The sequence below is a fragment of the Robiginitalea marina genome (genome assembly GCF_024006985.1).
GTDB lineage: Bacteria > Bacteroidota > Bacteroidia > Flavobacteriales > Flavobacteriaceae > Robiginitalea > Robiginitalea marina.
Map to the genome: position 1 here is coordinate 1 of NZ_JAMXIB010000010.1, position 103,524 is coordinate 103,524.

96 protein-coding genes, 2 tRNA genes and 2 pseudogenes are annotated in these 103,524 nt (G+C 48.1%); 48 read left to right on the top strand and 52 right to left on the bottom strand.

Translation table 11 applies throughout. The annotated features are described in order from the left end of the window. Positions 1 to 73: 73 nt before the first annotated feature. From NG653_RS11670 to NG653_RS11685, 4 genes are all read left to right on the top strand, one after another. Positions 74 to 145, top strand: a tRNA-Arg gene (locus tag NG653_RS11670). Between the two features lie 308 nt (positions 146 to 453). Beyond that, a tRNA-Arg gene (locus NG653_RS11675) sits at positions 454 to 525 on the top strand. A gap of 335 nt (positions 526 to 860) precedes the next feature. Beyond that, entirely contained in the window at positions 861 to 1,415 is a 555-nt protein-coding gene (locus NG653_RS11680; protein ID WP_252741891.1) for a hypothetical protein, read from the top strand. A 790-nt stretch (positions 1,416 to 2,205) separates the two neighbouring features. After that, a complete protein-coding gene (locus NG653_RS11685; protein WP_252741892.1) occupies positions 2,206 to 2,502 on the top strand; it encodes a hypothetical protein in 297 nt (98 codons plus the stop codon). Between the two features lie 87 nt (positions 2,503 to 2,589). Here the strand turns inward: NG653_RS11685 and NG653_RS11690 are convergent, their stop codons facing one another. Beyond that, positions 2,590 to 2,811: a hypothetical protein gene (locus tag NG653_RS11690; RefSeq protein WP_252741893.1), complete on the bottom strand. Its 222-nt coding sequence runs from the start codon at positions 2,809 to 2,811 to the stop codon at positions 2,590 to 2,592. Positions 2,812 to 3,139: 328 nt separating this feature from the next. Between NG653_RS11690 and NG653_RS11695 the strand changes: the two genes are divergently transcribed. From NG653_RS11695 to NG653_RS11750, 13 genes and pseudogenes are all read left to right on the top strand, one after another. Continuing rightward, complete coding sequence (locus tag NG653_RS11695; protein ID WP_252741894.1) at positions 3,140 to 3,823, top strand: hypothetical protein; 684 nt, start codon at positions 3,140 to 3,142, stop codon at positions 3,821 to 3,823. 409 nt (positions 3,824 to 4,232) lie between these two features. Continuing rightward, the gene (locus tag NG653_RS11700; protein WP_252741895.1) at positions 4,233 to 4,571 is read left to right on the top strand and encodes a hypothetical protein; all 339 of its coding nucleotides are present in this window, start codon (positions 4,233 to 4,235) and stop codon (positions 4,569 to 4,571) included. Positions 4,572 to 4,982: 411 nt separating this feature from the next. Next, complete coding sequence (locus tag NG653_RS11705; protein ID WP_252741896.1) at positions 4,983 to 5,444, top strand: transposase; 462 nt, start codon at positions 4,983 to 4,985, stop codon at positions 5,442 to 5,444. Positions 5,445 to 5,480: 36 nt separating this feature from the next. Then, complete coding sequence (locus NG653_RS11710; protein ID WP_252741897.1) at positions 5,481 to 6,359, top strand: YDG/SRA domain-containing protein; 879 nt, start codon at positions 5,481 to 5,483, stop codon at positions 6,357 to 6,359. After that, positions 6,346 to 6,732 carry a (deoxy)nucleoside triphosphate pyrophosphohydrolase gene (locus NG653_RS11715; protein ID WP_252741898.1) on the top strand — a complete coding sequence of 129 codons (387 nt, stop codon included), beginning with the start codon at positions 6,346 to 6,348 and terminating at the stop codon, positions 6,730 to 6,732. Before NG653_RS11710 ends, NG653_RS11715 begins: the two co-directional genes overlap by 14 nt. A gap of 342 nt (positions 6,733 to 7,074) precedes the next feature. Beyond that, positions 7,075 to 7,872: a hypothetical protein gene (locus tag NG653_RS11720; RefSeq protein WP_252741899.1), complete on the top strand. Its 798-nt coding sequence runs from the start codon at positions 7,075 to 7,077 to the stop codon at positions 7,870 to 7,872. 165 nt (positions 7,873 to 8,037) lie between these two features. After that, positions 8,038 to 8,508: a hypothetical protein gene (locus NG653_RS11725; RefSeq protein WP_252741900.1), complete on the top strand. Its 471-nt coding sequence runs from the start codon at positions 8,038 to 8,040 to the stop codon at positions 8,506 to 8,508. Positions 8,509 to 8,518: 10 nt separating this feature from the next. Continuing rightward, positions 8,519 to 8,839: pseudogene (locus tag NG653_RS14835) on the top strand ((deoxy)nucleoside triphosphate pyrophosphohydrolase); the annotation flags it as partial. 405 nt (positions 8,840 to 9,244) lie between these two features. Next, positions 9,245 to 9,760: a helix-turn-helix domain-containing protein gene (locus tag NG653_RS11730; protein ID WP_252741901.1), complete on the top strand. Its 516-nt coding sequence runs from the start codon at positions 9,245 to 9,247 to the stop codon at positions 9,758 to 9,760. Positions 9,761 to 9,765: 5 nt separating this feature from the next. Then, the gene (locus NG653_RS11735) at positions 9,766 to 10,761 is read left to right on the top strand and encodes an HNH endonuclease signature motif containing protein (protein ID WP_252741902.1); all 996 of its coding nucleotides are present in this window, start codon (positions 9,766 to 9,768) and stop codon (positions 10,759 to 10,761) included. A 16-nt stretch (positions 10,762 to 10,777) separates the two neighbouring features. Beyond that, positions 10,778 to 11,002 carry a YDG/SRA domain-containing protein gene (locus NG653_RS11740; RefSeq protein ID WP_252741903.1) on the top strand — a complete coding sequence of 75 codons (225 nt, stop codon included), beginning with the start codon at positions 10,778 to 10,780 and terminating at the stop codon, positions 11,000 to 11,002. 192 nt (positions 11,003 to 11,194) lie between these two features. After that, a complete protein-coding gene (locus NG653_RS11745; protein ID WP_252741904.1) occupies positions 11,195 to 12,151 on the top strand; it encodes a hypothetical protein in 957 nt (318 codons plus the stop codon). A 484-nt stretch (positions 12,152 to 12,635) separates the two neighbouring features. Continuing rightward, positions 12,636 to 13,133 (top strand): thermonuclease family protein, encoded by a 498-nt coding sequence (locus NG653_RS11750; RefSeq protein WP_252741905.1) that lies wholly within the window; start codon positions 12,636 to 12,638, stop codon positions 13,131 to 13,133. A 24-nt stretch (positions 13,134 to 13,157) separates the two neighbouring features. Here NG653_RS11750 and NG653_RS11755 read toward each other — a convergent pair whose 3' ends face one another. From NG653_RS11755 to NG653_RS11775, 5 genes are all read right to left on the bottom strand, one after another. Further along, complete coding sequence (locus NG653_RS11755) at positions 13,158 to 15,521, bottom strand: AAA family ATPase (RefSeq protein ID WP_252741906.1); 2,364 nt, start codon at positions 15,519 to 15,521, stop codon at positions 13,158 to 13,160. A gap of 150 nt (positions 15,522 to 15,671) precedes the next feature. After that, positions 15,672 to 16,847, bottom strand: a complete 1,176-nt coding sequence (hxsC, locus tag NG653_RS11760) for a His-Xaa-Ser system radical SAM maturase HxsC (protein WP_252741907.1) — start codon at positions 16,845 to 16,847, stop codon at positions 15,672 to 15,674. 2 nt (positions 16,848 to 16,849) lie between these two features. Then, positions 16,850 to 18,343, bottom strand: a complete 1,494-nt coding sequence (gene hxsB / locus NG653_RS11765) for a His-Xaa-Ser system radical SAM maturase HxsB (protein ID WP_252741908.1) — start codon at positions 18,341 to 18,343, stop codon at positions 16,850 to 16,852. After that, positions 18,340 to 18,696, bottom strand: coding sequence for a His-Xaa-Ser system protein HxsD (hxsD, locus tag NG653_RS11770; protein WP_252741909.1), 357 nt, complete (start codon positions 18,694 to 18,696; stop codon positions 18,340 to 18,342). The genes hxsB and hxsD overlap by 4 nt, the downstream gene beginning before the upstream one ends. Positions 18,697 to 19,102: 406 nt before the next feature. Continuing rightward, positions 19,103 to 20,767, bottom strand: coding sequence for a glycosyltransferase family 39 protein (locus tag NG653_RS11775; protein WP_252741910.1), 1,665 nt, complete (start codon positions 20,765 to 20,767; stop codon positions 19,103 to 19,105). A gap of 48 nt (positions 20,768 to 20,815) precedes the next feature. Here NG653_RS11775 and NG653_RS14780 point away from each other — a divergent pair, with 48 nt between their 5' ends. Together NG653_RS14780 and NG653_RS11790 are read left to right on the top strand one after the other, a co-directional pair. After that, positions 20,816 to 21,646 (top strand): polysaccharide deacetylase family protein, encoded by an 831-nt coding sequence (locus NG653_RS14780; RefSeq protein WP_305882148.1) that lies wholly within the window; start codon positions 20,816 to 20,818, stop codon positions 21,644 to 21,646. Positions 21,647 to 21,654: 8 nt separating this feature from the next. Beyond that, complete coding sequence (locus tag NG653_RS11790) at positions 21,655 to 23,073, top strand: FAD-dependent oxidoreductase (RefSeq protein WP_252741911.1); 1,419 nt, start codon at positions 21,655 to 21,657, stop codon at positions 23,071 to 23,073. 403 nt (positions 23,074 to 23,476) lie between these two features. Here the strand turns inward: NG653_RS11790 and NG653_RS11795 are convergent, their stop codons facing one another. From NG653_RS11795 to NG653_RS11815, 5 genes are all read right to left on the bottom strand, one after another. Further along, positions 23,477 to 24,226 (bottom strand): hypothetical protein, encoded by a 750-nt coding sequence (locus NG653_RS11795; RefSeq protein WP_252741912.1) that lies wholly within the window; start codon positions 24,224 to 24,226, stop codon positions 23,477 to 23,479. 231 nt (positions 24,227 to 24,457) lie between these two features. Then, entirely contained in the window at positions 24,458 to 24,871 is a 414-nt protein-coding gene (locus tag NG653_RS11800; RefSeq protein WP_252741913.1) for a hypothetical protein, read from the bottom strand. Positions 24,872 to 25,094: 223 nt separating this feature from the next. Beyond that, positions 25,095 to 25,580 (bottom strand): hypothetical protein, encoded by a 486-nt coding sequence (locus NG653_RS11805; RefSeq protein ID WP_252741914.1) that lies wholly within the window; start codon positions 25,578 to 25,580, stop codon positions 25,095 to 25,097. A 9-nt stretch (positions 25,581 to 25,589) separates the two neighbouring features. Next, complete coding sequence (locus NG653_RS11810; RefSeq protein WP_252741915.1) at positions 25,590 to 26,039, bottom strand: hypothetical protein; 450 nt, start codon at positions 26,037 to 26,039, stop codon at positions 25,590 to 25,592. Between the two features lie 8 nt (positions 26,040 to 26,047). Then, the gene (locus NG653_RS11815) at positions 26,048 to 26,482 is read right to left on the bottom strand and encodes a hypothetical protein (RefSeq protein ID WP_252741916.1); all 435 of its coding nucleotides are present in this window, start codon (positions 26,480 to 26,482) and stop codon (positions 26,048 to 26,050) included. A gap of 620 nt (positions 26,483 to 27,102) precedes the next feature. Here NG653_RS11815 and NG653_RS11820 point away from each other — a divergent pair. Genes NG653_RS11820 through NG653_RS11830 form a run of 3 tightly spaced genes read left to right on the top strand, consistent with a single transcriptional unit; the run spans position 27,103 to position 28,301 of the window. Then, a complete protein-coding gene (locus tag NG653_RS11820) occupies positions 27,103 to 27,516 on the top strand; it encodes a hypothetical protein (RefSeq protein ID WP_252741917.1) in 414 nt (137 codons plus the stop codon). A gap of 3 nt (positions 27,517 to 27,519) precedes the next feature. Then, positions 27,520 to 28,002: a hypothetical protein gene (locus tag NG653_RS11825; RefSeq protein WP_252741918.1), complete on the top strand. Its 483-nt coding sequence runs from the start codon at positions 27,520 to 27,522 to the stop codon at positions 28,000 to 28,002. An 11-nt stretch (positions 28,003 to 28,013) separates the two neighbouring features. Next, positions 28,014 to 28,301: a helix-turn-helix domain-containing protein gene (locus NG653_RS11830; protein ID WP_252741919.1), complete on the top strand. Its 288-nt coding sequence runs from the start codon at positions 28,014 to 28,016 to the stop codon at positions 28,299 to 28,301. 392 nt (positions 28,302 to 28,693) lie between these two features. Here NG653_RS11830 and NG653_RS11835 read toward each other — a convergent pair whose 3' ends face one another. The 7 genes from NG653_RS11835 to NG653_RS11865 form a co-directional block, all read right to left on the bottom strand. After that, positions 28,694 to 29,050: a hypothetical protein gene (locus NG653_RS11835; protein WP_252741920.1), complete on the bottom strand. Its 357-nt coding sequence runs from the start codon at positions 29,048 to 29,050 to the stop codon at positions 28,694 to 28,696. An 18-nt stretch (positions 29,051 to 29,068) separates the two neighbouring features. After that, on the bottom strand, positions 29,069 to 30,472 hold the full coding sequence (locus NG653_RS11840; RefSeq protein ID WP_252741921.1) for a BspA family leucine-rich repeat surface protein: 1,404 nt from the start codon (positions 30,470 to 30,472) through the stop codon (positions 29,069 to 29,071). A 216-nt stretch (positions 30,473 to 30,688) separates the two neighbouring features. Continuing rightward, the gene (locus tag NG653_RS11845; protein WP_252741922.1) at positions 30,689 to 32,842 is read right to left on the bottom strand and encodes a BspA family leucine-rich repeat surface protein; all 2,154 of its coding nucleotides are present in this window, start codon (positions 32,840 to 32,842) and stop codon (positions 30,689 to 30,691) included. A gap of 323 nt (positions 32,843 to 33,165) precedes the next feature. Next, entirely contained in the window at positions 33,166 to 34,596 is a 1,431-nt protein-coding gene (locus tag NG653_RS11850; protein ID WP_252741923.1) for a hypothetical protein, read from the bottom strand. Between the two features lie 319 nt (positions 34,597 to 34,915). Further along, positions 34,916 to 35,206 (bottom strand): helix-turn-helix transcriptional regulator, encoded by a 291-nt coding sequence (locus NG653_RS11855; RefSeq protein ID WP_252741924.1) that lies wholly within the window; start codon positions 35,204 to 35,206, stop codon positions 34,916 to 34,918. A gap of 214 nt (positions 35,207 to 35,420) precedes the next feature. Then, positions 35,421 to 36,293 (bottom strand): hypothetical protein, encoded by an 873-nt coding sequence (locus NG653_RS11860; RefSeq protein WP_252741925.1) that lies wholly within the window; start codon positions 36,291 to 36,293, stop codon positions 35,421 to 35,423. A gap of 12 nt (positions 36,294 to 36,305) precedes the next feature. Further along, positions 36,306 to 37,574 carry a tyrosine-type recombinase/integrase gene (locus NG653_RS11865; protein WP_252741926.1) on the bottom strand — a complete coding sequence of 423 codons (1,269 nt, stop codon included), beginning with the start codon at positions 37,572 to 37,574 and terminating at the stop codon, positions 36,306 to 36,308. A 706-nt stretch (positions 37,575 to 38,280) separates the two neighbouring features. Between NG653_RS11865 and NG653_RS11870 the strand changes: the two genes are divergently transcribed. Continuing rightward, positions 38,281 to 38,685, top strand: a complete 405-nt coding sequence (locus tag NG653_RS11870; RefSeq protein WP_252741927.1) for an InlB B-repeat-containing protein — start codon at positions 38,281 to 38,283, stop codon at positions 38,683 to 38,685. 77 nt (positions 38,686 to 38,762) lie between these two features. On the opposite strand, the gene NG653_RS11875 is transcribed toward NG653_RS11870, so the two are convergent. The 5 genes from NG653_RS11875 to hypB all read right to left on the bottom strand — a co-directional run bounded on the left by NG653_RS11875 (position 38,763) and on the right by hypB (position 42,766). After that, on the bottom strand, positions 38,763 to 39,353 hold the full coding sequence (locus tag NG653_RS11875) for a RidA family protein (protein ID WP_252741928.1): 591 nt from the start codon (positions 39,351 to 39,353) through the stop codon (positions 38,763 to 38,765). A 94-nt stretch (positions 39,354 to 39,447) separates the two neighbouring features. Continuing rightward, on the bottom strand, positions 39,448 to 41,214 hold the full coding sequence (locus NG653_RS11880) for a tetratricopeptide repeat protein (protein WP_252741929.1): 1,767 nt from the start codon (positions 41,212 to 41,214) through the stop codon (positions 39,448 to 39,450). Between the two features lie 12 nt (positions 41,215 to 41,226). Then, positions 41,227 to 41,886 (bottom strand): leucyl/phenylalanyl-tRNA--protein transferase, encoded by a 660-nt coding sequence (locus tag NG653_RS11885; protein WP_252741930.1) that lies wholly within the window; start codon positions 41,884 to 41,886, stop codon positions 41,227 to 41,229. Between the two features lie 11 nt (positions 41,887 to 41,897). Then, positions 41,898 to 42,155, bottom strand: coding sequence for a HypC/HybG/HupF family hydrogenase formation chaperone (locus tag NG653_RS11890; RefSeq protein ID WP_252741931.1), 258 nt, complete (start codon positions 42,153 to 42,155; stop codon positions 41,898 to 41,900). A 2-nt stretch (positions 42,156 to 42,157) separates the two neighbouring features. Next, positions 42,158 to 42,766: a hydrogenase nickel incorporation protein HypB gene (gene hypB / locus NG653_RS11895; RefSeq protein WP_252741932.1), complete on the bottom strand. Its 609-nt coding sequence runs from the start codon at positions 42,764 to 42,766 to the stop codon at positions 42,158 to 42,160. Positions 42,767 to 42,775: 9 nt separating this feature from the next. Here hypB and NG653_RS11900 point away from each other — a divergent pair, with 9 nt between their 5' ends. Beyond that, positions 42,776 to 43,135: a hypothetical protein gene (locus NG653_RS11900; protein ID WP_252741933.1), complete on the top strand. Its 360-nt coding sequence runs from the start codon at positions 42,776 to 42,778 to the stop codon at positions 43,133 to 43,135. 9 nt (positions 43,136 to 43,144) lie between these two features. Here NG653_RS11900 and hypA read toward each other — a convergent pair whose 3' ends face one another. Then, positions 43,145 to 43,486: a hydrogenase maturation nickel metallochaperone HypA gene (hypA, locus tag NG653_RS11905; RefSeq protein ID WP_252741934.1), complete on the bottom strand. Its 342-nt coding sequence runs from the start codon at positions 43,484 to 43,486 to the stop codon at positions 43,145 to 43,147. A 149-nt stretch (positions 43,487 to 43,635) separates the two neighbouring features. Between hypA and NG653_RS11910 the strand changes: the two genes are divergently transcribed. The 7 genes from NG653_RS11910 to hypE are packed head-to-tail and all read left to right on the top strand — an operon-like array spanning position 43,636 to position 52,238. Next, positions 43,636 to 44,760 (top strand): hydrogenase small subunit, encoded by a 1,125-nt coding sequence (locus NG653_RS11910; RefSeq protein ID WP_252741935.1) that lies wholly within the window; start codon positions 43,636 to 43,638, stop codon positions 44,758 to 44,760. Between the two features lie 21 nt (positions 44,761 to 44,781). After that, positions 44,782 to 46,515, top strand: coding sequence for a nickel-dependent hydrogenase large subunit (locus NG653_RS11915; RefSeq protein ID WP_252741936.1), 1,734 nt, complete (start codon positions 44,782 to 44,784; stop codon positions 46,513 to 46,515). Positions 46,516 to 46,526: 11 nt separating this feature from the next. After that, the gene (gene cybH / locus NG653_RS11920; protein ID WP_252741937.1) at positions 46,527 to 47,291 is read left to right on the top strand and encodes a Ni/Fe-hydrogenase, b-type cytochrome subunit; all 765 of its coding nucleotides are present in this window, start codon (positions 46,527 to 46,529) and stop codon (positions 47,289 to 47,291) included. Positions 47,292 to 47,320: 29 nt separating this feature from the next. Then, entirely contained in the window at positions 47,321 to 47,872 is a 552-nt protein-coding gene (locus NG653_RS11925; protein WP_252741938.1) for a hydrogenase maturation protease, read from the top strand. Continuing rightward, a complete protein-coding gene (gene hypF, locus NG653_RS11930) occupies positions 47,856 to 50,117 on the top strand; it encodes a carbamoyltransferase HypF (protein ID WP_252741939.1) in 2,262 nt (753 codons plus the stop codon). The genes NG653_RS11925 and hypF overlap by 17 nt, the downstream gene beginning before the upstream one ends. Further along, positions 50,118 to 51,203 (top strand): hydrogenase formation protein HypD, encoded by a 1,086-nt coding sequence (gene hypD / locus NG653_RS11935; RefSeq protein ID WP_252741940.1) that lies wholly within the window; start codon positions 50,118 to 50,120, stop codon positions 51,201 to 51,203. A 9-nt stretch (positions 51,204 to 51,212) separates the two neighbouring features. Beyond that, the gene (gene hypE / locus NG653_RS11940; RefSeq protein ID WP_252741941.1) at positions 51,213 to 52,238 is read left to right on the top strand and encodes a hydrogenase expression/formation protein HypE; all 1,026 of its coding nucleotides are present in this window, start codon (positions 51,213 to 51,215) and stop codon (positions 52,236 to 52,238) included. On the opposite strand, the gene NG653_RS11945 is transcribed toward hypE, so the two are convergent. From NG653_RS11945 to NG653_RS11965, 5 genes are all read right to left on the bottom strand, one after another. Next, a complete protein-coding gene (locus NG653_RS11945; RefSeq protein ID WP_252741942.1) occupies positions 52,235 to 52,933 on the bottom strand; it encodes an urease accessory protein UreH domain-containing protein in 699 nt (232 codons plus the stop codon). The genes hypE and NG653_RS11945 overlap by 4 nt on opposite strands. Positions 52,934 to 53,066: 133 nt before the next feature. Further along, positions 53,067 to 53,261 (bottom strand): helix-turn-helix transcriptional regulator, encoded by a 195-nt coding sequence (locus NG653_RS11950; protein ID WP_252741943.1) that lies wholly within the window; start codon positions 53,259 to 53,261, stop codon positions 53,067 to 53,069. Between the two features lie 12 nt (positions 53,262 to 53,273). After that, entirely contained in the window at positions 53,274 to 53,672 is a 399-nt protein-coding gene (locus tag NG653_RS11955) for a hypothetical protein (protein WP_252741944.1), read from the bottom strand. Between the two features lie 213 nt (positions 53,673 to 53,885). Next, entirely contained in the window at positions 53,886 to 54,542 is a 657-nt protein-coding gene (locus NG653_RS11960; protein WP_252741945.1) for a hypothetical protein, read from the bottom strand. 115 nt (positions 54,543 to 54,657) lie between these two features. After that, complete coding sequence (locus NG653_RS11965) at positions 54,658 to 57,789, bottom strand: WD40/YVTN/BNR-like repeat-containing protein (RefSeq protein ID WP_252741946.1); 3,132 nt, start codon at positions 57,787 to 57,789, stop codon at positions 54,658 to 54,660. Positions 57,790 to 57,958: 169 nt separating this feature from the next. On the opposite strand from NG653_RS11965, the gene NG653_RS11970 reads away from it, so the two are divergent. Beyond that, positions 57,959 to 59,461, top strand: coding sequence for a serine hydrolase (locus NG653_RS11970; protein WP_252741947.1), 1,503 nt, complete (start codon positions 57,959 to 57,961; stop codon positions 59,459 to 59,461). A gap of 64 nt (positions 59,462 to 59,525) precedes the next feature. On the opposite strand, the gene NG653_RS11975 is transcribed toward NG653_RS11970, so the two are convergent. Further along, entirely contained in the window at positions 59,526 to 60,482 is a 957-nt protein-coding gene (locus NG653_RS11975; RefSeq protein ID WP_252741948.1) for a 3-keto-disaccharide hydrolase, read from the bottom strand. A gap of 93 nt (positions 60,483 to 60,575) precedes the next feature. Between NG653_RS11975 and NG653_RS11980 the strand changes: the two genes are divergently transcribed. Next, the gene (locus NG653_RS11980; protein ID WP_252741949.1) at positions 60,576 to 61,097 is read left to right on the top strand and encodes a GNAT family N-acetyltransferase; all 522 of its coding nucleotides are present in this window, start codon (positions 60,576 to 60,578) and stop codon (positions 61,095 to 61,097) included. Positions 61,098 to 61,106: 9 nt separating this feature from the next. Here NG653_RS11980 and NG653_RS11985 read toward each other — a convergent pair whose 3' ends face one another. Further along, positions 61,107 to 61,805: a hypothetical protein gene (locus NG653_RS11985; RefSeq protein ID WP_252741950.1), complete on the bottom strand. Its 699-nt coding sequence runs from the start codon at positions 61,803 to 61,805 to the stop codon at positions 61,107 to 61,109. Positions 61,806 to 61,889: 84 nt separating this feature from the next. On the opposite strand from NG653_RS11985, the gene NG653_RS11990 reads away from it, so the two are divergent. Further along, the gene (locus NG653_RS11990; protein WP_252741951.1) at positions 61,890 to 62,954 is read left to right on the top strand and encodes a hypothetical protein; all 1,065 of its coding nucleotides are present in this window, start codon (positions 61,890 to 61,892) and stop codon (positions 62,952 to 62,954) included. Between the two features lie 27 nt (positions 62,955 to 62,981). Here the strand turns inward: NG653_RS11990 and pafA are convergent, their stop codons facing one another. Together pafA and NG653_RS12000 are read right to left on the bottom strand one after the other, a co-directional pair. Continuing rightward, positions 62,982 to 64,697 carry an alkaline phosphatase PafA gene (pafA, locus tag NG653_RS11995; protein ID WP_252741952.1) on the bottom strand — a complete coding sequence of 572 codons (1,716 nt, stop codon included), beginning with the start codon at positions 64,695 to 64,697 and terminating at the stop codon, positions 62,982 to 62,984. A 19-nt stretch (positions 64,698 to 64,716) separates the two neighbouring features. Then, positions 64,717 to 66,321: an amidohydrolase gene (locus NG653_RS12000; RefSeq protein WP_252741953.1), complete on the bottom strand. Its 1,605-nt coding sequence runs from the start codon at positions 66,319 to 66,321 to the stop codon at positions 64,717 to 64,719. Between the two features lie 190 nt (positions 66,322 to 66,511). Between NG653_RS12000 and NG653_RS12005 the strand changes: the two genes are divergently transcribed. From NG653_RS12005 to NG653_RS12015, 3 genes are all read left to right on the top strand, one after another. Beyond that, on the top strand, positions 66,512 to 66,913 hold the full coding sequence (locus tag NG653_RS12005; protein WP_252741954.1) for a hypothetical protein: 402 nt from the start codon (positions 66,512 to 66,514) through the stop codon (positions 66,911 to 66,913). A gap of 83 nt (positions 66,914 to 66,996) precedes the next feature. After that, positions 66,997 to 71,328: a CusA/CzcA family heavy metal efflux RND transporter gene (locus tag NG653_RS12010; protein ID WP_252741955.1), complete on the top strand. Its 4,332-nt coding sequence runs from the start codon at positions 66,997 to 66,999 to the stop codon at positions 71,326 to 71,328. An 11-nt stretch (positions 71,329 to 71,339) separates the two neighbouring features. Continuing rightward, positions 71,340 to 72,503 carry an efflux RND transporter periplasmic adaptor subunit gene (locus tag NG653_RS12015; RefSeq protein WP_252741956.1) on the top strand — a complete coding sequence of 388 codons (1,164 nt, stop codon included), beginning with the start codon at positions 71,340 to 71,342 and terminating at the stop codon, positions 72,501 to 72,503. A 31-nt stretch (positions 72,504 to 72,534) separates the two neighbouring features. Here the strand turns inward: NG653_RS12015 and NG653_RS12020 are convergent, their stop codons facing one another. Together NG653_RS12020 and NG653_RS12025 are read right to left on the bottom strand one after the other, a co-directional pair. After that, positions 72,535 to 73,704 (bottom strand): esterase, encoded by a 1,170-nt coding sequence (locus tag NG653_RS12020; protein WP_252741957.1) that lies wholly within the window; start codon positions 73,702 to 73,704, stop codon positions 72,535 to 72,537. Positions 73,705 to 73,722: 18 nt separating this feature from the next. Next, positions 73,723 to 76,050 carry a glycoside hydrolase family 3 protein gene (locus NG653_RS12025; protein WP_252741958.1) on the bottom strand — a complete coding sequence of 776 codons (2,328 nt, stop codon included), beginning with the start codon at positions 76,048 to 76,050 and terminating at the stop codon, positions 73,723 to 73,725. Positions 76,051 to 76,169: 119 nt separating this feature from the next. Here NG653_RS12025 and NG653_RS12030 point away from each other — a divergent pair, with 119 nt between their 5' ends. Beyond that, a complete protein-coding gene (locus NG653_RS12030; protein WP_252741959.1) occupies positions 76,170 to 76,745 on the top strand; it encodes a Crp/Fnr family transcriptional regulator in 576 nt (191 codons plus the stop codon). A gap of 15 nt (positions 76,746 to 76,760) precedes the next feature. On the opposite strand, the gene NG653_RS12035 is transcribed toward NG653_RS12030, so the two are convergent. The 5 genes from NG653_RS12035 to NG653_RS12055 all read right to left on the bottom strand — a co-directional run bounded on the left by NG653_RS12035 (position 76,761) and on the right by NG653_RS12055 (position 81,217). Beyond that, entirely contained in the window at positions 76,761 to 79,139 is a 2,379-nt protein-coding gene (locus NG653_RS12035; RefSeq protein WP_252741960.1) for a penicillin acylase family protein, read from the bottom strand. Between the two features lie 50 nt (positions 79,140 to 79,189). Then, entirely contained in the window at positions 79,190 to 79,567 is a 378-nt protein-coding gene (locus NG653_RS12040) for a hypothetical protein (protein ID WP_252741961.1), read from the bottom strand. 31 nt (positions 79,568 to 79,598) lie between these two features. Next, positions 79,599 to 79,886: a hypothetical protein gene (locus NG653_RS12045; RefSeq protein ID WP_252741962.1), complete on the bottom strand. Its 288-nt coding sequence runs from the start codon at positions 79,884 to 79,886 to the stop codon at positions 79,599 to 79,601. A gap of 99 nt (positions 79,887 to 79,985) precedes the next feature. Then, positions 79,986 to 80,825, bottom strand: coding sequence for an MBL fold metallo-hydrolase (locus NG653_RS12050; protein ID WP_252741963.1), 840 nt, complete (start codon positions 80,823 to 80,825; stop codon positions 79,986 to 79,988). Then, the gene (locus tag NG653_RS12055; RefSeq protein ID WP_252741964.1) at positions 80,822 to 81,217 is read right to left on the bottom strand and encodes a PAS domain-containing protein; all 396 of its coding nucleotides are present in this window, start codon (positions 81,215 to 81,217) and stop codon (positions 80,822 to 80,824) included. Before NG653_RS12055 ends, NG653_RS12050 begins: the two co-directional genes overlap by 4 nt. Positions 81,218 to 81,525: 308 nt before the next feature. On the opposite strand from NG653_RS12055, the gene NG653_RS12060 reads away from it, so the two are divergent. Beyond that, positions 81,526 to 81,873: a hypothetical protein gene (locus NG653_RS12060; RefSeq protein WP_252741965.1), complete on the top strand. Its 348-nt coding sequence runs from the start codon at positions 81,526 to 81,528 to the stop codon at positions 81,871 to 81,873. 84 nt (positions 81,874 to 81,957) lie between these two features. On the opposite strand, the gene NG653_RS12065 is transcribed toward NG653_RS12060, so the two are convergent. From NG653_RS12065 to NG653_RS12075, 3 genes are all read right to left on the bottom strand, one after another. Further along, positions 81,958 to 82,659, bottom strand: coding sequence for a class I SAM-dependent methyltransferase (locus NG653_RS12065; protein ID WP_252741966.1), 702 nt, complete (start codon positions 82,657 to 82,659; stop codon positions 81,958 to 81,960). A gap of 135 nt (positions 82,660 to 82,794) precedes the next feature. Beyond that, the gene (locus NG653_RS12070; RefSeq protein ID WP_252741967.1) at positions 82,795 to 84,282 is read right to left on the bottom strand and encodes an amidohydrolase family protein; all 1,488 of its coding nucleotides are present in this window, start codon (positions 84,280 to 84,282) and stop codon (positions 82,795 to 82,797) included. Positions 84,283 to 84,486: 204 nt separating this feature from the next. Then, positions 84,487 to 84,864, bottom strand: coding sequence for a hypothetical protein (locus NG653_RS12075; RefSeq protein ID WP_252741968.1), 378 nt, complete (start codon positions 84,862 to 84,864; stop codon positions 84,487 to 84,489). Positions 84,865 to 85,047: 183 nt separating this feature from the next. Here NG653_RS12075 and NG653_RS12080 point away from each other — a divergent pair, with 183 nt between their 5' ends. The 3 genes from NG653_RS12080 (at position 85,048) to NG653_RS12090 (ending at position 86,419) form a co-directional block, all read left to right on the top strand. Further along, positions 85,048 to 85,356 (top strand): SDR family NAD(P)-dependent oxidoreductase, encoded by a 309-nt coding sequence (locus NG653_RS12080; RefSeq protein WP_252741969.1) that lies wholly within the window; start codon positions 85,048 to 85,050, stop codon positions 85,354 to 85,356. Continuing rightward, positions 85,331 to 85,825 (top strand): SDR family oxidoreductase, encoded by a 495-nt coding sequence (locus NG653_RS12085; RefSeq protein ID WP_252741970.1) that lies wholly within the window; start codon positions 85,331 to 85,333, stop codon positions 85,823 to 85,825. Before NG653_RS12080 ends, NG653_RS12085 begins: the two co-directional genes overlap by 26 nt. A 153-nt stretch (positions 85,826 to 85,978) precedes the next feature. Further along, positions 85,979 to 86,419, top strand: coding sequence for a hypothetical protein (locus tag NG653_RS12090; protein ID WP_252741971.1), 441 nt, complete (start codon positions 85,979 to 85,981; stop codon positions 86,417 to 86,419). A 90-nt stretch (positions 86,420 to 86,509) separates the two neighbouring features. On the opposite strand, the gene NG653_RS12095 is transcribed toward NG653_RS12090, so the two are convergent. Beyond that, complete coding sequence (locus tag NG653_RS12095) at positions 86,510 to 87,565, bottom strand: PCMD domain-containing protein (protein ID WP_252741972.1); 1,056 nt, start codon at positions 87,563 to 87,565, stop codon at positions 86,510 to 86,512. 68 nt (positions 87,566 to 87,633) lie between these two features. Further along, a complete protein-coding gene (locus NG653_RS12100; protein WP_252741973.1) occupies positions 87,634 to 88,392 on the bottom strand; it encodes an outer membrane beta-barrel protein in 759 nt (252 codons plus the stop codon). 217 nt (positions 88,393 to 88,609) lie between these two features. On the opposite strand from NG653_RS12100, the gene NG653_RS12105 reads away from it, so the two are divergent. Both NG653_RS12105 and NG653_RS12110 read left to right on the top strand, forming a co-directional pair. After that, the gene (locus NG653_RS12105) at positions 88,610 to 89,278 is read left to right on the top strand and encodes a TetR/AcrR family transcriptional regulator (protein ID WP_252741974.1); all 669 of its coding nucleotides are present in this window, start codon (positions 88,610 to 88,612) and stop codon (positions 89,276 to 89,278) included. A gap of 22 nt (positions 89,279 to 89,300) precedes the next feature. Then, positions 89,301 to 91,790, top strand: a complete 2,490-nt coding sequence (locus NG653_RS12110; protein ID WP_252741975.1) for a mechanosensitive ion channel family protein — start codon at positions 89,301 to 89,303, stop codon at positions 91,788 to 91,790. Positions 91,791 to 91,834: 44 nt separating this feature from the next. Here NG653_RS12110 and NG653_RS12115 read toward each other — a convergent pair whose 3' ends face one another. The 5 genes from NG653_RS12115 to NG653_RS12135 form a co-directional block, all read right to left on the bottom strand. Next, positions 91,835 to 93,001: a hypothetical protein gene (locus NG653_RS12115; protein WP_252741976.1), complete on the bottom strand. Its 1,167-nt coding sequence runs from the start codon at positions 92,999 to 93,001 to the stop codon at positions 91,835 to 91,837. A 57-nt stretch (positions 93,002 to 93,058) separates the two neighbouring features. After that, a complete protein-coding gene (locus tag NG653_RS12120) occupies positions 93,059 to 94,744 on the bottom strand; it encodes a DUF2207 domain-containing protein (RefSeq protein ID WP_252741977.1) in 1,686 nt (561 codons plus the stop codon). Positions 94,745 to 94,766: 22 nt separating this feature from the next. After that, complete coding sequence (locus tag NG653_RS12125; RefSeq protein ID WP_252741978.1) at positions 94,767 to 95,327, bottom strand: LemA family protein; 561 nt, start codon at positions 95,325 to 95,327, stop codon at positions 94,767 to 94,769. A gap of 134 nt (positions 95,328 to 95,461) precedes the next feature. Then, complete coding sequence (locus NG653_RS12130) at positions 95,462 to 98,719, bottom strand: WD40/YVTN/BNR-like repeat-containing protein (protein ID WP_252741979.1); 3,258 nt, start codon at positions 98,717 to 98,719, stop codon at positions 95,462 to 95,464. An 85-nt stretch (positions 98,720 to 98,804) separates the two neighbouring features. Next, on the bottom strand, positions 98,805 to 99,278 hold the full coding sequence (locus NG653_RS12135; RefSeq protein ID WP_370281137.1) for a cupin domain-containing protein: 474 nt from the start codon (positions 99,276 to 99,278) through the stop codon (positions 98,805 to 98,807). Positions 99,279 to 99,596: 318 nt separating this feature from the next. On the opposite strand from NG653_RS12135, the gene NG653_RS12140 reads away from it, so the two are divergent. The 4 genes from NG653_RS12140 to NG653_RS12155 all read left to right on the top strand — a co-directional run bounded on the left by NG653_RS12140 (position 99,597) and on the right by NG653_RS12155 (position 102,774). After that, a complete protein-coding gene (locus NG653_RS12140; protein ID WP_252741981.1) occupies positions 99,597 to 100,490 on the top strand; it encodes an alpha/beta hydrolase family protein in 894 nt (297 codons plus the stop codon). Positions 100,491 to 100,642: 152 nt separating this feature from the next. Beyond that, a complete protein-coding gene (locus NG653_RS12145) occupies positions 100,643 to 101,185 on the top strand; it encodes a hypothetical protein (protein ID WP_252741982.1) in 543 nt (180 codons plus the stop codon). Positions 101,186 to 101,527: 342 nt separating this feature from the next. Then, entirely contained in the window at positions 101,528 to 101,971 is a 444-nt protein-coding gene (locus NG653_RS12150; protein ID WP_252741983.1) for a hypothetical protein, read from the top strand. Positions 101,972 to 102,222: 251 nt separating this feature from the next. Continuing rightward, positions 102,223 to 102,774 (top strand): N-terminal Xaa-Pro-Lys N-methyltransferase 1, encoded by a 552-nt coding sequence (locus NG653_RS12155; protein ID WP_252741984.1) that lies wholly within the window; start codon positions 102,223 to 102,225, stop codon positions 102,772 to 102,774. Positions 102,775 to 102,836: 62 nt separating this feature from the next. Here NG653_RS12155 and NG653_RS12160 read toward each other — a convergent pair. Then, positions 102,837 to 102,998: pseudogene (locus tag NG653_RS12160) on the bottom strand (site-specific integrase); the annotation flags it as partial. Positions 102,999 to 103,085: 87 nt separating this feature from the next. Then, positions 103,086 to 103,427 (bottom strand): GIY-YIG nuclease family protein, encoded by a 342-nt coding sequence (locus NG653_RS12165; RefSeq protein ID WP_252741985.1) that lies wholly within the window; start codon positions 103,425 to 103,427, stop codon positions 103,086 to 103,088. Between the last annotated feature and the right edge of the window lie 97 nt (positions 103,428 to 103,524).

The window sequence follows — 103,524 nt, forward strand, 5'->3', positions numbered from 1 at the left end:
TAACCTGTCAAATATCCTGAGCTTGGTGAAAAGCTTTTAAAAAAGTATTCATAAATTCGCAGACTCGTTTTCCGGCCCCGTAGTTCAATGGATAGAATAGAAGTTTCCTAAACTTTAGATCCAAGTTCGATTCTTGGCGGGGCTACAAATAAGCACCAAAACACCCCGGCGAATGCCGGGGTATTTTATTTCCGGAGGGCCGCGTAGAAAGCTTGCTTTCTTAAGCGGGCCGAAGGAAATAAAACCCGGGCTGCGTCAGCAGAACGGAGTTTTGGTATTTTCAGACTGAGCCCCTTTCAAGAACAACGAGGCGAAGCTCACTTTCGGATATCTCCTGGCGGGGTATTCGCGGAAGCAACGCTCCCCTGTAGCTGCCTCTCCAACCCAAAACTTCACACGGAGTGCTTTTTAGCAGAAAAATCCCAGAAACCTTTTTATCTTTGCCACCCGATTGGCTCCGTAGTACAATGGATAGTATGTGGGTTTCCGGTACCCAAGATCTAGGTTCGATTCCTAGCGGGGCTACTAAATTTAAAGCCATCTGATTGATATTCAATCAAATGGCTTTTTTTATTCCCGATTCTTTCCCGACTTTTAAACAGCACCGCTCTTCAGTAGGGATTTAAATCCTCTCCTGCCATTTAATTTCTACCGTCAAAATTAGGGGGTGCCAGGAAAATGAGAATTAGGTGGGTGGCCTTCAATAGGGTAGAGCCGCAGTGTGTGACAGAAGTGTTATTGGAGCTTCTGAACTCAGCTAAAAATTCTGGCGTGAATATTCTGTCTTGAGCGTGATGAAAAATTCTTAGATTTAAGCAACATTCTAAATGCATTGCCCCAATTCAACACTTAATTTGAAGATGAATTTTAAGAGTTTCTTTTTGCCGTCTTTTTTAGCTTTTGCCTTTCTTTTAGCCTGCAAGGATAATAAGGATCAAAGAGACCATACTCCAGCAGTGACATCCAATGGAAACAACTTTGTTACTAATGTTAATTGGGGTCATTATTACGACAATCGGCCTGGGTCAAAAAAAAATGCTGTTCTAACTATGTTAGTACCATTGAAAAATGTTTCGGGTCAAAAGTTTGACGATGTTAGCATAAGGGCAGAAATAGACATAGAATTTGAACATAAAACATTCAATTTAAATCTTAGACAGGAAATTACAGGGGGTTCATTAAACAGGCTGAATGGAGACGACCAACTTCCTGCTGATAATCCTTTGCAAGATTTTTATTTGGTCCCGTTTATAATTGAAAAAACAGTACTACCCCCGGAAACTTTTAAACATAAACCAAAAAACATACAAATGAAAATGACTGTTTATGCAAGAAATGCTGTTGGGTACTCAAATTTTCCTGGCGATGTCATTTTCTCGAATTATGACGGTAAAATAAATTTACCTTCTTGGTAACTATTCCAAATATCATTTGGAAGTAATAAGACTCACGCATTGTACTGTTATCAACTTGTCATAATAAGAATGAAAACCTTTGTCTTTTCCTTAGTTCTCCGAAATAGCCGTGTTATTTGAGACAAAATCCCATGGCTATTTAATCAGGTTTTAACATTTCAAGAAACAACGCTATTTACCCCATAGCCATACCTTAATTAAAAAAATTCTTAGATAATTTAAATCCAGCAATCTCTCATTAATAGGTCCCAACAGGAAAAGGCTCGTGGGCACCCCAAAAAACAATATCGACCCCGGGGGGATATCACAAGGATAGGTCGAGAGTGTCGGGGACATATAGCTTCAAAAATACCCAACCGTCTTACTCATACTTTAGTCCTATAAAATCGTGATTGGTTCAGGAGCGATAATAGAAAAACAGTAGACCTAATCCCAGAGCAATAAAGCCCAATAAAATTAATAGTCCCCACCCCAAAGACTCGTAAAATGAGTTCTTAAAATTCTCTTGCCTTTGTGGGAAACCACAATGCGGGCACTCAAACGCCTTGTCTGATATTTCTTTACCGCACTCTGCACATTTAGTTAGCGCCAAACCCCAATTTTCCTCTATGATAACAAAGCCAAAAAAGAAAACCCCTGCCGCCTCAATTGCCAAGGGGTTCTATGAAAACAATCAAACGATTCAAAGGAACCGTTTCAGACTGGAATTTCATTTCATCAAGTTTCGTCCTTTTTCTCTTTTTAGGATTATGTTATACCTTTAAATCAAATACAAATTAAAACTCACGGTATGAGAGCTATTCTGGCAGTTATTTTTATTGTCTTTATCACAAGTTGTAAAGAGGAAAAATCAGCTAATATTTTACCAACAGAGCAAAGTACTGAGGAAGTAGTCATAAGCTTAAAGGACTCTATTCAGAAAATAAATGATAAGATTACTGAAATATCCGAACAACAGGAGCGCATAACTGAAAATATTAGTCCTGAAAATCCGATTATAAAAAATATTGAGAAGGAATACATAAAACTATTACTCCTGAGAGAGGAGCTACAAATTCAAGTAGCGACTTTAGAGGCAGGTATTTAATCAGGTTCTAATCAAACTTTACGGTTAACTCAGGTTAATGACGATTTCCTAATCAAATGAACATTAATTACTGGTTATAATCTCCTTTCAAAAATACCCAACAGCCTTTTCCATGCTGTAAAGATTGTGGGGAGTCATTTTTTCAGGAGAGTAGATGTGAATCTGTTGTAGCTGAAACCGCTTCACACACCAGGCGAAGAATGCTTTGTCTTTAAGCCTTGGATTAGTGGCACTCTTCCATATTTGTTTGTAGCGTTGGCATTTGCATAATTCCTGGTCGGCATACTTTCTAAATTCGGCTTCGTTCATCTTGGTTTTTCCTTTAAAGTTATTGAAGACTGGAACAGGTTTGAGACTATTTTCATCCTTATACTAATATGATGAGGTAGCCAATCTAATTTCTCAATTCTCTCCAACAATTCTTGAGTTCAATAATTCTATGCCTCAATTAAGTTGTCACCTCTGATTACACTTAATCTATAAAGTGTGTTATTCGTCGTATGCTACAGTATATCAACATATTAAAAGATGTTAAATATGATAATTGTCACCTCTCAGATTACCGTTTTATTTTATGTTTGCCAGCTGATATTCTAAGTTATTATTAAAAGAATTGGCTAATTAAGACTAAAAGGAAATGGATAAATATTTAAGACAAATTGTGTGGATTTTAATGTTACTAATCTTTCCAGTAGCCTCATTTGCCCAAAAAGATGTAACACAATTTCTTGATATTCCCGTTGATGGATATAAGCTCGAAATGATAGAAAAATTGAAATCGAGAGGATTTACAATTATGGAGGGTAATGAAGATATTTTGGAAGGTGAATTTAACGGACGAGACGTTAATTTGTTTATTGGAACGAACAATAATAAGGTTTGGCGAATTGTTGTTCGAGATAAATATCCCTCAGATGAAATAAATATTAAAATCAGGTTTAATACTTTAATTCAACAATTTGCAAATAGTAGTAGATATAGTATCCAATCCGACTCATTAATATCGAAATTCATTATTCCTGAAGATGAAGACATTACATATGAAATGAAAGTGAATAATAAGCGATATGATGCAATGTTTTACCAAAAAGCAATAAAATCTGATTCTTTAACTTTTGAAATTGAAAAGCTTGTTGCGCAAGAAGAAAGAAATGACGAGGATTTTGAAAAAGTTAATGATTTAATATTGGAAAGGGCGCAAGTTCAAATGAATGCCTTGAATAAGCAAGTTTGGTTTATGATTAAAGAAAATTATGGTGAATATCGCATAATGATATTCTATGAAAATGCTTTTAACGAGGCAAATGGAAAAGATTTGTAGTAGTGTTAAACAATGACGCTCCGAATCTGCATCCTTTTTCTCCTGCTAAGCTCTTCGGCCTGTCGCTCGACAACAACAAATGAACAGGACACAGTATATGGCAAAGTCATAAGCATAGCAGACGGAGACACTTTCACGCTCCTCCAGGGTCAATTTGGAGGGGGTAATTATCAAGTGTGCAGCAGAACCTGTTCTGGCATTAACCGGATTCAATCTAATGTCAAAGAATTGGAATAGCATATGGATTAAGGAATTAGCATGGCTCAAATGAGCCAAAAATACCCGCCTAAGTATACACTTTTGAATCGCAAGATATCCGAGTTAGTATTATCCAGCTTTTTAACTTGCCGTATAAAGGTTAACTTTAAGTTCATAAAGTAAGTTAGGTTTCATATTTGATAAACCTTCATTGAAAGAGACAATAGATTTAAATACCGCCTTCTCGATCGAATTGGAAACCTCAAACAATTGGCGGTTAGAACCAAGAGGGAAATATCAAGGACTTCCACTTTACGAATCTTTAGGTGGTAAGGTTTCCGCAATAGCTATTGTTGAAAATCCGGCAATCGGAGAAAAAGCGGTTGGCATTGGTAATGATAGGATTATGGGACTGGTTATGATACCTGATCTAAAAATCTTTAGAAATTTGGGCCCGAATGGTCCAGAAAGATGCTATTGGTATTTTTCAGCGGAAACTATTAAAGAACTCCAAAGAACATATGAAGGTGAGGCCAAACTTGGTCATTAAATACGAAAACCTAAAATGGGGTCTTCCTCATTCCGTCCTCTTCCCTACCTTTAACTTTATTCCCTAAATTTACTTTTAATCAAACCCGGAAACTGCCCGTTTCCAAGCTGGTTTTGCTCGCCGTATTTTGGGGCGCCATACTGAAGCTTAATTGATCTTCTTTGAGGTAACACAAGGCTCCCAAAGAATGCAGGCGCAGTCCGTGGCGCAAAACATGCCCTCAGAACAGATGCATACCCATAGCCGTTATCAATAATTAAAAACAAGAATTAGTAAATGGCAGAACTTTCATTTTTTGTCAGCAAGATTCACCATCTTCATCTTCTCATTACATCCAGGAAATGACAGATGAAATAAATAGAAAGTCTAATGATTGCATTTTAAATTTTAATGCCGAAGAATGAAAAAAAAATGGGAGATAGAGAGATCATCTTTAAAAAGATAAGTGTCATTTCTTATAGTAAAAAATACGGGGCTACTAAAGCAAGTCAAGTGTACAAAGTTTCAACGTCAACAATATATAGGTGGCGAAAAGAAATGAAGACGGAGATGGAAACTTATGAGGCGAAATTCAATAATGTCATTATTGTCGACACTTGTAATACGTTTGATAGGATAAACAAAAAATCTTTAAGTGCTGATAATCATGGTATTGAACATGAAAGAAAATTGATTAATGAGGATAGTAGCGAAGAAAACAAAAGGCCTATAAAGCCAATAAATAATACAGATATTAGTATGGGCTCTACTAATTTAAAAGAGAAAATCAACACCTTTTTTCTCTATATAATTATTGCTTTGGTTGTAATTATAGGCTTGTACTTAGCCTTAAGCACTGGAGGATATGATGCTTCGATGCCAAGAGGAAGGTGAAAAGAAAATAATTTTGATTATTACTTTTTAATTAACATGCCACGACAAATAATCTTTGGAGAAATACCAGGCATTGAGGAGGGCCACTGGTTCCAAGGGCGAAAGGAGATGATGCCCACCAGCTTTCACAGAAATTGGGCCGCAGGTATTGATGGAAACGGAAGGGAAGGTGCTGCAGCTATTGTGCTTTCTGGCGGTTATGAAGACGACAAAGACTTAGGAGAAGAAATTATCTATACTGGTGCCGGGGGAAATGATCCCACAACTGGGAAGCAAACTGAAGACCAATCCTGGCACAATAGAGGTAACGCAGGACTGCTTAAAAGCATGAATGAAGGATTGCCAGTTCGTGTAATTCGAGGATCTTCGCATAACTCAAAATTCTCACCCAAAATAGGATACCAATACGCCGGTTTATTTAGCGTAATTGATGCCTGGGAAGAAGTAGGAAAGAGCGGTTATAAGATTTGTCGTTTTAAGCTTGTTTACAGCGGCGATAATGAATCGAGAGGGTCTGCAGAGGAAATAGAGTTAGATCATGGCATAAGAGCTAAAAAACGGCAAATAGGGACTATTTTAAGGATCATTCGAGACACCAAAATAGCCAGAGACGTAAAGCTGCTTTATAACTTCAAATGCCAAGTTTGCGGGACGGCCATAGAAATAAAAAACGGCCTGTATGCAGAAGGTGCTCACATTAGACCTTTAGGAGAACCTCACAATGGTGACGACAGCCTCGCCAATATCCTATGCCTATGTCCTAACCACCATGTAATGTTTGACAGAGGATCTTTCTCTATAGCAGATGACCTTCAGCTATTAGGAAAGGCGGCGGGAACACTTCATGTTGACAACAAACACAAGCTTGATAAAAGCAATCTAAAGTACCACAGAGACTCCCATGGATACGATTAAGGTTGTATGTGGGATCATCTACCAGGATGGCAAGGTTTTTATCTGTAGAAGAAGACCTGGAAAGCATCTCGAGGGTTACTGGGAATTTCCTGGAGGTAAGGTAGAGTCTAACGAAGATGAAAAAGACTCCCTGTCCCGAGAGCTACATGAGGAATTAGAAATGGAGGTGGAGATCAAAGACTACTACGCTACCTCCAATTACTCTTATGAATCTATATCCATAAAGCTCATAGCCTACCATTGTGAGTTGATCCAATATTCTTCCAAACTGACTGATCATGATAAATTTGAGTGGGTTTCTCCGGAGGACTTATTGGATTGGAAGCTTGCGCCAGCGGATATTCCACTGGCAAAAAAGCTGCTAAATATTTAAGATTTGACATATTCAGTCTATCTGTACCGTAGAAATTGATTCTTGTGTTAAAAGATGGGGGTGCAACCAAAAAATGCCTGCTTCGGGGTCAATTTGAAGGGGGGGTACCTTTTGGGATGGAATAGACTCAATTTTTGAATTACCGGATCTATCATTTTCCCCAAAAACGTAATTCGCCTTTATGGTGGATGTGATTTCTTCTCTTTTTAGATCCAAAACATACCCTCAGAAATACCCATTGGAGTGTGTAAGACAGAGCTTCGGTTTAAAACACATACAAGTTGGCAGATATATGATAACTTTATGTAAATAAAATATAGTTACAAAAGCCGAAATATAAAAATGGGGTTTGACAGGCCTTTTCATAGAAATTATAGACCAGTAAAAAAGGGGCACAATTCTGGATACAGTGATTGGGCATATATTGTCGACCATCTTTATTCTGACCATCCTGAACATTACACAAGAGCATTTGAAATTCTACAAAAGGACATCATTGGACTATTTGAATATGTAGAACCTTCGGACATAAATCTCGTGACCTATTCATTTAGAATACACGAGTTGTTAATTAGAACCTGCATTGAAGTAGAAGCAAATTTCAAAGCTATATTAAGAGAAAACACTTTTAATCCAATTTTTCGAAATGGGCCAAAAAAGGGACAACCAAGACCTGAAAAAAATTGGAATATAAATGATTTTCGAATAGTTAATAAAACTCATCATTTAGATGACTATTCAATAATATTCCCTCATTGGCACGGAGTTAAAAACGAACGATTTCCTTTTAGACAATGGAAAAAGAACGAACCTTTAACTTGGTATCAAGCTTTCAATAAATGTAAGCACGATAGACTCCATAATTTTGAGCAGGCGAGTTTAGGAAATCTTTTAGATGCCTTTTCTGGTCTTTGTGTCCTTTTATCATCTCAATTCAGAACTGAAAGCTTTAGTACTGGAAGTGATAGTCTCGTCGTGAATACAGACAATTACTATGGTGGGGGATTTGGAATTGGAGGTTTTTTAATTGTAGACTTTCCTTCAGACTGGACAGAAGATGAAATGTATGAATTTGATTGGGCTAAACTTAAAAAAGAAGAAAATCGGTTTAGCAAAATTGATTTTAATAAATACTCATAAACTCAGTTGTAACATACAATTTATATTCGCCATTACGGGCGATTCGACTAAGGTCGAATCCACTTGGGATTGCGAGGGATTGTAATAAAACGCATAACAATCCTTAAAAATCCTAAACTGACGATTATAGAAGGCCGTTAGCGGTCAGGTATAACCAACTCTTTTATGGAAGAACGCCTTGAACAATCATTAGAACAGATAATCTTCATTCTGCAAGAACGGCAGACTCCTGTAGAGTTTGGGCGATTAATAAAAACATTGCATAATAGAAATGCAGATAAATTTTACGACATCAATTTTAAGTTGAATTGGTTGAAAGAATTGGGATATATCCATGATAATAGTGCGATTGTTCAATTAACAAAAAAAGGATTTGAATTTAAGGGGTTTGGAGAAATCAACTACCAAAAATACCTTGAAGAACAGGAGAAGAGCTTAAATCTAAGTAATCTCGAACTCCAAAATGAAAATCTAGGAAGGCAGGCAGAAATTGATCAGCTTACGATTGAGAATCTCAGATTGCAAAACAGACAACTCAAGCGATATGTAATATTCTCTATCATAGCATTTCTCGCAGGTGCTTTGCTAACCAACCTGAAGGATATAATTGAATATTTTCGTCAACTGATAGAATAAAAGAAAGCCCGAAAAACACTTAGGTGGCTACTGTGAATTTCCTGGAGGAAAGATAGAACCCAATGAAGACGTAAAAGACTCCTTAGCTCGAGAACTGAAGGAGGAATTAGATATGGAGGTCCAAATAAGAGACTACTTCGCAACTTCCAATTACTCCTACGAATCCCTTACGATAGAGCTCATAGCTTTCCATTGTGATTTAATCCACTACACTTCTAAGCTCACTGATCACGACAAATTTGAGTGGATTTATCCATGTGAACTTTTGAGGTGGAAGTTGGCTCCTGCAGATATTCCACTGGCAAAAAAACTGGCAAAAATTCATTCTTAGTAAAGCCACATCAATCAGCCTCACAGAAATCCTTTCTGGTGTATGAAGACCGGGGTGTGGGGGAAAAATGAGTGAATGGGTGGGGATGACCTGGGGATACCGTTTGCAGTGTGTGACTGACAAAATTTCAGAACAACAAAAATGTTAAAGAATTGCAATATGGAAATGGCCCCTTTTTGGCTCTTTTTTAGTGTTTTTCATTGACCCAATTACCCCAAAAACACCCCTTTTGGCCCTACCTTTTGAGTGTGTAATGCAAAAAGCATAAAAATTCCAACATGAAATTCTTATAAATTGGCGTATATACCATCTATAGTTGTTATATATGCCAATTATCATTTATTTCTTTATATTTGCTTTATAACCTAAAAGTGGCGGCAACACATTAAATACGGCGGCAAGGATATGAAACAAGAACACAAAGAGTATTTCGCAAGCGAAGAAGAATTTTTAGCATTTGAATTTAAGTCAAAAGCAAGAATTATTGATGACAAAATGGTCGAGGTTATCGCACCAGATGGAGAAGTTTTTGACGTACTGGCTTCGATTGGGATTTATACCAATGAAGAAACTCTTCATTATCAACTGCATGTAATAGAATATGTTTTTGACCTAAATTTCTCCGATGACAAGGAATTAATGACCAACAATATTTGGAAAGACTTGTTCCGAAATGGTGTGACATTTATGGGTATGAGTTCAGGAGACAAACAAGCAGAAAGAACTCGAATTGGAAATAAAATACGTCAAATCCGGAAAGAAAAGGGAATTGAAGCAAAAGACTTGGCAAGGCTAGCAAAAATAGACGCAGCAAATCTTAGTAGAATTGAACAAGGCAAATACTCCGTTGGACTTGATATTCTTTCAAGGCTAGCATCTGCTTTAGGACACCATATTGATATTGTACCTAAACATTTGTAGTGAATATGGAGAATCTACTTGAAACTTATAGTGGTGTTCAAGAATGCCATTATAAAAATGAGCATTACTCTGTTCGAGATAATGGTGCTGTATTAAGACATCCTCGCAACAATAGAAGAACTCGACCAACAGACAATAAATGGACCTTTGGAAGAGCAAACCCAAGAACTGGTTATCTAGATATAGCTTCAGTTCGAGTTCATAGAATAGTTGCAACAGCATTCCACGGAGAACCACCTACAAAACAACATGTTGTAGACCATATCGACACAAATAAACAAAACAATCGACCTGACAATCTACGTTGGGTCACAAGATTAGAAAACGTATTACTCAACCCAATCACGTCAAGACGCATTGAAATTGTTTGTGGAAGTGTTGAAGCCTTTCTAGCAGACCCTTCAAAATTTCGGGACAAATTCCAAAACCCAAACCATGAATGGATGTTTAGAGTTAGCAAAGAAGAAGCACTGACAAGCAAAGAAAGATTATTGGCTTGGGCAAAAAGCGATAAGCCATTACAAGGCGGAACTTTAGGTGATTGGATATATAATAGAAGTTTGTCAAATGAATTTGACGAACCTTTAATAGAGAAATTAGAGTATGTAAATTCTCTATCTCCAAATGCTGTCCAAAAGGCGCAAAACTGGAAAACACCTAGTGAATTTCCACTTTGTCCTAATGAAAACTCATCTAATCCTATTATCAGGTATTTTGAAAATCTAAGTGTAGGTGAAGTTTTTTCTAAAAACCAATTTACGAGCTCAATTGTTGAAGATTTTGCAATGTCAAAAGACAAGGACATATTATGGATTTTGTGCAAAAGTGGTGATGAGCATTCAATTAAACCTTATTCTTTCGCAGAGATAACTTACCAAAGCAATGTTTTTGTTCATGAAAGTCTCGGAACGTTTTTCGAAAAAGTAGGCGCTGAGAAACAATTTGCTCTAAAGCAAGGGCTTAAATGGTCTGGTGGTGACTCTATCGATGATTATTGTTAAAAATAATTAATAAAGAATGCCACGACCAATCATTTTTGGTGAAATAACAGGAATAAAAATAGGCCATTGGTTCCAAGGGCGCAAAGAGATGATGCCCACAAGCTTTCACAGAAACTGGGCAGCAGATATAGATGGAAATGGAAGAGAAGGCGCAGCCGCCATTGTACTATCTGGCGGGTATGAAGATGACAAGGATTTAGGTGATGAAATTGTTTCTGATAATTATCATCATTTAATCTAGTTTACTTTAAAATCTTTGACTGTGGCAAAACCTAAAAAACTCAAAGTCATTTGTAAAAGGAATTTCAGAAAACTCAGAATTAGTAATCGATAACAAATACTGAGATTGACAATGGTGATTTATTATAGAAGAACTTAAAAGTCAATTTAGAAATAACACAAACGGGAAAATTGAACTCTGTAAATCTGAAAAATGAATAAATACCTTACTTTTTTGCTAGTATTAACATTGGCGCTTCAAACTGCTTATAGTAATAGTCTTAACAACCATTATAAAGAAATTTTTGAATGGAATGTATTCATTCCCGATGGAAATGGTTATGTAAAGACAGATATAAATACGGACGGCATTTCAATTAATAATATTGGCGAACTGTTGGGATATAACACCTCCCAATTTTCAGCACATTTTAAATTTGATGACCATTCCATACAAGGAATCCTTTTTAAGGTTTTTACCACTGAGATTATTTGCGTTATTACAGATGATGGTGTTAATAAACTCACTCAAAGTTTGGTAGATGACTATTTAAAAGACTTTGAATTTAACGAGTATTATGATGGTTATAAAATTGAATCTGAATTGGAAGAGGCAGTAGAAAAGAAGCTTTTGAGTCTTGAATATTTGAATGAGATATTTGATAAAAACCTTACCGATATAAATGGGTCTTTTGTAGCAGAAAAAATAGGATATAGGTTGTTTTTTAAAGATGGGTGGTTAAATGACTTTGCTACTTCAGATGGGTTAAATAAGTGGGCTAAATCTTGGAAAAATAATCAGCAAGAACTATATGGAAAGTATTTGGTTAGTGCTTCAATTAGATTTGGTGGAGATCAAGAATTAGTAAATTATTATATAAATACGCAAGCGAAGGCATTTACTCAGTTGCCCAATGGATTTAGAAATGAATATGTTCAGTTATATAAGAACCAAGAATATGGAACATACAATTTTAAAATGATTGCTGTAGCTCATTACAATGAAAAAATGACGTTAAATGAGTTCAAAATTCTCAATAAAGATGAATATGAAATCGATTCTGAATTTAATAGTCCTGATGGTTATAGGCGTACTACATATCGACTATTAAATACACTTTACACATTTGATCAGGATGGAAACTTAATCAATTCGTATCTGTCCAATTAATTCAATAATAGAAGCATTCAGCATAAATTGATTAACTAAAGGTTTCCCTTGTCTAACTGACTGTTTATTAGCCTTCTGACAAAACACATCCCAAGACCTTTATTTAGTTCAATCTCAATTCAATTAGGCTATAATTCCTTTAATAAAATCAAATTATCCTTCAATGAGAATTAAACGTCTATTAATTACAATTCTAATGATCCCCATTCTTGGTTATGTTCAATAGAAAACCAAAATAGGAGAAAACAAATTTGACGGTTCATTTAGCGTTTATAACAAATGGCTAGATGGCTATCTTTTGGTTTCAATTAAAATGTATGGTAAGAAGGTTGCCTTTTATTTAAAACCAGAAACCATATTAATTATAACAGATGATTTAGTAGTTAAATTCTTAACTCAGAATTATAATGAAATTATGATTGATCGTACCGAAATTACTACTCAAGAATATCATTCATTGAAAGAATAATAGCATCATCATTTTATGCAGCCAAAAATTCGCCTTCTTTTTCTTTTAATTCTTATTGGTCAAACTACGTTCTCCTGTGAAGCATTCACTTCAGCAAAGGACACAATTCAAGGCAAAGTTGTAGGGATAGCAGATGGAGACACTTTTACAATGCTTCTGGACAACAAGACCACAGTCAAAGTAAGGTTAGCCAGCATAGATTGTCCAGAACGCAGACAACCATATTCAGCAGTAGCCACAAAGTTTACTTCCGATGCGATATTCAGTCGAAAGGTAACCGTTGTAGTGGATTCTAAAGACCGATATGGCCGTTCTCTTGGCTGGGTGTACTATGATGGTAAAAACCTCAACGAAGAGCTTCTAAATGCTGGGTTAGCCTGGCATTTCAGAAGGTATTCCAAGGATGAGAAACTGCAAGCCTTGGAGGATCAAGCTAGAGCAAATAAGGTTGGACTTTGGCAGGACAAGAATCCTGTTCCTCCATGGGATTGGAGGAGAGGTGTAAGGGATTAAATTCACCTCTAGCAAATAAACAATTTAGTTATATATTGACTCATATTCTGGTATGTCCTCTGACTCAATTGTTATAAGAATTTGTTTGGTTAAATGTTTTGATCCAGCTATCCTGTTTGACTGGTTCTCGATTGTTTGTTCAAAAATATTTCTAGAAACTCTCCCATTGCCAAAATTATAATCCTTTTCTTCAATTAACTTTTGAAAAAGAATGTGAAGTTTTTTTCTGGCCATATCAGAAACAGAATATTCTGAGTTTTTACTGATTAATTCAAAAATTCTGAATAGTTCTTCGGGAGAATAATCTTGGAAGTGCAGATATCTATTGAATCTTGACTCCAACCCAGGATTACTTTCGATAAAGGATCCCATTTCGTTGGGGTAACCGGCCACAATAACGGCTAACCTATCCCTTTCATCCTCCATTCTTTTTAACAAGGTTGCAACAGCTTCGGCCCCATAATCATTTTGGCCATCTTTCTTTGTCAGCGAATATGCTTCATCAATAAATAACACACCATCCAAGGCCTTATCAACCACCCTATTTACTTTTGAGGATGTTTGTCCGACAAATCCCGCAATTAAGCCAGATCTATCAGTTTCGATAAGATGACCTTTTTTCAGAATCCCCAAGTGCTTATAAACTTTTCCTACAATTCGAGCCACTGTTGTTTTACCAGTCCCAGGAGAGCCAGTGAAAACCATGTGATAAGAAATATTTGGAACCTTCAGTCCTTTTTTAGATCGGGCTTTCTGTACCTCAATAAAATTTATGAGGGTCTTAATTTCACCTTTTATTTCATCAAGACCGATTAGTTTGTCCAATTCTCTAACAACATCATCGAGGGTTTCATCTTCTTTTGTCTCGGAAATCTTATATGTAGTATCTCTATCCTCTCCAAGAGGGTAATGAAGGGTTTGATATATCTGCTTCAGTTTATTTTCTTCCTCTTTTTCAATTATTCCATCTGACTTTGCAATGATTGTAGCGAATCTATATATCACTGTTACGTATTCATCGAAAGATGAATGATTTAATATCTTCAGAATACCAGGAAGCGCAAAATTTTTATCAATATTTTGGTCATCAATTTCACCTTCTGGACCGCTAATGGATGCCTTTATCGGGTTTTCTAATCTGGCTGTATTAGCGATACTTTTCAGAACAGGTTCAAACATTTCGTTTTTAAATAAATTCACTATAAATTCATAATCCTTCTCCAAGTATTCATTGCCTTCCATTACAATATGACTCATAAGTAAGAGTCCTAACATTTCTACTCCCGTTTCATTAAAATTATTTGAATACAAGAGTTTAATCGTTTGAGCCAAATCAAAATAGACACATATAGGTATCAATTTCGATCTGTCATCGCCCTCTGGAGTACTAATATTATCAAGAAGACTTTTGTCCCTATTAAGCTTGAGAATTAGGCTTTCGATATCTTTTGAAACACTTTTTAGCAGATTATGATACTCCCTAGTAAAGACTTCATCTGATGAACTTAATTTATTTGAAAAGAGTAGAGGAGTTTCTTTGCGTTCTGCGATGTCTTCTATAACAGAAATTAATTCATCCATAGCTCCTGCTTTAGAAGTCATAATTGTAAGATTCAGATTATCCTTGGCCTGAAAAGTATATTCAGAATAAAGACAAATAGGGATTCTGGGATTATGATTAAATCTTCTATCTGGACCGCCAGACTTATTCACATATAAGTAGGTATAATCTAAGATTTCAGCGTCCTTAGGAACATTATCTGATTCACGAAAATTGCTATTAAATGAGTCGGCATATAAACTATTATAAGAGAGGGCAGCAAAACGATTATTTCTCTTTAAAAGCAATCTATCCGGTAAAAAGAATATTTCTACATGAGAAAAAGAAATAGCTGGAATGTATACATTGGTTTGTAAGTAGTCATATGGAGAGGCTTTCAAAAACACTCCAGAAATGGCTTTTCTATCAACAAGTGTGGCGGCGCCTGCGTGATACTTTGTATTATTAACAACCTCGCTTAACACCACCTGCCACTTTTTATTGGACTTTTTAAGGGGTATAATAGCTTCTCCTAATTTTTTTGAAGTTCTTTTCAAGTCCTCATCATCATACCATAGCCTTACAGTCTTTCGTATTCTATCCTTTTTAGATAACCATTTGTTCCAGAAGTAAATAGGCACTAAAAGAATGATAGAGACAGCTATTATTATTGGTATGTGATCCTGACCATAAAGCAGTGCATTAATCAGAATTGCAGTATAAATAAGGATTGAAAGTATTAGGCCTAAACTCGTTTGGAGTTTAGATCTGCTTACCTTTTCATTTAAATCTTTAATGAAGTCCCTATATTCAGAATCATTTAAAGCATTAAAATTCTTAATTGTCATTACTCTAAATACCAGTTGAAAAGGGTTAACACTCTTCACCCAAAATCCAATGATTTCTCTATTTTGATTAGGCTCAGGAGTTTAGATTTTTATCGAAATTTTGATAAAATATTTGAGTGAAACTATCGAGAATAGAGAAAGACAACCGGGCTATTCTGCCAATGTATTTTCCTCAATAGGGTTTACTTTGAAAGCTTTAATATATTCACTATGCTTTCTTGTAGAAGATTCAAACAATCCTCCACATTTATCTAATACGGCACAATGCTGACATTCGTCTAAAAAGATATTTTTCCAATCGGATATAGAGTTTTTATTGTAGCACCATAAATTTTCCGGCAATAGGCAGAGTGGCGTATTATATATCCATGCATTAACTCCTCTATCATTCAAAAAATGTACTGATTTTTCCAGTTCATCCATATAATTGATAGGATCAATCCAGAGTTCAGATAAGTTGGCAATAGTAAATCCTGTAATCTCCAATCCCATAAAAACAACCTGATCAACAAATGTTAGATTTCTATAAATAAACTTTGATAGTTTATATAATCGTGGGGTAGTGATTTTGTGTAAGACAACCCTAATTTCAACCCTTATGCCATATCTCTTCAAATTATAGATTCCCATCAAAGTTTGATAGTAAGCATCTTTACTTTGTACTACATAATCATGGATTTGATAAAAATCACTGTATAGAGGTACCCCTAGCATTATTCTAGGGTTATTTATCTTAGAAAGTCTCTCAGCAAGATGATTGAACGCAAATAATCGTCCATTCGTTAATATATGAATCTCAGTATTGGGTAATTCCTTTTTTATTAACTCAAGTAATTCAAAAAATAACAATCCCAAAAGCATGGGTTCACCTCCCGTTAATATTAACTCGTGGCAATTTTTAGGGATGAGTGGTATTAATTTTTTATGTATTTCATGTAAAGCAGCAATGTCCTCCCTATCCTTCGGAGGTTGTGAACACATTAAACAATTGCTATTACATCTCTCTGTTAGCAATAGATAATTATGGCTAGAATTTATCCTGTATAGAGTTTTTATGTTTCCATTTTGACCTATTAAAAGAATATCATCTTCTGAAATATGGGACAAGTCTTTAATCTTGTAAACCCCAGTTCCAGAATAAATATTAGTATTTAAATCATGAGATGTGGTCAAAATAACATCCGAGTCATATTTACTATTAACCGGATAATCATCATCCAATATCAAACAATAATTAGGGTTATTAAGTTTGTATTTATACCGAGTGGCCTTAAGTACTAACGGTTCATTAATATTTATGGGAGTACCCTTCGTTCTTAGTTTCATGATTATTTAATCCAGCTTTCTAGTATATCACTAGCCTCTATGTCCCTATCCAATAATTCCAGCAAATAGCGAATTACTTCCATGTTTTTATTGCAAAATGCACTATTTGGTCTGAAACCGTAGATATCACCCTGAGTTGCCCAATTGTGAACTGGATCCGCTCCACAATACACTTTAAAGGCGCATTCTGAGCATCCGGCTAATGTCTCATTTGCCCATACCTGAGATATTCTATGGGTCTTCTCTCCATATATAATCTCTTCATAAGTGTTTTCTAGCAAATGACCAAGCCTAAATGAATAGTCCTTTTGTTCAGCTAGCATTCGACTCTCATCAGTTGCATATACTGCGCCATCATAATTAAAAACAATTACCCCATTAATTAATCCAGCTGGAGATTGCAGGTCTACATATGGAATATTGAAGGGAGTTAATATTTTGGTTAGAATAATTTTGCTGAAATCCTCGGTGAAAAAATGACCTTCTTTATTTATTTCAATAATTCTTTTTAATGCTTTTTTATAAAAATGGAGGAACTCCTCTGTTTTATACCTGTTTTTCTCTGTCCTTAAGGCAAATCCATATGGGCTTATATTTCTCAAAAATATTCCAGAAAACCCTTGTTGAAAGTATTCATTTACAATCTCTACAGGATATTTAAGAGAATGGGAACTGGTTGTCATCAAAGCAGAAACTTGATCATGCCCTAGAATTTCTCTCGATAATTCAATCCCTTTTATAGTCAAGTCATAGCTACTACAATTAGGTTTATTCCTATTCTTATCATGGACAAATTTAGGTCCATCTAAAGAGGTTGAGATTAAGACTTGATTTGTTTTACAATACTCTAGTATTTCTTCATTTATTAAAGCCAGGTTTGTGCAAATAACATAATTAATGTTCTTACCATAAATAGGAGCAAGTTCCTGAGCCTTTTTTATTGCATATTTAATGTTCTCAAAAGCCAAAAGAGCTTCGCCTCCTTGAAACTCCATAGTAACATTCGGATTCGGCGATTTCATCATAAACTCAATTCCCTTATCTATGGAATTTAAGCTCATGTCATATTTCTCCTTGTTTTGAGTTACTCTTGAAACCTGACAGTAAGCGCATGTGTGCTCACACCTTAGTGATATGACGAAAATATGTAGGGAGGTCAACCGATCAAGAAAAAGCTTCTTTGTTCTGTATCTTGTTGCGATTAAATCGATATTTGGAGAATATATCTCTTCAGAGATAAAATGATTGGAAATTAAATCCTGGTATAATTCAGGATTCTCATCTTGAGATAATTCCTTTTTTACGATTGATTCGTATGTACCAGAAGGAACAAAGAGATAATCTCCTATCTCATTTATTAGCACCTCTCTATTTTTATTTATTCTATGAAAATTAAAGGGCATTAAGAAGTAATTGCCCTTAGACTGATTGTAGTGATCTAAGTCCCTAAACTGCCTGAAATCTTTCCTCTTCTTTTCAAAAAGTTGCTTATTCATGGCATTTTTATACCTAGTGGATCATCAAAATCCCCCTTCGGTTCTTCATCATATTCACCATGAGAAAAGGCTTTAGCGATTATCAACTCTCTTATTGTTTTGGTTTCATTACTAACAATATCCCGTAAGTTAAAATCGATAAAATCTTGATTCAATTTTGTTCTTATTTCTTCAAAGTCTTTATCGTTCAAAGGCTCTTTAGCTATCAATTCAATTATGAAATAATGATCATCATTAATATTGATAGTGATTTCAAAATCATCAGAATACCAATAAAGGCATTTTATGATCGAATTTTTTGAATATACCCTTGAATCAAGCTTAAATTGAAGAGAGGAGAGTTTATCCGACATTTAACTAAATTGAACTAGAAGCATGCGAAGCATGTGAAGCGTGAGATCCATGTGAAGAGTGAGAACTATGGGAAGCGTGGCTCGCCTGAGTGCTCTCCAGCGAATAATTATTGGTCTCGGAAGTTGATAGAATCAACTGTGGTTTTGATTGTTTATTAGATATAACCTCTTCGGATTTAGGCTGATCAATTTCATTGTGGTTTGAAGCAAAACCAACTGAACCCAAAACTGCTAATGAGGTGGCAACGACTGAGGCAACTTTTTTTGATAAATTCGACTCCTTTTTCATCTTGAAAAGATTAAATGATTGGAAAAAGTACAAATATTAGCTCACCTTAACAATGATAAATATCATCTTAACTTCTAACTTACACTCTTTAAAACGCAAACATTTAAGGCTTTATTACTATTCTAAAGATTGCTTAATAACTTTTTTAATAGCGAATCCATTGCCCTCTTTAATTGTGATCATATTTAAATCATTTACAATACTAAAAGCCTTCTTATATCTTTCTTGGAATATCTTCTCATTAAAATAATCCTTCCACAAGAAATAAACACTCTTTTTATCCGTCAGTTTTCTAATGTCTTCTGAGACCAAATAGTTGCTCACGATATTGAAATCTATAATAGGCAACTTTTCATCACAATAATTTTGTAAAAGAATTGTCTGATCTGTTATGACTACCGCCTCATTAGGTTCAGTCAATTCAATAAGTTCCATAATAGGGGTAATTCTTTCTTTAAATTCTATGTTAATTAAATCCTGTCTTGACTCTTGAGTTAAATAGAAAAGAAAAGATAGAATAATTAATCCAACAGAATAAATAGATATAACCGTATGAATCTTATTTAATCGGGTTCTTATGAAAAGAAATGTCTTATAAAGCACATAACCTACAATAATGGAGAAAAAGGGAGATAATAAATTAATATGCCTTAAGGATTCAAAAGGATTTACGACTTCACTCCTTACAAAATAATAACTTCTATGATGGATAGTGTTTATAAAGAGAAGAGATATGAAAACCAATAGTGGATATAATAGTAATGGGTTTTTTTTAGAATCATTTAGTAATAAAATGATTCCCAAAATGGCCAGCGGAGAAAAAACAAAAAACCAACTGAAATTGGAAAATCCTCTTATAAACATAAAAAACAACGGCTTAAAGAATTTAAATTGAAATGGATTTCCCAAAGCATATTCACTTTCCATCTCTAAACTAGCACCAATATTTAAAGCATAGAAATAATAAACAATTAAGCCACAACAGAATACCAAAAAAGGCAGTAATCCCTGGGGTTTTTTATTTTCCTTTTGTCTTCTTTGAAAAAATCTTATCAGAATAAATAAAACAGGGAATGATATAATAATAATACTTTCCCTTTTAAAGTGAATGGCTAGCATGTAAACAGCTACTAATGACAGGAAAAGCAATGTGCTTTTTTTAGAATTGTTTTTCTCAAAATACATGAGAAATAGTAATAGAGATAAAACAATAAGAGCACTTGCACTTGTCTCAAATAGTGAAGAGGAATGGAAGCTATTAAAAGCTGGTGTTGTAATGAAAACCACCGAAGAAAAAAGTCCCAAAATAGAACTACTAAATATCTTGGAGCAAATAAAGTAGATGCCAATTAAGGACATAAATGCAAACACAAGGTTAAGTAATGAAATGTTCATTGGGCTATAACCGGACACCTCATTAATTAACCATAAAATCGAAGGCAATCCCATAAGATTACTGGGATAAACAGAACGTATTTCGCATTGCGAAAGTGAACCAATTCCGCATGAGGTGACAGAAAATGTGAAATCCAGATTTTGAAAATTATAAACTAGAAATCGTGATGATGCGTTGATCAAATAGGAATCTTCATATTCCAAACCTTTAAAGAAGGTAAAATCAAAAGGGATCTTAAAGAGAATAAATAATATTAATAGAAATAATAATTGAAGAATATTACCATATTGAATGCCATTTAGTTTTAATTCCTGTCTCAGACTAAGGAAAAGAAGTGCTAATGTTGAGCCGAAAAGGAGATTAAGGAAAATTAAGGCGATTGTCATCTAATTAAAACATAATATTTAATGGAGGATTTTATTTAAAATAAAGAAATGTCACTTACAGGAAAAAATATATTAACGATAGACTGCGAAGATTTTTTAGAATTACCCGCATTCAAAGATCTCAAGCACAATGCTGACTTAAATAAGATGATCGATAATCAAGTAAGTGCTATCCTCAAAGAACTTCATGATGCTAATGACACAAAGGCTACCTTTTTTATTGTAGGCGAAATTGCAAAACGAAATCCCGATTTGGTAAAACGTATTAAGGAGAAAGGCCATCAATTAGGATCTCATAGTCTAAAACATAAAAAGGCTTACAAACTAACCAAATCTGAATTTGAATCAGATCTTAAAGAATCATTGCAGCAAATTTCTAAAGCCAGTGGCGAAGTTGTTGAATGCTATCGAGCTCCAATGTGGTCTTACAAACCAAAGATGAAATGGTTTTGGGATGTTTTATCTAAAAATAAAATAAAATATGATTCCAGTATTTTTCCTATTAGTAGTATGATGTATGGCAATCCTAAAGCTCTAAGAATTATTCACCGAATCAATGGCATAGTTGAAATACCTCCTTCAACATTCCGGATACTTGGTATAAATATACCATTTAGCGGAGGGATATATTTTAGAATATTACCTTATGGGATTATTAAATATTTCATTAGAAGATTACGGAAGAAATGTAATCAACCAATAATAATGTATTTTCATCCATGGGAGTTGGACCCAAAACTTGTGAAAATTCGAAAAATCAGCCCTTTGTACAAATTTGTCTTATATCATAATACTAAAAATTCAATGAAAAAATTTCGAAAGCTTATCAATGATTTCGATTTCACCTCTATTGAAGAATATTCCGAAATCAGTGTTTAAAGATTCTGATGGAAAAATTTAAGCACGTAATTATTGGCGCTGGAGTTACCGGATTAGTAACTGCAATTGAACTTGGCAAAACCTATCCGGGTGAAGTTTTACTAATAGAAAAGGAAAACGAGGTTGGAGGTCTTTTAAGAACAATCGAAAGAAACGGATTCAGATATGATATAGGATCGCATATAATTCATGATGAAGTCGAGCCGGAAATTCTTAAGTATGTAGACCAAGTATCCGGTGGCCTTTTAATAAGAAAGAAGCGCATTGGTAAATTAGTTTTTCGCAAATCATACATTAGATATCCATTAAAGTCTATAAACTTTCTATCTGGACTGGGTTTAAGGGAATCAATTTCCTGTACTTTTTCCTTAATATATAGTAGAGTTAGAAAGATTTTTACTCCTCGAAATAAAAACATCGATCTTGGATACGAAAAAGAGTTAAAAGGAAATGTAGGTGATAGGGCTTACAAAATATTCTATCGCCCTTATGCAATAAAACTCTGGAATTGCAACCCAAATCTTATCTCGAGTTCTGCTATTAAGAGACAATCTGCAATGGTGGGCCCTTTAACTCTTATCAAGCAATTCTTTCGTTCCTTAATTACAAAAAACACGGATAGATACTATTATTATTTGGAGGGAGGAGTAGGTAAGTTTCCAGAAGGTCTTGAGAAAATTGCAAATCAAAATGGGGTTAAGATTTTAAAATCAATTAAAGATTTCCGCTTAGACCAAAATAAATTGATATTGAACATAAATGACAGTGATAATGTAATTGAATACGACTATTTAGTATCCACAGTTCCAATTTCCGCCATTATTAATAAGCTTCATTTTAAGGAGAAGGAAATAGACCTAGTAAACTCTGTAAAATTTAGAGGCCTTAAGCTTGTTTTTATTCATACAGATGAGGAGGTTTTAATTCCGGGTGAATGCTTTTACCTACCCGAAACAAAATATGCCCTCGGGCGTGTTTCTATTCCCAAAAGGTTTTCAAACTCAATGAATCCAAGTGAGAAAATCACAGGAATTATTTGTGAAATACCCTGCTCTCCAAATGATAATATTTGGGATTTAACAACTAAAGAGGCTGTAAAGTTATGTTATCAAGACCTAATTGAAGCTGGTCTATTAAGGAAGAAGAATTATAAACAATCTGAATATGATTTTCACCTTAATGTGAAGGATATTTATCCAATGTATTACATAAACTGGAGGCAAAATGTGAAGTCAATACTGAAATTAATGGCAGAGAAGTATCCTAACATTTACATTGCGGGAAAGTCAGGCTTTTTCATGCAATCAAATATGGACAGATCTATAAGAATTGGCAGGATGCTTGCATCGAACCTACAAGAAGGAAAATCTGTTAATGATTGGTATCAAAATCTAGATTATTTTCATGACTTAATACTAAGAGATTAAAATTATCATTTGCAAATAAGATATAGTCTCGATGAAATATTATCTTCAAGACAGATAATTTTGGAGTTTCCTTTAGTTAGCATTTGATCAAATATTCTTTTTGATTACCATACCTTAGTTTGTTCTTTGGATAAAATATTATTAAGACTCTAAGGATGTCAATGTTCATTTTATTTTAGGTTTTTTTAAAATGATGGTTTGTAAAGAATCAAAACAATCTGAAGGATGTAGCTTCAAATCAAGCCAAAAAAGTATGATTATTATTAGACAGTTGGATACGGAAAACCGTATTTGCCGCATTATTAGCAATCTAAATGCCCAACTAAACCTATTATTGAAGCCTGCTCTAATTTTGCCGGGCGAATTTTTTAATCGGCAATTCAAATCCAATCTTATTCTTCACTTATTCAATGCATCTGAGTTTTCTCTGAAATATGTCCCGAAGTACAATGTCATCAAAGTCATATTGCCTATCGGTGCCTTGGATTCGAATAATTTCAATCGGGGATTTGACTAATCTTGCCATTTCCTCTTTTGTTAGCCTTCCAAATAATCTGAAACCATAACAATCTATATCTCCTCTATGGTAGAATGTAATGATGTCGCCATTTTCAAGCTTCACCTTTACAAAGGATAGGTTATTGGAGTATGGGCTTGTGCAGCCAACATCATAGCGGGTCTCAAAAGACACCAAATATTCTTCTCCAACTTTTGACAGCCTGAGAATTAGCCCAGAATTTCCCTGCCCAAATTCATTATGAAGATTATAAGCTGGCGATATTTTTACAATCTTTCCGTCGAATTTATCTATCTCATTAACTTCATACTGGCAGTTATTTTTAAAATCAAGCTGTCGTTTTTTTTTTCGATCCAATTTAGCATCCTCAATAGCGAGCCTGTCCAAACTATCTTCCCTAACTACTCGAGCATTAATTTGCTCAATTTCATTATTTATGCCTGGAGTCTCATCAATAAAGATATATTTAAGGTAGCAGTTTTGGCAATCTTTAAAGTCCACTAAATATAATCTGTAACTGTAGATAACTATTCCTTTTACTTCAACTATATCCCCCTTCTTAATGGAATCATATCTTGTGCTTTTATCGCCAATCACCCTTTCTAAATAGGGTTTTCCTTTCACTTTGACTCTCACAGGACTGTCAAATTTACGTATGGCCTGTGCTGATAATAGGAAAGGTGAAACGAATATTGATATTTGTATTAGAGCTGATAAAACAGCTTTAAAACTACTCCTAAAATTGGGTTGATAGGTGGTTCTTTGTAATAAGAAACTCCTATTATTTCTTTTACTATATCTCCTGAAAGGCAAAATGCAGGTCTGCATTAATTCAATTAATTTTGATAATTTCTATAAACTTCATATTTATTCTTTCAAAAAATAGTGCCCATAAATCTGCCAACCAAGACTGGCGAGTGAAATTACAATGGCAACTATAGAGAGCCACCAAGTATTGGCCTTTGCCCAGGAGGCCTTATAGTCCCAATTAGCTTTCTTTCGCTCTTTTTCAATCTTGACTTCGTGTTGTTTTAACCAAGTCTCAAAGCCCAATTCCTGAGCCCTATAAAACTCCTTTTCCTTTATAATGTATGACTGAGATTTGGGAGGGAAATCTACCCGAATTAAGCCTAAAGAAGAAAGCTTTACAATAGCTTTTTTAACATCCTCCTCAGTATGCAGCGCCTCCATTCCTTTGAGGCGAACATTATAATACCTTCGCTTATCTTCTTCTACACTGTTAGCCAAGTAATCAAATACTATTCTTAAAACTGCCTCCATGCTTTTATAAATTACCAAAGAGCCTCTTCCAAAACCCTTGCTTTTCTGAAGCGTCCTTCTTCCTCTGCTTTATAAGTGATGTGCCATCCCCTCTTAAATGCGAAGTCTCCCATTTTATTTAGATGCAGGGAGTGGTCTATAGTATACTTTAGTCTTTGTTGCGTTAACCTTTCAACATGTTTGATTGTTTTCACAATACACCCTCTGAAGTGATTTAGAGGGGTTATTTAGCGAAAACCCTATTCAGGGTTTTTTTAGTTAGTCGAAAGTAGCTTGAAGCTCCATCGTTATTTAGAACAAAACATGTAACAACACCCTTTTGCCTGTTTCTATCTGTTGTTATTTCGGTTATTATTTTAGCATCCCCAATCTCTAATTCTCTACGATTCGGATTGCTTAAACCTTCATAGAGAAAGTTGTACAAATACTCAAGTTCCTGCTCATTTGCATAAAAATAGATACTCCTGATATCTATTATTGAATCTGAATAATAACTACCCAAATACTCCTCATTTTGATAATATAGCCTATACCTTCTGCCTTTTTCTGTATCAATATATTCAAGGGTCACAGGCTGCTGCCAACCATCGTTCTTAAATGCACTTCCTACAATAGTCGCCTCTTTAAGAACAGTAGTTATACCCACTTGAGCTCTTAAAAGGGTTACACCGCTAAATAATGTTAAAACGATTAACAAAACTCTCAACATATCCAATTTCTATTTCTTTCCAAATAGTCTATCAAGCCAATTTTGATTTAACAAGAAATAAGTATCTGGTTTCCCAACTTGAAACACATGAACTGCAACCTGTCTGGACAAAAATCTATTTGTCATAAGAGTTGATTCACCAACTTTAAGCGTCCTTCGTTCTTCGCTTTTTAATCCATCTCGAATGAAATTATACAAAAATTCTAATTCCTGTGGAGTAGCGTAAAATCCAAAACTCTGTAAATCGATAAATGTATTATACTCGGAGTTTCTATATGTAATAACATAGTAATCCTCACCATTAATCTTATACAAACGAAGTTCGGGGAGCCCATCTATTTTACCATTCCCTGTTCCAATTAAAGTTCCCTTTCTACCAGTCACCACCTCACCAATTTGGGCAGAACTTAAATAGGAGGACAATAAAGCTAATAATAGCAATAGTATATTGGACCGCATAAGTTCTATTATTTGCCAAACAGTTTAGCCAACTGTCTTTTTGAGAAAATCAGTTTCCCCGTGGTTCCATCCTTGAAATTAACTCCTACATCCATATAACCGAGATTATCTGGATAGGTAACTAATTCAGCGTTCCCTACCTCCAATGACCTCACCTTATTAGCTTTATATCCTTCCAATAAGAAACTATAGAAATAATCGAAATCCTCTTGTGTCGCCTCAAAACTGAGCGTCTTTACGTCCTGAACATTGATATATTCCTCATTCCAAAATGAGAGGATATATTGTCTCCTTCCACCCCCTATATCGTGATAAGCCAAAACATGTTTACCCCCATAGAGTCTTCCAACTTCCGTGGGGTTTTCATATGATTTTGCTTTTCCTATTTGGCAGTGGGAAGAAAAAGAAACCGAGAGGAAGGCTATGACAAATAGGAATCTCATGGATGCTTATATTTGACAGGGAATCGAAAGTGAATCTACTCAATGCACTTTTAAAAATCTATGACAATAATCACGGACATCAAAGAGGAAAACCGTAATTGACATAATCTAATAGCAAGTATGAATTGTCTTTCTTTAAAATAATTAGGACTTTCTTCAAATACTAATCGACAAAGTGACTGTATTTAGTTTCAAAGCCAGGAGCTCTGTCATACCCGTTACCTATTATAATTTGTCGGTTCATCCGGCTGGAAATTTGTCATAAGTAATAGATAAACTATCTATTAATCCAAGGATGCAATCCACTCATCGCATTTACTGGGATTTTATCAGGGATTATCTAATATTTAAGGGGTTAAAGAATTTTTAATGTCATCTGATCCTGAAAACTGCATTACTATTACCGTTTCGGGCAATCCTGACTTAGGAAAGCTGGCATTAATTTACCAGCTCAAATCCTATCTAAGAGGCTGCAATTTCGATGTGGAAACCCACTACCAGGAAGGACTAAATTTTGAGATTGCTGGTGGACGACGAGTCATTGAAACACTCCAAGGAATAGCCAGGAATACAAAGATTCAGATTATAGAGGCACCCAATAATGAATAAACTCTACCATAATGGAATCCTTAGTCGCTAAACTGAAAATTGCTCCCAACACTTCCCGCATAAAATCATCCAGGATAGAGTTCGAGTTCATGTACGCATGTAAGTATTTAAATGCCTCAATCTTTGAACCTTTCATAGAAGAGGATGATTGCTTTGATCAGCAAGATAAGTGGCGCTTCTTGGCCTCACTGAAGGAGAACTTTGACAATGCTAAAAAACGAGGCGCACAGCAAACAGTAATTAAGAAGGGTAGATGCGAGCTTTGTTCCATTGGGGCACTAACGTATGAGTTTTGGGCCCACAGGAGCACTCCTGAGTTCGCTTATGTCATTCGATGGGAAAATGACCAGTTAAAAGACATATACGCCTGTAATGCAAGCTCCGGCTGGAGTACCTCTAATTCCAGGATAAAACGCTATTACTAAATCATGCAAAGAGTAAGGCAGCAGCAGGAGAGAGCAGAACTCCTTAGAGAAAAATTCATCGAGGCCTGTGAAAATCTAAACGCAAGGATCATTGAACCCCACCTTGAAGAGGAAGACGTATTTATGGGTCTTGATAAGTACAGGTTCCTGGCATTCATTCAAAAGCATTTTGAGCAAGCTAAGAAAGCAAATAGAGGGAAGTTGGTAATGGTCAAAAAGTATTGCGGAGCTTGCCACCCCAACAATTCAACCATGGAGTTCTACTTTCGGACTAAAGAGCCAATCGACTATAAAATTATGCCCTACTCAAAGGAGCTTGTCGAATACAGAAAACATCCCAAGCCCGTTTTCGCCTTTGCCATTATAAAGGATACACCGGAGCAATTTGATGTAGACTTTTGCCAGGGGAGTTGGGGATTCCAAGCCGGAGGTCGATTCAAGGACAGGTATGAGCTTAGACTGAAAATTTACGGGGAAGCAGACTAACAAAATTTTATATGGTGAAGCTCCGAATTGAAGATATTCCTAAGGCTATCGAAGAAATTCTTGATAGGCTACAAAATATTGAACAAGAGCTCCAGACCATTAAAACCAATCTTCAACCTAAAGAGCCAGACGAGCTAATGACTCGCAAGGAAGTAGCAGAGTATCTCAAAGTGGACCTATCAACGATCTGGAACTGGTCAAAGAAGGGCAAGCTTCCGTGCTATGGAATGGGCAGTAGAGTGTATTACAAGCGATCTGAGGTCGAAAAAGCGCTCTTAAGGATAAACACCCCAAACTGAAATGATTTTGCAGTCTTAGGGCCTTATTTTGAGCCATGACAAGAGATGACTTTTGGGCCTTAGATGCGAATGAGCGGTGGGAGATCCTGTGGGATCGTGGTCGCTATCTGTTCGACACGTCTGATGGTCGAGGTATGGTGTATGATGTGGACGGCCTGATGGTGATTGTGGAGTTTGATTCCCAAGATAGGGCACAGAGGATTACGGAGTTTTTCCAAGATAAGTAACCCCCCATTTAAGGGGGGTTGTGTTATTTGGATTTTGAGGTTTACGAGAAATTCAATTTTAGATACTTCATCTTTTTCGGGCACCTATTAATAAAATCTGTAATACTTCGCTTTGGGATTGCCTTCAAACCGCTCACGTATGCTTGCCATAGGTTATATAACATCTTATTCATAAAATGTTCTTTCAATACAACTAATAACATACTTGTAAACCCTGTTATCGGTTCCTCTACTAGCAGCATCAATAACTCCTATTTCTGAAAAGTACACAATGCCTTCATAAACATAAAATTCCGGAATATAACCCGATCCTTCTATGGGGCGGTTGTTATCACCGGGTACTCCACAATCTTCATAAACTACTTCTGGACCTGATGTATAATTCAAGCGATTAGGCACATAGGTATAAACGGTTTCAAACTTTGTACAGAACAGACAGGTTTCCTCTTCATATTGAGGTCCATCATCTTTACTGCACCCCATAAGGGCAACTAATGCAAATGCAAGTACTACTTTTTTCATTTGGTTTAGATTTAATTTTTAGTATCCGGGTGAACAATTTGTAAAATTAGGCTTGGGAAGCACCCATTGAGGCGTAGTATCACTGAAACTGGAACATTCTATCACGTTGTCTACACTCCAAGAACTCAAATCTTGGTTAAAGGATATTGCTTCTTGGAACATGCCTTGCATATTATTTGCGGTGGTTACATCCCATAAACCTATATTTTGATTAAATGCTGGGTTAAGTAAGAACATAGCTTCCATTCGCTCCACTTTGCTTACATTCCAATTGCTCAAATCTTGGTTGAATTGAGAACGAGCGAATAAAAGACTCATATCAATAACTTTCGAAACATCCCAATTACTAATATCTTGGTTGAAGGAGCTATTATAGAACATGGCATGCACCGTTACAACATTATTCACATTCCAATTACCAATTGGTTGATTGAATTGAGAACTGGTAAACATATATTGCATAGTGGTCACTGAACTTACATCCCATGAGTTTATATTCTGATTAAACGAAGCTTCAGCAAACATCCCTTGCATATCGGTAACCTGACTTACATTCCAATCACTTATGGGCTGATTAAATTTGGAAGAACCGAACATGTTACTCATATCAGTTACATTGCTTACATTCCAATTCCCTATGGGTTGATTAAATTTAGAACCCTGGAACATCCTGCTCATATCTGTAACACTACTAACATTCCATGGGCCTATATCTTGATTGAATGCCAATGCTCCGGCAAACATTGCTTTCATGTTAGTAACACTACTAACATCCCAAAAACTGATATCCTGATTAAATTGACGTTCAGGATTTTGAGGGGCATATGCAAACATTTCTTCCATATTCGTTACATTAGAAACATCCCAGCCTCTAATATCAGTATGGGACGAAGTGAAATCTCGAACAGCATTTCTGAACAACCCTTCCATGTTAGTAATCTTAGATGTACAGACTGTTGTGATGTTCAGAAAATTTCCGACAGCATCTATCAACATTTGCTTGTCCACAACCGTATAGGTAACTCCATTTATGTCACCTGTATCACCAGTTTCAGCCCAGTCATAAGCTTTAATAGTAACGCCGTTATCATCCAAGTAAACCGCTCCATCTGTTTCGGGAAGCTTTTCAAAAATCCCAATGATATTTTTGTTTGAATCCATAGAGATATCCAAAGGATTTTGAGCGCTTTGAATACTTCCTGTCCACTCGATAAAGGAATATCCCATTGAAGGGGTGGCTTGAATCCTAACAACGGTGCCGTCATTATAAGTTCTACTTGAAGGAGTAACGGTTCCACCTTCGGCAGGGGAAACCGATATAGTTAAGGAGAATGTTATTGAATCTGTATTAGTATCGGAATCATTTGTACAACCGACAATAAAAATGAATATTATAAGGAGTATTGATTGGTGTGATTTCATAATAGGATGGTTAATTGAATTGGTGAAGATATTATGATCATTTCTTCCTTTTCAAAGCAAGTGACAACATGCAATGTATTGTTGACATTCCTTTTAGCGAGAATGGATTGGATAAGGAAAGAGAAAAATAGCAAGCATATTGAAATGAATCTCTTCATCTAAAAAAGAGCTTAATTGAAAAGTCATATTCTATTGGGTATCGGGCGTTATGAAAAATTAATCAAAACAGTATAAAAAGTTGGGTTTAGGTCGAGTCCATTGAGGTGTATCATAACTAAAATTTAAACAATACTGTACACCGAAAAATGGACCACGTATACTATTAACATCCCAACCACTCAAGTCTTGATTAAAAAATTGTGATTCACGAAACATATCATTCATATTCAAAACGTTACTAACATCCCAACAACACATAGGTTGATTAAATTGGGAAAATGAAAACATTCCCTCCATATGAATCACATTACCCACATTCCAATTATCAATGAGTTGATTGAATATTGAATTACTAAACATATTATTCATGTTAGTCACATTACTGACATTCCAATTGCCTATGGGCTGGTTGAATTGGGAAAAGGAAAACATTCCCTCCATATAAATCACATTACTAACATTCCAATTGCCTATTGGCTGGTTAAATTGGGAATAGGAAAACATTCTATCCATAGTAGTAACATTACCCACATTCCAATTACCTATTGGTTGATTGAATACTGAAGATTCAAACATAAAAGTCATTCTATTGACATTGCTCACATTCCAGTTATCGATGGATTGATCAAATTGGGATGATATGAACATTCCTTGCATACTAGTAACCTGACTTACATCCCAACTACCTATGGGTTGATTGAATTTTGAACCACTGAACATATAACCCATATCAGTCACATTACTCACATTCCAATTACCTATAGGTTGGTTGAACATCGAATTGTGAAACATAAAAGTCATTCTATTGACATTGCTCACATTCCAATCACCTATGGGTTGATTGAAAAGCGAATACTGGAAAACTCCCCACATGTCAGTCACACTACTAACATTCCAATTACCTATTGGTTGGTTGAATTGGGAAAAAGAAAACATTCCAGCCATATAAATAACATTACTAACATCCCATGAATCAATAGGTTGATTGAATTGTGAACCGGAAAACATACGATCCATATGGCTTACGTTACTAACATCCCATGAATTAATAGGTTGATTGAATGGTGTTTCATAAAACAAATCACTCATTAAAATAACATTACTAACATCCCATGAATCAACAGGTTGATTGAACATTGAGCCCCTAAACATTCGTGACATATTAGTGACATTGCTAACATCCCAAGAACTTACATCCAGATTGAAAGTAGAATTTTCAAACATTCCTGACATATTGGTTACATTACTAACATCCCAAGAGCTTATGTCTTGATTAATCTGAAGATTAAGAAATAGATTTTCCATTGTAGACACCTTGGTAGTACAAACCCTACTAAAGTCTACTTCTTGACCGTTTCTTATATCGTTTACCATTTGATTTAACATGTTACGATCAACAATAGTGTAAGCTACTCCATTAATCTCCCCTGTTTGACCAATCTGCCCCCAATCGTAGCACTTAATAGTTGTTCCGTTCGAATCCAAATAAATGGGACTAGTAACAGTACATCCGTTTTCATCTACTTGAACACCGTTTGGTGTATCCTTACATTGATCTATATCGTCAGTAACTCCATCGCCATCCGTATCTTTCTGTGAATCTGAACAACCATTTTCATCGACTGTTTCTCCGAATACGGTATCGGAACATTGGTCAATATCATCGGTTACCCCATCTTCGTCCATATCTTTTTGAGATAGAGAACAACCATTTTCATCTACATCCTCTCCTTCAGGAGTATTGTCACACTGATCAACACTATCATATACCCCATCACGATCGATATCGGTTTGAGACGATGAACAGCCATTTTCATCTACTTCTTCTCCTTCAGGGGTTTCAGGACAGTTATCTATGTCATCAGTTACTCCATCATTATCTGAATCTAAAAGTTCAAAAACTCCTGTGATACTCTTGTTGGAATCCATTGTAATAGATACAGGGTTATTAGTACTCTGAACACTCCCTGTCCATTCTTTGAACTGATAGAACTCATTTTGAGTTCCTTGGAGGGAAAGGGTTTTACCTTCTTCAAAGGTTCCACTTGATGGGGTTACGGTTCCTCCTTCAGTTGGAGAAATGGAGACCGTCAGAGTATAGGTTTTTGGTGGAGTAGGTGTGGGGTTAGAATCCGTATCAGAATCTGAATCCTTAGTACAACCGAAAAATAGAATGGGGATTAGAACGAGTAAGGGGAGGTATGATTTCATAAAGGGTTGGCGTATATAACCTTGGAAGGTATAACGAGCAATCCTCTAAAAACATGATAAAAATTACCTGCAATGTATTGCAGGTATTTTGCTGCCAACCTATTCGAGAAAAAATGGACCTCACAACTGCAGCATAAGAACAAATCCTTCTGGTGTTAGCCCCAAAGGAAGTTAAAGACCAAACAGGATTTAATTTATAGACCCAATCTCTGAGTTTTTCCAAGATTATTGAAGCTTGCAAAAACAGCAAAAGAGCTTATGAAAAAGCTCTGCTGCTGACCGATAATATTTGTCGGTATTTCTAAACATATATTGAACTAATATCAGGCTGCTACTTCGCAATCTTTACACCAGCTTTCAAGAGATAGCTGTGGCGAAAGGCTAAAATAATTCTGAAGGTGTTGGCGAAATTCCTGCTCAACCACAGCCAAATAGACTTCTGGCGTAATAACACTATCGTGGATAGTAAAAAGTGGAATTTCAGGATGCTTTTCCGCTATTATTCTCGTAGCATAATTAAGTATAAAGTCTGCTTCAATATTTTGTAGCAGTAATGAGAAGTAGTTTTTCTCATCTGGCTTTGACTCTTTAATCAACTGCATAACAGCGAAGGGTTCAGGATAGTGCTTTTCAAATACCCTTACGTAATTATGACGGTTTTCATAGTGCGAAAAGAATGTCCTCATGATTAAATTCTTACCGGCATCCCTCAGGGTCTTATAGTCCATCATCTCTTTTCCTTTATCGGTAGTCCCATGATAGTAAAAGGATTGATCTACCTTCTTCATAAGAACTCCCTCCTCATATAGAATCTGACCATAGTTCTCATAAAACTTCCCGCACAAAACTTCATAGACAAAACCCTGCAAAGCCCCTAGATCATTGATCCGGTCATTTTGTTCTAACATAGTAGAGGGTATAGTAGGCTTATAAAAGTGTTTTGTTATTTTGTTCTTAGGTAATGTTGTTTTATTTATAATTTGATTTTGAATTATAGAAGAGAATATAAAGGGTTGACTACTTTTTAAATCTAAACTTTGTAGGGGGCCAAAATCCGAGTATGTGACAAACTTCTTCAGGTCCTTCGGCAGTCTTGTGATGAGGCTGTGTAAGCGATCATCTTTCCCCTCACGACTATAACCCCAATCTTTTGCCTTTAGACTCTCTATGGCTATTATTCGCTTATTCTTCTTACCCAAAAAGGCCTCTCCCTGGTACTCTTTTCTAATGTAGGCCATAGCTGCTTCATAATCCACGTCAAATTTGTTTGGGTCCAGCCATTTTGTGAGGTGTGGTGTTGATTCTTCGGCTCTTCGTTTTCGTTCTTCTAACTCCATATTTCTCGCCTTAACGAAGCTTTTGTGAGATTCGACAGGCACCCTCGTAATGACGTGGTTTCTGTAACGTTCAGCCAGGCGATACCTATAGCATTTCCTTGAAATTGTGCTGTAATTCTTCGGATGGCGTTCTAGAATCTCCCTTTCCACCAGAAAATCCATATAATCACTATAGTTACCAATACTATTCAAGATTTCAGAGCACAAGGACACCCAGCCGTACTTATCCTCGTATTGGTCCTTCTTCGTAAAAGGAAGATAAACCACCAAATTTGCAAAATAGGCAGCTTGGGCTAGTTGTAACTTAGGCTCCTCTCCCCTGGTTTTTCGTTCTTCTATAGCTACTTTCAAATCCTTGAAAAGCTTGTTGGGGAGGTACACATTAATCGCTTCGTTATTCTTATTTATAGTTTTCAATGCTATTGATTTTTAATTAATAATTGATAAAAAAATGGGATTCATTTTGGGCAGAGAAATCCTGTTATGCTCATTGCTGACCATTGAGCATTTTGCTTTGATATCTCCAAAAAAATCTAAAATGAAAGTGTTATGGGGGCGCTACTGCCGGCACGTACCTTGGGCTTGTAGCATGTTTGAAGTAGTTGAACATTGTTTTTTCCTTTTTGGCGTATCATTGGACCACCTTGGCGTGTTCAGCGCTAGGATTGGCGTCCTCCGAAGGAGGAACTCTATAGATACTGGTTATACTTAATTTAATTTGCAATTGTTCTGCTGACTATGCAGCTTTCTTAGTCAAAAATTCAATCACATCTTCGTATTTGTAGAGGGGTTTCCTGCCAGCTTTGTAGTAGTGTTTTAAAAGCCCCTTCCGATTCCAGTCCCAAAGAGTGCTCATAGACTTAACACCACACATTTTTGCGACTTCCTGACGGGTTAAATACTCTTTTGTGAGCTTCTTGTTGTCCTTGGAGCTTTGCGCCTCTCTAAGGGCTTCGTTTAGCTTCTCTTTTAATATCTCGCCAAGCTCCATAACCGAGATCTGAGAAAGAATTAATTTGTTGTTCATAATCCTGATTTTTAAAGGTTTATGAAGCAAAGATTGGCAAAAAAGGACGGCGGGGGCAGGCTCTATTTTCGGTCTAAGAGAAGAGAGCGATTAGAGTAGTAATGACACAAATTATAACCCTCATTATCAAGAACATAATAAAGCCGCTTTGATAATACGTGGAGTAGTTACTTTGGGTCCCCCCCAAAAAAAACTTTTTAGTAAGAGTGTGGATTTACTGGATAAGATGACTAACGAAATATTCCAGTGCTTTTCGTTGTTCTTTATTCTGGGTTTCTTTCTGGTTGTGAAAATCTTCTGGAGTTAGTGTTTCGCCCTTCAGTAAGAAGTACTCGGAGGTGATAATCCAGTGATTATTTTTAGGGTTCCGGATAACTTCCTTGTCCTTAAGCAGTCTAATAAAGTAATAGAGGGAGGATTTACTTCCAATCCAATTTACCTTATCCTCCAGCACTTTACCTTCAAATAAACCCTTGAAGGTTTGAAAGGACTTTTTATATGTCAAGCTTGGAGAACTAACAAATCCAGGTTTTATAAGATATTCTTCATACAACTTCCACAGCCTTTCATTATTTGGGAAGTGTTTCCAAACGAAGGAGCGAACGGGCTCCTTTAGAAAAAACCATTTTGATAATGTGGAATGATGACTATTACTAAGTTCCAGGTGGTACCCAATAAAGATATCTTTAAGGGTTGTTTTAATTAAGGTGAGAAGACAGAGCTTTAGTTCATTTGGAAAAAATCCAACGAAGCCATCTTTAAGATTGGATTCAATATCTTCAATATATTTCAGCAGGATACCCACAACCGCATTAAGGTATTTAGACCTGTGATCCTGGAGTAAGGAGATCTCAAATTGGAATCGATCCATTGAAGCCGCTAAATCCTGCTTTGCCTGCATGAAAACTTCAAATCCCTCATCAAAATTCTTGAATATGATCCCCTCGTGTTCTGATGTGAGATACTTATCTAAACATTGGAATGGATGCTCGGATTCCATTCCTTGGCTCTTTCTTAATTCGCTTCTTTTGTGGCCAGCCGCATTGTTTATGAAGAGATTGCTGAATTTGTCTGTGTTATCGCTCATGGTAATTAAAGACTACTTATTCTTTCTATTGAAGTATTCCCGTACCCTCTCAACATGTTCCTCCTGGGTAGTCTTAACATAATTTATAAACTGCTGTTCAGATATATGATTTGTAATAGCCATAATGGTCTGGTTAGGCAACTTTCCATAAAGATTGGTAGCGAAGCTTCGTCTACAAGTATGCGAAGTGACTAATTCATATTTTGGATAATAGCCCTTCTCCTTTCGCTTTGTCTCCGGATTCATTTTCTTACCAATCACCTCCTCTTTGATACCGACTTCCTCGCATACCTCTTTTACATACTTGTTAAACTTTTGATCGGAAATAGTCTTCGGGAGTTCTCCATTATTTTCCAGTAGGACGGACTTTATTTGAGGGTGAATTGGTATAATGATATGACCACCGGTTTTTTTAGAATCTAAGATTTGGATTTCCTCATTTGTGATGTTATAAGTGTGAATATTTTTTAGATCAGAAATCCGCAAGCCCGTCCAAAGACCTATAATCATAAGTTGGCGGGCATTATTTAGTCTTGGATTATCTGAAAAATCGTGTTTGAAGATAAGGTCGATCTCCTTCTCTTTGAGATATACGTCAATAGTCTTCTCAGCTCTTGCAGTAAAATTGCGGTGTTCAAATTCAGAACTTACTTTCAAGCCTAAAGTTTTTGCTTCCCGGCAAAAGGCCTTGATCTGAGTCAAGTATTTTGCGATAGTAGTATTACCATAATTACCTTCAAGCTTTAGGAATGATAAAAACGCCTTATGAAATTCGAGATCTATATCCCATAGTTTAATACGGATCTTGTGGAGCAATTCAAACTCCTTTAAACGCACTAAGGTAGTTTCGTACTTCTGTATAGTCCGTCTGCTAATAATCTTTCCCGTATTGGGATTTATCCTGGATTTAGATTCGTCGATAAACTTTTCAATGAAGGGAATGAAAAAAACGTTTGGATCAGAGAGATTGTCTTTGGGACGGTTATTAAACTTTGCGACTGTTCTATCTAGCCAATTCTTATCAAAGTTCCCTCCATCAGCGAATTGTTCATTGTATTCCGCAACTATGAAGTCCTTTAATTTTTTGAGCTTGGGATTTAAGACCTGGTCTAAGGTACTTCCAGCAGTATTGGTGACCTGTTGTAGCCTTTTCGACCATTGTTTGGGATTAACAATATAGCTTGTGTTAGAAGTAATATCGACTCCCCTACCCTGATAAAACCTAACATAGATAGCTGCAGGATTCTTTTTAGACTTAACCAAATATTTGATGTTTGCCATAATGCGTAAGAAACTACCTCAAGATAAAACTTTCCCGATATTTTCCCGACATTTTAAAAACAAAAATGCATCTCAATGAAAATAAATTCTAATGTAGGGCTTTATATTACTGTTTAACTGTCTTTTACAATTCAACGAGGTATTGTTTAAATTCAGTATGATTCGAAGGTTCTAGTACTAGCGGGGCTACAAATAAGCACCAAAACACCCTGGCGAGAGCCGGGGTATTTTATTTTGAGGCCCCGCGAAAAAAGCTTGCTTTTTAAAGCGGGGTTGAGAAATAAAATCCAGCACTGCGAAGCAGGGATGGCTGTTTTGGTATTTTCAGACTGAGCCCCTGTTAGGAACAGCAAGCGCAGCGCAGCTATCTCCTAGCGGGGCTACAAATAAGCACCAAAACACCCTGGCGAGAGCCGGGGTATTTTATTTCCGGAGGGCCGCGTAGAAAGCTTGCTTTTTAAAGCGGGGTTGAGAAATAAAATCCAGCACTGCGAAGCAGGGCGGGGTGTTTTGGTATTTTCAGACTGAGCCCCTGTTAGGAACAGCAAGCGCAGCGCAGCTATCTCCTGGCGGGGCTTCCAATAAGCACAACCCCTGCCAAGCCCACGGTGCACGATGGACTTTAGGTTCAGTCCCTGGTCTGCGATTGACTCAAATCATTGAATTCCCTTTTGTACTGGCGTACCTTGAATGAAAATCCAGAGTCATGGAAACCGCCGAAATGCTTATACGATCTTTCAAATACCCTCTGCTGGTTCTTCTGGCAACCCTTTTATTCTCGGGCTGCAGTTCAGAAGACGACGATATTTCTGTTGACCCTACCTGTGGAAGGACTTTTGAACTCATTACTTCCGTTTCCCCTGAAGGGGCGGGAAGTATTGAAAGAACCGAATACGTTTCTTCAGAAGGACTGGGAGGCCTGCTGCCGACGAAGGTCATCCGCTTGTTTGCAATTCCCCGCGAAGGGTATGTTTTCGAAGAATGGAAATCGTCTTTGGTCACTTCTGTAACGAAAGACACAGAAAACCCAAAACTAATAATCCCGTGCTATATCAGTGAATCGGTAAAATCCATTAAAATCACCGCCGTTTTTAAAGCTCTTGAAGAATAACCTGCAGAATATCCAAAGTTAAAAAATCAAGATTTAGGAGGCTGTCCTCCAATAAATAGCAAGATCAGTCTCAGGGTTTACTCCCCATACACCTCCACCACCAGCTCGACCTCCACGGCGATCCCCCTCGGGAGGGATGCCATACCCACGGCAGCCCTGGCGTGTTTGCCGCGTTCCCCGAAGACCTCAACCATCAGGTCGGAGAACCCGTTGACCACCTCGGGCTGGTCCCCGAAACCAGGTGCGCAATTGACCATCCCAAGGACTTTGACGATACGTTTTACCCGGTTCAGGTTACCAAGTTCCGCCTTCAGGACGGCCAGCTGGTTGATGGCTACCAGCCTTGCAGCTTCATAGCCTTCCTCCACCGTCAGGTCTTCTCCTACTTTACCGGTGATATACTCCCCGTCTTCTTTTTTCGGGCCTTTCCCCGCCAGGAACAACAGGTTGCCGGTTTGTACGGCATTGACATAATTGGCCACGGGGCTGGCCGGGACCGAAAGGGCAATGCCCAGCTCCGCCAAACGGGCTTCGGGGTTGTAGCCCGCTTCAGGGGCTTCTGCCATGGGCGCCGCAGGCGCCGGGGGGGCAGGCGGGGCATCCTGCCGGCCGCAGGAAGCAATCAGAAAAATCAGAAATAAGGCAAGAGGGTAGCGGATGTTTTTCATAATGCAAAGGGTTAGTATTGCCTAAAGATACAACGCCGCCAGTGAAAACCGGTCGGTAAAATGCCCGGGGTTCGTGAAAAGGCAACTGGTGCCTTTACACCGCAGGGGAAATCCCCTCAGCAGGAAAGCCCATTGCCTTCAGCACCTCCCGGGCCGTGCCCGGCAAGACCCCATAGGTTTCCAGCCTGCCCAGGTCATCCCGGATGATTTCCCCGAAAGCCTTGTTGGACTCATTTTTCAGGGAGGCCACGGCAAGGTAGGTTTCCCGGGCACGGGCCGAATGCCCTTCGAGCAGGTCGCAATGTGCGAGGTTGCAGTCCAGGGCCGGCAGGACGACGCCAAGGGTGGAAGCCTGGTCCAGCAAAACCCGGGCTTCCCCAGGAGCCCCCTGGGCCAGGCGCAGCCAGGCCATGTTGTTATAGGCCAGCGCCAGCGGCCGGCGCAAAACCCCATTCTCCGGGTAGTCCTTTTGAAAGGCCTGCAATTCTTTGAGGATCCTGGCCTGAAACGCTTCCTTTTCGGCAAGGTCTACCGTGCTGTCGATCTCCTCATCCCATTGCCGGATTTTCCGCAGCAAGTCCAGGGTCCTTATGGTTTCTTCGTCCACGGCCTCAAAATACTTCCGGAAATAGGCAAAATCGGTTTTCATGTTTTCCACAGCAGGATGTCCTTGCAGGGATTCCAGGAATGCACCGGATTCCTCCAGCAGTTCAAGGCCCGCAGCTTTATACTGCAGTTCCTGCCGCTCTTCGATCATCCGCTGGTAAAACTCCAGCAGGTTCAGGGCCGAAGCACAAAAATCGGCCCCAAAAACCCCTGGCTGCTTTTCCTCCAGTTGCCGACGGGTGGCCAGGGCTTTGGAAAGGAAGGGTTTTGCCTGGGGCCAGGAAGGGGTCTCCAGGGTGTAGATCCCGGCATTGTGGTAGGCCGTAGCCAGGTAATGGGTATATCGCTCGGGGCTCCGGGCTGCGAGGTCCGCATAAATCTCCAGGGCTTGTGCATTGGCCTGGTACGCATCGGAAAAGCGCTTCATCGGGTCGGCGTACAAAATGCCGAGGTTGGCATAAGTCGATGCCAGATACGGGCGGAAAACCCCGGGCTTTTGCCTGGCAAGTTCCCGGTAGGTTTCCAGGGTCTCTTCATAATAGGATGCCGCCTTCTCATATTCTTCGAGTTGGATATGCACGACCGCCAGGTTGTTGAGGCAGGCGGCAACCAGGGGCCGGTATTTCCCGGGGTCACCGGCAAGGCCTGCCCGATACAGGTCCAGGGCCTTGCGGTACTGGGTCCGGGCGTCGTAGGCATTGAATTCATCCGTGTAATTAGCCCCCAGCTGGTAATGGGCAAGCGCCCGCATATCGGGGTCCAGGGCGTGGTCGCTCCCGGACCGCAGGGCCAGGGCGGCCTTGTAGTCTTTTTTGGAAAACCAGTACTTTTTCCGCAGGAAGTACGCCTCGCCCCTGGCCATGAAGGAATGGGCAAGGTGTGGGTTGAACCGCGGGTCTTTGTCGGCCAGGTCCTGGTAGGTGTTTACAGCCTTCTCGAAGTATTCCAGGGCGGCTTTGGGGTCTGCCTGCAGGGACAAACGGCCCAGGTTGTTCAGGGCAATCCCCTTCTGGTGTTCCGTTTCCGGTTCCCGGTCATCCGGGGCGCCTCCAAGGGTTTGGAGGAATCGCTCCCGGGCTTCCCCGGGGTCCCCCTGCAACTCCTTCAGGCGGGCAAGGGTGTTGTTCAGGTGCATCCACAGCGGACCGGAAGATGCCTGCTGAAGGGACTTTTCATAGAGGGGGGCGGCCAGGTCTGGCCTGGAGGACCTCAGGTATGCTTCTGCGCGTTGAATATTTTCTTCCAGTGATTCCATGATAGCGTGTTTTTAAACCCGTTTATGCCTGTCTGTGGCCTGCCTGCACAGGTCCACATAGGCCACCCGCGACAATTCCCGGTAATCAAGGTCCCCGCAACGGGCAGTTTCTTTTTGCAGGTCCATCCACCTGATCCCTTTTCCGGCCAGCGAGCGGGCAGCCTCGCGGATGGCATATTCGGCCGCCCCATTGCTTTTTCCTGCACAATATTCCCCAAAACAAAGGTCCCCCAGGCAAATGCCGAAGAACCCCCCTATGAGTTCCCCATCCTCCCAGACCTCCTGGGAGTGTACCAGCCCCTGGCCTTCCAGTTCCGAAAAAATGCGGAACATCCGTTCCGACAACCAGGCAGGGCCCATGGCCCCGGGGTCGTTATTCTCCTGCTGGCAAAGGCGAAGCAGGGCCTCAAAAGCGGTGTTTACAGTCGATTGAAAGCCGGAAGGCGTGCTTTCGGTTTCCGTTCCGCCCCCGGATTCCAGCACGATCCGCGGGTCAGGGGACCACCACCGGACGTGTTTCATGGGGTGGTGCCAATAGTAAATGCCATTCTGATAAGCAAGCAGGAGTCGGTCTGCGGTCATGTCGCCCCCGACGGCCAGCAACCCGTCGAGGTCGGCAAAATGGGCCGGGGGGAAGTTCAGGTCTCCTTTTTTCAGTTCAAAATAGGGCATGTCGGGGTATCTCAGGTTTCACCGGCATGGAGGTCATCCAACTCCCCGAGCTGTCGCAAAATATCAAAGGTTTTCCTGGCTTCTTCCTCGTTCACAATGGCGATGGCAGCCCCCACGTGGACCATTACATAATCGCCCGTCTTCGCCTCCGGCACCAAGGTCAGGTTCACCTCCTTGACCACCCCGTCGAACGAAACCCGGCCCAGCCGGAAGGTTTCGTCAAGGGTTTGGGTGACTTCGAGCAGTTTTCCGGGAATGGATAGACACATCGCTACTGATTTTTTTCAAGTTGTTTGCGGAGCCAGGCATACCAGGGTTCCATCCCTTCGCCCGTGGTGGCCGAAACCTCAAAGAATTGCAGGTGCGGGTTCACCTGCAGGGCATAGTCCTTAAGCCGTTGCAGGTCAAAATTCAGGTAGGGCATCAGGTCGATCTTGTTGATGATGCAGACATCGGAGGTGTGGAACATGTCCGGATACTTGATGGGTTTGTCCTCCCCTTCGGTGGTACTGATGATCACCACCCGCTTTTGTTCCCCCAGGTCGAACATGGAAGGGCAGACCAGGTTCCCCACATTCTCGATCATCAGGATGGAATCGGGCTTCATCCCGAGCTTTTTAACGGCCTCAAAGACCATGTCGCTTTCCAGGTGGCAGCCTTTGCCTGTATTGATCTGCATTACGGGTACGTCCAGGGCGGCGATCCGGTTGGCGTCGTTGACGGTTTGCTGGTCCCCTTCGATCACATAGAAGTTCAGGGTTTCCTTCAGGTCGGCCAGGGTGCGTTCGAGCAGGGCTGTTTTGCCCGATCCGGGGGAACTCACCAGGTTGAGGGCGAAAATGTTCAGGGCCTCAAAATAGCCGCGGTTTCGCGCAGCCATGACCTGGTTGTGTTGCAACACGTCCTGTTCCACCTCAAGGATCCTTTTATTGGGGGCCAGGGTGGTCGTTCCCTCCCCGTGGTCGTGGTGATGGTGGTGGTCATGGGAGTGGCCGTGGTGGTGGTGCCCATGATCATGGGCGTGTTGGTGGTGGTGTCCGTGGTCGTGATCATGATCGTGGGAATGACCGTGGAGGTGCCCGTGGTCGTGGTCATGGTGGTGGTGTCCGTGATCATGGCCATGGGAATGCCCATGGAGGTGTTCATGGGAAGCTTCATGCCCTTCCCTCCCATGGGTGGGGGGGAGGATCCTCACGCCTCCTTCTTCGCTTCCGCATCCGCAAGTTCCGCACATAGTAAATACATTTAATGAATTCGATTAAACAACTTCCAGGGCCCTGACCCGCAGTTCCTTCCCCTGCAAAATGGCTTTCAGGTTGCTGCTGCAATGGGGACAGGGGTCATAAAAATGTTCCATTTCATACTCGGTGTCGCAATCCATGCACCGGGCCCTGCCCTGAATGACCTGTACGCGCTTTTCCGCCTTTTCCAGGACCGTCTCCCTGACCGCCACCGGCCAGACGAACTCCAGGGATTCCAATTCGATCCCGGCCAGGGTGCCAATCTCAAGTTCAATGACCTCCACAGTGCTGGCACCAGCCTTTCTGGCCTCTTCTTCTGCGATTTTGACGATGCCCATGGCTATGGATAATTCGTGCATTGTTCCCGGGGGTCCTGGAGGTTAAACCTCAATATTAGCCGAAAAAAATTACCTCAACCCTGATAATTATCATGTTATCCCTCCTTAAGGTAGTATACTTTTAATGATTAACAACCCGAAACTGATTTTTTTAACTAACTGGCATTCAGATGGCTTTTGAAAGAAACACTCAGGAAACCTATTATGAGAGCATCATAAGACAGGGGTACAGCCGGCGGGACTTCATGAAGTTCTCCACCTATATTGCGGCGTATATGGGGCTCGAAACCTCCGCCATTGGACAAGTTGCCAAATCCCTGGAAACCACCCACCGCATCCCGGTTATCTGGGAGCACTACCAGGAATGCACCTGCTGCAGTGAATCCTTTATCCGTTCCGACCACCCGATTGTGGCCGACATCATCCTGGATAAGATTTCCCTCGATTACACCCTTACCCTTATGGCCGCCTCCGGCCACCAGGCCGAAGCTGCCAAACACGCCACCATGGAGAAATACAAAGGGGAGTACATCCTCTGCGTGGAGGGTTCCGTGCCTATGGGCGATGACGGCAACTACTGCTGTATCGCGGGCAGGTCGGCCAAGGACCTGCTGATCGAGGCCGCCGAAGGCGCCAAAGCTATCATTGCATGGGGCAGTTGCGCCTGCAACGGATGCGTGCAGGCCGCCTATCCCAACCCGACCCAGGCTACCCCCATCGACAAGATCATCAAGAACAAGCCGATCATCAAGGTCCCCGGGTGTCCGCCCATCGGAGAAGTGATGGCGGGTATCATCGTCCACCTGATCACGTTTGACCGCCTGCCAGAACTGGACAATATCGGACGGCCCAAGGCCTTCTATGCCAAACGCGTACACGACAGCTGCTACCGCAGGCCGTATTACGATGCCGGGCTTTTCGCCGAAACCTTCGACGACCAGAACGCCAAGGAAGGATATTGCCTTTATAAGGTAGGGTGCAAGGGGCCTATGACCTACAACTCCTGCGGAACCATCCGCTGGAACAACGGGGTGAGTTTCCCCATCCAGTCGGGCCATGGGTGCATCGGCTGCAGCGAAGAAGACTTCTGGGACAATGGCCCGTTCTATGAAAGGATGACCGGCCTGGCCGGCTTCGGCATAGAAAGTTCTGCAGACACCATAGGAAAAGTTGCTGCAGGGGTCCTCGCCGGAGGCCTGGCGGCCCATGCAATCGCAGCAAACATTTCCAAGCGGAAGGAGCTCAGGGACAGCATCCGTACTGCCAGGGAAAACGAGAAAAAATTCGAATCATAGCTTCCTATTAAACTGACAATCATGGCTAACAGAATAGTTGTAGACCCTATCACCCGTATTGAAGGGCACCTGCGCATAGAAGTAGAGGTAAAGGATGGCAAGATTACCGACGCCTACAGCTCCTCCCCCATGGTCCGGGGGCTGGAGACCATTGTCAAAGGCCGGGACCCCAGGGACGTTTGGGCATTTGTCCAACGCGCCTGCGGGGTATGTACTACCGTGCACGCCCTGGCCTCGGTAAGGTCTGTGGAAGATGCCCTGGGCATAAAAATCCCCCCCAATGCGGAGTTGGTCAGGAATATCATGGAGGGAGCGCTATACATGCACGACCACGTGGTGCACTTCTACCACCTGCACGCCCTTGACTGGGTGGATGTAGTGAATGCCCTGAAAGCCGACCCGGCGGAAACCTCCGCCCTCGCCCAGAGCATATCGAGCTGGCCCAAAAGCTCGCCGGGATATTTCTCCGACATCAAGAAGCGGATTACGCGCTTTGTGGAAAGCGGGCAACTCGGGATTTTCGCCAACGGGTACTGGGGCCATCCCCAGATGAAACTCCCCCCTGCCGTCAACCTGCTGGCCGTTGCCCACTACCTCGAAGCCCTCGAATGGCAAAAGGAAATCGTGAAGGTCCATACCATATTCGGCGGAAAAAACCCGCACCCGAACTATCTGGTGGGCGGTATGGCATGTGCCATCAATGAAGACAGCCCGGGAGGGCTCAATGCGGAACGGCTGGCTTATGTGGGCCGCCTGATCAAGGAAGGCCAGCAATTCGTCGAGCAGGTTTACCTGCCCGACCTGATGGCCATCGCATCGTTCTACAAAGACTGGGGCGGCATCGGAAAAGGCTTTGGCAACTATATGTGCTACGGCGATTTCCCCACCAACGGGTATTCCGATGTTTCCAGTTTCAAATTCCCACAGGGGATCATCCTCGACCGCGACCTGTCGACGGTCTACGATGTGGACCACCGGAACAACGACATAGAGGAATTCGTGAACAATTCGTGGTACGACGAATATTCCGAAGGCCCCGACACTGGCAGGCACCCCTGGGATGGGGAAACCAATATCAAGTACAGCGGGCCCAAACCCCCGTATGATTCCCTCGATGTCAGCCAGAAATACAGCTTTATCAAGACCCCGCGCTGGAAGGGGAAACCCATGGAAGTAGGTCCGCTTGCGCGGCTGCTGGTGGGTTATGCCCGCGGCAACCAGGAAATCCAGGAACTGGTGAACGGTGCCCTGGCACAACTGGAGGTCCCGGTGGATGCCCTGTTCTCGACCCTTGGGCGCACCGCCGCAAGGGGGCTGGAAACCAGGCTGGTGGCGCAGTGGACGCAGGATTTCTACGCCGACTTGCTCAACAACATCAAAAACGGCGATTCCCGGATGGCCAACATGGAAAAATGGGAGCCTGCCTCCTGGCCGGCAGAAGCCAAAGGGGTGGGCTTCAGCGAGGCACCCCGTGGTGCCCTGGCCCACTGGATCCGCATCGCGGACGGAAAGACTGCCAACTACCAACTGGTGGTCCCCTCTACGTGGAATGCTTCCCCCAGGGATCCGAAGGGACAACGATCCGCCTACGAATCGACCCTGCTGGATACCCCTGTGGCCGACCCGGAACTCCCGCTGGAGATCATCCGTACCATCCATTCCTTTGATCCCTGCATTGCCTGTGCCGTACACCTGTACGACGAGCATGGAAAACACCTTTCCCAGGTGCAGAACATTTCGAGTTGTGATATCTAAAACCAGAAGCCATGTCTTCCAAGAATTATAAACGTGTCTATGTCTGGGAACTCCCGGTCCGGATTTTTCACTGGATCAATGTCCTGTGCATCACGGTCCTGGCCGTGACCGGGTTTATCATCGCCGATCCGCCTGCCATCCTTTCGGGTGCGGAAGCGAGTGAATCGTACTGGTTCGGCACGGTGCGCGTTATCCATTTTGGTGCGGCCTATATTTTCTTCTTCAACATGATCCTCAGGATATACTGGTCCTTTGTGGGAAACCGGTTTGCCCATTGGAAATCCTTTTTGCCCTTCAGCCGGGAAATGCGGAAGAATATCAAGCACGTCCTCAAAGTGGACATCATGTTGCAGCACGACAAGACCCACGACGTGCGGAACATCAGTGTGGGGCACAATTCTGTGGCGGCCCTCTCCTACGTGGCCCTTTTCGTGGTGGCCCTGGTACAGGTGTTTACCGGGTTTGGCCTGTACTCCGATATGTCGGGGTGGTGGCTGCCTGACCTGTTTGCCTGGGTAGTGCCCCTGCTTGGCGGCGATTTCATGGTGCGCACCATCCACCATGTGGCCACCTGGGTATTTATTTTCTTTACCCTGGTCCACGTATACCTGGTCTTCTACCACGACTGGCTGGAAGGACGGGGGGAGGTTTCCTCCATGTTCGGCGGGTATAAATTTGTAAGCGAGGAGCGGTTCCGGAAGGAAGGCCTTGCAGACATGCCTCAGAAAACACCTCCTGCTGAAGCTCCTAAAGCCGAAACCAACCCGGCCACCTGAACTGAAGATTTACCCGGAATCCATTCCCCATGAATAAAACCTCCCATACCCCCAAGGCCATCAGCAGCGATGCCTACTATTTTGAAAAAGATAAGGCCGGTGCCATCCTGGTCATGGGGGTGGGGAATTACCTCATGGGCGATGAAGGCATCGGGGTTCGCCTCATAGAGGAGATGGCCCGGGAAGCATTGCCGGAATACCTCGAACTCCTGGATGGGGGTACCGGGGGGTTCCTGTTGCTGGATCGCTTCCAGGCCTACAGGACAGTTATTTTCGTGGATGCCACCATGGACGGGAAGCCGGCAGGAAGCATCAGCCTGTTGCGCCCCAAATTCGCCTCCGATTTTCCTTCCGCCCTCAGCGTCCACGACCTGGGGCTGAAGGATATGATCGAAGCCGTATACCTGCTGGAACACGAGCCAGAGCTATACCTGCTGACGATTTCCATTGACCACATCGACCCCATGAGCCTCGACCTGTCGAAGCCGGTGGAAGATGCCATTCCAGAAGCCATCCAAAAAATCCTTACTTTAAGCCGGGAACTGCATTTGCAAAAGCTTTCCGTTGGAGACCACCATTAGAATTATCATCCAGGGAAGGGTACAGGGCGTGGGCTTCCGGCCTTTTGTATACCGGAAAGCCCGGGCTTTGGGGATTCGCGGTTCGGTGACCAATACCGGGGAAGGCGTCCTGATCCTGGCCACCGGACCCCCAAATATTCTCGATGAATTTTACACTGCGGTAACCCGATATCCCCCACCCGTAGCACAGGTCGTCCGGCATTCCCGGGAGGAAATCGCCCCGGAGCACCCGGAGGGGTTTAGTATTGTACCCACTGCAGCCGAAGGCGGGCTGAACCTCCAACTAACCCCCGATTTTGCCCTGTGTGAGTCCTGCGCCACCGAACTGAAAGAGGTAGGGAACCACCGAAAGGGCTACCCCTTCATAAGTTGTGTTGCCTGCGGGCCGCGGTGGGCCCTGACTGAGACGTTCCCCTTCGAACGGGAACACACCAGCATGTCGGCCTTTACCCAGTGCCCTGCCTGCCTGGCTGAGTACGGGGACCCCGAAGATCGCCGGTTCCACTCCCAAACCAACAGTTGCCCGCAGTGCGGGATCGCCTGCTGGCTGGCTGACCCCAAAGGAAACAAGATCGCGCAGGATGCTGGCTCTGCCTTCCGGGAACTTGCCATAAAACTGGCCGAAGGCAGCATCATCGCCCTGAAGAATACCTCCGGATACCTGCTTTGTTGCGATGCCAGGCAGGGGCCTGTAGTAAGTCGGCTTCGCAACAGGAAACAACGCCCTTCTAAGCCCTTTGCGGTCCTGTACCCTTCCATGGAGCAGTTACGGGAAGATCTGGAGGTCTCCCCGGCAGAGGCCGAAGCCCTGCATTCGCCGGAGCGTCCGATCGTGTTGCTCTCTTCCGCCGGGTACCGTGGGGAGGCCAGCCTGGAAGCGATAGCGCCCGGACTCAACCAACTGGGCGTGATGTTGCCCTATACCGGTGTCCTGGCCATGCTCGCAACGGCCTTTCCCCACCCCCTCGTGGCCACCAGCGGGAACCTCCACGGTTCCCCCATCTGTTTCAGCGAAGCCGAAGCCATGGAAAAACTTTCAGGGGTCGCGGACTTCTTTTTCGGGCATAACCTGGCCATCCTCCATCCCCAGGACGACTCGGTGGTCCGGATGAGCGCATCGCCGCCGGGCCGCATCGTACTGAGGCGGTCACGGGGTATGGCCCCGAACTACAGCAAGCCTGTGGATTCCAGGCCCGGGGCTGCGAGTATGGCCCTTGGCGCCCACCTCAAGAGCAGTGTAGCGTGTATCCCCAACGATTTCCTCTATGTGAGCCAGTACCTGGGCAACCTCGACAATTTTGAAGTCTACCAGCGGTTTACCCAAACGGTGGACTCCTTTGTGGAGCTGTTCGGGCAAAGGCCGAAAACCCTGCTCGTGGATGGGCACCCGTCTTACCTCAGCCACCGGTACGGCAGGGAACTCTCCGGAAAATGGGAGGTCACGGTCAGGGAAATCCAGCACCACAAGGCCCATTTTGCCGCCGTGCTGGCCGAGCACGGGTTGTTTGTCCAGCGGGAGCCCGTCCTTGGGGTCATCTGGGATGGTACCGGTTATGGGGAGGATGGACAGGTATGGGGCGGGGAATTTTTCCGGTATCAGGAAGGGGTGATAGCCCGGACCGGACAACTCGATTATTTCGACTGGCTGGCCGGGGACAAAATGGCGCGGGAACCCCGGCTGTCCCTGCTTTCCCTGCTCGGGCCCGGGGCGGAGGCCCCCGGGTCAAAGTTTTCGGAAGGGGAACGGCAGCTCTACGCGAAGCTATTACACTCCAACACCCTTAAAACCTCTTCCATGGGCAGGGTATTTGATGCCGTCTCTTCCCTGCTGGGCTATTGCGACCTGAACACCTTTGAAGGGGAAGCCGCCATGCGACTCGAAACAGCCTGCAGGGATTTTTCGCTGGAAGGAGCCTCCCCTTTTGTCCACCTCAATGCGGAGGGGAACATCCCCGCGAAACTCCTGGTTCAGGAAGTGGCCCGCGCAAAAAAGTCTGGCCGGCCCGGTGGATGGATCGCCGGAAATTTCATTTTCACCCTGGCAAACCTTATCTTAGAGAAGGCGGAAAGGGAGTCGGTGCGCAAGGTCGCCTGCAGCGGGGGGGTCTTCCAAAATGCATTGCTTCTGGACATGCTGCACCGGATCAGCCCGCGACACCTTGAATGGTATTTTCACAGGGAATTCAGCCCCAATGACGAAAACGTTTCTTTTGGCCAGCTCATGTTCCACCTTAATTGCACCTGAATGAAATTCCTCACCGAATACCGAAACCTGGAAGCCACCCAACAGGTGATCCGCCAAATAGAAAAGGCCATAACCCGGCCCTGGAAGATCATGGAGATTTGCGGGGGGCAGACCCATAGCCTGGTGCGCAACGGCCTGCTGGAACTGCTGCCGGAGGAGGTGCAGATGATCCACGGGCCCGGATGCCCGGTGTGCGTAACCCCTATGCAACTGATCGACCAGGCGGTGGAGCTGATGGAAAAAGGGGTTATCCTCTGCTCCTTCGGCGACATGGTCCGGGTTCCGGGAAGCACCATCAGCCTGCTGGAGGCCAAGGCCAGGGGTGGAGAACTTCGGATCCTTTACTCGCCCCTGGAAGCGGTACGCATCGCCAGGGAAAACCCGGGGCGGGAGGTTGTGTTTTTTGCCGTGGGCTTTGAAACCACGGCGCCAGCCAACGCCCTGTCGGTCTTGCAGGCGGAAAAGGAAGGGCTCTCCAATTACTCCCTGTTGGTTTCCCATGTGCTGGTACCCCCGGCTATGGAAGGGATCCTGGACGATCCCTTCTGCGCCATCGACGCCTTCCTGGGGGCAGGCCATGTCTGCGCCATCATGGGGTATCGTGAATACCACCCGATTGCCGCCAAATACCAAATCCCCATAGTGGTTACCGGTTTTGAGCCGCTCGACCTGGTCCAGGGGATCCACAGGGCGGTGGTGCAATTGGAGAAAGGGGAATACAGGGTCGAAAACCAGTATGCGCGGGCCGTTTCAGAAGCCGGCAACCTCCAGGCCCAAAAAGTCATCCACCAGGTCTTCGAAATTGCCGACCGGCAGTGGAGGGGAATAGGTACGATCCCCAGGAGCGGGTACGCCCTGAGGGAAGCTTACCGCCCTTTTGACGCCTCGCATAAGTTTGGCCTGGCGGAAGAAACAAACACCGAATCAGGGGAATGCATGGCCGGTGATATCCTGAAAGGGTTGAAAAAACCGCATCAATGCCCGCACTTCGGCAAAAAATGTACCCCCAGGACACCCATGGGGGCACCTATGGTTTCCTCGGAGGGCGCCTGTGCCGCATATTACCATTTTGCACCCAACCCCTAAAAACCCCCTATGGATTCCCAGACACCCATGTCTTCGAGTATTCAACTGGCCCACGGCAGCGGTGGCCTCATGACGCGCGAGCTCCTCGACCAGATCATCTTCAGTACCTTCAAAAACCCCTTCCTGGAACAAAAGCACGATGGGGCCATCGTTCCCCTCAAGGGTCCTGTGGTTATTTCCACGGACAGTTTCGTGGTTTCGCCCATCTTCTTTGCCGGGGGCAATATCGGGGACCTGGCTATCAATGGCACGGTAAACGACGTGGCCATGTGCGGGGGGGTACCCGAATTCATCAGCCTGGGGTTCATTATTGAAGAAGGCCTGGATACTTCAGATTTCGTTAAAATCGTGCAAACGATCAAAGCTGCCGCAGAAGAGGCAGGGGTCCTAATTGTTACCGGGGATACCAAGGTGGTGGAAAGCGGCAAGGGCGATAAGATTTTCATCAATACCACGGGGATCGGAAGCCCCCATCCCCGGGCACACATCTCCATGGACCGGATCCGCCCTGGCGACCAACTCCTGGTCAGCGGCCCGATAGCCGCCCACGGGATGGCCATCCTTTCTCAGCGGGAGGGGCTGCAGTTCGAGTCCGAAATCAGGAGCGATACCACCTGCCTGAACCACCTGGTTAGCGACTTACTCGATGAATTCGGCGATCAGGTCCACTTGCTGCGGGACCCTACCCGGGGGGGGATCTCCAGTGTTTGTTCGGAAATTGCGCAGGACAGTGCCCTGGGGGTTTTACTGCGGGAAACCGCCCTTCCCCTCGACCCGCAGGTTGCGGCGGCCTGCGAAATGCTGGGGCTCGACCCCCTGTATGTGGCCAATGAGGGCATCTTTTGCGCCATTGTGGATGCAGAGGCCGCCCCGAAAATCCTGGAACGCATGAAAAGCCACCCAAAAGGAGGCCGGGCAGCACTGATCGGGGAAATCCGCAGCGAATACCCGGGCAAGGTGGTGATGGAAAGCGCTGTGGGGGGCAGCCGGATCGTGACCCCGCTGATCGGCGAACAATTGCCCCGGATCTGTTAATTGGCCACCATCCAGTAGACCCCAATCACTACGGCAAACAGGCCTCCCGCCACGCGAATGCCCTTGAAAAAAATGGGGTTATGCCAGTTCTTAGCCAATTCCGCCACCTGCCCCAGCACCAGGGTAAAAACCGTCATGGCAAGTACGGTACCCGCCCCGAAGCCGCCGATGTACGAACTGGCCTCTGCCTGGGAATCAAAACCCAGGACAGGGAGGAACAACAGGAAATGGGCAACCCCGGCCAGCCCGTGTAAGAACCCTATGGAGAAAGCGGCCGTGCCATGCCTTTTGGGCGGGGCGGGGTGGGAATGGCTATGCGCGGGGGAACTGCCGTGGGAATGCGGATGCTTGTGCAGGTAGGGCTTGCCGTTTTCGTGGATATGGGTGTGCGAATGCACTGCCTTTTTCCGGAAGACCGAAAACAGCGCCCAAAAACCCACCCCCAACAGCACGAGGCCCACCAGCTGTTCACTGTAGGCCGAAATCGCATCCACCGGTATCATTTCACGGAACATCAGGAACAGGAGCCCTATCAAAAGCATCCCCGCAAGGTGCGCCAGGCCCCAGATCGCGCCGATCTTCCAGGCCTTCCTTTTTTGCTCGATGGCAAAGGGGGTCACCGCCGCCAGGTGGTCGGGGCCAGAAATAACATGTAACATGGCTGCCAGGAGGCCTGAGGTAAATGCAAACCACATAGTCCGATACGATTGCGCAACCACTAAGATAGGCTTTTAGCCCGGGATTTTCACCGCCTAAATAGGCTGAGCACAAGGGTTCCGCAAAGCCGGGTCGGAAACCGGACGGGGCGGCCTCCTAAGGGATAGCGCCTTAATCCCCATACAGGAAAACGGCTTCTATGGGCTGCCCAAAAAGGCGGGCAATACGGAAGGCGGTGGGCAGGCTCGGGTCGAATTTTCCCTTCTCAATGGCGTTTATGGTCTGCCTGGAAACGCCCACAGCCCCGGCCAGGTCTTCCTGGGTCCAGTTTTTTTCCGCCCTTAAAACACGAATTTTGTTTTCCATTTTTAAACGGGTTTACCGGTACCGCTTTTGATTGACCACGGTGGCGGTCAGGTAACACAATCCCATAAAGATCACCAGAAAGCTGATTTCAGCATCCCAGGGAATGACGTTGGCCGTATCGAGGAGGCTGTAGGCAATCCCCACCACAAGGGTTAAACCGAGGGTCAGGGCCATGGATTCGAGCTGGATCTTTTTTTCGAGTTCATCCGATCCTTCGAGGAGCCGCCGGTTGGCCAGGACCATCCCTATCCCGATCGCCAGGTTGAGCAGGATGGCCAGGGCAGATAAGGTCTGGTTGCCATCCCAAAGGAATTTGGTCCCGAAGGCAGCCAGGGCAGTGGAAACCGTCCAGGCAAGGGTCCAGCCTGCAAGTCGGCCCAGGTTTTTCTTTTTTAAAACTTTTTGGTTCATAACATCTGTTTTCATAGTAAAGTTATAATTACTTTTAGTAAAGTTTACTTTACAAATATAATCGAATTATTTACATGTCAAGTTTTATTAACATTAGAATTTGTGTTCAGGGTACGCCCTCCCGCAAAATTGTCCGCAAACAGCCCTTTTCGACAGGGTTGAAGCAATGGCATCCACTCCCATAAGGGCCCTTTAGGCCAGTGCAATATCGGATTATCTGGTCAATTCGAAAAAGAAGTCGTCCGGGGCGAGGCCTCCGTGCTGCCTGTGGTACAGGTCGGCCAACCCCCGCATCAGGTGGTCGATAATTTTATCTTGCCTGACCCCCCTTTGGAACATTTCATAGGAAGCCGGCAATTGTTCCTGCATAAAAAAATCGAGGTCATCGGAACCGTACTCATTAAAGGCCTTCCAGGAACGCAGCCCTTCCAGCATTTCCCGGTGGGCCTCAAAGCGGCGCTTAGCCGTATCAAATTCCGCCTGAAGGGCCGGGTTTTCCGGGTCTTTTGAAAGTTGGGCCTTTCGGAAGAGGTCCTGGTAGGTTTTGGCAACCCGGCGGTCGGCATCCAGGGCTTCCCCGATCAGCCTGAAGTAGGCCCTGCTGACCATAGCCGGATATTGGTCGATAAACTCAGGGGTGGCCAGGGCCGAGTCCAGTGGACTGTAAGAAGGGATGGCATAATAACGTTCCCGGTCCTCCGCCGGCACGACAGGTGCAGCCTGCAGGGAAGACGCCCACTGCCCTGAGCGCACCACCTCTTCCCATGCATCGTTATAGGGGTCCCGGGCCGGTTGCAGGGCGCTGCAGGCCGTCAGAAAAGCGGTTGCGATCCCAATCGGGACCAGGATGGGGATCCTCGGAAAAGCCATTTCATTGTGGGTGTTCCCTCAAAAGTAAAGGGAATCCGCTGAACCTGTAAAAACAAAGGGCCCAAGTGCCTTATATATCCGACAAAACACGGTGCGGGCCAGGGTACCCCCCCGGTTAATCCCCGAGGTAGAGGGCTCCAATTCCCTGGGCGTACAACTTCTCGTTCAGGTTTTTCACATCTTCCGAAATTATGGCCCCGGCCCGGGCTTTAAGGGAATTCCACCGGACATTCAGCTCCTGTATCTTGTCGCGGGTACCCTGGTTGATCCGCGGGATCCCGCTATCCCCATGGTTCAGTGCGGTGAGGTATTCCGCTGTAAACCCATTTACATAATTTTCCACATCGTCGTAAGCCTTGGAAAGCCTCTGTACCATTGCCTTGTCCCATTGGTCCAGTTTTTCGAGCAGGGCATCGGCTTCCCCTTTAAGGCTTTCATTTCCCTTCTCTTCAAGGTGGGCAATCACTTCCTTCAGGCTACCCTGGAGGGCGTATAGCCGGTTGGTCATCCGCGTCATTTCGGTATAGGTGGCCTCCGCTTTCCCCATGAAGTCATGGTAGTCGCTGAACTCCTCCCCGGTAGTTGGGATCAGGGGGTTTGGCAGCAGGGAGGCTTTCGTTTCCCGGCTCACGTCCCCGTAGCGCAATTGCAGGGTGTAGGTGCCGGGTATCGCCCGGTGCCCCCGGAAACTTCCCTCTATATAGACTTCCGGGGCACCTGGCAGCAGTGGATGCCTCAGGTCCCAAACAAAGCGGTTGAGCCCTGCCATTTTGGGCAGTACCGGTGCCTGTGGCGGGGCCCCTTCATAGTCCTGGTATTCAGGGTCCGGCTCGGAACTGAAGCTGCGGACCAACTGCCCCCCGGCATCCCGGACCTCCAGGACTACCTCTGCGGATTCCTCCAGGGCGGGGAGTTCATAATAGATGACCATGCCCGATGCCGGGTTCACCCCGTCGAACGGATGGGTCCCCATCGGTTTCACCCGGTCCATACTGCTCCACCAGTTCGGGAAAACGGCGTCTTCAGGCTGGTAGAGCTTCGCCTCTTTGGCCGGCCCCTCATATTGCCTGAGCAGGGGAAGGTCATCAAAAATCCAGAAGGACCGCCCCTGGGTGGCCAGCTGGATGTCGTCGTGCTGCAAAAGCAGGTCGGTTATGGGGACAACCGGCAGGTTCAACGGCATGGGCGCCCATTGTTTTCCCCCGTTGAACGAGACATAGAGCCCGGTTTCCGTACCGGCCACCAGCAGGTCCCTGCGAACCGGGTCTTCGCGAACGACCCGGGTGTAGGCCCCAACCGGGATACCGGCAGTGATGTTCTCCCACGACTTGCCGTAATTGGTGCTCTTGTACAGGGCCGGGGTAAAATCGTTGAATTTATAGCGAGTGGTGGCGATATATACCGTAGCAGGGTCATGGGGGGAAACCTCGATGGCATTTACCAGGGTTTCCGGCATGCCTTTGGGGGTGATATTTTCCCAGGTCTGCCCGTTGTCGCGGGTGATATGGACCAGCCCGTCGTCGCTGCCGGTGTAGATGACCCCGGCCTGGTGGGGGGATTCCGCCACATAGCTCAGCGTCCCATAGTTTTCGGCCCCCACGGCCTCATTGGTATAGGGGGCGCCGCCGTTGCCCTGTTTGTCATCCTGGTTGCGCGTCAGGTCAGGGGATACCACTTCCCAGGTTTGCCCTTCGTCCCGGGTCCTGAGCAGGTACTGCGCCCCGTGGTAGTAGGTATTCGGCTCGTGTACCGATTTGATGATGGGGGCGTTCCAGTTAAAGAGGTATTTCATTTCCCGGGCAGGGAGGCCCAGGTACAGGTTGGGCTCTATCATAATGTTGGTCCCTACCTGTGCTTTAACATCCAGCAGGTCGATAGTGCCCAGGTAGCTGCCGCCCATCACTTTCACCGGGTTATCGGGGTCAAATGCCAGGAAGGCGCTTTCCCCCCCGGCAGAAGGCTCCCAGTGTTCCCTTCCGATCCCGTAGGCCCCAAGGCCTATACTGGAGATTTTCACCGAGGAATTGTCCTGTTGTCCCCCGTACAGGTTATAGGGGAAGAGGTTGTCTACGGCTACCCGGTAAAACTGGGCCGTGGGCATATTGTCCTGGCGGGACCAGGTTTCCCCCCCGTCGAAGGTGATCTCTGCCCCCCCGTCATCGGAAATCACCATGTTGCGCGAATTATCAGGGTTGATCCAAAGGTCGTGGTAATCGCCGTGGTGGGTATCGATCCCCTCCCAGGTCGTGCCCCCGTCTATGGAGCGGTAAGGGGTTGCACTGAGCACATATACCGTATGTTCGTCGTTCGGGTCCGGTGCCAGTTCGATGTAGTACCAGGCCCGCTGCAAGAGGCGATGATCGCCACTGACCCGGCTCCAGTGCCCCCCGGCGTCCTCAGAAACAAAGAGGCCGCCTTTTTCCTCATACGTGTCGCTCTCTACCAGGGCATATACCTTCCTCGGGTTGGCCCGGGATACTGCGATGGCCATTTTGCCCTTCTCCTCAGGCAGGCCTTCGTGGATCTGCGACCAGGTTTCCCCCCCGTCGGTCGACTTGTAAAGTCCGCTGCCCGGCCCGCCGCTGATAACCTGCCAGGGCTTTCGAAGGTGTTCCCACATGGCGGCGTAAAGTACCTGGGGGTTGTGCACGTCTATCGACAGGTCGCTACAGCCCGTGAGGTCGTTTACATAGAGGACCTGCTTCCAGGTCTTCCCCCCGTCCGTTGATTTATAGATGCCCCGTTCCTTCGCGGGGCCATGCAGGGCCCCCTGGGCAGCTACCCAAACAAGGTCCGGGTTTTCCGGGTGTACGATGATCCGGGCAATATGGCGTGTCAGCTCCAGGCCCATATGCTTCCAGGTCGTTCCTCCGTCAGTGGATTTATAGACCCCGTCACCATAGGAGGTCATCACCCCCCTGGGGGCATGCTCCCCCATACCTACGTAAACGACATTCGGATGGCTCTCCGAAACGGTGACCGCCCCGACCGAGCCTGTTTTAAAGAACCCGTCGGAGATATTCTTCCAGGTCTGGCCGGCATCTGAGGTCTTCCAAAGCCCTCCCCCGGTAGTGCCCATGTAATACGTTAGCGGATCGCCAACCACCCCCGAGGAGCCAGTAGAGCGCCCCCCGCGGAAAGGGCCGATATTGCGGAACGCAGCGGGTTCGAGGTACGAGTTCAGGTCCTGTGCCAGGCTACTGAGGGCAAAGGCAAAGGCCAGTGCAAAAAGGGAAGTTCTTTTCATGGGGTTCATTGATTTTTGGATCAGACCTCTAAAAATACACCTTTGGCCGCACATAGAAAACCCCAAATCCGGCCCGGTGGGCGGAAATGCTATTTTTTGTACCTTTTCACGGGGCGCCCCCGGGTTACTATCAGGGCGGAGGCCTTGCGCACACTCAAAATCCACTGACATGAAACCAGCAACCCTGGCCTGCCTTTCCCTCTTCCTTTTCCTCCTGCTCCCGGCCCCGGTCCGCGCCCAGGAAAACACCGAACGCCTCGACGCCATGATCCGCCAGGGGATGGAAGACTGGCATATCCCGGGCCTGGCGGCCATCGTGGTAAAGGACGGGGAGGTGGTCTTCAGTCAGGTGTATGGGGTAAAGGACCTGGGCACCGGGGCTGTTGTGGACCGGGAAACCCTTTTCAATATGGGCTCGACCACCAAAGCCGTCGTCTCCATGGCCCTGGGCATCCTGGTAGACCAGGGAAAACTGAAGTGGGAAGATAAGGTGCGCGACCACCTGCCCTCATTCAGGCTTTCGGACCCCTACATCACCGAAGAAGCCAGGGTACAGGACCTGCTCACCCACAACCTGGGAATTGCAGGGGCCGACGGCCTTTGGGCTATGGACAGCGTTTCGACGGAAGCTACCCTTCGCCGTTTTGCCCTGTCCCGGAAAGCCTACCCGGTGCGGGGAGGGTTCCAGTACAACAACCTGATGTATGCCGTGGCCGGGGAAGTAATCGGGGCGGTTTCTGGCCAACACTGGACGGTTTTCGTAAAGGAACACCTCTTTGAGCCCCTTGAAATGGCCCGCACGGTGGCCAGGGCTACAGATATTTTCAGTGCCGGGAACTATGTAACCCCCTATTTTTACGAGAATGGGGCCGGCCATATTGCGGCGTCCCACGACTTATCGGACCAAATCGGGGCGGCCGGGATGATCTGGACCTGTGCTGCCGATATGGAACATTACCTCCAGATGCTGGAAGCTGGCGGGGAATACAAGGGAAAAACGCTCCTGAAACCGGAAACCTTTGCCTACCTGTTCCAACCCCACACCCTGATCCCGGAATCGGATTTTTACCCAACCCGCCAGCTGACCCGACCCCATTGGATGTCTTATGGCCTGGGCTGGTTCCAGCACGACTACCGGGGACACAAACTGGATTTCCATACAGGGAGCATCAGTGGGCTGGTAGCCATCGCAGGCATCATGCACGACAAGAATACGGCCGTCTATGTCCTGGCCAACCGGGACCACGCAGAGCTCCGGCATGCCATTTTGTACCAGGCGCTCGACCTGTGGGCTTTTGGGGAGGCCAGCCGCGACTGGCATCAGGAAGTGTTTGAACTCTATGAAGGAATCCGCAAAGCCTCCGAAAACCGGGAACTGGAATTCTCAAAGCAACGGGTAAAGGATACGCGGCCCACTCTGCCCCTCGCGGCCTATGAAGGCACCTACCACCACCCCATGCTGGGGGATGTGTTCGTACGCCAATCTCCGGACGGCCTGCAATTCGACTTCAACCATTTTACGGCCTTTGAAGCCGGGCACTGGCACTACAACAGCTTCCGCTCCACCCGGGAAAACCGATACCGGGCGGAGGTGCTTTTTACCTTCCACCTGGGCCCCGCCGGAACCGTATCGGAATTGGAAGCCATGGGAGAACGGTTTAAAAAACAGTGACCAAAAAAACCCTGCGAAAGGTCAGGCTCGCAGGGTTTCGTTCAGTTTGCGGGGAATTGCCCGCCTAATTTTCCGGTTCTGAAATGGTGATGTTGCGGTATTCCACAGGGCCGTGGTCGCCCTGCAGGTAAATGGGCCCCGGCTCCCCTTCGCGGCTGTCGAGCGCCCCCCCGGTAATCCCCGGGATAATCTGGTTGTGGATGATGGTTTCCCCATTGGCCACAACAGTGACGCGACGGCCTATCAGGGTAATGTCGTAACTCTGCCACTCCCCGGGCTTTTTGGCAACATTGGCACTTGGGGTCAGGAACCCGTAGACCCCCCCAAGGTAAATGGAAGCCGGTTCTTTCCCATAGCTGTCTTCAACCTGTACCTCATACCGCCCCCGCAGGTATACCCCTGAGTTGGAGTGTTCCGGGTAGCGGAATTCGATATGGAGTTTGAAATCCATAAATTTTTCTTCCGTCATGAGGTTCACCCCTGAAGCAGGGCTGGTCAGCACCCCGTCCTTCACGAACCACTGGTTTTCCATCCCGCGCGCCAGCTGCGGGACCCAGCCCTCCAGGCTGTTTTCGTTCAGCAAGGCCCTGGGTTCGGACCACGATACAGGGGCCGGGTATAACAGGGAAGGTGCCCGAGTGCCCCGGAAGGCCCTGCTATGGCCCATATGGTCGAGGAGGTTCCCTTCCATCCTGTCTTCGTTTACCGTGCCGGTAAGATGCATGTAATGGGTGCCGCTCCACTGGGGGGGAATGCTGAAGCTGATCAGCCCCCCTTTATCGAAGACTTCGGAAATCGGCCGGGCACTCCCGCCCGGGCCTACAAAGTAGCCTACCAGGGCCTTATTACCGGACAACTTCACCTCAAGCCAGGAGGGGACCCAGGCCTCGCCGTACTGTATCTCGAGGTCCCATCGGCCAATGGCCCCGGAAGCCCCGGGGTCCTGGGCGGCAAGGGGACAAACAAAAAGGAAAAACCCCGAAATCAGGGCTGCACTGAAATTTCTTTGGAATGAATTCATGGGAACACAGGTTTATAACACCCCATAAAAGTAAGGAATTTAAGTGGGGTTGCACAGCGGGAAAACACCTTCCAAAACCGGGAGTTTTGTACCTTGTCTTTTTTAAGCGCCCTTATGGATCCCATGGTTGAACTGCGACAGGCGACCCACCCGGAAGACGCCCGCGAAATAGCCGGCCTGGCCAGCACCATCTGGCGGGAACACTACACCCCCATCATCGGAAAGGCCCAGGTGGAATACATGCTGGAACGCTTCCAGTCTGCCGCGGCCATAGCAGACCAGATAAAAGGCGGCATGCAGTACTACCTCATCCTATCCGGCGGCCATGCGGTAGGTTATCTCGCTTTTGAAAAACAGGGCGAGGGGCTTTTTCTCAGTAAAATCTACCTGTTGAACGAATTTCGGGGCAAAGGACTGGGGCGGGAAGCCATGGAATTCATTAGCCGGGAAGCCCGTGACAGGGGTTGCTCCACCATTTCGCTCACGGTGAACAAAAACAACACCCGTTCCATAGCCGCCTATGAGGGGATGGGTTTCAAAAAGAAAGAAGCCCTGGTGATGGATATCGGAGGCGGCTTTGTCATGGACGATTACCGTATGGAAAAGGCGCTTTAGAAAAGTGGATTACCGGTCGATGCCGAAATTCTCCAGTTGGATGTCGTCCAACCCCACCTCATCGAAGGGGTATTCCATCTGGTCCTGGATGTTGTAGAGGGAAATCAGGATAAACTCGGTCACCACCACGATGAAATAGATCACCAGGTCACTGTTGCTGACCCCGATGTTAAAGACGATGTTGGGGGCATAAATGAGCGGGAAAACAAAAATAAACACCAGGCAATACGCCTTCAGGGCTTTGGGCGTGCGGTGCGTATTGATTGCGTGCAAATTTTCAAACCCCTCCTGCAGGTCATTCAGGTATCGGAACATGCGGTCCCGGATCCGCCTTGGGATACCCTCTTCCGATTGCAGTATAAAATAATGCAACTCGTTGATGGCATCGTCCACGGCTTTGGCCTCCCCGGGGTTTTTCTTCAGGTGCAGAAGGGTGAGGTCGCTGATATTCCCAATTAGGGCTTCCGACTTTGCCTTGTCCTCCGGGGTAAGCTCAGTACCCATCTGCACATAGAAATAAAGGGTTTTTAAACTGGAGCGGAACCGGCTCAGGTGTTCCAGCGCCTTTTCCCGCCTGCGGAAAGCCCCTCGGATATTAAAGACCAAAGGGAAGACAATGGCAATGCTAAGTAGGGTCAGGTCTACATTATAGCCCAACTCATATGCCAGTGAGAAGTAGGTTACCCCCACTGAGATTCCCAAAACCATGAAGGTTTTGCTGTTAATTATTGAGGCGTAGAGTTTAATATACTAATTTTTAGTACCTTAAGACCAAATATAACCGCCAAGATAGTGAAAAAACCATTCCTTGCAGGGCTTGCCCTGTTCTTTTTGTCCACAGGGCCCGCCGCATTTGCCCAGCCCCAAACCTCTGCTGCGGATCCGGAAACCGCAACATCCCTTTTCACGACTGAGGAGCCCCTGAATATCCACCTGCAATATTCAAACCGGGAACTCCGCAAAAACACCAACGACAGCACCTACCTGGAGTGCATGCTGTCGTACCAGGATGCAGATGGCCAGTGGGACTCCCTGGAGGTGCGCGTGCGTGCCCGGGGAAACTGGCGAAAGGAAAATTGTTTCCTGGCTCCCGTTAAACTCAAAATCAAAAAAAAGGAGGCAGAAGGCACCCTTTTCGAGGGTAGCAAGGAGCTAAAGCTCGTACTCCCATGCCGCGATAATGAATACGGGCAGGACTATGTGATCAAGGAATACCTGGCGTACAAGCTTTATGAGAAAGTGTCACCCTACCATTTCAAGACCAGGAGGTTGTCCGTTGCCTATACGGATGATTCCGGCAAGAAGGCTAAAGACTACGTGTTGGAGGGCTTCCTGATCGAGGACGTCGACCAGATGGCCGAACGCTGCAATGCCAAAAAACTCACCCGTTCCGTGCACCCGCTCCAACAGGATGACCTCTGTTCGGTACAAAATGATTTTTTCCAGTACATGATTGGCAACACAGATTTTTCGGTAGCCTACCAACACAACGAGAAACTGATTTTTGTGGAGGGCCGCAGCGCCATTCCGGTACCTTATGATTTTGATATGTGCGGCCTGGTCAATGCCAATTATGCCGTGGTTTCCCAGGTACAGGGGGAAAGCCTGGAAATCTCACACGTCACCCAGCGCCTGTATCGCGGATTTAAGCGAAGCCCGGCGATTTATGAACAGGTACGGCAGGAATTCCTTTCCAAAAAAGATGTCTTCATGGAACAAGTGGATGCGCTGCAACCCAGCTTCCGCAAATCCGGGCAATTCGAGGGTGCCCGCGACTTTGTACTGGAATTTTTCGAAGTCCTGCAAAACGACAACCAGTACCGCCAAAAAATCCTGGCCATGGCCCGGGAAAAGTAAGGGGCAGAAAATCAGCGGCAGTTCAGGTTAACGCTCCCAAAGTTCATATAGCGTGGTCCCCCCGACAGCCCCATTCGGCATCTGCAGGTTCAGGATCAGCGCAAGGGTCGGGGCAATATCGGTAGGGTTGACCCTGCGTACCGAGCTTCCCTGCCGGATACCTTTCCCAAACCAAATCAGGGGAACCTGCGTATCATAGGGATACCCCGTACTGTGACTGGTCCCCTGATACTGCGACAGGGGGGTCCGGAAATTCCCTGTGGGCAGGTATGCCGGTTCGTAATTGAGCAGCACATCGCCCGAACGCCCCGGATGGAAACCCCGTTGCAAAAGGGCCCTTATCCCTTCCGTATATTCGACCTGCTGCAGGGAGGTAGCCGTAAGGGCATCCCTGACCCCGGGCTGCTTCCGCATAAAATCGGCCACTGTCTGTTGTACCTCGGGCAGCGACAAACCACGCTGGGCAATCAGGTCGCGGTCGAGGTAAATCTGCTCATTCCCGAAATAGGAAATCCATTCAAAAGCGCCGTACGTCTGGCTCAGGTAAAAGGAAAGGTCCTGCCTGTATTTTGGCAGCACGGCCAGGCCGGCAGACACCTTCTTGTCGTGCAGGTAAGAAACCACCGGTACTACCCCGTGGTCGGAAGTAAGGAATAGCAGGTAGTTCCCCGAACCGACTTCCCTGTCCAGGGTGCTGAGAAGGTCCTCCAGGTCCCGGTCGAGGCGCAGGTAGATGTCCTGCAGCTCCACGGAATGGGGTCCAAAGGTGTGGCCCACGATATCGGGGGCTGAGAAACTAATCAATAGCATGTCTGTAGCCCTGCCCTGCCCGAGTTTTTCCTGCCTCCGGGCCTCCAGGGCAAAATCTTTCAGGAGGGTGTTGCCGAAAGGGGTCCCCCAAAGGAGGTGGTAAAATTCCGTGTCCCCTTCGAACAACTTACGTATTTCTTCATAATCATACGGAAAGGTCGGGGTTTCCTTGCCCCTGAGCCTGACCTCAAAAGGATTGTCATCGGGGGCGCTTTCGTCGTATTCCGACAGGGGCAACAAGGGCTTCCAGGTTTGGCTGAGGTACTTGTCGGTGCGCTCCTCCTGGTTGAATGCCGTTACCCAGGCGGGCAACTCTTCCATATAATATGTACTGCTGACGAAATACCCCGGGCTGCTTTCCCAGTCGTGCCAGTAAGCCGCATTGGCCGTGCGCCCCCCGGGCAGGATGGCCCCCCGGTCTTTCAGGGAAACGCTCACCACCTTTGATTTGAAATTGGTGCCCAGGCGCAGCTGGTCCGAGATGGTCGTGCTTAACAGCCGGGCAGGGGAGCGCCCTTCCGGATTGGCCACGGCTGAGCCGGTCAGCTGTACCTTGGGGTCGCCTACATTGCTGACCACCTCTTTGGAGGAGCGTTCATACCAACTGTTCCCCACCACCCCGTGCACCCCTGGGACCGCCCCGGTATAAATGGAGGCATGGCCGGCTGCGGTAACCGTGGGAATATAATTGTAATGGGTGTTTTTGAAATTATACCCCTCCCCCAGGAGCCTTTTGAAACCCCCCTGGGTATAGTGGTCCTGGTATTTATACAGGTAATCGAATCGCATCTGGTCGACCACCACCCCTACCACCAGCTTCGGAACTTCGGGGCCCTTCTGCTGGGCCACCAACCCTGCTGTAAATATAATCGCGCCTGTTAGCATCGCCTGCATCCCCAGGCGATGGGCCCTGTGTAATACGTTTTTTTTCATCCGGATAGTTATGTAACCCTTATTCCTTTAGGGTGGGGTATTCCACCCCCAGTTGTTCCAGGTAGGAATCAAATTTTGTTTCATCAAAATAGAACCGCTCCAGTTCCGGACGGAACCGTTCCATGATGGCGGTATTGAAATGCACCGGTGGCGGGTCATTTTCAGTGATCATGGGGCGGTACTCCGTCTCCTTTTTCTGCACGTTTTCAAAATAGTCCTTTGCTTTTGCCACTAACTCTGGTTGGGTGAGGAAGTCGATAACCGTCATGGCAACCACTTTCGCCCCGGCAGTAACCCCTTTGTGGGCAATTGGGGTAGCCATGGCAATGGCATTCGACCAGTGGTGCCCCTGCAGGCCCGGGATATTGGAGGGAAATCGGAGGGTCACCGTGGGCACTGTCCAGGAAACATCCCCGATATCATCGGAACCCCCGCTGATCGGGTGCTCCGGCGGGGTGCCCAGGCCGGAGAGCTCCCTTGCCAATCCGGTGGTATCGCGGGAGCCAACCTCGCGTTGGACCGCTATGGCCAGGGTCTGGTCAGCTTCCGACCATTCGGGCAGGCCAACCTGCCGGATGTTTTCATCCATGGCCTCGGCGATAACCTTGTTGAAGTGGCGGGGCCACGCCGCACCCACCACCTTTGAACTCACTTCAGTATCCGTCATTTTGGCCGCTCCTTCGGCAATGTTGTTCGCATCCTCGTACATTTCCATGATCCCTTCATAGGTGATGTCCCTGAAATAATACCAGATGGAGGCTTTGGACGGGACCACATTCGGCTGGTCCCCGGCATCGGTAAAAATGGAGTGGGAACGCTTCAGGGGATGAAGGTGCTCGCGCTTGTAATTCCAGCCAATGTTCATCAGCTCGGCGGCATCCAGGGCAGAACGCCCCCTCCAGGGCGCCCCGGCCGAATGGGCCGCTTCCCCGTCAAAGGTATATTCCACGGAAATCAGGCCGGTACCCGGGGCCTGCCCCCAGGAAACGGCAAGGTTGCTGCTCACGTGGGTAAAAATACACAGGTCCACCCCGTCAAAAAGGCCGTCCCTGGTAAACCAGGCCTTCGAACCCAGCTGTTCCTCGGCAATCCCGGGCCAAACGACCAGGGTACCCTGCATCCCGTTTTCCTTCATCAGCTGCTGTACGGCGAGGGCTGCGGTAATGTTCAGGGGGATGCCGGCGTTATGGCCCTCCCCGTGGCCGGGCGCCCCTTCCACAATGGGTTTGTGATACGCAATCCCCGGGTATTGCGATGCCTTGGGTATGCAGTCCACGTCGCTGCCCAGGGCTATTACCGGGCCCTCCCCGTTGGACCACCGGGCAAACCAGGCCGTTGGGATCCCGGAAACCCCCTTACTGACTTCGAAGCCAGCCTCTTCCAGGATCCCTGTCAGGTACCGGGACGATTCCATCTCATGGAACCCGAGCTCTGCAAAGCTGAAGACCTTGTCGACCATGACCTGGGACTGCTTGTGGCGCTGCCCGACCAGGGAAGCCGCCGCCTCTTTCTGCTTGCGGATAAAAGATTTGGAATACGACTTCTGGGCGTGGGTTGCGGTTGGGAAACAAAGCAACAGGCCGGCAATCAGCACGCCTCTTAAAATTTGGTGGGTTGCAGACATCGTTATGGGTTTTGCCTCTCAAAATACAAAATAAAACGCCAATCCGGACAGTATACCTGAATGGAAGCGGATCTCAAATTATGATCTCCGTCATAACGATATCCGGGGGCAATGCGTAATTTTATCCAACCTGGCCAACATCTGAGATCCAGGCCTGATTTCATTCGGACAAAAATTGTATTTTTAACACATGACCCGCCTGGCCGCTATTCTGCTTTCCGCCTTCCTGCTGTTGCAGAGCCTGCCCATGGGCCCCGGCGACCTGGCCCAACTGGATGAACTCCTTGAACACGCCCGCTACCATAAGGAACAATTCGGCGATTCCTTCCTGACCTTCCTAAACAAGCATTACGGGGACCTGAAGGAAGCCCACGAGCGCAACCACCAGGAGGAACGGCAACAGCACGAACAGCTGCCTTTCCAACAACTCTCCCTGCACGCCTTTCCCCAAACCTGCTTCCTGCCCGGGGAGCGATTTGAGTGGAACACCCCGGAGCAGACCCCGGACAAGGAATCCCCGCTGGCACACTCCCCCCTGAGGCTTTCTTCCATATTTATCGGCGGGGTCTTCCAGCCCCCGCGTAGCGCATAATTTTTTCCCGCGCCTGACTATTTTGGAAGGATTCCAGGGCCTGAGGCCCGGGGGCCGCCACCCACCCATCATTTAAAAGAATTATGCTGTCATCTATTATCCAGTTCAGCCTGAGAAACAAATTTGTGGTGTTGCTCTTTACCCTGCTTGTCGCAGGGGCCGGGGTATACTCCCTGGTCAACATCCCCATCGGGGCGGTTCCCGATGTGACCAACAACCAGGTACAGGTAATCACCACTTCGCGCAACCTGTCCACCCAGGATATGGAGCGATTCATCACCTATCCCGTGGAACTCGAAATGGCCAACCTGCCTGGCGTCAGGGAAATTCGTTCCGTATCGAAGTTCGGCCTTTCGGTGGTGACCATTGTTTTTGAGGACCGCCTGGGCACTTACCTGCCGCGGCAGCTTATCGCCGAAAAGATTCAGGCTGCAGTGGAAATTATCCCTGAAGGTTTCGGGACCCCCAAAATGGGGCCCATAAGTACCGGGCTTGGGGAGATCTACCAGTACGTGCTCGACGTGGAACCTGAATACAAAGGACGGTACGATGCCATGGACCTGAGGACCATTCAGGACTGGATTGTAAAACGCCAGCTCTCCGGCATCCCCGGGGTGGTGGAGGTCAATACCTGGGGGGGCTACCTGAAACAATACGAGGTAGCCATCAACACCGGGAAACTCCGCGCCATGGACATTACGGTGGGGCAGTTGCTGGAGGCCGTGGAAAAAAGCAACAGCGTGGCCGGGGGCGGATACATCGAAAAGGCGGACCAGGCCTACTTCATCAGGGGGGAAGGGCTGGTAGGCAGCCTTGAGGATATTGAAAACACCGTGGTGAAAACCAATGGCGGCCTCCCCGTGTACGTGCGCGATGTGGGACGGGTAGGCTACGGGAGCGCCACCCGCTTCGGCGCTATTACCGGGAATGGTGAAGGCGAAAAAGTACTGGGGCAGGTGATGATGCTCAAGGGAGCCAATTCCAAGGAAGTGATCGAGGCAGTGAAAAAGCGCGTGGAGGAAATCTCAGAAACCCTGCCCGAGGGGATTCAGATAAACGCCTTCCTCGACCGCAGCGACCTGATCGAAAAGACGACTATGACCATTACAGAAAACCTGATCCTGGGGTGTTTGATCGTAATTTTTGTGGTGGTTTTGCTGTTGGGGAATTTCCGCTCGGGCATGGTGGTGGCCTCGGTAATCCCATTAAGCCTCCTCTTTGCCCTGACTTTGATGTACCTGGCCGGGGTGGATGCGAACCTGATGAGCCTTGGGGCCATAGACTTCGGGATTATTATCGACGGGGCCGTCATCATCGTGGAGTTCATCGCCTTCCAGATCAACAGGCGCAGGGACGACCTGGTGGGGCTGTCCCCCGTCGCTGCACAAAAACTCAAAGACGAAGTGACCCTGAAGGGGGCTTCAAGGCTTATGAGCTCCGCCGTATTCGGGCAGCTGATCATCCTGATCGTCTTCATCCCGATCCTCTCCCTGAGCGGCGTGGAGGGGAAAATGTTTAAGCCCATGGCCCTGGCCTTCAGTTTTGCCCTGATCGGGGCCATGGTCCTATGTTTTACCTACGTGCCGGTCATGTCGTCCTGGTTCATCAAACCCGCACGAAATCCGGAGAAAAACATCGCCTTCCGCATCATCGCCAGGCTTAATGCCCTGTACCGCCCGACCATTACCTGGGCCCTTTCACATAAGGGATGGGTGCTGGGCGCTGCGGGGGCACTACTCCTGGTAGCCGTGGGTTTGTTCTCCCGCATGGGGGGGGAATTCATCCCCACCCTCGATGAAGGGGACTTCGTGATCCAACCGGTTCTCAAAACCGGGACCAGCCTGAGCCGGACCATAGCCACCACCACGCAGATCGAGCAAATACTGATGGAAAAGTTCCCCGAAGTCGACCAGGTCGTCACCCGTATCGGGGCGGCCGAAGTTCCCACGGACCCCATGAGCATGGAAGAAAGCGATGTGATCATTACCCTGAAGCCCAAAAGCCAGTGGGTATCGGCCGATAGCAAGGACGAACTGGCAAACCGCTTCAAGGAAGCCCTCTCCGTAATCCCCGGCATGGAGGTGGAGTTTACCCAGCCCATCGAAATGCGGTTCAACGAACTGATTACAGGGGTTCGCGCAGACATTGCGGTGAAAATCTTTGGCGAAGACCTTAGCGTGCTGGCTGCCAAAGGGGAAGAAATCCGTGCGCTGGCCGAAAAAGTGCAGGGAGCGGCCGACATTATCGTGGAAAAAGTGGAAGGACTCCCCCAGATGCAGGTGGCTTACAACCGGGAAAAAATCTCCCGCTACGGCCTGAATATTTCAGAAGTCAATGCCCTGGTCTCCATGGCCTTCGGCGGCCAGGTGGTGGGCAATGTCTTTGAAGGGGAAAAACGGTTCGACCTCGTCGTACGGCTCGACCCGGAACACCGAAGGGAATTGCAGGACCTCAGCAACCTCTTTATCGACCTCCCTGGGGGAGGGAGGGTACCCCTGAGCGAAGTGGCAGCGGTATCGTACCAGAAGGGGGCCGCCAAGATTTCCCGCGACAATACCCGCAGGCGGATCGTGGTGGGGATCAACGTGCGCGACAGGGACCTGCAATCGGTGGTGGACGACCTGAGCCACCTGATCGAACAGCAGGTCACCCTACCCCCCGGGTACACCATAACCTACGGGGGGCAGTTCGAAAACCTGCAATCCGCCAAAGCGCGCCTGCAAATAGCCGTGCCCCTCTCCCTCCTGCTTATTTTTCTGATGCTGTATTTCGCATTCGATTCCATCCGGGATACCCTGATCATCTTTTCGGCCATCCCCCTGTCGGCCGTGGGAGGGGTATTCCTGCTCTGGTTGCGCGAGATGCCCTTTAGCATTTCGGCCGGGGTGGGCTTCATCGCCCTCTTCGGGATCGCAGTGCTCAACGGGATTGTACTGATCGAACACTTCAAGGACCTCAAAAAAAAACCTTACCACTCTATGGAAGACCTGATCATCAAAGGGGGGCAGGACCGGATGCGCGCCGTTTTGCTTACGGCCTCGGCCGCTGCCCTGGGGTTCCTCCCCATGGCCGTTTCGGGAAGTGCAGGGGCTGAAGTCCAGCGCCCCCTGGCTACCGTGGTTATCGGGGGGCTGGTCACCTCCACCCTGCTGACGCTCGTTGTCCTCCCCGTGCTGTATGCATTGTTCAGCAGGGAGGGTAAAGGCAAGGCCGCAACGGGTGGCAGTATCCTGAAATCCGGGGCCGGGCTCTTGCTGCTATTACTTCCCCTGGCAGGCCACGCCCAGGAGGCCCCGCTGGACCTCGACGGCCTGCTGATACTGGCAGGAAAGCAGAATGCGGGGGTGCAAGCCGCAGAAAAGCAATGGGAAGCTGCCCGCGCCAGGCGCGGAACCGCTTTTGACTTCGGCACCACCGAACTCTTTTACAACCACGACGAGGCCAACCAGATTGCCGACCGATCGCTTAACGTGCTGGGGGTGCGGCAGGAATTCGACTTTCCCACCCTGTATGCCACGCGCAGCCGGGTACAATCCCTTCTGGCCGAAGGGGAACGCAGCCGTTATGAGATCCGCCGCAAAGCCCTGTTTAAAGCGGTAAGCAGCGCGTACAACCAGTACCTCACCGCTTCGGAGGAAGTCAGGATCTACCAAAAGCTCGACAGCCTGTATACCCGGTTTGCCCAGGCGGCAGGGCGGCGCTTCGACCTGGGGGCCACGAACTACCTGGAGAAGGTCACTGCCCTGTCCAAATCACGGCAGGTGCAACTCAGGCTAGAGGCGGCCCGGACCCGGACCCGGGTGTTGCAGCAGCAAATCGAGGCCCTCGCGCAGTCCGACAGTACCCTTGTGCTGGCTACGCCTCCTCCCGAACGGATGCTGGTTGCCACTCCCATGCTGGCCTCCCTGCCCGAAGTACAAAGCTACCAGACCCGGGAGCAGGCCCTTGAAAAACAGTTTCGCCTGGAACAACAGGCCTTGCTGCCCGGCCTGAGCCTGGAATACTTCCAGGGCGACAACGGCCTCACAGAAACCCCGCTGATCGGCTATCAGGTAGGCCTGAGGATCCCGCTATTGTTTAACGGACAGGCCTCACGCATCCGGTCGGCACGCCTTACCGCGGAGGCCTTCACCCAGGAGCGGGTGGAATACGAAATGCTCCTTAAAACCAGGCTTGAGCAGTTGCAAGCCGAGAAGCTGCAACAGGAAAAAGCCCTCCGGTATTACGAAGAGGAAGGGTTGTCCCTTTCCGGGGCCATCCTCCACACGGCCGAAGGGAGCTTCAAAAACGGGGAGATCGATTTCTTCCAGTACATCCTGAGCCTGGAAAACGGATACGACATTACCCTTGAATACCTCAGGCAGCTGGAACGCTACAATGAAATCGTTTTGCAGCTCAATTACCTAACCTATTAAAATGCGTGAAGATGAAATCCAGCCATAAAATCCTTATTCTCCTGGCCCTGTCGGCCCTGCCGTTTTCCTGCAGGGAGGGGGCCAACGTCCCCGAAGCATCTGATGACGCCGGGCAGGAAGAACTCCTGCAGGTTAGCCGGGCACAGTTCGAAGCCAATGGCATGGCCCTCGGGAGCCTCATTTCAAAACCCTTCCCCAGGGTGATCCGCGTCAGCGGCATGCTCGATGTACCCCCGGAAAACCGGGTGGTGGTGAGTGCGGTCTATGGCGGGTACATTAAAAACACCACGCTGCTGGTAGGGGACCGGGTCCGGAAAGGACAGGTGGTGGTTACCCTGGAAAACCCCGAATTCCTGACCTTGCAGCAGAGTTACCTGGAAGCGCGGGAACAGCTTCCCTACCTGAAATCGGAATTCGAACGACAGCAGACGCTGCTGGAAGAAAAAATCAGCTCCGAAAAACTGTTCCTTAAGGCGCAAAGTGACTACCTGACCATCCTGGCGCGGAAGGGAAGCCTGGAAGAGCAACTGAAAATGCTGGGGATTCCCCCCGGGGAGGTGGAAGCCGGGCGGCTTCGATCCGAAATTGCCTTCCGGGCACCGATCGACGGAAAGGTTACCCGGGTCGACATCCGAAAAGGGGCATATGTTTCGCCTGCCGCAGAAATTATGGAAATCGTCAATCAGGATCACCTCCACCTGGAGCTCAGCGTGTTTGAAAAAGATATCGCCGGGATCCGCATAGGACAGCCAATCCGGTTTACCCTGCCCGAAGTTTCCAACAAGGTGTATCAGGGAAGTGTTTACCTGATCGGCAGCACTATTCAGGACGACCGAACCGTGAAGGTTCATGGCCACCTGTCGGACGAAGAACCCGAAGCCTTCCTGGTGGGCATGTTCGTGCAGGCTGAAATCCTGGCCGGACCCGATGGAAACACGACTGGGGAACCTCCCGAATCCCCGGCCCTGCCCGAAGAAGCCATTCTTTCCGGTGAAAGCGGATCCTATGTGCTGGTCGCCACGGAAAGCGGGGGGGATGGGTATGCCTTTCGAAGGGAGCCCGTAGAGGCGGGGGCCACGATGGATGGGTTTACTGCCCTGACTGCCCCCGGGAACCTCCGCGAGGATGACCGGGTGTTGGTCAAAGGGGCATTCCTGGTAGCCGGGGCGGAATAACCGGGCTTCACGGGTTGCGCTTCCTGCTGCCTTATTTGAACAGACGCGGCGCGAAAACCGTCAGGTAATCCCTCCAAAGGGGCCATTCGTGGCCCCCCTCGGTTTCCAGGTAGGTGTAGGGCATCTGCAGGCGGTCGAGGCGAGTGCGGAAGGCGGTCACTTCATCAAAGAGGAAGTCATCTTTCCCGATCCCGATCCAGTAGAGCTTGTACCCATTGTTTTTCTGGGTGGCAAGGGTTTCATCCAATGCCTCATACACCGGGGCCGAAGGATTCCCCCGCGGCATGATCACCGGGGAAAACAGCCCTACATAGTCAAAGGTGTCCGGATAGTAGCGGGAAATGTGCAGGCTGTGGAACCCCCCCATGGAAAGGCCGGCAATGGCGCGGTTTTCTTTGTCGGCCTTTACCCGGTAATTCGCTTCCACAAAATCAATCACATCCCGAAAAGAGGCCTCATAGTCGCCATCCATAGTACGGGGCATCATAAAAGTAGGTTGTTTCAGCCCTTCGCTGGACTTCCCAGGGGCCGCTTCCTGGGCGGCATTGCCATTGGGCATCACCACAATCATGGGTTGGGCCTCTCCGGAAGCAATGAGGTTATCGAGAATCTGGGTGGCCCGACCCAGGTCGGACCAGGCCTCCTCATCGCCACCGGCCCCATGGAGGAGGTATAAGACCGGATAGTCCTCCGTGGAGGTTTCATAGCCGGGAGGGGTGTAGATGGTGACCCGTCGCGCCTTCCCCAGGCCAGGGGAATCATACCACCGCTTGCTCACGGTGCCGTGGGGCACGCTTTGCACGCTGTAACGGTCGCCTTTGCCCCCGGGGACAATAAAAATATTAAAGGTGGAGGCCACATCCCGGATCAGGTGCACATTGGATGGATCGGTAGTGGTTACCCCGTCTATAATCAGGTTGTACCAGTATAACTCAGAAGGCAAAACCGGGTTGGTTAGGGTCCAGAGGCCATCTGTGCCCCGCTCCATGGCCTCTGATGCCCGGCCAAACCCTTCCCTGGGCATCCAGTTGCCGATCACCCGGACCGAAGCGGCCTCAGGGGCCTTCAGGCGAAAGGTCACCCGACCGTCTTCGCGAACTTCAGGGGAAACCAGGGGCTGGTCCTGCAGGCTTTCCTGGGCCAGGACCGCAGTTAGGCCGAGAAAAAAGAAACCGAAAAGGAGTTTACAAGGTTTTCTCATGATGCTTTGTGTTTAAAATTATTTGGTTGGGGTCCTTCCGTATTTGGCCACCCGTTCATCCTTAATGACGCCTTTCCAGTTCAGGCCAAAGGCAAAATCATAGGGGTTCCCGTCGGTGTCCACATATGGTACCATGTCGTGGGGCACGTCTTCCAGCTGTTGTTCCACCGTGGCCATATCGGCAGGCATCTGCATGGGCAAAAGGCCCGAAGGCTCGGAGGCCCCTGAAACGATCTCCATCAAAGCCCCTACCTGTACCCCGAAATCGAGCAAAATGGCGTCAACCCCGTGTTCAATATCGGAAAAAACCATGGGATTGGTGGCCGTCACCACCAGGATTACCGGTTTATCGCCCATAGCCTTTCGGGTCTCCTGAAGGGTACGCAGGTCAGGATAGCTACTGGAACGGCTTGTTTTACCCCGGTAAGAGCGGTCGGCAACTTCAGGGTCGGTTACCGGATCCCCCGCCCCAAGGCTTCGCTCCCTTGAAGTTGTGGCCGTATAGTCCGGAAGCTGCAGGCTGATGGGGATATAGCCATTCCCCCCGGCTTCCCGGTCAGCCCGGCTGTAACCATTGCTCACCGGGCTTTTGATAAAGACGATGGCAAAATCGGCTTCCCCGGGCTGGTCGGTTACACGGTAGTGCTTTTCCACCAGGGAGCGCTCCACGGGGAATTCCTCCCGTTCGGGCGTGGGCTGCCCGAAAAAGTTCACCCCTGCGGGTATGGTTCGTTTGGGAATGTACGCGGTTTTGCCCCCGGCGATGGGCAGCACCCCGTTTCCGTTTTTGAGCATCACAATGGACTTCAGCTGGGCCTGGAACCCGGCTTCCATAAAGTCGGGTTGGCCAACAATGGCCCGGGAGGCCTCCGGGTCCAGATAGGGGTTTTCAAACAGGCCCACCTGGAAGATATTGGTCAGCAGGCGTATCGCAGAGGCCTCGATACGCGAGCGCATGGCTTCATCCCCATAGGCGTCGGCCAGCATTCGGAAGGCCTCCAGCACAGGCCCTGCATCATTGTTCCCGCCAAACTGGTCCGCTCCCGCTTCCAGGGCCTTGTAATGGCGTTCGGCCACACTGAGGGTTTCCACCCCCCAGGGCTTCCCGGCGAAAACATCGGGCCGGGGACCCTCATCGCCCGTAATCAGCCAGTCGGTACATACTACCCCCTGGTAGCCATAGGTATTGCGTAGCAGGTCCGTAACCATGTATTTGCTGAACCCGTTACCGACGTCCTCCCCGTAAAGGGTGTCCTGACCGAGGGAGATGGTGTAATAAGGCATCACCGCTGAGGCGGCCCCGGTTTTACCTTCTAGCCGGAACGCCCCGTCAACAAAGGGTTTCAGGTGCTCCTGGAAATTTCCACCCGGGTACACGGCAAACTTCCCGTAGGCAAAATGGGCGTCCCGCCCCCCTTCCCCGGAACCGCCCCCCGGCCAGTGCTTTACCATGGCGTTTACGCTCTGCGGGCCCCAATCCAGGGCCGTACCACTCCCCTGGAACCCGTCCACATAGGCCCTGGCCATGTCTGTAGCCAGGCGTGGGTCGCCCCCAAAAGTGCCGTAAAACCGGTTCCACCGCGGGTCCGTGGCCAGGTCAACCTGGGGGGAAAGTGCAGTGGTAATCCCCAGGGCCCGGTATTCCTGGGAGGCAATGGCCCCGAATCGGAAGGTGATTTCGGGGTCGAAAGTAGCGGCCAGGCCTATTTCTTCGGGCCAGAGCGATATGGCCCCCCCGGAGCCGGCGTTGTATTCTGCATCGCTGCGCGCCCCGTTCCTGGGGTCGGAACTGTTGTTCGCGGGTATGCCATGGCCCATGCCCTCCACCAGGGCCTGCATGGCATTGTTCCAACGGACCGCAACTTCCGGGCTTTCCACCGACGTGATCAACACATGCCGCAAATGGTCCTCCTCAAGGAAGGCGCGCTGCTGGTCCGTAAGGGCATAGGGCACCGTATCGGCTTCGTGGAATGGCTTCCCACCATAGGTGCCTGCCCGGTATCCTGCAGTATCGGCAGGAATGGCCTGGTGGCGGCTATATAGCATCAGTCCTGCGATTTCCTCCTGCGATAGCCTGGAGGCAAGGTCCCTTGCCCTCTCGCCTGCAGGTCGGCGCCAATCCTCGTATGGATCAAGGCTGCCATTTTTGTTCAGGTCCTTGAACGGCAGGCGATCTCGCTCAAGGATTTGAACGCCGGAACCCATGGAATAACCAAGGGTGGGGCCTTCCGGAAGGTCTATGATCCGGACCGAGTCCCCAACGGCTTTTTCGGTCCATTGCTTTTCAGGGGTGCAGGAAGCTATCAGCAGGGTAAGAACGGGAAGGCAGGTTTTAAGCGCAGACATGATGAGTTAAAATTTTAAACTCTTAAAAATAGTGGCTTCAGGGCTTAAAAGCCTTGATCTGGATCAGAAAATCCGAAATTTGGGGAATCCCTATCTTTACCTGAAAACGCCGGTTGACTGTGGCTGAATATGACCTTGCCAGAAACTTCATAGGCCCCGATATACCCATAAAGGAGGAGGAACTCCGGGTATTTTCGGGCCTGATCGAGCGCAAAAGTTTCCTGAAAAAAGAACACCTCCTGCATAAAGGGGAAACCAGCAGGCATTTCATTTTGGTAGAATCGGGAATGCTCAGGCAGTACTACCTGAAAAACGGAAAGGAGGTTACCGAACATTTTGCGGTGGAAGGGCAGGCCATTTGGTGTATTGAAAGCCTTTTTCTCGGGGCGCCCACCCAACTCATGGTCGAAGTATTGGAAGATGGTATTTTCGGGCTTGTCCCTTATGGGCCCTTCAAAAGCCTGGCACAAGAACACCCGGGCATATTCAGGGTATTGGTGCGGATGTTGGAGGGATCGCTGATCCAGTCCCAGCAAAAAGCGGATTCCTGGAAGTTCGAGTCGGCCAGGGATCGATATGAGCGGTTCCTCAGGGAATATCCGGAGGCGTCCAAAAGGGCCAGCATCAACCATATTGCCTCGTACCTCCTGCTGACCCCGGAAACGGTGAGCCGTGTAAGGGCCGGAAAGCTCTAGGCCCTGCCTTACCCATTAGCGCGGGCGCAGCAGGAGGCGGGAATCGGCGTGCTTTTCAATGGAATCGCGGGAATACTGCAGGGGAAAATAGCCGTCTTTCCCCCAAAGCTCATACAGGTTCCTGTAATACGGGCTCTGCGGGTCCCCGGACTGTCCGGGGCTGTTAATGGCGCGGGCCCGGTCCCAATCGCCCACTGGCACCAGGATCCGGAACGTGGCCCCGCTCGACTGGTTGAAATTGTTCCCGGTTGCCCCCGGGGTGTAGCCATTGCCGCCCCTGGGGATCGAAGGCAGGTCCAGCGAGGGGCGAAGCGAATCGGAAACAGCCGCGCTAAGGGCGTGCCTTAGTTCGATGTGTTTCAGGGCGTCCTGCCCGTACTGCCATTGGTCGGGGTCTTCCCCAAGGCGGCTGGAGAGGAATTCCACGCCCTGCAGGAAGGTGTCTTTCAAAAAGGCATTACGACCGTCAGCATCCCCGAACACCTCCTGCGGGGCCTCCACCCATTGCAGGATGCGTTCCAATTGCAATCCGTAAAGGTCCCCGTGTACCTCCCGCGGTACGAATCTCTGAAAGGCCTCCTTTTTAATGGCATTTTCCCAGGCCACATAAACGGCGGCGGCCTGTGAGCCCGCCTCCAGACGGAAATCCCAATCCCGGAACAAATCCTGCGCCCGGGAAGCCAGGCCGGAAAACGCCATCTGCTCCAGGTAAGGCACCAGTATCCTGGCCGGGAGGGACAGGTAATCTACCTGCAGCGCCTCCATCCCTTCCAGGGTATGTGCGCGCGCCCCGGAAAGGACCTCTTCGATGCGTTCCCCCCGGAAACTATCGGCCCAGGTGTACCCTATGGCGTCCCAATGGGTATAATCCCCCGGGGTCACATTCTGGTTCGCCGTGGCGATAAAACCTTCCGCCGGGTTTACTGCATGGGGTTTGTCTTTAATGGGCAGGTATCCGTCCCATTCAAAACGGCCATCCCCGGGAACCGGGACCAGGCCGGAAAAATTCTTCCGGATTGGGGCAATCCCGACGGCCTGCCATCCGATGTTGCCGTCCGCATCGGCCCAAACCATATTTTCGCCAGGGATATGGCTGTACGCGCAGGCCTCGCGGAATTCCTCCCACGACCGGGCCTGGTCCATCCTCAGGGAAGCCAGATAGGGCGACCCGCCGGGTTCCAGCCAGGCACAGCGGACCGCGTAGGCCTTGTTCCGGCCGGCATCCTGATACACTACAGGGCCGTGGCGGGTATACTTGAGGGTCACTACCGTATCGGGCCGGCCCTTTACCGCAATGCGTTCCCGTATGGTTTCCATCTCCAGCCAGGCGCCCTGATACATATACTGGTTAGGGTCCGAGGGATGCGTGTTATACACATACAGGTCTTCCCCGTCGGTCTCAAAAACCGTAAGCCCCCAGGCGCCATACCCGTTATGGCCGATGGAGATGCCGGGGATTTCGGGTTCCCCGCCCCCGACTACATCCCAGCCCGGGGCCACCAGGTGGGCCATATACCGCAGCGACGGGACGGTAATGCTCCGGTGGGGGTCATTGGCCATAAAGGGTTTGCCACTGGCCATAAGGCCCGGGCCAACCACCCAGTTGTTGCTGCCGATCCCCAGGCTGTCGGCCGGGAATTCCCGCTGTTGCAACAGGGCCTGTCCGGCCCGGGAATTCCGGTAGGCCGGCAGCACGTCCTCCGGCTCGAAGACCACCGGTTTGCGGTAGGCTTCATACAACCCCAGGATGTCCATGGACAGGGAAGCGGAATCGATGCCGGGGTGCAGGGTCAGGTCGGGCTGCTTCGGATGGAACCACAGCAATTTGTTCACCTTTTCGGGCCCGAGGTGTGCCACGGCCCGGCCGATGGCCAGTTCTTCTTCGATATTCCCCAACAGCCCCTGATGCCTGGAAATAACCACCTCCGGGGTCCATTTTTCGGGGAGGATGCCCAGGACGCGAAATTCCACGGGAAGGCTGTCGGGGTTCTGGCGCGCCGCGTCGATATAGGCGTTTACCCCATCGGTAAAGGCCCTTATGATGGCCGACCCGTTGTCGTGGTAGTGGTTGAACTCTACCTCCGGGTCGCCCCGGAAGCGGAACAGCCGGGTCCCGATATCGCGCTGCAATTCGCGCTCCCCAAGGATTTCCGCCACCGTACCCGTAGCCTGGCGCCTCCAGATTTCAAACTGGAACAGCCGGTCCCTGGCCGCGAGGTAACCCTGGGCATAGAACAGGTCGTGTTCATTGGCGGCATAAATGTGATTGATCCCCCACGGGTCGCGGAAAACCTCCACCGGGGCTTCCAATCCCGGCAGTTCGAGGGCTTCCCCAGGGGACGTTTTGCAGGAGGCCAGGACGAGCAGGGTACAGGCAAGCAGGAAATACCTCATGGGAATGTGTTTTTCCTAAAGATAGGGATTTGAGGGCAATGGGCGCCCGACTACCGGCAGACCCTGATGTTGAGGGATTTTTCCGGGGTGGGGCTGTAGGCCTCGCAGACAGCACAGAACGGGTCCTGGGGTTCAGGGATCAGGACGAATTCAAAGGTATCCCCTTCCTTCAGGCTTTCCGGGAAATCGCAGGGGTTCCCAAGCCTGAATACCCGGGTATAGGTTTCCCCGGTGAATTCGTGGGTCCATTCCGCCTCCACGAGCTCAGGGTCAATATCGCCTTCGACCACCTCGATCACATAGTTCAGGCAAATGCCCTGCACGGCCAGCCGACCCAGAAATTTTGGGTCGGGACAGGCCGGGGATCCATTATCGTCCCCGCAGCAAACAAGGGAGAGGAAGCAGCAGAAAAACAGCAGGTATTTCATGGTTGTGAAAATTGGTTTGCCCCCGGTTCTTTCAAAAAGACTTCAGCATCAGGTCTATTTTATCGAATAACTCCCCCACCCCCAGGCTGGACCAGAGGATAAAAAGCCCCACCACCCCTTTCAGCCACCAGGGTAGGCCAAACCTGGTCCGTTTAGTAAACCATGTGCTCAATGGGGGGTAAAAAACCAGCGAAAGCAGGATGATAAAAGCCCCGAACCCTGGGTCGTTTCCCCAGAAGAGGTTTACCACCCCAATGGCGGAAAACACCAAGCCACAGAGCCAGCAAAAAATGGTCAGCAAGAGGTTCCCCGATTTCATCCGTTTGGATTTAAAGATTCAAAACTAGTAAAAAAGAGGGCTGCCATCCCAGGATGGGCCATTTTCGTCCCCCCTGGAAAAACCCCGGGCGGCGGTTGGCTAGAGCGTATATTCCTGCCCCTGCCGGGCCAGTTCCATGGGAAAATCATAAGCCGTCTTGCTCAGGAATTTTTTGAACATCCGGGTAATCTCGGCATCGGAATGGGCCGGGTCGTGGTGAAAAAGGACCAGGCGCCGGGCCCGGGCGCGATGGCAAAACTCCGCGGCAAGGTTTAGGGAACTGTGCCCCCAGCCGGCCTTGTGGCGATATTCTTTTTTGCTGTACTGGGAATCGTGGATCAGGAGGTCTGCGTTCCGCGCCAGGTGGATCCCGGAGACCCATTCGTCTTCCGGATACAGATGGGACCTGCCGATGACCGGCTCATGGTCGGGAAGGTAAGCCAATACCCCGGAGCCGCATTCGACCCGGAAACCCAGGGTAGGTCCCGGGTGGCTGATATAATCGGCCGTAACCCTGAAGGGCCCCAGAACGAGCTCCGACGCACCTGACAATTCGTGAATCTGGAGCCTGGCAGGGATGTCCCTAAGGGGGATCGGGAAAAGGGGAGGCGACAGAAAGCGGTTCAGGCGCGCTTGCAGGGGTTCGGCGCCGTCCTCGGGCCCCCAGAGGTGCACCTCCCGACCCGGGGTAAACAAAGGCTTGCAAAAAGCCAGCCCCTGGACGTGGTCCATGTGCAGGTGGGTCAGGAAGATGTCGACCCGGGCCGCCGGGTAATCGGTGTCAAAATCAACCCCCAGGATACCGGTGCCGGCATCGAGGATAATCCTGTCGGGGCCATGGCTGATTTCCACGCAGGGGGTGTTGCCCCCGTAACCCTGGGTTTCTGGGGAGGACGAGGGATAGGACCCCCGTGTGCCGTGCAGCCTGACCTTCATCATGGTGCTTCCGTGTCCCAGAAAATGGCCATGGCCCCTGAAAATTCGTGGGACCGCCCGATGATCGGGATTGCGGTTACCGAAATTTTGGTGGACTTGCCTGTTAAGCTATCGATCCAGAAGGTCTTATGGGCCGGTTGCTTCCGGCTCAGGGTCTCTACCAACGGGAGGGCTTCGGGGGGAAGGAGGTTCCCTTCCTCGTCCCGGGGGTAAAAGGACGTCCCCCAGTCCCCCACAGGCATGGGCCCGGTATCTTCAAATTTCCGGCCAAGGACTTTCTCGGCTGCCGGATTATAAAATAGCAGATTCCCCTCCGGGTCTACGATAAACACAGGTACAGACAGGGAATCGGCCAGTTGCCGGCTCAGGATAATTTCAAGGGCATGGACGGACATGGGGCTACGGGATTTCTACAAGCGTCCTTTTAAAGATATTAAATATTGCCATTGGGTGATGCTTAGGGCCGTCTTATTTGGAATTTTCCTGCGAAAGGGTCTAGGGATACCGTATTCTCCAGCCTGGCCCGGAACCCCGGCATGGGCCTGACAGCGCAAGAAGGGGCGTAAAAGCCCCTGGAGGGAACGGCATATCCCGCAAAAGAAATTTTTTCACGCTTAAGGGCTAAAGTCCCCGGCTGTTTGGCCCCATAATTCCGGATTTTTGGTTACCTTAAGGCCCCGTAACCACTAAAACCACATCCACGATGAAGTACATCGACAGTGAAATCACCCAATACTGGATCCACTTCCAGGCCGGAAACGACGAAAGCAAACGCGTTTACCCCCCGGCCATGATCAAATGCTACCACGACGATGATTTTATCTTGCAGGTAAATTTTTACCCCGATGGAAAGGCCCATCCGCCGAACCATTACGATGCCAAATCCAAGCTGGTATACCTGCGGTACCCCATGTCGATGTATGCGCACGTTATCGACATTTTAAGGAACGAAAAACCTATTTACTTCAGGTATTCCATGGCGCTGAACCTGGGGTATATCCGCACCGGGAAAGAACCCGTGGGGGAAGGCGAATACGACGCCGATTTCTGATTACAGCCCCCTGCCAAAAATTTAAAAGCCCCGGAAATCCGGGGCTTTTTTTGCGTTCGATGCAGGAATAAGGCCGGGGCTGGCTCACCTTGCCCTGATCAGGTACTGGTACGGCAAAAGGTTGACGTCTATGGAAAAAGAGCGGTATCCGGCTTCCTTCAACTCTGCAATAACCTGGTCCATGGCGATCTTGTGGTCCACGGGCGGGCCCACCGGTACCGGGACCTTAAAGAAATCTATAATGACCAGTTCGCCCCCGGGTTTGGTGCCTTTCAGGACTTTGGCAAAATAGGCCTCCCGGTTTTCGATGTGGTGGTATACATTCACCAGCACCACCTTGTCCGCCTCTCCTGAAGCCAGGCCGGGATCGTCGTAGGGCACCTTGCGGGTTTCGATATTGGGCAACCCCTCCTGCTCAATCCGTTTGCGGATGACCTCCTGAAACCCATCGTCCACGTCTGCCGCAATAACCCTGGCCCCTTCCCTGGCAAACCGGAAAGCAAAGTACCCTGAACCGGCCCCGATGTCGACAATGGTTTTGCCCTTGAGGTCCCCCAACCAGGCCAGCACCTTTTCCGGATGCTGGTAGGCATCCCGCTCAGGCGAGTCGAAACGCGTCACCAACTCCCCGGTAGAAGACCGGTGCATATACTCATTGGCGGTTTGGGCCGAATCCTGCCCTTTCTTCCCGTGGTGCCCCCGGTGTTCCTGTGCAATAAGGGCGATGGGGCACAACAACCCCAACAGGGCCGAGATAATATGGGATTTAAAAGCTGTTCTTGTCATTGTAGCATCATTAACACGTGATATGGACTGGAGTCATAGGTGCCTGTTCCCTTTATCCGGGGGGCAGGGGTTTTTTGGTTTCCTAAAACTACCACTTTTTAAGCATCCCGAACAACCCGGGCGTACTTCCTGCGGCTACTGCTTGTAACGGCCATAAACCGGTTGCCCCGGGTAGGTGCCCGAAACTTCCCGCCCATTTTTCAGCACAAAGGTGCCATTGACCAGAACATATTCCACCCCTTCGGAAAATGCAAGCCCTCCTTCAAAGGTCGCTTTGTCGCGGATGGTCCCGGGATTGAAAATGGTAATGTCGGCATCTGCGCCTGCCTGTATCCTTCCTTTAAACCGCATCATGGGGGCAATGCCTTCCAGCCTTATGGCTGGCAGCAAGGTCATCTTTTCAAGGGCCCCCATCAGGTCAATCACATTTTCTTCCCTGACGTATTTCCCCAGTACCCTTGCGAAGGTTCCGGCAGTACGCGGGTGCGCCAGCTTTGCATAAGGCATCCCATCGGAGGCGATCATCACTCCCGGTGCGGCAATACCGGTACGGATCCATTCCGGCTTCATCATATGGATAATAACAATTCCGCCCTCCTTCCTGTAGGTGTCAAAGGTCTGTTGCGTGAGTCGCTCCCCGGTAGCCACCCATTGCAGGTCCCCATAACCGATCCCCAGGCGCTCCTGCCATCCGGCATCGAACATGGCGCTTTGCAGCCCGGTGGAAGCGGCTGTATACGGATACACCTCCGTGGTGATGTCCAGGCCTTTCTGCTGTGCGGCAGCAACCATATCGAGGCTTACCTGTATATTCCCCAGGGCCATGCTGTTGATGTGCACCAGGTGCAGGGGTGCCCCGGTAAGCACCGCATTGGCCAGGGCTTCCTGTATCGCAAGGATATTCGGATACCGGGTATGTGTAAAAATTGGCGCCTGGAGTTCCCCGGCCAATTGGTATACCCGGAACAACTCGCTGGGGTTCGATTCAGGCAAATACCCGATGGGCACCCCGATTCCGATTCCCCCTTCTTCCAGGGAAGCCCTGATGTTGGCCAGGGTCTGGCGCATCTCCTCCCCGGTAATGGGCTCGCCTGCTGCCGGGAGGATGGTGTTGGTCATCAGCGTTATGGAAGATTCCCCGCGGAGGCTGGCCCGGTTGATCGCATCTACCTCCTCCCGGTATTTCGAAAGGGACTTAAACCGCTCATAGGGCCAACACACACTGGCCCCGTAATTGATGAGCGCCCTGGATTCCCGTGAGGCATACCAGGCTTTGAGGTTTTCTATCCCCCATTCGAGCTCAAGGGCCGTGGTAACCCCGTCGTGCAATTGATACTGTTGCTCCAGGTTGTCCCGGCCGTGGATATGCAGGTCAATGAAACCCGGGGCGACAACCAGGCCTGAAACATCCACGATTTCCTTCCCTTTCAGGGGTTCAGACGATACCTGGGCAATCCGGTTGCCTATAATGCCCACATTTCGAATGGCATCCAACCGGGTCTCCGGGTCCATGACCCTGCCCCCGGCCAACACAAGGTCATATTCCACGTGCTGCTGGCCTGAGGCCGCCTGGCAAAACACAAGGGTAAATACAATAAGGCGCAGAAGACGATTTTTTTCCATCGGGGTCAATTTTTGGCGGCTATTAAGGCTGTAGGCGTAGGTCCAGTGGGTATCAGGCCCGTTATGCCCATAAAGATAGTATTTAGCCGGGTTACTTTTACCGGAAACAGGTTCCGCGTAACGGAACAGTAGACGGACATTCCCCGGTGCATGGCCGGGGAGGCCTGGTGGCCCAGGTTCCCGCAAACCGGTTCCGCGGCCGCCTCACTCCCTGGTTACCGACAAATTTGCCCGGATTTCGGCAAGGGCAGAAACCCATTCCACCTCGCAAATACCGCCTTCCCGGGCACCCCACTTCCAGGCCACCCGCAGCATCATGGCGGCCGCGGCCGGGTCGTGGATGAGCGAATCGCGAAGTTCAAAGTATTGAAAGAGCGCCACCGCCTGATCGTTGATGTATTCGACCTGCCGGGCATCATCCTGGTGTCCGTATTTCATGAAGGCCCGGTTTTCAATACAGGTGTAAAACGCGGCCATATCCTTATCGGCGGCATTTTTTAAAACCTTTGCTTCGGCGTTGAGTTCCTGGGAAAACCCGGGGAATGAGACGAGTACCGCAAAGAGGAGGAAGAACCGTTTCATTATGTCATAGTTGTTTATGCCATGGCCTGAGTCAATTAAAGATATGGAATCCACGTCTTTGGCAAAAGGAATCGTTTGGAGTGTTTGTTTAACCATAGAGGTTTGATCGCAAATTAACACAAAAAACTATTTTTTTAATTTTGATACTTCATATTTTTAAGAAACCAATAAGACTCCTTCATTATGGAAACCCATTCATTTTTTGACCTGAAAAACAAAACCGCCATCGTGACTGGTGGGGGGAACGGTATCGGCAGAGGGGCTTGCGAAACCCTGGCGGCCTTCGGCGCCAATGTTGTGGTATCAGACCTGAAACTCGAAGACGCCGAACAGGTGGCTTCGGAGATCAAAACCCGCGGGGGCAAGGCCATTGCGGTCTCCTGCAACGTTATGAAGGATGAAGACCTTCAAAACGTGGTCAACGCCGCCCTCGATGCCTTTGGTAGCATCGAAATCCTTGTGAATAATGCCGGTGGCGTGGGGTGGCGGTAGGGAAAACCCCTTCCAAATCGATGTGGAACGGTTCAAGTGGGTATTTGAGTTGAACCTCTTCAGTGCCTGGCGCCTGAGCCAGCTCTGTGCCGCAGAAATGAAAAAAAGCGGCTATGGCTCAATTGTGAATATCACCTCCATGAGTTCCATCAACAAAAGCCCGAACATGAGTGCCTATGCGAGCTCCAAGGCAGCGCTCAGCCATATGTCCGCCAACCTGGCCCATGACTACGGGCCCATGGGGATCCGGGTGAACTGCGTGGGTCCCGGGGCTACCAAAACGGCAGCCCTTGCCAGTGTCCTTACCCCTGAAATCGAATCAAAAATGCTTTCAGGCACGCCGATCAAAAGGCTGGGCGAGGTGCAGGACATCGCCGGGGCCATCCTGTATTTTGCCGCCCCGATTTCCGAGTGGGTCAGCGGACAGGTGCTCTTTGTGAACGGGGGAGGGGTACAAACCCTGGATTAAAAAACGTGCGACCAAATGGTGCGCTTCACAGCGACTACCCCTTAAACATCTTTACATTAAACGCGGAATCCCGGTTGCAGGATTTCCCGGGGGTATGCCCCGGACGCAAACAGGATTGTCCCTGCCGGGGAGCCCGGCCAAAACCCAAACCCTATGAAAACAACACTATTGCAAGGTGCGATTATCAACGGTGTCATCAACGGCTCCATCAACGGGGGGATCCAGTGGTTCTCCTTTAAAAAGCACGAAACGGTCCCTATTTCAGTGGATTCCATCACCAACCAGGAATTCACGGTGCTCGGCAGTGCGGTCCACCTGTCCGTAACGCTGGCCATGATACTGACCTTTGTCGCCTATTTTTCCATCAAAAAGGAAATGCGGCCGAAAATCACAAGCTTTCTTTGGCTGATCCTCAAACACGGGTTTTTCACCTTCGGGGTGGCTACAGGCCTTTCGGTGATGTGGCAGTATAAAATGGGCAGCATTGAGGTGAGCGCCCTGACCGGCACCCTCCTGGTGGGCCTGATCGCCAGTGTAGTGGCAGGGGTGGTCAATTACCTCACCCTGAAGCCCTACTCGGAAACCAGTTCCTAGGGGCGACCTTCCCCTCTTGTGTTGATGGATCTGCAAAAGGCCCTGGTCCTTTTGGGACCAGGGCCTTTTGTGCCTCAAGGGGAAATGGGATCAGTACACCAATTCAAAATTGTTGACCCATAGTTCGCTGCCGATGGCCCCGGTGAAGAAATCGCCCAGGGCGCTGGAAGAAAAGACCACGGTAATATGGGTAGGGCGGGCCCCGGCCTCCGCCCAGGTTTCCCCGGGCCGGATATTGGCGTATTCAAATTCGGGGTCTGATGCAGATAGGGGGCCATATTTTATGGGTACCTCCAGGGTGGTCCATTCCGCTACTATGTCCCCGCTGCGAAGCCAACCCGTGCCCACCCGGGCTATCTGGTCTCCATCCCGCTGCTCCAAAAGCACATACAGGTCGGCCTGATCCCCCCCGGGAAGGGGGTTCCCGTCCCCATCGAGGTATTCCGTCCCCGGCAGGTATCGGTATTCCACGCGGAAGCCCGCGGGACGCGCGGTAAATGGGGTACCAAAGTCTATATTGGACCGGGGGTCTGTAGGGTTGGGGAAACCGTCGGTAAAGGACCCTGTGTACAGGGTAGCCGCCGCCATGCGCACCAGGAGCGGGGCCCTCACGCTGACCATTCTGGCCGCGAAATCGCCGCCCCCCAGGTCTTCAGGGGTGGTATTGGCGCCCCCCACGAGGGCCAGGCCGGGGTTGGCGGTATCCCAAATGGTATTTTCCGCATTTTCCCCGGGTTGCTGATACCCGCCAACCGTGTACCATAGGTCAAAAGCGCTGTTGGGGAGTTGGGGCTGTGCCTCGGCCACCACGGCCGAAACTTCCCATTGCGCCTCAGAGCCATCCTCTGCGGTAACGGTATAGATCACGGGTTCGCTGAAATCCTGGGGTTCCCCTACGCCAGGGGAAATGGCAGCCAAATTGGAGATCTCGATCCGGGAAGGGGTCAGGGCAGAAACATCAGCGCCTTCATCAAATGGGATCTCAATCTTCCGTTCTGCCGGCCGGATGGTCGTCACAGAGGCCTGCCCCGGAATTTCAAAGGCTTCGATTTCCTTGAAATCGGAAAGCCCGAATTTATCCTCTTTAATACACCCTAACGCAACCAGGGCCAAAGACAGCAGTATCGACTTCAGCACTTTTTTCATGGGATTCATCAGATTTTAAGAGTGTCCGTTTATCCTAATCCTGTTCATAAACCGTTTGCAGGGCAAGGCTAAAAATCAAAATAATAGGCCACCCCAAGGTTCAGGGCCAACAAGTTTAGCTTCAGGTCGATGCTGCTCTGGTGGATTTTTGTTTGATTGGCCTCATCATCATTAAATGTCTCCGTAGTCCATCTGGAGCTTACCCCAGCCACCCCCACGGAGGCCTCAAAAGCCCATTCCCTGGTAAAGAAAAGGACCACCCCCGGTTGTATCCCCAACCGAAGTTCCACGAAATCCTTCTCGAATTTCTCCACCTCAGAAGCCAGGAAATCCCGTTGTAACGATTCCCCAAGGGTCACCCGCAAGTCTGTTTGAACAAAAAATTGCATCCTCCCGGCCCCCAGGGGCACATACTTGCGGATATTCGGGAGGAAGGAGACGTCCTGGCCGACGCTTCTTGAGGTAATTTCCACTTTATCTTCATTCAGGAAGGTAATATCCTCCCGCTGTCGTCCGTAGCTGAACCCAAGGCCTACGGTAAAATTGTTTTTGAGGGCGTAGCCGCCGGAACCAGTGATCCGGTAGTCGAATTTGTTCTGGTCAATCACCTGCCGAAATAACTGGTTCTCATTTTGGGCGTCCCGCTGGTCCAGCGAAAAAGTAATCACCCCGTAGCCCCGGCCGGGGGTTATTGAATAGTTATCCACAGCTTCCGATCCGTCTGCTTGCGAGAACGCCGGGGAGGACATGATACAGAAAACAAGGACCAGGACCCAGGGCCCCATCCCATGGAGACTTAAGCGGGTATTTTGGGTGTTGGAAATCATGGTGTACGGGTTGTGCAGGACTACTACTCTCTTATGCGCCCTGAGGGCAATTTTTAAGGTCCTTATTGATTTTTTTCATTACTTTAAAAATAAATTTTTTTTTAACAGGTTCGGTTTGTGCCTTCAAAAAAGTTCAAGCCCAAATCTATAGACAAACAATCCTTTAGCCTTTACACCTTTAACCGCATTTTATTATTTTGTCATATCGTTCCATGCCATGAAACATCCAACCAAAGGGGAACTCACCAGACAAAAGATCCTTGAAAGGGTCAATTCCCTGTTCAACGGGCAAGGGGTAGACCATACGATTAGCCAAATTGCCGCCTCCATCGGCATGGGTAAAAGCCGTGTAACCAATTATTTCCCCAAAAAAGAACACCTCGTGCTCGGACTCCTGAAACGATACGAAGAGGAGCTGGATAAGGTTTTTGAGCACCATCAGGCCCATAAAGATTTTACCGAAATCGGGCAGTTTGTAAATTACCTATCTGACATTATGGACCTGATGTTCCGGTACCGCGGGGTGATTGCCCATGCCATGACAAACCCGGCAGTGAACAGCATGGTTGGGGTGCATATTGAAGAAAATTACAAGCGGAACAGGGAGAAGCTCCGCCAGCGGCTTAATTCCTTTTCAAAAAATGGGCTGGTTGAGGGCCGTATCCTGGAGCCCGAATATTTTGAGGTTTTCTCCGTGCAATTCCTAACCCTGGCCTCCAATTGGATCATCTCTTATACCCTGATGGACCATGATAAGGCTTACGATGCCGTTAAGCCCGTCTATCTGCGCAGTATCCTGTATTGCCTGAAACCTTACCTTACAGAAGAAGGCCGGGCCGAAATGGAATCAGCCTTCGGGGAGACTTTTGCCGCAAAGCCACATTAACCTTTTACAGCTAAACCCGATCATGAAATTTACGCGCCAAATACCCCGCCGGGGCATAAAGAAAATATGGCTCTTTATCGCTCTTATTGGGCTGATTTCCTTACAAAACGGGTATAGCCAGGAAGAGGGGCCTTTGGAGCCTGCAGTAAAAGATAGCACCCCGCCGGTTGAATTTATCCCATTCAACGAGGTGTTGATCGCTGCCGGCGAATCCAGGATTCGTGCCCTCCGGGCGGCGGAATCCCTGATTGGCCTGGAAAGCATTGCACGGGAAACCCGGCGAAACGATTCCATCCTGATGCTGGTAGACAGCGCCCTTTCCCTTGCAAAACAAATAGAATACCCCCAGAAAAGCGAGCGGTTCCTGACCAACGAAAAGAATTACTGGCAAATTGCCAACAGGTATGTGGGAGCCCAGAAAAAGCGGTTGTCAGAATTGATCCGGGACCTGCAGGACCAGCGCTCAACCCTTGAAAAGGACCTTCGCATTTGGAGGAATACCCAAACGCTGCAAGACTCTTCCTATGCCTTTGGCAATACAGCGGAGGTCATTGCAGCCACTTCCTCCATGCTGGACAGCCTGTCGACCGTAATCCAGGAGCGGTCAGAATTGCTCGTGCTTCCCCTTAACAGGACTATTGGAACAGAAGTTGAGATCGAACTGCTATTGGAAAAAATTCAGCAGGCCCTCCAGGAAAAATCCTCCCTGGTATATACGCGGACCGGCCCGGCCCTGCTCACAACAGCATTTTCAGCTTCTCAGGACCAGCAGTTTCCGGGTCGATTTAAAGCGTCCATGAAGTCGGAATGGAGCGCCTTATTGTTCTACCTCGGGCAACACAAAAACGCCTATGCCCTCTACCTTTTCTTTTTCCTGGGCATTTTGGCGCTTTTTTCCTGGATCAGAACCCGACTGAAGTTTTTGAGGGCCAATACCCTGAGCTACTATCAAACCACCTTTACGGCTGTGCTCCGCAGGCCCCTGAGCGCAGGGATTCTTTTCTGCCTGTTCCTCATGGTAATCTTCTTCCCTGACCGCCCTCCGCTGTTGGTCGATATTACCATCCTTGCCTTGCTGTTCCCCCTGATGGATCTAACCCTCAACCTTACGCCCCGCAACCTGCACGGATACCTATGGGGGTTTGCAGCCCTAATCCTGCTATACCTTGGGACCCGGCTTATCCCCGCCGAATCGCTGCTTAACCGCTATGCCCTCCTGGTGCTGGGGGTTGCGGAACTGGTGATCCTTTACCCCCTGTATAGAAAACCCCGGCTTTTAAAGCTCCACAACCAGACCCTTTCCCGGTTTGTCCGCTTCCTCATAGTCTTCCACTTCTGGGCTGTTTTGACGGGCTTTGCGGCAAATTTCTTCGGGTACACTATGTTTTCGCAGGTTGCCCTGGGATCGTTCTCCATCAATGCCCTTGCAGGTCTTCTCCTGTTTGTTGCGGCCATTATCCTGATCGGCGGACTTCAGTTTTTCATAAGTAGTCCCTATCTGGACAGGTTCCAGGTCATCCACGACTACGAGGAATACCTTAAAGGATTTACAGCCCGTGCAGTTATCACAGGGGTGCTTCTGTTCTGGCTGGACACCGTGCTCCGTATTTTCTACCTGAAGGACGCGGTCTACACCGTACTGCGCAACCTCTTTACCCGTGACCTTTCCCTCGGATCCATGTCGTTTTCGCTTGGGAAAATTGTCCTGTTTATCTTCATCATCTGGTTTTCCATCATCCTCTCCCGGGTGGTCAAGATCGTTTTACGATCTGACGTGCTCGATAAACTGCCCCTCAAAAAAGGGGTGCCCCGGATGGTTACGGCCATTGCGCAAACCGCCCTGATCACCATTGGGGTGCTCTTCGCCATACGCGCCATTGGGATGCCCATGGACCAGTTGACCATTATCTTCAGTGCTTTCAGCGTTGGTATTGGATTCGGGTTGCAAAACATTTTCAACAACCTGGTTTCCGGGATCATCCTGCTTTTTGAGCGGCCGGTACAGCTCGGGGACACTGTGGAGGTGGGCAACCTTATCGGAAAGGTACAATCCATGGGGATCCGATCCAGCCACATCCATACATTTGACGGGGCCGAGGTCATTGTGCCGAACGGGCAACTCATATCGCAGGAAGTAGTCAACTGGACCCTTTCGGACAAAACCCGGAGGATAGAAGTAATCTCAGGGGTGGCCTACGGGTCGGACGTACACCTGGTCCGCAACCTGCTCCTGCAGGTGCTGCAGGAACACCCTGAAGTACTCCAGACCCCTGCGCCCCTTGTTCTGTTCAACAATATGGGGGAGAGTTCCCTGGATTTCAGGCTGTTGTTCTGGACGGACCGCTTCGAGGAGTGGCTCAGAATCCGCAGTGATGTGATCTTTGCCATCCACGATATCCTCTATGCGAATAACATCAGTATCCCCTTCCCACAGCGCGACCTGCATTTGAAATCGGTGGATCCTTCGGTTTTTCCAAACCCGAAGAAAAATGAGCCGGGGGATTCCCCATAGGAGGTACTGACCGAAAGGGAGGTACCCTTCAGGAACAAGGCAATTTATTTTGAGTCCTTCTCGCTGCCTGCAGCCCTTTTGCCGGTAAGGTACCCCAGGTAAAAGGGCAGCCCCAGCACCACAATCAGGGCGATGACGCCGAAAAAGAGGATGCTTTTGAGCATCCCGTGAATTTCGGCAAAGGCGTTTTTAATCCCCGTATCGGCAATTTCCCGGGCATCCAGGCCTAGCGCCAGCCTTTCCCGCTGTATAATCGTATCGAGGGCAATGCGCTCGCGCAAGATCATTTCGTCCAGGGCCCGGCGTTCCAAGGCGAGGTTCACCATGGCGCGGCTGATTTCTGAATTCAGCCCTTTGAAGATCGGATTTACGGCACCCCTGAAATCCTCAATGGCCGTGGCAAGTATTTCCGGGGAATTCTCTGCCACTTCCACCAACCGTTCCAGTTCATATTCTACCCGGGCCAGGCGGGTTTCCAGGGGGATGGAATCCAGGCCCTGCTCCTTCAGAAAGAGGGAGGTTTGCCAGGCAAACTTCTTGCCCGCTACATCAGAGGCGTAATCGAACCGGTTCGTCGCGTCTGCCACCACTTCGGAAAGGGTGCCTACAGTCTGGACCGCCGTGCTGTCGGGCAATTCCTTAAACGCGAGATAGGCCTCCCGAATGGGGGTGTGCCGAAATTCATTTTCAAGACGAAGGGGATGCTCCCGGGCATAGGTTTCCACAAATTCCCGGTAACGGGGATATTCCTTTTTGTTCAGGACGCTGGTAGCGATTTTTTCAATCCGGTCGGTATTCTTTGCCGTAGCCTCCAGGGCAATGGGGGCCCAGCTTCCGAAAATGGCATCATCCGTGGAAGCTTCGAAAAAATTCAGCAATTCATACATATAGGACCAGGTATCCGCCAGGGCGACCCGGGGCATGGTCTGAAAACTGATCCTGCCGAGTGCGGACGCCGTTTGGATTTTCCAGCGAAGGGCATTTTTTTGGACCGCCAGGTGGCCCTCCGCCTCTTTGGCGATGCTGTCTGCAGCTATCTCCGTGCGTTCAAGGGCCTCCTCCGCAAAGGCCTGGATCAGCAACCGGGTATTCAGTTCATTTACGGAAAGGGGCTTCTGTTCGCTTTCGATTTTCACCAGGGAGCAGGAACTCAAAAGCAATACAATGAGCCCTGCCAGTAGAATACCCCTGGTTTTCAACATCGTCTTCATAAAGAATTGCAATTTAAGCCTTTCGGCGAATCTCCCCAACAACGCGCGATCCGCCCGTCACCAGCTGCCCCCGCCGCCGCCGCCCATGCCGCCGCCCGAGGACCCTCCCCCGGAGGAACTACTGGAGGGGGAGCTCACCAGGGTGGTACTGGTCCGCTCCATGGTACTGGAAAAGGACCTGGAAAACTGGTGCATGGACCGGAACCCGCCGGAGGTGTGGTACCAGGTGGGTGGGGCCACATCCAGGTTTTCGAATTTTTGCGCCCATTGCTTCAGGGCGCCAAAGGCCAGGGCATAGGCCATGGTCGTCTCGAAATAATCCGGGCTTTCCTTTAGCAGCATGCGCAGGCGGTTTTCTTCAGCCGTTTTAATAAAAGCCCTGAATCCCTTGAGTTCGGAATATAGTTTTACCCCAAACGGGTTTTTCTTCACCATATGACGGTTCAGGATCAGCAGGGCCACCCCCAGGACCAGGGCGCATAACACGGCCACCACCCCCCAGAAATTGAAAAAGGTGGGGAGCAGGACCAACAGGGCCAGGACAATCCCCCCTCCCGTGAACCAGTACACCCGGCGGGCTTTGGGGTCGTAGTATTTTTGGGCGGCCCCGGCCAGTTCCTTCTTCGCCATGTTCATCGTAAGGTAAAAGGTGTTTTTCAGGCTACTGACCCGAACCTCCGATTCCCCTCCGTGAAACAGGCCATCAAAAACGATTTTTTGATATCCCGGGGCCTCTGCCGGGAGGTCGGCCAGCTTTTTAATCAGGATGTCTTCTTTGGCAAACCATCCCTCCCCTTCCACCTCCTCCATTTCCAGCAGCCCCCGGTTGCCCCAGTACGGCAGGAGCGAAACGAGGTCGGAAGTGTCCTCCCTGTCGTTTATCAGGAAACCGACCATGGCGGGGTCCATGTTTTCCGGCGGGAAATACGTGACCACCATGGGGGAGGGGTCATCTTTTCCATATTTAAGGAACACCTTGTAAAACCCCCCTGCCAAAAGCAAAAGGATCGGCACCCACCCGTACCCCGACCAAAAGAGCCAAAGACGGCCGGGTTCGGCGATGCTGCCTTTTGGGAGGTTCACCAGCAGGGTGACAGCCTCTCCGTAATTTGACCCAAACCCTTCCCGGGAGGTACCCGAAATGGTGCCCCCGGCAATGCGAATCCCGAATTCCCCCGTGGGAGAAGTACTCCCCACAGGGCCGGCATACAGGAAGACCTGGTCCGGGTCCGCCTCCACCCCTTCGGGCAGGATTACGCTGAAGGTGATTTTTTTGAAGGGGGCAACCCAGTCCGAGGGTTTTAAATTCCAGTAAAACCGCGTGAAGTCTTCCTCAAATAAAAAGGCATTGTCCACCCGGTACCGGATCTCATAGTGTATGGGGCCCACCACCGTTTTGTCGGGATCCCCGATCTTGATCCGGGCGTTGCCCTCCATCCTTTGGGAAAAGTTCCCTGAGGCCTCGAATTTGTGCCCGGGCACTTTAATGTCGCTGATGCGGATTTGCCGTTTGGCTTCCGATCCATCCGCAGCACGGATCGTGTAGGAGGTAAGAATATCGCGGTAAATCCCGTGTTTGGGACTAAAGAATTCCACATCATAGGTTTCCACTACCTCGAAGTACCCCTCCTTATGGAGCTCAATGGCAACCGAAAAGTGGTCCACCCCAAAGTCCTGGGCCTGCGCCAAAACCGGCACAAGCCAAAGCAACAGGAACACAGGGTTGAATCGGGGCGATCTCATGAAACGCGGGTCCTGGAAAAGGTTAAAAAGTCACCTTTACATTTTCCCGTTCCGCTTCGGTGGATTCGAAGAAATCAAAATGGGTGTAGTTGAACATTCCGGCGAACAAGACCCCCGGGAAGCTTTCGCCATAGGTGTTGTTCTCCCGCACCGTGCCGTTGTAATACCGCCTGCTGCGCTCGAGGTTCTCTTCAATTTCGTTCAGCTTGTCCTGCAATTGCAGGAAATTGGCATTGGCCTTGAGGTCGGGATAGGCTTCCCCAAGGGCAAACAAGCCCCTGAGGGTTTGCTGCAGCTGGTTTTCCGCCTTGATCTGGTTGTTGATATCGCCGGAAGGAACGGCAAGGGCCGCATTCCGGGCCTGGATTACCTGCTCAAAAGTCTCCTTCTCATGGGCGGCATACCCCTTTACGGTTTCCACCAGGTTCGGGATGAGGTCATACCGCCTTTTCAGGGCAACGTCAATATTGCTCCAGGCGTCCTTTACCAAATTGCGGTTCTTTACAAAACGGTTGTAAACAGCGATCAGGAAGACCGAAAGGAGTACCAGGACCGCCAAAAGGATAAGCAAGGTTGTTCCCATAACAGCGCGATATTGGTTGGTTTTCAGGAAATGGATTCATGTTAAGGTACAACCTTTTTTTCAAATTTCCCCACGAGGCGTCATCTCCGGATGCATCAAACATCCGGGCCAATAAGCGGCCCCAAAAAGGCCTGCTATTCGCCCTGCCCCTTGATGTAGGGGGCCCCGGCATTTTTGAACTTTTGTTCCAGAGCGGGAACCATCTGCCCGGAAATGCGGCTGACCTCAGGTTTCAATTCGCCGAGCATCGCCTTTGCCGTTTCCAGGCTTTGCCGATGCAATTCCGTCGGTCCGTAGGTCGTAGAGATCCCCCGGGTAGCCGTGCTCAAATGCGATTGGGCAGACGGCGGGTTACGCTCGCCGATTTCGTTTCGGGCCGGACTGCCTTCTGCCTGGATTCTGACCGCACGCAACGCCTTCTCCAGGGCGTTTACCTCCGAGGCCAGGTCCGCAGGGGAACCCGCTACCCTGGGAAGGGCTTGTTGGAATCCCTTCAGGGCGGTTTCTGCCTGGTCGAACTGGTCCTGGAGTACCTCAAAATCGCGTTGCAGGGCCTCGAGGTCCTGCCGATAGGCGTTGTAGGAGGTATAGTCCATGCCCTTGAGGGTCCCTTCCCGAATGGGCTTTACCTCAAACCGCACTTCGTTGCCAACGGGGGTTACCTTCCCCTCCTTCTCAAGGGCGAGGGCGGCCGTATACGTTCCGGGCGTGGCCAGGGGACCGCGATTCCACCTTCCGCCGCCGCCACCCGACCTTTCCGGGTCGATAGCCCTTGTACTGGCGTGGCGCAGGTCCCAGGCGAGGCGGTGTGTCCCTTTTTCAGCTTTTTCCTGCAGGTGGCGGATTACATTGCCCTCCGTGTCCCGGATGGTAATCCACACCCTGGCGGGTTGCTCGGTATTCTCCGCGTCTATAGCCTCATATCCCGGGAAGGGGATATCGCCCCCATCCCTGCCGGCTTCCTTTTCGGCCTCCTTCCGCCTTTGTTTGGCGGTGGTAAAGTCCTCCGAAAGGTGGTAGGTGAACACCGCCCCGAATTCGGGGTTTTCGGCCAGGTAAAAATCAGCCCCGGTATTGCCCAGGTTACTTCTGGGCACATACCATTTGGCTGTACGCGGGGCAAAGAGCCTGCCCTGCTCCTTAAGGACTTCGGGGGTTATTTCCCTCAGGGGGCTGTAATCGTCCAGCACGTAAAAACCGCGGCCGAAAGAGGCAGCCACCAAATCGTTTTCGCGCTTTTGGATGGTGAGGTCCCTGAAGGCTATATTAGGCGTTCCGGGCAGTTTCTGCCACTTTCCACCCCCGTCCAGGGAGGTATATACCCCATTTTCTGTAGCCAGGAATAAGAGGTTTTTCTCCACATGGTCCTGAACGATGCGCCACAGCAGGGTGCGTTCGGGCAGGTTGGAGGAAAGGGAGGTCCAGGTCTTCCCGCGGTCTGTGCTCTTGAAAAGATACGGCCTGAAATCGCCCTCCTTATGGTTGTCCAGCACGGCGTAAACGGTATTGACGTCGTGAAGGTCCGCCTTGATGTCATTTACAAAACTTCGGGCGGGCAGTCCCATCCGGGTTACGGGAATACGGTCCCAGGCCCCTCCTCCGTCGCTGCTCACAGCGATAAAGCCGTCATCGGTACCCGCGTAAAGCAAGCCCTCCTGCACAGGCGATTCACTTAAAGAAGTAATGGTATTGTAGTTGGACATGGCCCCTACATCCCAGGCGTTGTCCCAGGACTGCTGCCGCCCCATAATCGGGAGTTCCAGCCGCTCTTCGTTGCGGGTGAGGTCCCCTGAAATGGGCGTCCATGCATCTCCGCGGTTTTCCGATTTCCACACGCGGTAGGAAGCGAAATACAGGCGCGCCGGATTGTGGGGCGACACCAGGATGGGGGCGTCCCAGTTAAAGCGCTCGTGGGGGTCGCCCTTCCGGGCCTGGGGTTGGATAAAGACCTGTTCCCCGGTGGCCAAATCCACCCGGTGCAGGCCGCCCTGCTGGGTCTCCGCATAAATGATATCGTTGTACTCAGGGTCCGTTGCCGACTGATGCCCGTCGGCAAAAAGGGTCTTGTACCAGTGTTTGTTGCTGATTCCCTCCCGCTCATCGGTTGCCGAGGGCCCCCCGGCCGATCCATTGTCCTGGGTGCCCCCGAAAACGTGGTAAAATGGTTCGGCATTGTTTACCGCCACCTTGTAGAACTGGGTCAGGGGGAGGTTTTTGTGGTACCGCCAGTTTTCGGCCAGGTCAAAGCTTTCATAAATGCCCGCGTCCGTCCCGATCATCAGGTAGTCGGGGTCACTGGCTTTGAAAGCCAACGCATGGTTGTCGGAGTGTTTTTCTTCTTCCTTGAGCTGCACAAAGGTCTTTCCGCCGTCATCAGAGGTCAGCACCCGTACGTTCATCAGGTACAACCGGTCAAAGGCATGGGGGCTGGCGTACAGTTCCTGGTAGTAATGCGGGCCTGTACCCCCGGAAACCGTATTGGACATTTTTGTCCAGGAAGCCCCCCGGTCCGCCGAGCGGTATACGGCTCCGCTCTTGCGATCCAGTTCTATGGCGGCATACACTACATCGGGTTGCTGGGGGGATATGGCCAGGCCGATTTTCCCCATATTGGATTTGGGCAGGCCATTTGTGAGCTCCACCCAGGTTTCCCCCCCGTCGGTGGATTTGTGGATCCCCGAGCCGGGGCCGCCGCCCATAAGGGCTGCCACCGTCCGGTGACGGTCCCAGGTAGCTGCGTAGAGCACCTGTGGGTCACGCGGGTCAATAAGCAAATCGGTGGCGCCGGTCCACTCTTCGTTGCCCAGTACCCGTTTCCAGCTTTGTCCGCCATCGGTGGTTTTATATACCCCGCGCTCCCCGCCCTTGTTCCAGAGCGGGCCCTGGGCGGCTACCCAAACTACATCGCTGTTGTCCGGGTGCACGACGATGCGCGCTATATGCTGGGAGTCCTTCAGGCCGAGGTTTTCCCAGGTTTTGCCCCCATCTTTGGAGCGGTAAACCCCGTCGCCGTAGGCCACGTGGCGTCCGCCAACATCTTCCCCGGAACCTACCCAGACAATGGACGGGTTCTGCGGATCGAGGGTGATACACCCCGTGGAATAGGAGCTCTGCTGGTCAAACAAAGGGGTCCAGGTAGTGCCTGCGTTTACTGTTTTCCAAACCCCTCCGGAGCCGACGGCCACATACCAGACATTCTCATCTTCCGGGTGGATGGCGATGTCGGCAATACGCCCCGACAGGAAGGCCGGGCCAATATTGCGGAATTTAAACGCCTGCAGGGGAAGTTCTTCTTTTTTTTCAGGGGCATTGCCTTTTCTGCGTTGTGCGCTCAGGGGGCCCACAGCAAAAGCGAGCAGCACGCTCAAGGCCAGGAGGTAAATTCTTTTCATGTCGTTCTCGTGATTATAACCCACTAAATGTACGAAATACCGGGGGAATTCCCCGGGAAGGATGGCCGCTTAAAAGCCTATGGTTTTAATAGCCCCTCAATTTTTGGGCGACTTCATCGTAGTAGGCCTGAGTGAGGACTTCCGTCCAGGTGGTGGGCTGGGTTCCGCCATAAATGGCCAGGTAGGTGACGTCCCTGTCTTTGGTGGAGGTGTGCCAGTGTTCCGTTTCCCGGTCGCATTTGATCAAATCCCCCTGCTTCATGATTATGGGCTCCTTTCCCCTTTCCTGGTAATACCCTTCGCCATCGACAATGATGAGCACCTGTACGGATTCGTGCTTGTGCCAGTCCAGGGTGGAATTCGCCCTGAAGGTGGCCTTGGTGATGTTGTACTCCAAATCCCCCTCAGCACGCAGCAATCCATTTAACCATGCCTCGCCGATGTAGTGCGTGTTTGGCGCTTTAGTCCCAGGGTCCAAATAGGAAGTCACGTTATATTGGCTTTGCGAGAAGACAAGCATTGGAAGGAAAAATAGCGGGAGTAAGATACGATTGTACATTTCTGCTGGTTTGGAGCATAAATTTAAAAAAAAACAGCTACACCTTTGGTCCGGAACCCTTTGTCCCGGATGCCCGGTTGGGCCCGATCGACCGGAAAAGGGCCGGCAGATACGTTAAAGAAAGGGTCCGGCCCGGGCTACCGGAAATGTCCTTGACCATAAACGCAAAAAGCCTGCTAAACCCGGCCCGTATTGCGGCCTTCCGTTTATGGAAGCTGCAGCAATGCTGATTTATTTCCTATCTTACCAGAAAGCCCCCGCGGTCCTTACCAAGTCCGATAACTCCCTGTACTGAAACACTAATATGGATTCAAGCGTATGAGGAATTTATTTGGGATGATTCTATTGGTGATCCTGCTGGTTGCCCCGCTGAGTCAGGCAGACGCACAAGAATCGAACACCATAAAAACAGAGGTTGTGGAGTTTACAAGCGACGGGGTGGATCTTAGGGGCACCATTTACACCCCTGACAATCCTCATGCAGCAGTCGTGATTGTACATGGGTCGGGCCAGGAACGCCGAATGGGCGGGTTTGCAACGCTTTTGGCAGAAACCGGCATTACCGTGTTGACCTATGACAAACGCGGCGTTGGGGAATCAGGCGGAACGTATGCGGGCCCGGAAGTAGGGACAAACAATATTGATTCCGGCAACCTCGCATTATTGGCAAAAGATGCACGTGCTGCGGTGGACTTGCTGAATCAACAGGACCCCAACACCCCAATAGGTCTTGTCGGTTTCAGTCAGGCAGGATGGATCATCCCAATTGCTGCAAAAGAAAATCCTTTGGTAGAATTCATGGTTTTGTTTAGTTGCCCCACCATTACCACCCTTGAACAACTGAGATTCCAGTTTTATACCGATGGGAACCCTGACTTCTGGGATACGCATACGGAGTCGGATACCCGTGAACATATCAGGAATGACCCTGACCGGTACCAATTTGCCAGCACTGACCCCAAAGATGCACTAAGTACGCTCTCAATCCCAGGCCTCTGGCTCTTCGGCGAAAGAGACATTCAGATTCCCGTGAAGTTGTGTATTGAGCAAATCAATGCGCTTAAGGTTCAGGGCAAACCTTTCGAATATGCGTTGTTTCCAACATTAGGACACAATACCGCCTTTGCCAATGACGCAGCCCCGGTAGCGATCTCCATCCATTGGATAAAACAGATAGCACTGAACATAAATAAAAAAAGCCGCAAGAACTGAATCTGCGGCTTTTTGTTCTGCGATCCAAACGGGCTAGAACGAATGGGGGTAAAAAACAGGCCGGTGCACTGTTTTAGTCCCGATAAATATCGGGGGGCCAGCAGGCACGGACGAGAGTCCAGGATAGCAAAAAATCCAAAAAATCATCAACAATGAAAGGACAGCATCCAATGAGGCGAAAAGCACTCCCTGTAATTAGTTTTGCTTTAGTAGTGTTGACTACTTTTCCATCCTGCAAATCTTTGGATTCAAGCTCGATTTTGGACCTAGAGGCTCATAATGTGATAAATGACATGTATGGGAATCGCCAGTTTAAACTTTATTATAAAACTGTTGAGGAACCCCAATGGGATCAATTAATAAATTTTGATACCATATTTTCCCGGGTTGGGCTGCCTACGAGAATTAGCGATGCAGATTTGGAAAAAATATTAAATGATGATGATCTTGAAAATATTAGAATATTGATACGAAAGTCGAAGCCTTCAATCATTAATGGGGATATGCTTGATGGAGTACAACTTTTGAAAAGGAAGAATAGGGATGTAGTCCAAATATCAACGCCAATCGTCTATGGTAATATTGCTTTTTTAAGAAGGATTTCAGAAAATGAGGTTCCAATTTATATCTTGAAAAAAGAAAATGGGACCTGGGACTTCCTTTATACCTTCTATCAAAAATTGATTCTTTATTAAGATGAATAGCTGCAATTGTATTTATTATTGATGTCCGAAGAATCATAATTTCTGAATGTTATTTTCAATGCACTTAATGGACAGCAATATTGGTGTCCTTTTCTCATTCTTTACTCTCCCTTTTTTCAGACCATAGCTTAGAGGACATGTTTCTTATTCATAAGTATTAATTACGGTATGGGCAGGTTTAAAAGGGTCCATCTAATATTTGGTATGCCCTTACATTTTGCCCGGATTCATCTTTTCTGCTAGCTCATGGATAAATACGGTTTATTTGAACTTCCTTAAATTACGTTTCATTTCATCACTAACCATTTGCTTCACAGACTACATCATTAACGAATGATTTACCAGACAATCCTGCTAACAATTTTGTTAACCTTTTCCAGCCAATATTCCTGTTTAAAACTGAATCGCTGGATTAGAGAAGATTATAAAGAAATTCAATGTCTAGATCTTGAAGCAGAAAGTGCCTTGTTAAAAGCTATTCTTTCTGCCAAAGATCCTGAAATAAGTGAGTTTGTGGATTTCTTGATTGAAAGAGGAACGGAGTCTATTGGATTTAAAGAATCGCATAACTTCAGGGTTAGGACGGTTAAGGTAAAAAATCACTCTTTCCATTTAGTTTCAAGTGAAATCCCTGATTATGATTTGTCTTTAAATTTTAACGATTGTACTTCTGGCAAGTTCGAATTTGGAAATGAAAGGTATGTTGTTTACGGTACTTTTGAATTCTCCGAAAGCAAGTGGATTATTTCAGAAATTGGGACCATAGAAATGGAATGATCAGGTAAATATGTGCTTTAGTCCGTTCATTTCAACTTATCTGAAATACGCTCCATTTCCTGACTCACCCTCTGTTAAACAATTTTGCCATAGTACTCCTGAGTTATTTTAATACTAGAATGCCCAAGCAGTTCACTCACCATTTCCATTGGAACATAGTTATTCAATAGGACCGTCGATCCAAAGGTCTTCAGAAACTTATAAAAGTTTCTCTATCGAAGAAAAGAATAAAATCCAAAAAATCATCACCGATGAAAGACTTAATAATAAAGATGCCAAGGGTAACCCTTGTAACTAGGCCCATCATTTTCTTTTGTTTAGTAATAAGTATTATATCCTGTTCGGCCTTAAAAACAGAAGGTACTGAAATAAGCGATGATGGTTACAAGCTAATTAATGATTTTTATACTGAGTCTCGTATACCACTGTATTACAAAACGGTAGAATCCCCTTCCTGGGACCAGTTGATTGTATATGATTCAATATTTGATAAGGTTAGTTACCCTGTTAAGATAAGCGACCAAGACCTCAAAGAAATCCTATCAAAAGATGATTTGATTCAAATAAGATCTGAAATACAACACTCCAGCCCTGTCAAAATATATCCAAATTTTGTTAAGAGCCTTTCATTGTCACGCAAAAAAGGAAATTCAATTATTATTTCAAAGCCTATAATTTTAGATAGTGTTGCTCTTCTTCGACAAATTGGTGAATTATCCGTTCCCATTTACATCTTTAAGAAAAACTCAAAAAATGCATGGGAAATCCAGTACACGTTTTATCAAAAGTTGATTCTTGAATAATGTAACCCCTCCTAAAAATCGAACTGTTGAAAATTGGACTTTAAGGACAATGTTGAAGAGAATCAATTGATTTTGGATATCCGTATCATTTCTTCGCTTATTCTCCTTTGTACTATTTTACCATAATATTCCTGGGTGATTTTAATTCTGGAATGCCCAAGCAGTTCACTCACTATTTCCATGGGAACATCGTTATTCAATAGGACCGTCGATCCAGAGGTCTTTCCCGGGCCCGAACCGGACCGGGCGAAAAAAAACAGGCCGGTGGGGTGTGAGAGTGTGTGGGGTTGAAAATTTTTCTATAAAGGCATTCAATGCTGTAATTCCTCAAAGGTTTCACTAAGCATCAATTTGAGCATCCTTTTGCCTTGATTTGTTTTGAAATAGCGCTCCCTGCGTTGGGCATCCTTCCGGGAAATATAGAATTCTGCGTGGATTAACCTCAATGGCCTTCTCGCAGCTGTACTTTTTGTTTTTCCCGCTGCATGGTCCCTCAAACGCGCCTGAAGATTTGTCGTAAATCCATGATAGAGCATGTTGTCCCGGGGGCTGAAAAGCACATAAACACAGTAAGGAAGCATATTCCAAAATACATCGGAATCACGCAACATACATGCATCAAAAAAAGCCTTTGGTTTCCCAAAGGCCTTCATGCTTACTTTGATCCTGAAGTAGAACTGGCGTTCACTTCAGGACCATGAAGCGAGCTTTGCTCTGCACAGGCACCAAAAAAAAGCCTTTGGATTCCCA

Coding starts and splice junctions, on each gene's coding strand:
- NG653_RS11680 (WP_252741891.1), top strand. CDS start 861: ATGAATTTTAAGAGTTTCTTTTTGCCGTCTTTTTTAGCTTTTGCCTTT.
- NG653_RS11685 (WP_252741892.1), top strand. CDS start 2,206: ATGAGAGCTATTCTGGCAGTTATTTTTATTGTCTTTATCACAAGTTGT.
- NG653_RS11690 (WP_252741893.1), bottom strand. CDS start 2,811: ATGAACGAAGCCGAATTTAGAAAGTATGCCGACCAGGAATTATGCAAA.
- NG653_RS11695 (WP_252741894.1), top strand. CDS start 3,140: ATGGATAAATATTTAAGACAAATTGTGTGGATTTTAATGTTACTAATC.
- NG653_RS11705 (WP_252741896.1), top strand. CDS start 4,983: ATGGGAGATAGAGAGATCATCTTTAAAAAGATAAGTGTCATTTCTTAT.
- NG653_RS11710 (WP_252741897.1), top strand. CDS start 5,481: ATGCCACGACAAATAATCTTTGGAGAAATACCAGGCATTGAGGAGGGC.
- NG653_RS11715 (WP_252741898.1), top strand. CDS start 6,346: ATGGATACGATTAAGGTTGTATGTGGGATCATCTACCAGGATGGCAAG.
- NG653_RS11720 (WP_252741899.1), top strand. CDS start 7,075: ATGGGGTTTGACAGGCCTTTTCATAGAAATTATAGACCAGTAAAAAAG.
- NG653_RS11725 (WP_252741900.1), top strand. CDS start 8,038: ATGGAAGAACGCCTTGAACAATCATTAGAACAGATAATCTTCATTCTG.
- NG653_RS11730 (WP_252741901.1), top strand. CDS start 9,245: ATGAAACAAGAACACAAAGAGTATTTCGCAAGCGAAGAAGAATTTTTA.
- NG653_RS11735 (WP_252741902.1), top strand. CDS start 9,766: ATGGAGAATCTACTTGAAACTTATAGTGGTGTTCAAGAATGCCATTAT.
- NG653_RS11740 (WP_252741903.1), top strand. CDS start 10,778: ATGCCACGACCAATCATTTTTGGTGAAATAACAGGAATAAAAATAGGC.
- NG653_RS11745 (WP_252741904.1), top strand. CDS start 11,195: ATGAATAAATACCTTACTTTTTTGCTAGTATTAACATTGGCGCTTCAA.
- NG653_RS11750 (WP_252741905.1), top strand. CDS start 12,636: ATGCAGCCAAAAATTCGCCTTCTTTTTCTTTTAATTCTTATTGGTCAA.
- NG653_RS11755 (WP_252741906.1), bottom strand. CDS start 15,521: ATGACAATTAAGAATTTTAATGCTTTAAATGATTCTGAATATAGGGAC.
- hxsC (WP_252741907.1), bottom strand. CDS start 16,847: ATGAAACTAAGAACGAAGGGTACTCCCATAAATATTAATGAACCGTTA.
- hxsB (WP_252741908.1), bottom strand. CDS start 18,343: ATGAATAAGCAACTTTTTGAAAAGAAGAGGAAAGATTTCAGGCAGTTT.
- hxsD (WP_252741909.1), bottom strand. CDS start 18,696: ATGTCGGATAAACTCTCCTCTCTTCAATTTAAGCTTGATTCAAGGGTA.
- NG653_RS11775 (WP_252741910.1), bottom strand. CDS start 20,767: ATGACAATCGCCTTAATTTTCCTTAATCTCCTTTTCGGCTCAACATTA.
- NG653_RS14780 (WP_305882148.1), top strand. CDS start 20,816: ATGTCACTTACAGGAAAAAATATATTAACGATAGACTGCGAAGATTTT.
- NG653_RS11790 (WP_252741911.1), top strand. CDS start 21,655: ATGGAAAAATTTAAGCACGTAATTATTGGCGCTGGAGTTACCGGATTA.
- NG653_RS11800 (WP_252741913.1), bottom strand. CDS start 24,871: ATGGAGGCAGTTTTAAGAATAGTATTTGATTACTTGGCTAACAGTGTA.
- NG653_RS11805 (WP_252741914.1), bottom strand. CDS start 25,580: ATGTTGAGAGTTTTGTTAATCGTTTTAACATTATTTAGCGGTGTAACC.
- NG653_RS11810 (WP_252741915.1), bottom strand. CDS start 26,039: ATGCGGTCCAATATACTATTGCTATTATTAGCTTTATTGTCCTCCTAT.
- NG653_RS11815 (WP_252741916.1), bottom strand. CDS start 26,482: ATGAGATTCCTATTTGTCATAGCCTTCCTCTCGGTTTCTTTTTCTTCC.
- NG653_RS11820 (WP_252741917.1), top strand. CDS start 27,103: ATGGAATCCTTAGTCGCTAAACTGAAAATTGCTCCCAACACTTCCCGC.
- NG653_RS11825 (WP_252741918.1), top strand. CDS start 27,520: ATGCAAAGAGTAAGGCAGCAGCAGGAGAGAGCAGAACTCCTTAGAGAA.
- NG653_RS11830 (WP_252741919.1), top strand. CDS start 28,014: ATGGTGAAGCTCCGAATTGAAGATATTCCTAAGGCTATCGAAGAAATT.
- NG653_RS11835 (WP_252741920.1), bottom strand. CDS start 29,050: ATGAAAAAAGTAGTACTTGCATTTGCATTAGTTGCCCTTATGGGGTGC.
- NG653_RS11840 (WP_252741921.1), bottom strand. CDS start 30,472: ATGAAATCACACCAATCAATACTCCTTATAATATTCATTTTTATTGTC.
- NG653_RS11845 (WP_252741922.1), bottom strand. CDS start 32,842: ATGAAATCATACCTCCCCTTACTCGTTCTAATCCCCATTCTATTTTTC.
- NG653_RS11855 (WP_252741924.1), bottom strand. CDS start 35,206: ATGAACAACAAATTAATTCTTTCTCAGATCTCGGTTATGGAGCTTGGC.
- NG653_RS11860 (WP_252741925.1), bottom strand. CDS start 36,293: ATGAGCGATAACACAGACAAATTCAGCAATCTCTTCATAAACAATGCG.
- NG653_RS11865 (WP_252741926.1), bottom strand. CDS start 37,574: ATGGCAAACATCAAATATTTGGTTAAGTCTAAAAAGAATCCTGCAGCT.
- NG653_RS11870 (WP_252741927.1), top strand. CDS start 38,281: ATGGAAACCGCCGAAATGCTTATACGATCTTTCAAATACCCTCTGCTG.
- NG653_RS11875 (WP_252741928.1), bottom strand. CDS start 39,353: ATGAAAAACATCCGCTACCCTCTTGCCTTATTTCTGATTTTTCTGATT.
- NG653_RS11880 (WP_252741929.1), bottom strand. CDS start 41,214: ATGGAATCACTGGAAGAAAATATTCAACGCGCAGAAGCATACCTGAGG.
- NG653_RS11885 (WP_252741930.1), bottom strand. CDS start 41,886: ATGCCCTATTTTGAACTGAAAAAAGGAGACCTGAACTTCCCCCCGGCC.
- NG653_RS11890 (WP_252741931.1), bottom strand. CDS start 42,155: ATGTGTCTATCCATTCCCGGAAAACTGCTCGAAGTCACCCAAACCCTT.
- hypB (WP_252741932.1), bottom strand. CDS start 42,766: ATGGCTGCGCGAAACCGCGGCTATTTTGAGGCCCTGAACATTTTCGCC.
- hypA (WP_252741934.1), bottom strand. CDS start 43,486: ATGCACGAATTATCCATAGCCATGGGCATCGTCAAAATCGCAGAAGAA.
- NG653_RS11910 (WP_252741935.1), top strand. CDS start 43,636: ATGGCTTTTGAAAGAAACACTCAGGAAACCTATTATGAGAGCATCATA.
- NG653_RS11915 (WP_252741936.1), top strand. CDS start 44,782: ATGGCTAACAGAATAGTTGTAGACCCTATCACCCGTATTGAAGGGCAC.
- cybH (WP_252741937.1), top strand. CDS start 46,527: ATGTCTTCCAAGAATTATAAACGTGTCTATGTCTGGGAACTCCCGGTC.
- NG653_RS11925 (WP_252741938.1), top strand. CDS start 47,321: ATGAATAAAACCTCCCATACCCCCAAGGCCATCAGCAGCGATGCCTAC.
- hypD (WP_252741940.1), top strand. CDS start 50,118: ATGAAATTCCTCACCGAATACCGAAACCTGGAAGCCACCCAACAGGTG.
- hypE (WP_252741941.1), top strand. CDS start 51,213: ATGGATTCCCAGACACCCATGTCTTCGAGTATTCAACTGGCCCACGGC.
- NG653_RS11945 (WP_252741942.1), bottom strand. CDS start 52,933: ATGTGGTTTGCATTTACCTCAGGCCTCCTGGCAGCCATGTTACATGTT.
- NG653_RS11950 (WP_252741943.1), bottom strand. CDS start 53,261: ATGGAAAACAAAATTCGTGTTTTAAGGGCGGAAAAAAACTGGACCCAG.
- NG653_RS11955 (WP_252741944.1), bottom strand. CDS start 53,672: ATGAACCAAAAAGTTTTAAAAAAGAAAAACCTGGGCCGACTTGCAGGC.
- NG653_RS11960 (WP_252741945.1), bottom strand. CDS start 54,542: ATGGCTTTTCCGAGGATCCCCATCCTGGTCCCGATTGGGATCGCAACC.
- NG653_RS11965 (WP_252741946.1), bottom strand. CDS start 57,789: ATGAAAAGAACTTCCCTTTTTGCACTGGCCTTTGCCTTTGCCCTCAGT.
- NG653_RS11970 (WP_252741947.1), top strand. CDS start 57,959: ATGAAACCAGCAACCCTGGCCTGCCTTTCCCTCTTCCTTTTCCTCCTG.
- NG653_RS11975 (WP_252741948.1), bottom strand. CDS start 60,482: ATGAATTCATTCCAAAGAAATTTCAGTGCAGCCCTGATTTCGGGGTTT.
- NG653_RS11985 (WP_252741950.1), bottom strand. CDS start 61,805: ATGGTTTTGGGAATCTCAGTGGGGGTAACCTACTTCTCACTGGCATAT.
- pafA (WP_252741952.1), bottom strand. CDS start 64,697: ATGAAAAAAAACGTATTACACAGGGCCCATCGCCTGGGGATGCAGGCG.
- NG653_RS12000 (WP_252741953.1), bottom strand. CDS start 66,321: ATGTCTGCAACCCACCAAATTTTAAGAGGCGTGCTGATTGCCGGCCTG.
- NG653_RS12005 (WP_252741954.1), top strand. CDS start 66,512: ATGACCCGCCTGGCCGCTATTCTGCTTTCCGCCTTCCTGCTGTTGCAG.
- NG653_RS12010 (WP_252741955.1), top strand. CDS start 66,997: ATGCTGTCATCTATTATCCAGTTCAGCCTGAGAAACAAATTTGTGGTG.
- NG653_RS12015 (WP_252741956.1), top strand. CDS start 71,340: ATGAAATCCAGCCATAAAATCCTTATTCTCCTGGCCCTGTCGGCCCTG.
- NG653_RS12020 (WP_252741957.1), bottom strand. CDS start 73,704: ATGAGAAAACCTTGTAAACTCCTTTTCGGTTTCTTTTTTCTCGGCCTA.
- NG653_RS12025 (WP_252741958.1), bottom strand. CDS start 76,050: ATGTCTGCGCTTAAAACCTGCCTTCCCGTTCTTACCCTGCTGATAGCT.
- NG653_RS12035 (WP_252741960.1), bottom strand. CDS start 79,139: ATGAGGTATTTCCTGCTTGCCTGTACCCTGCTCGTCCTGGCCTCCTGC.
- NG653_RS12040 (WP_252741961.1), bottom strand. CDS start 79,567: ATGAAATACCTGCTGTTTTTCTGCTGCTTCCTCTCCCTTGTTTGCTGC.
- NG653_RS12045 (WP_252741962.1), bottom strand. CDS start 79,886: ATGAAATCGGGGAACCTCTTGCTGACCATTTTTTGCTGGCTCTGTGGC.
- NG653_RS12050 (WP_252741963.1), bottom strand. CDS start 80,825: ATGATGAAGGTCAGGCTGCACGGCACACGGGGGTCCTATCCCTCGTCC.
- NG653_RS12055 (WP_252741964.1), bottom strand. CDS start 81,217: ATGTCCGTCCATGCCCTTGAAATTATCCTGAGCCGGCAACTGGCCGAT.
- NG653_RS12060 (WP_252741965.1), top strand. CDS start 81,526: ATGAAGTACATCGACAGTGAAATCACCCAATACTGGATCCACTTCCAG.
- NG653_RS12065 (WP_252741966.1), bottom strand. CDS start 82,659: ATGACAAGAACAGCTTTTAAATCCCATATTATCTCGGCCCTGTTGGGG.
- NG653_RS12070 (WP_252741967.1), bottom strand. CDS start 84,282: ATGGAAAAAAATCGTCTTCTGCGCCTTATTGTATTTACCCTTGTGTTT.
- NG653_RS12075 (WP_252741968.1), bottom strand. CDS start 84,864: ATGAAACGGTTCTTCCTCCTCTTTGCGGTACTCGTCTCATTCCCCGGG.
- NG653_RS12080 (WP_252741969.1), top strand. CDS start 85,048: ATGGAAACCCATTCATTTTTTGACCTGAAAAACAAAACCGCCATCGTG.
- NG653_RS12085 (WP_252741970.1), top strand. CDS start 85,331: ATGCCGGTGGCGTGGGGTGGCGGTAGGGAAAACCCCTTCCAAATCGAT.
- NG653_RS12090 (WP_252741971.1), top strand. CDS start 85,979: ATGAAAACAACACTATTGCAAGGTGCGATTATCAACGGTGTCATCAAC.
- NG653_RS12095 (WP_252741972.1), bottom strand. CDS start 87,565: ATGAAAAAAGTGCTGAAGTCGATACTGCTGTCTTTGGCCCTGGTTGCG.
- NG653_RS12100 (WP_252741973.1), bottom strand. CDS start 88,392: ATGATTTCCAACACCCAAAATACCCGCTTAAGTCTCCATGGGATGGGG.
- NG653_RS12105 (WP_252741974.1), top strand. CDS start 88,610: ATGAAACATCCAACCAAAGGGGAACTCACCAGACAAAAGATCCTTGAA.
- NG653_RS12110 (WP_252741975.1), top strand. CDS start 89,301: ATGAAATTTACGCGCCAAATACCCCGCCGGGGCATAAAGAAAATATGG.
- NG653_RS12115 (WP_252741976.1), bottom strand. CDS start 93,001: ATGAAGACGATGTTGAAAACCAGGGGTATTCTACTGGCAGGGCTCATT.
- NG653_RS12120 (WP_252741977.1), bottom strand. CDS start 94,744: ATGAGATCGCCCCGATTCAACCCTGTGTTCCTGTTGCTTTGGCTTGTG.
- NG653_RS12125 (WP_252741978.1), bottom strand. CDS start 95,327: ATGGGAACAACCTTGCTTATCCTTTTGGCGGTCCTGGTACTCCTTTCG.
- NG653_RS12130 (WP_252741979.1), bottom strand. CDS start 98,719: ATGAAAAGAATTTACCTCCTGGCCTTGAGCGTGCTGCTCGCTTTTGCT.
- NG653_RS12135 (WP_370281137.1), bottom strand. CDS start 99,278: ATGTACAATCGTATCTTACTCCCGCTATTTTTCCTTCCAATGCTTGTC.
- NG653_RS12140 (WP_252741981.1), top strand. CDS start 99,597: ATGAGGAATTTATTTGGGATGATTCTATTGGTGATCCTGCTGGTTGCC.
- NG653_RS12145 (WP_252741982.1), top strand. CDS start 100,643: ATGAAAGGACAGCATCCAATGAGGCGAAAAGCACTCCCTGTAATTAGT.
- NG653_RS12150 (WP_252741983.1), top strand. CDS start 101,528: ATGATTTACCAGACAATCCTGCTAACAATTTTGTTAACCTTTTCCAGC.
- NG653_RS12155 (WP_252741984.1), top strand. CDS start 102,223: ATGAAAGACTTAATAATAAAGATGCCAAGGGTAACCCTTGTAACTAGG.
- NG653_RS12165 (WP_252741985.1), bottom strand. CDS start 103,427: ATGAAGGCCTTTGGGAAACCAAAGGCTTTTTTTGATGCATGTATGTTG.